Genomic DNA, 114,818 nt, shown 5'->3' with positions numbered 1-114,818 from the left:
ATGAGGACTTATCATAGAGCACTCATCCCGCTCACATAAGGTGCCTCATGAGATTCCATCGCACGCTGCTTCCCTTCCTGCTGTGCCTGCTGCTACCGCTGCACGCCTTTGCCGACCCGGCCTTCTACCGCATCAGCAAGGGCAACGAGCAGCACTGGGTGCTGGGTTCCATCCATGCGGGCAAACCCTCCCTCTATCCCCTGCCGGATCCCATCGAGCGCGCCTGGCAGCAGAGCCACGCCCTGGTGATGGAAGTCGACATGACCCACATCAGCCAGGCGCAGTGGCAGGAGATGGGGGCCATCACCCGGCTGGTGGATGGCAAGACGCTCAAGGATCACCTGCCCATCGATCTATACCGGCGCACCCTGATCGCCGCCGGCCAGAACGGCCTCAACGAGAGCATGCTGGCGCCGCTGCGTCCCTGGTTCGCGGCCATCACCCTGACCCAGGCCGCGCTGGACCGCACCGGTTACCGCGGTGAATTCGGGGTGGATCAGCACTTCGCCAAACGGGCAAACGACGGCGGCAAACCCATCATCGGATTGGAGACCCTGCTGGAACAGCTTGGCTATCTCGCGAGCGTCGGTGACAACCAGACCCTGATGCTGGAGAGCACCCTGGATGAGTTGCCGGACCTCGAGAAGGGGTTCGCCGAGGTCATGAAGGCGTGGCAGGACGGGGATCAGGCCACCCTGATCAACCTGCTCAAGGAGGAGATGGCACCGCCCAAGCTGCAAGCCTGGCTGGAGCAGACCCTGCTGGCGGAGCGCAACCGCAACTGGGTCAAGCAGTGGCCCGGCCTGCCAAACGAGAGCTTTATCGTGGTAGGGGCCCTGCACCTTTACGGCGAGCAGGGCCTGCTCGCGCTGCTGGAGCAGCAAGGCTGGCGCATCACGCCGCTCACCGAACCCGCAGCGGCAAACTAAGTCCGCCAGACAGGCGTCCTGTCACCGGGCAGGGTGCCGGGTGCGAGGCTGCTCACAGAATTCGCTGCCGATTAAATAACCACAAAGGGAGTTGATCGAGATCATCTCCTCACTCCCAAAGAGGTATTTATCATGCCTGTCATCGCGCAATGACAGGAGTGGACGAGATGGAATTCTGGATGAACCTGATGTTCGGCAACAGCGTGGGGCTGATGTCCATGCTGGTGATTATCGGCACCTTCCTGCTGATCAGCGCCTACGCGGTCTATTTCATCTACAAGGTGATGCACGCAGAGCCGCCGAAAGAGGGTCAATAACCCGGCGCGACACCAGGTGCGGGCCCCTTAGCCCGCCGCGCCCCGCCATTCTAAGCACGGGTCAGGCCCGCTATAATGCCCCCTCATTCTCATGCGGGGAGCCTGCCGTGTCTCATAACGACGAACTCTCACTGTTCCTGCAGGAAGTGGCCGACGTGCGGCCGCTGCGCAGCGACCACATAGCCCCCAATGCGGGCAACAGCCTGCCGACCGAGGCGCAACTCGCGCGCCGGGAAGCCGCCACCGCCGAACAGCTCGCCCTGAATCACCTCGGCACGGAGGCGGTCGAGATGCTGGATCCCCACGACATCGTCGGCTTCAAGCGCGACGGCGTGCAGGAGGGGGTCTACAAGAAGCTGCGGCTCGGCAAGTACGAGCTGCAAGGCTCCCTCGACCTGCACCACAAAACCATCAAGGAGGCGCGAACCGCCCTGGTGCAGTTCATCCAGGAGTGCGAGGTGCGCGACATCCGCTGCCTGCTGATCCTGCATGGCAAGGGGGAGCGCAGCACGCCGCGCGCCCAGCTCAAGAGCCATGTCAGCGCCTGGTTGCCGCAACTGCCTGCGGTGATGGCCATGCACAGCGCCGAGCGTCGCCACGGCGGCAGCGGCGCGCTCTATGTGCTGCTGCGAAAGAGCGAGCGCAAGAAGACGGAAAACCGCGAACGTCACCAGAAGCGCCTCGGCTGACCGCCTGAGGGTGGCCCCCGCCCGCGGCACAGTGCTAGCATCGGGCAGCCCCGATCATGCCAGGTACGGGGTGCATACCATCAGGGACGATAACAAGGACAATCCCATGTCATACCAGAAACTCGAACAACATCAGCAACAACTGCACCGCCTCTCCCACCTGTCCGCCATCTGCGGCTGGGATCAGGCCGCCATGATGCCGGAGGGGGGCAACGAGGCCCGCGCCGAGGCGATGGCGGAGCTCGGCGTGCTGATCCACCACAAGCGCACCGCCCCCGAACTCGGCGACTGGATTGCCAGGGCCGAGAGCGAACCGCTGGACGCGACCCAGCGTGCGAACCTCGCGGAGATCAAGCGCCACTGGCAGGATGCGAGCCTGCTGCCAAGCGAGCTGGTGGAGGCGCTCTCCTTGGCCGGCAGCAAGTGCGAGCACGCCTGGCGCCGCCAGCGCAAGGAGAACGACTGGGCGGGCTTTGCCCCTAACCTGGAGGAGGTGGTGCACCTGTCGCGAGAGGTGGCGACCTTGCGCGCCGAGGCGCTCGGGGTACGCCCCTATGACGCCATGCTGGCGCTGTACGAGCCCGGCATGACGAGCGCACGGCTGGACGAGATCTTCGGCGATCTCACGAGCTGGCTGCCCGACCTCATCCAGACCGTGAGCGAGCGGCAGAAGAGCGACGCCATCCTCACCCCACAAGGCCCCTTCCCCATCGCGACGCAGCAGGCGCTCGGCCAGGAGGTGATGGGGCTGCTCGGCTTTGATTTCGCGCACGGCCGGCTCGATGTGAGCAGCCACCCGTTCTGCGGCGGCGTACCGACGGATGTGCGCATCACCACGCGCTACAACGAGCAGGAGTTCGTCTCCAGCCTGATGGGCATAGTCCACGAGACGGGCCACGCGCGCTACGAACAGGGGCTGCCGCGCCATCTGCTCGGCCAGCCGGTCGCCGAGGCGCGCTCCATGGGCATTCACGAGAGCCAGAGCCTGTTCTGCGAGATGCAGCTCGGCCATCACCCCGCGTTCCTCGCGCAGATAGCGCCGCGCATTCGCGCGCACTTCGGCGAGCAGGCTGCGCTCGCACCGGCGAACCTCGAGCGGCTGTACAACAGGGTCGAGCCAGGCCTTATCCGCGTCGATGCGGACGAGGTGACGTATCCGGCGCACGTGATACTGCGCTACGAGCTGGAGCGCGATCTCATCGAGGGGCGCATCGAGGTCGCGGACATCCCGGCGCTGTGGGATGCGAAGATGCAGCAGTGGCTCGGGCTGTCCACGAAGGGCAACTACCAGAATGGCTGCATGCAGGACATTCACTGGACGGACGGCTCGTTTGGCTACTTCCCGAGTTACACGCTCGGCGCCATGTACGCGGCGCAGCTGCGCTTCGCGCTGGAACGTGAACTCGGCGACATGGGGCAGCTCATCACGGCGGGCCGCCTGCCGGAGATCTTTGGCTGGCTCGGTCGCCACATCTGGTCCCAGGGCAGCGTGCACGGCACGGACGAGCTCATCCGTCGCGCAACCGGCGAAGCACTCAATCCGCAGTGGCTGCGCAAGCACCTCGAACAGCGCTATTTGAAATAAGCGCCTTCCCAGGGCGCGACCCTCGTCGCGCCCTGTTATCCCCTCCCCGAGCACCCGATTTTTTTGCTATCCCTGTCCGTTTTTGGCTAGTCACCCCTCTCGCCCCCGCTTAGTCTCTGGGACATGCCCACAGAAATCCGAGTCATGCCATGAACACAGCGCCCCCAGTCCCAACGCCCCAGGACGAGATCATCCCCGGCCTCACGCGCGAGCAGTGTCACGCCGCCCGGCTCGCACGGGACGCGCGTTTCGACGGCCGCTTCTTCACCGGCGTGCTGTCCACCGGCATCTATTGCCGCCCCATCTGCCCCGCACGGGCGCCGCACGAGCACAACGTGCGCTATTTTCGCTTCGCGGCGGCGGCGGAGCAGCACGGGCTGCGCCCCTGCCTGCGCTGTCGCCCGGAGCTCGCACCGTCCCAGAGCGGGGATCTGCCGCCCCTGGTCGCCCAAGTGCTGGCGCGCATCGAGCGCGGTGAGCTCGCGGAGCACAGCCTGGGCGCGCTCGCGGCGCAAGCCGGGATCACTGAGCGCACGCTGCGGCGTCAGTTCGAGCAACACCTCGGCGCCTCGCCAAAACAGGTGGAGCAGACGCGCCGCCTGTTGCTCGCGAAGCGGCTGCTGACGGAGACGCGGCTGCCCATCACGGACGTCGCGTTCGCGTCGGGCTTTGCGAGCATTCGCCGCTTCAACGATGCCTGGCACCAGGCGTACGGACTGACGCCCGGTGCCCTGCGCAAACAGGAAGGCGGTGCGCCAGCGCAGACGCCGCAGGCAAGCCTGCAGTTGCAACTGATGTATCGCCCGCCGTTCGATGCGCAGGCCATGCTCGCGTTCTACCGGCTGCGCGCCATTCCGGGGCTGGAGCGGGTGGATGAGCACGGTTATGAGCGACGCCACCGGGTTGGTGAGCAGGAGGGGCTCGTCCGCATCGAGCCCCTTGAGGGGAACAGGCTCAGGCTGACGGTGCAGGATCTGCCGCCGAGTGCACTGCCGGACATCCTGTATCGCGTGCGCCGCATGTGGGATCTCGATGCGGACATGGTGCGCATCGGCAAGCAACTCGGGCAGGATCCGCTGCTGGCGCGGATACAGGGGCGCTGGCCCGGGGTGCGGCTGCCGGGGGGCTGGGACGAATACGAGGTGATGTTGCGCGCCATCGTCGGCCAGCAGGTGTCGGTCAAGGGCGCCATCACCATCATGGGGCGCCTGGTGGCGCGCACCCTGGCGCAGTTCGGCACGGCGCAGCTACCCACGCCGGCGCAGCTGTGCGAGCTCAATCTCGACGGCATCGGCATGCCGGGCAGCCGCATCCGCACGCTGCAGGGATTGGCCTCGGCGCTCGCGAGCGGCGCGCTCACCCTTGGCAGCGCGAGCGACGAGCAACTGCTCGCGCTGCCGGGCATAGGGCCCTGGACGGTCGCGTACTGGCGGCTGCGCTGCGGGCTGGACACGGACGCCTTCCCCGCCTCGGATCTCGTGCTGCAAAAGGCGCTGGGGGGCGGCACCAAGCTGCCGGTGAAGGAGGTGGAAACGCGCAGCGCGCCCTGGCAACCGTGGCGCGCCTATGCCGCGAGCTGGCTGTGGCACGCCATGAGCGAGCAGCCTGCACTGCTGACAGACCCGGCCCGGGAAAACCCGGACAACGAACCCAAGGAGACAACCCCATGATCCGTTACGATATGTTGCCCACCCGCTGCGGCGATCTGCTGGTCGCCATCGATGAGCGCGGTCTGGTCCACGTGGACTTCGTGGCCGGGTTGCGGCCGCTGCCAGACATGAGCGACTGGCGGCAGGACGGCGAGGCGCTCGCCCCCTTTCTCGCGGAGTTTCGAGACTACTTCGCGGGCCGGTTGCAGCGCTTCACGCTGCCGCTCGCGGCGCGGGGCACGGCGTTTCAGCAGGCGGTGTGGCAGGCACTGTGCGACATCCCCTATGGCGAGACGCGCAGCTACGGCGACATCGCCCGCGCCATCGGCAAGCCGAGCGCGAGCCGTGCGGTGGGCGCCGCGAACGGCCGCAACCCGCTCTCCATCATAGTGCCCTGCCATCGCGTGATTGGCCAAAGTGGCAGCCTCACCGGCTATGCGGGCGGCCTGCCCATCAAGCAGGCGCTGCTGCACCTCGAGGGGATTTCGCGCTGACCCACGCCTCTGAGTCTCCACAACCAGGGGCCGTCCGGCCCCTGGCCATTCATCCCATCCAGCCTGTACAGCCTGTACAGCCTGTACAGCCAGACAAGAGATTGAAAAAAACGGTTATACCGATGACTCCGAGAAGGTGAAAGCGGGACGCCGCCCCCCGGTTGAATACTTGCCGGTCACTGGCCTCAAAGCACGGCGCCGACGGGAGTTTGGGCGAATACTTCGAATACCGGGATGACGCTGCGCGTTGGCAGCTTGCTGACTATCGAGATCACGGCGTGTTTCCTGGCGATCCGATCGCGGCTATCGCCGCGATCCGTTTGAAACGAGGAGGAAACATGTCCACTCCAGTCACCGTCACTGAATTCCAGGTGAAGTCCCACGGCGCCCCAGACGAGGTGCGCACCCCCGACAAGACCCGGGTCGAGGTCGTCAAACTCGATGGCTACACCATAGGGCGGTTCAACTTCGCCCCCGGCTGGCGCTGGTCTGACTGCATCAAACCGGTCGTCAAGACGGAGCAATGCCAGCTCTCGCACCTGGGTTACGCCGTCTCGGGGTCGCTCACGGTCCGTCTCGCAGATGGCACCCTCAAGACCATCAACGCCGGGGAGTCCTACACCATTCCACCGGGGCACGATGCCTGGGTCGAGGGCGATCAGCCGTTCGTTGGCATCGAGGTGCTGAGCGCCGATCAGTTCGCCAAACCATAGTGTGTCGTCGGCAACCTGCCAGGGTTGCGACCGAACCCACCGGTGGGCGCTCGCCCACCGGTACAGACCTCCCAGCAGCCTCGTCTTGTCCACCCGTCATGGTTCCACAGCCATACCGTTTCCCCCTGACGACCGGAGGCGTGGGCAAGAATTCAAATGGTGGCTTGCCCGCAGTGTGCCCGGCAGCCCTAGCGTCCCTTGCTCATTGCCGCTTTCAGGGCCGGGTTGAAGACGCGCTTGAGGGAGGCGGGGTTGTTCACCAGCTTGGCCGCCGGGCGGCGCGGGCGTCTGACCAGCTCGCCGCCACAGTTGGGGCAGGTCAGGTGCAGATACTGATCGTTGCACTCGGCGCAGAAGGTGCACTCGAAGGAGCAGATGTAGGCCGTCGCTGTGTCGGCGGGCAGATCCCGGTCACAGCATTCACAGTTCGGTCTGAGTTCAAGCATGGGCTGGTTCCTGAAAGAGGAAGGGGGAGACGGGAAAGGGCGCGGCTCAGTCGACGATAAAGAGCCGGGCTCCCTGATCGGTGTAAGAGCGATGGGGCTCGGCGTTGTCCGCCACCTGATAGCTCATGCCCGGCGTCAGGGTGAAGACGCGGCCATCCTGCAGCTCGGTGTGCAGCTCCCCCTCGAGGCAGAGCAGCACATGGCCCTTGCTGCACCAGTGATCCGCCAGATACCCGGGGGAGTACTCCACCATCCGCACCCGCAGATCCCCGAACTGCCGGGTGTGCCAGCGGGCGACGCCCCGTTCCCCCTTGTGTTCGGTTGGGGCTATCTCGGCCCAGTTCGTGGTGCAAAACGGCAGTGCATTGATGTTCATGACAGATCCTTTGTCAGCAGAGGAAGGCTGGGGGAAGACGACTCACCACGAGATATCCGTGATAAGGCCGCGCCCCCATACTGCCATCAAATCCGCTCTCGCCCTATGCCCACTCGGGCAGCCATCACCCCTTGAGGCTGCCCATCACCTGCATCTCGCAGCGATGGCAGTCAAAGCGCAGGCGGAAGCTGTCCTTGCCCATCTTGAGCTCCAGCGGCTCGGCCTTGAGGCCGGGCACCTCCTTCGGGCAGAGGTGCTGGCTGTAGCGAATGCAATGTTTCGTGGTCATCAACACCACCTCCCCCAGCTCCTTGTTCGCCTCGTAAGCAGGGGCGATGCGCCCCACCCCGTGGTCGCGGAAGAACTGTTCGGCCGCGCTGTTCAGCACGTTGCCGAGGTAGGAGAGACGGTGCTGGGGGTAGGTGGCGCCTCGCAACGGGATGCGCCGCTCGGGTCGCCGGTAGGCGGCCAGACGGGCCGCCTCCAGGGCGGCGATGGCGTCCCGGCGCAGGCCGTTGAGCACGGATGCGGCAATAAACAGGGGAGAAGTGAATACCAACTCAATCTGGCGCGCCTCAAACAGGGTGTTGCCGAGTTTGCCAAGCTGATCCCTCGCCTGTTGCAGCGCCCGCGCCGGATTGTCGGCCGGCAGCTTGTCGCAGGGGAACGTGACGGTGGCACTGATGCCCTGCTCGTCGACCAGTGCGAGCCGTAATCCCTCGTCGCACTCGGAGAGGTGCATGTCAACCCGGATGCGGCGATCCGCACTCGGCTTTTCCAGCAACTTGCTGAATGCCTGATCGTGGTTGCGGTAGATCTCGGCACCGACCTTGAGCCCGGGCATGCGCTCCGACAGCAGTAACTGCTTGCCTTCCACCTTGTTCAGGCGCATCCCCACCAGCTCGCCCCCCGGCTTGAAGAAGCCGAGGCCGTCGCCGTTGTTGAGGGTCACTTGCTTGCCGTCGATCTCGATGCCATCTCGGGTCACCCTGCTGACGCGCCCGAGCGGCTCACCCAGATATTTCGGGCTGCGCGGCGAGTCGATGTCCGGCTTTCGGCCATGGAGGAAGTAGTCGGTGCTGCCCCGGTTGAAGCTCTTCTTCGGATCCGGCGTGAAGCCGTAGCTGCAACGGCCAGCGGAGGCGGCCACCAGATCGGGGCGGCGCTCGAGAATGGCGTCCAGCTTCTGGCGATACCAGGCGGTGACGTTTTTGACGTAGTCCAGCCCCTTGAGGCGCCCCTCAATCTTGAAGGAGCGGATGCCCGCGGCGATCAGCGCCTCCAGGTTCGCGCTCTGATCCATGTCCTTCAAGGAGAGCAGGTGACTGTTCTCCACCAGCACCTCACCCCCTGGCGTTTGCAGGGAGCAGGGCAGCCGGCAGAGCTGGGCACACTCGCCACGGTTCGCACTGCGCCCGGTGCGGGCGTGGCTGATGTTGCACTGGCCGCTGTAGGAGACGCACAGGGCGCCGTGGATAAAGAATTCCAGCTGCACCTGGGTCTGGGCGCTGATGGCACGGATCTGCTCTAGGGACAATTCCCGGGCCAGCACCACCTGGGAGAAACCCACGTCCTGCAGAAACTTCACCTTTTCCGGCGTGCGGTTGTCGGTCTGGGTGCTGGCGTGCAGCGCGATGGGGGGCAGATCCAGGGCCAGCAGCCCCATGTCCTGCACGATAAGCGCATCGGCCCCGGCTTCGTAAATCTGGTGGGTCAGGCGCCGGGCCTGCTCCAGCTCGTGGTCATGCAGCAAGGTGTTGAAGGCGACGAACACCTGGGCGCCGAAGCGGTGGGCGTGGCGGGCCAGCGCTTCGATATCTTCGAGGGAGTTGCCCGCCGCGCTGCGGGCGCCAAAGGCGGGGCCGCCCATGTAGACGGCATCGGCGCCATGGTTGATGGCTTCGATGCCATAGGCGAGGTTCCTGGCCGGGGCCAGCAGCTCGAGGCGGTTAGTCTGGGTGTGATCCTGCATGGGTCTGGTCTGAAGGCGGACGAGAAATGCCCGTCACTCTAGCGAGACCGGGCGCCCTTCGCCTTGATCCCGCTTAAGATCACCGCAGAATGCAGGATTGGATCAGGCCCCTATCCCACCTTTGGGACGCGGGCTCAAAGCACCACCTTGAGCGCCAGCCCCAGCAACACCAGGCCGCTGACCTTATCGATCACGAAAGACTTGGCCTTGAGCCAGGCCAGCACGGGCCCACGGGAGAGCACTAGGGCCACCAGCACGTACCAGAGCGCGTCTATGCCCCCGGCGGTCAGCATCATGATGCTCCCCTCGCGCCAGCCGGTATCGGCGTGCACGAACTGGCTGAACAGGGCGATGAAGAAGATGGCGAGCTGGGGGTTCAAGAAGGCCACCATAAAGCCTTCGAACGCCCCCTGACGGCCACGGGCACCGTGCACCGTCTCGTCGGCAGCGTCGCCACTGGCGGGCCTGGCCAGCAGCGCCTTGACTCCGAGCCAGGCGAGGAAGGCGGCGCCGCCGTAGCGGATCAGATCAAACAGCAGCGGGGTCTGGGTGATCAGCACCGAGAGACCCAGCGCCGTGATGAGGGCGTAGATCCCCACCCCCAGGCCGTGGCCGAGCGCCGTAGCCACCCCGTGGCCCTGCCCCCCCTGTACCGTGTTGCGGATGATCAGCGCCAGGCTGGGCCCCGGACTGATGGCCCCCATCGCGCAAATGGCGGCGAGCGCCAGCCAACTCGTCATTTCCATACCCTTTCCTTCTATCTAGTCGAATGTCTCTAACTGGGATCAGGGTAGGAGGCGGCCAGCTATGCCAGAAGTGAAAGTTATGAATAGAGTCCATAGCCAACGGCTATAGGCTGGCATAACCGACTGCCCTAGCGGAGCGGGTCTGCCTTCAGCCCCAGCTGTTTGCGGCTCTCCCCCAAGGTGCGCTGCAGATGATCCCGCAGGAAGGGGTAGGCCAGCTCGCGAAACCAGCGGTGGGCCGGATCCAGGTGGTGGCGCTGGTGCCACAGCAGATGATACTGCTGCACCCGGGTGGCGAAGGGCAGATCGCAAAAACTCAGGGCGTGCTCCCGGGAGAGCTGCCAGGCGATATGGGCCGGGGTGGTCATCAGACAGTCGGTGCGCAGCAGCACCTCCACCGCCGCCTGGAAGAAGGGCACCCGGGCAAACCAGCGGCGGGAGAGCCCCCGGGGCGCCAGTACCTGCTCCACCGGGCTGTCCTTGTCGCCGCCACCGCTCACCTGCAGATGGGGCCAGGCGAGGTAGTCATCCAGGCTGGGCACCGTGCCCGAGAGCGGGTGGTGACGCCCCATCAGCATCACCAGCCTGTCCTCCCCCTGGTGCAGGCCGCGGATCTGATCCGGCACCAGCTCGGTGATGGTGGAGACCAGATCCAGCTCGGACTGCCACAGCTGCGGCAGCTGGCGCTTGTCCCACAGGCTGTACTCCAGCGCCGCCCGGGGCGCCGCCCTGGCCAGCGCCGCGCAGATGTCGGGCAGGATATGCTGGGCCACGTAGTCGGAGGAGGCGAGCCGGAACACCCGCTCGCAGCGCTCGGGGGCAAACTCCGGCGCCGCATAGAGCCGATCCAGGGCACCGAGGGAATCGGCAAGCGCCGCCGCCAGACTCTCTGCCCGCGGGGTCAGCAGCCAGCGCTGCCCCTCCCGCACCAGCAGCTCGTCACCAAACTCGCTGCGCAGCTGGCCGAGCTGCTTGCTGATGGAGGGCTGACTCAGGTGCAGCAGCTCCGCCGCCCGGCTGATGTTGCGGGTCTCCAGCAACACCTTGAGGGTGGGCAACAGGTTGAGATTCGCTTTGTGCACTGACAACACCTCGGGAAGGGAGAACCTGGGTCGGGCTCTCATCTTAAGACAAGGAGCCGCGGGAATTTAAGCAAAATCACCACCTTGTTCCCCCTGCGCCCCCTTGCGCTCCCCTCCCCGCGGGATGACACTGGAAACCCTGTACGACATAATTGCGCAATGTCTTCCGCCCGCGGGCGATCCACAACAAGAAGCGATAACAAGATGAAATACGCCAATATCACCGGCTGGGGCAAATGTCTGCCTCCCGCAGTGCTGACCAACGATGCCCTCAGCACCATCATGGATACCTCGGATGAGTGGATCTATCCGCGTACCGGCATCAAGGCCCGCCGGGTCTCCCACGTCAGCACCCAGGCACTCGCCACCCTGGCCGCCCGCCGTGCCCTGGCCTGCGCCGGTCTGGACGCCGGTGAACTCGATGGCATCATACTGGCCACCGCCACCCCGGGCACGCTGGTGCCCAACTGTGCCTCCGCCGTGCAGCAGGCCCTGGGCGCCCACAAGGCGGCGGTGTTCGATCTCAATGCCGCCTGTACCGGCTTCGTATATGCGCTCTCGGTCGCCACCTCCCTGGTGCAGACCGGCATGATGCAGAAGGTGCTGGTGATAGGCGCAGAGCGCCTCACCCAGTTGCTGGACTGGGCCAAGCGCGACACTGCCGTGCTGTTTGGCGACGGTGCCGGCGCCGTGGTGATAGAGGCGAGCGAGCAGAAGAGCGGCCTGATTGCCAGCAAGCTCGGCTGTGACAGCGAGGCGCGGGAGATACTGCACGTGCCGAACTTCGGCACCGATCGGGTGCGTTTCGCCGACATCGACGGCCTGTTCACCTTCAACTTCGAGGGGCAGGAGATCTTCAAGCGCGCCGTGCGCGGCATGGGCGAGGCCACCGGCGTAGTGCTGACCCAGGCCGGCATAACCCCCGAGCAGATCGACCTCATAGTCCCGCACCAGGCCAACGTGCGCATCATAGAGACCCTGGCCAAGCGCATGAACGCCCCCATGGAGAAGGTGATGGTCAACATAGAGCAGTACGGCAATACCTCCGCCGCCACCGTGCCCATCGCCCTGTGCGAGGCGCTGGAGCAGGGCCGGGTCAAGCCAGGCAGCTATCTGCTCACCGCCGCCTTCGGGGCCGGTCTGACCTGGGGTGCCGCCCTCATCAAATGGGGCGAGCGCGTCACCCCCCTGACGCGCTGCGACGACGAACTCCCCCCCTGCGAGCAGAGCGCCCTCGAACTCATCGCCCACGCGGTGCAGGGTTGCCAGCAGGCGCGCCCCTCCGACGCCTGAGCCTCGCCACTGCCATCCTTTGCCGCATAAAAAAGAGGAGCCCATCATGGCTCCTCCGTGTATCTCCTCCCTGCCGGCCCTCCCTGGACATCGACATAAAAGTCATTGAAAAGCGTGAATTTTGAGCGAGAGATATCAAAAAATAACCAGTCGACACTTTTTTGTCGTCAGAATGCGGCCAAGGGGTTCACAACCTTGCCGGATCTGGTAGTATGCGGCCTCGCACTTGGGGAGGGGTTCCCGAGCGGCCAAAGGGATCAGACTGTAAATCTGACGGCTCTGCCTTCGAAGGTTCGAATCCTTCTCCCTCCACCATTCAAGTGCGAACAATCAGGAAAATACCCCGTGGAGGGGTTCCCGAGCGGCCAAAGGGATCAGACTGTAAATCTGACGGCTCTGCCTTCGAAGGTTCGAATCCTTCTCCCTCCACCATCTTCCTGCATTGCATGCAAGGCCTGTAAAAAGTAGTACCCCTGTGGAGGGGTTCCCGAGCGGCCAAAGGGATCAGACTGTAAATCTGACGGCTCTGCCTTCGAAGGTTCGAATCCTTCTCCCTCCACCATCCTTCAGAAAACCCGGCCTCGCGCCGGGTTTTCGCTTTTCTGGAAAGATTCCATTCGGCACTGTCAGATCTGACAATTGCCCTGCTCCGCGTTTTTCGAAACAGTGGACTCCTCACCGTCAGGAGCCACCTCGCATGTTTGCAATCTGGGATGAAACCGGCCAGGAGCAGGGCTTGAGCCTGCCCCAGCTGCAGCAACGGCTGCACCATTATCAAGGGGACGTCATGGTGCGTTATCTCAATCGCCTCGGCCTGTCGACAACCCTGTTTCTGACCATCCATCAGGGCCAGGCCTACCAGCGCTTCAAGGCCGGCACACCGCCACTGGACTGGGAGTGGCTGGCCCAGGCCATGCATGGTACGCCCCTCCTTGATGCCGGAGGCCACCAGCCGGAACACGCACTTCGCTGACACCTCACCCGACCTCCCAGGGACCCATTTCATCACGCGCCCCTGCTTCCTGACGGATCTCCCTCGCGGCTCTCCAGCCAGCCCCTGCCCACGCAAGCAACAGGTTGATTATCAGACAATTCCTACAGCGGCTGGATGACTGCGCCTTGTATGATGCGCAGCCATATTCGTCCATCAGGTGAGTGCCATGTTTGCGTTCAAAGAAGAGTATCCGATGAGTGCCATGGCAATGATGGCCATGGCAGATGTTGCCGTTCCCTTTTACCAGCCGATCATCGGTCGGGACCGTCAGGTCAAGGGGTACGAGGCGCTGGCCAGGCGCTGGGATCCGGTGGCGCAATGTTATCAGGGCATCGATTTTGCCTCGCTCAGCCAGGACGAGTCCCTGCATCTGGATATCGTCATGCTCAGGGCCATACTGCGCGACCTGCCCGTGCTCGCGCAAAAAGGCCCCTATACGCTCTCCATCAACCTCAACCCGGCGCCTTCCAGTCCGACCTATCAGAATCTGTTGCTGCTGGTGTTGATACAGGCCCGCAAGGTGGGGATCGACATCTGGTTCGAGGGGCTGGAGCACACCCGGCTGGAGAGCCAGTACAGGGCGCTGATCGAGGTGCTGCGCGCCCATGGCGCCCACATCGCCTGCGACGACTTCGGCTCCCTGGAGTGCAACTTTCAGCGGCTGATGGCACTGCCCTACGAGGTAGTCAAGCTGGATCGCTCCCTGCTGCTGCAGGCGGCGTGCACCTCACACGCCTTGAAGATGCTGGTGGGGCTGGTGAAATACCTGCAGCGACTCGGCATGGCCGTGGTGTGCGAAGGGGTGGAGACCCAGACCCATATCGAGATAGCGAACCGCCTCGGCTGCGACTACCAACAGGGCTACGCCTACGCCATGCCCTCCCCCCTCTCCCGCTGGTTCTGAACACCCGGAGCCAGAGGCCAACGCCTCCTGTCCCTTCCTTCTTTCTCGCTGGTCATGAACACCCGGAGCCAGAGCGCCAACGCCTCCTGTCACTTCCTTCTTTCTCGCTGGTCCTGAACGCCCGGAGCCAGAGCGCCAACGCCTCCTGTCACTTCCTTCTTTCTCGCTGGTCCTGAACGCCCGGGACCCTGGCTGCCGGCTCATCCCGCCCCTTCCTCTTCTTCAGGCTGTGAATGGTCTCACAGTTTGGCTCATTCAGAACCCGTTTCGGCCCCGCCTCTCTATAATGGGCCCGCCTGGGCTTCTTTGACTCTCAGGCATAACCTGTTGATGCTACGGAATATTACAATGAAAAATATCAGCAAATCCCTACTGGCCGTTGCCATTTCCCTCGGATTGATGGCAGGCTGTAACAGCCAAAATGACTCCGAGACCCCGACCCCCATGGTTCGCTTCGCTACCTTCAACCTCTCCTTCGATCGCACCGCCGCCGGCATGCTCGCCGGTGAACTGGCCCTCAGTCGCACCGAGCAGGATGCATTGCTGGCGCGCCTCGCCGACGGCACCTTGAGCGGCGCCGAGAAGACCAAGGCCCTCAATGTGCAGCAGGTCCGCAACATCGCCGAAATCATCCAGCGCACCCGGCCGGACGTGTTCCTGCTCAACGAATTCGACAATGACGGCAAGGGCAGCGACACCACGGACCTCAAAGCCTTCAACGACAACTACCTGGCCCATGCCCAGCACGACGAGGTGAAGGCCATCAGCTACCCGGTGCTGCAGAATTTCGCCACCAACACCGGCCTGATGAGCGGCCATGACCTCAACCTGGACGGCAAGGTCAACAACGGGCCGGACGACGCCTGGGGCTTTGGCAACTACCACGGCCAGTACGCCTTCGCCGTGATGTCCCAGTACCCCATCGATACCAAGCAGATCCGCACCTTCCAGAAATTCAAGTGGAAGGACATGCCGGGCGAAGTGAACCCGGTCATCGACGACTGCAACAATGCCAAGGCGCCGATCCCGGCCGGCCGCCAGTGTGGCGATGCTTGGTATGACGATGCCGCCTGGCAGGCCTTCCCGCTCTCGTCCAAGAACCACGCCGACGTGCCGGTGCGCATCAAGCGCGGCAACAAGGAGGAGGTGATCCACTTCCTCATCTCCCACCCGACCCCGCCCATCTTCGGCAACGCGGCGCGCCACAACGTCAAGCACAACCGGGCCGAAGTCGCCTTCTGGCAGGATTACGTGGAGACCGCCAGCTACATGGTGGATGACGCCGGCAAGGCCGGTGGCCTGCCCGCGGGTGCCAAGTTCGTCATCGCCGGCGATCTCAACGCCGATCCCCAGATTGGCGATGGCGACCTGACCGCCATTCAGGATCTGCACAACCATGTGCTGGTCAACCAGGCCGTCACCAACGGCGCCCTGATCCCGGTCAGCCAGGGCGGGCCCGAGTGCCTCGCCAGCCAGCCGGATCAGTGCAAGCGCAACAACAACCGCCCCACCCCGGAGCGCATCACCAGCAGCAGCGGCCTGCTGCTCGACCACGTGCTGCCCTCCGCCAACCTGAACGCGGTTGCCTCTGGCGTGTTCTGGCCGGCCAGCTTCGAGCCGGGCTACCACCTGGTGTATGACGCCAAGCTGGGCATCGCCAAGGGCGTCAGCTCGGATCACCGCCTGGTATGGGTCGACTTCAAACTGTGACAGTGACGCAGAGCAGATAAGCAACGGGGCCCGCAGGCCCCGTTTTCATTGGTTCCTCATACCAGCTTCTCCACCCGGGCCGGCAGCCCCTGACGGGCCGACGAGCCGATGGCCCAGTCCACCAGGGGGTAGCGGCCATGGCGGCTGGGATCCAGCACCGCCAAGTCATTCAGATTGACCCCGGCTCCGCGCAGCGGATTGGCGACCACTTTCTGGCCGTCTATCCAATGTTCCCGCGCCCCCAGCTCCTTGTGGCCGAAACCGTGTTCGATGGCGATGGCATCGGCCTGCACCCCGGCCACGCACTCGGCCACCCCGATCACGCTGCCATCCGGGGTGCTGACCCGCACCCTGTTCCCGCTCTCGATGCCCAACTGCGCCGCCGTCTGCGCATTGAGCCGCACCCGGTTGCTGGGGTTCACCTGGCGCAGGCGATCCGAGCCGATGCTCATGGAGCTCATGGTGTGGGACTTGTAGCTGGTGAGCAGCAGCGGCCACTGGGCCGGCTTGAACGCCTCATTGAGCGGCGTACCGTCCGCCAGCTGGGGGCGGAAGAAGCGCGGGGTACCGCTCAAGTATTGCCCGCTCTGGCTGTGGCGGCGGCTGCCCACCTCGGGGTTCCATACCATCAGCGGCTTGGGCCAGCGCTTGCTTGGCTGACCCGCGTCATCGCGCCCCTTGGCCGCCGGCTCGAAGCGTCCGCCACGAGCGAAGAGGTAGGCGGCGCGACCCGCCTCCTCCGCACTCAGGGTGGCGTTCAGCACTGGCAGGATCCGCGCCACCCCGGACCAGGCGAGATCCTCAGGCCCGATAGGAGGCACCGGCTCGCCGAGATAGGCGACGTTGGCCGCCCCGTAGAGGGAGAAGTCCGCCGCCCGGTTCAAGCCGTGCACCTTGCCGTCTGCCCCTTTGAGCGCCCCCTCGCCAAAGCCCGGCAGCCCCAGCCGTTTGGCCACCGCGATAAAGAAGGACTCCATGCAGACCGGATCCCCCTCGGCAGTCTTGGCGACACGGGGCTCCACGATGGGCCAGCGGCCGGTGGAGACCTTGGTCATCACCCCGTGCCAGGCGGTGGCCCAGCCCCAGGACTCGTAGGTGAGGGTATCCGGCACTAGGTAGTCCGACAGCGCCGACGACTCGTTGATGAAGCTGTCGATGCTGACCACAAGGGGCAGCACGGCAGGGTCCTTGAGCTGCTCGCCTATGGCCTTGCTGAGCCCGGCCTGGCCGTAGAGGGGATTGCCCATATGATTGATCCAGGCCTTGAGCCGGTAGGGATAGCCGTTCACCGCCGCAGTCAGGTGCTCGCCGAGCAAGGGGCCGGAGATGGGGAACCAGGGCTCTTGCGCCGGATAGGGATTCTGGCCCGCCTCGCGCTTGCGCCGATATTCAGAGGTCTTCTCGTAGGGGAACTTGGATCGCGACAGGAAGACTCCGGTGGGTTTGACCATGCCGGGGAAGCTCGCCAGATCGTAGCGCGGCCCCGCCCCGAAGGGATCGAACTTGCCGCCGCTCGCCACGGCGCCGCCCCGGGCGTTGAGGTTCCCAATCATGACGTTGAGCATCATGATGGCCCAGGCCGAGTAGAAGCCGTTGGCGCTCATGGTGCCGCCATGGGAGACCACCGCCGCCCGGGTGCCGTGGCTGGTGAACTCCCGCGCCAGCGCCTCGATGTCAGCCACCGGCACGGCGCACTCGGCGCTGTATTGCGCGAGAGTGTGCTCGCGGCACGCCTCGGCCAGCAGCTGGAAGCTGCTCTTGACCGCGAACTCCCCCTTGGGGCCCTGAAGGGGGCGATCCACCCAGAGGTTGGCCCGCTCACACTGGCCGGCGGGTCTCGGCTCGCCGCTGCTCGCCTCCTCTACCAGCATGGCGTCCCCCTCCCCATAGGCTTCCCCATCAAAGGGCAAGCCAAGATCGCTGGCCCGCAGCATCTGACCGAAGCGCGGGTGAGACTCGTCGCAGAGTACCAGGTGGCTGGCGTTGCAAAAACCGCGATAGCCGGCCCGCTCGGCGGCAGCGGCATGGGGTGCCGTCAGGAAGGGCTCGGCGTAGCGTTGGTTGTCGATGATCCAGCGCAGCATGGCCATGGCCAGCGCCGAGTCGGTGGCGGGGCGGATGGGCAGCCAGCGGTTGGCGGGGGCGGACGGCATGTTCACCGTGTTGGGCAGGCTGGGGGCCACCACCACGTAGGAGAACGGTTTGCCCGGTCGCGCCCGGTTCGCCGCCAGCTGACGGGACTGGCGCTTGAAGGGGTTGCCCGATTGCTGGGGCGAAGTGCCCATGAACAGCAGGAAGTCGCTCTCGTCCCAGTCCGGCTTGAGGTGGGCGTTCTTCTCCAGATCGTCCAGCAGGGCGCCGGCCCCGACCCGGAACGACAGGCCGCAGTAAGCGCCGTGGTTGGCAAAGTTGCGGGTGCCGAAGCTGTTGAAGGTGAAGCGCTTGATGAAGTGATCCCGCCCCTCGTCCGAGGCGTTGCTCACCAGCAGCTGGTTGGCTCTGGGGCCGTACTCCGGGTTGGCCGGGTCGAGCGGCTCGGCGAGGTTGCGAATGGCCCGCAACCCATCCACCTGGCCCTCGCCAAACAGATCGCCCCCCTCCACCACCTCGGCCACCAGCTGCTCGAAGGGGATGCTCTGCCAGCGACCGCTGCCACGGGGCCCCACCCGCTTGAGACAGCGGGTGACCCGCTGCGGGCTGTCGAGTTGCTCCAGCATGGCATTGCCCCGCGCGCAGGCGGTGGAGCGCCCGTCCAGCCCCCCTTCCTGGTAACCACTGGTTGCGAGCAGCGCCTGCTTGACCGGGGTCTTGAAGTCGATGTGATGGCGGGCGGAGAGGGGATGATAGGGGTTGCCCAGGATCCGCACTATCTGGTCGCGATCGTTGTCGATGCGGGCCCGCACTCCACACAGGGTCCAGCAGCCGAGGCACATGGTGTTGGCAACCCGCTGGGCCGGGTTGGGGTGCAACTCCCCCCGCTCGTCAACCCGGTACTCCACGGCCAGCGAGTTGCCATGGATGGGATCCCGGGTCGGCTGGCCCGAGCTGCCGGTGGCGAGGCCACTCGCCACCTGCTTGAGGGTATCGCTGTAACCGGCGACGAACAGCCCGGTGCCACCGGCGATGGCGGCGCCCTTGAGAAACTTGCGTTTGCTGTGATCCATCAGAGTGCCTCGTGTGCAAAAGGAGTGGGTGCCTTGATGGCGGGGGAAACAGAGGGGCGCACCAGCTCCGAGAGGGCCACCAGCAGGGCCAGCAGCAGACCGAAGGTGCCGAGAATGCCGAGCACACCGGCCGGTCCCCAGACGATTTCATAGAGATAGACGCCGGCCCCGTACTTGGGCGCGAGCTGCCCCTGAATGAGTACCAGCCAGCGCAGGCCCCACACCAGGTGCAACCCCAGCAGCGCCAGCCCCCAGAGTGACAGGCGGGCAGAGATCCTTCGCCGGAGCAGCATCAGCAGGCTGGCCAGCCCCAGGGTCAACAACAGCCAGTGGGCCGCCAGCCGCCAGCTAGGATCGAGCCGATAGAGGGCTGCGGCCTCTGCCGCCGAGGCGCCGCCAAACAGGGCCCAGCCCAGCAGGGAGAGCGCCAGCAGGCTCAAGGTCCAGCCGCTCTGGCGCAGCAGGGTCGACTCGGTCTGGGCACGCCAGCCCGCCAGCAAGCGGTTGAGCAGCAGCAGGGCACTCTGGGCCCCCAGCACGGCGCTCAGGGTCAGCAGCCAGGGCAACCAGGGGGTATGCCAGAGCGGACGCGCCGCCACCGCCATGGTCTCGAGCCCGGTGTAGAGGGCGATGCTGAGTCCGCTCAGGGCGGCCAGCAAAGAGAGGGGCCGCAGCCAGACGTGCCCCGACCAGTTTCCCAGACAGAGCAGCCTGACAAGGCGGGCTATCTTGTCCCCTTCTGCGCCGCGCCGGGCCAGGGCAGGCCTTAGCAGTAGCCAGCCGAGCAGCATGGAGAGCAGGCTGTACAGCGGCAGCAGATAGGCTCCATACCACATGACGGAACCAAAGCGCGTCTGGGCGTAGAAGTGCCAGGCCCGGGCCGGCTGGTGAAGATCCGCGGTCAGGGCGATGGGGGCCACCAGGCCGGCCGCCACCATCAGCACCGCCGCCAGGGTCTGCAGCCGCGGGTCCGGCGCCTTGCGCCACAGCTCAAAAGCGCCGAGCCAGAGTGCCCCGTAGGCGAGGCCGATGAGAAAGAAATATTGCACCGCCCAGGGCAGCCAGGTGATGGGCTGAGCCGGGGCCAGCAGTTCGTTAATGACCATGGACTATCTCCTTGCCATCGTCGGTGAGCAGGGTGCGCAGGGCCGGGTTGCCGTCGACCTTGCTGACGAAGGCCTCGTCCATGCCGAGATAAAAGACCCGCGGCTGGGTATTGGCCTCCGGCTTGAGCACCTTGAGGGCCGACTCGTGTTCGCGCAGCAGCCGGCTGATCCGGCTCTTGGGGTCGTTCAAATCCCCTATGATGCGCGCCTCGCCGACACAGCTCTCCACGCAGGCGGGCAGGAGCCCCGCCTCCAGCCGATGGGCGCAGAAGGTGCACTTGTCGGCGGTGTTGGTCTCGTGGTTGATGAAGCGGGCGTCGTAGGGGCAGGCCTGCACGCAGTAGCCGCAGCCGACGCACCAGTCGTTGTTGACCACGACGATGCCGTCATCGCGCTGGAAGGTGGCGCCGGTGGGGCAGACATCGAGGCAGGCGGGCTCGGCGCAGTGGTTGCACAGCCTCGGCAGCATCAAGAGGGAGGCGGGAGCCTCAAGGGCGGCCACATCGCTCACCTCGTACTGGCTCACCGTGGTGCGAAACTGGCCGAGGGGAGGCTGGTTTTCGATGGTGCAGGCCACGGTGCAGGCCTGACAGCCGACGCAGCGGCGCAGGTCGATCAGCATGCCGTAACGCTTGCGCCCGTCCCCCCGGCTGATGGCCGCACGCCCGTTGCGGGGAGTGGGAACGGACTGCGCCTGAACCTGGGTGACGGGGATCAGGGCCGCCCCTGCGGTGAGGGCGGCGATCCCGGATAACAATCGGCGCTTGCTGGGCTCCATGGCGTCTTTCCTTCTGCTGAGCTGGCTTGAAAGGGGTTGGGCCGATTGTCCTCAACGCAGGAAGTCGCCTCTATTGTGGTTTTCCACATACCGGGAGCCGGGTTGATCCAGCGCAATAAAAAATGCCCCAGCCCTGCAGAACTGTGACCTGGGCGGCGTTTGCCGCCCCTCCCGGCCCCGTTCGCGTGCAAGCGCACGTCCCGGTGATAGACTGCCCCCTTTGCACCTAGAGGAGAGCCCCCTGCACGTCCCAGTTCCCTTGCCCCTGCTCAGCCTGCTGCTCTGGCTCGCGCTGTCAGCCCTGCCGCTGCGGGTGCAGGCCGCTCCGACCCCCTCTTCGCCAGCGCCAGCCCGACAGGAACCCACGTCATCCCAGGTCACGCCGGTGCGGGCCTTGGCCGAGCCGATACGCATCGGCGTGCTGGCGACCCGCGGCCCGGCCCTGGCCAGAGCCCAGTGGCAACCGCTGCTGCGCTGGCTGGCACAGCGCGTGCCCGGCCATCGCTTCGTGCTGCATCCGCTGGGGCTCGATGAACTGGCCGAGGCCGTCGCCCGCGAGCACCTCGATTTCGTCATCACCAACCCGGGCCAGTCGGTGAGTCTGGCGCGCCAGTACCCGCTGGCCTGGCTCGCCACCCTCAAGAGCCCGGCCACAGGGGACAATCTCGCCATCGGCGCCGCGCTGGTGGTGCCCGCCCAGGCCCCCTACCGACACTGGCGTGACCTCGAGGGGCAAGCGGTCGCCGCCGTTTCGGAAAACGCCTTCGGCGGCTACCTCGCCTATCGTTTCGAGGCGGGCGAACAGGGGGTCAGGCTGGAACGTTTCTTCTCCACCGTGCAGTTCACCGGCTTTCCACTGGACCGGCTCATCGAGCGGCTGGCGGCAGGAGAGGTGGCCGCCGCCATCGTGCCGGTGTGCCAGCTCGAGCGCATGGAACGGGAGGGCAAGATCGCCAGGGGGGCGTTTCGGGTGCTGGACGATCAGGCGCCCCCCGGCTTTGGTTGCCAGAGCTCGACCCGGCTCTACCCCAACTGGTCCTTCGCCAAGACAGAGCGAGCCTCCCCCGCGCTGGCGTTGGCGGTGACCCGCGCGCTGTTCGACCTGCCCGCTGATAGCGAGGCGGCCATCGCCGCCGATTCGGCGGGCTGGACCGTGCCCACCAGCGAGCTCGCCATCGACCGCCTGCTCAAGGCGCTGGATCGCCACCCGCTGCAGGGCCCCTGGTGGCAAGCGGCCTGGCACTGGCTGCGCCAGCATCAGCAATGGGGCTGGGGCGCCCTGGCGCTGCTGCTGCTGCTGGGGGGTCACCACCTGCTGCTGCAACGTCTGTTCAACCGCAGCCAGCGCCGGCTGCTCAAAGCCCGCCACCAGCTCGAGCAGAAGGGACGCCAGCTGGCACAGGCCAGACGGCTCGCCGAACTGGGCGAGCTGGGCGCCAACGTGGCCCACGAGATCAATCAGCCCCTCAGCGCCATCGCCAACTACAGCCAGGGGGCCTTGTTGCGACTGGACAGATTGGCACAGGACCCGGCCCAGACTGCCGCCCAGGCCTCCCTGCGTCAGGCTCTGGAGCAGATAGGGCTGCAGGTCCAGCGCATCACCCAGACCGTCAACCGGCTCAGAGCCCGGCTGCAAAAGCGCCCTCCCCGCTTCGAGCCTTGCGACCTGCCCACCCTGGTGGCGGAGCTGCGCCCCCTGCTGGAGCAGATGCTGGCGCCCCTCGACGTCACCTTCACCCTCCACTGGCGGGGCCAGCCGCGCCGGCTGCCTCTGGACGGCACCGGGATGGAGCAGTTGTTGGTCAACCTCATCAAGAATGGCGCCGAGAGTGCGGCGCAGAGGGCACGCTCCGCTGTTCACTCTCCTGCTCACCCCCCTAAGCAAGCAGCGGCACAGGAGCCTGCCCGGGTCGAGCTGTTGATCGCCTTCGAGGCGCAGAGATTGCTGCTGGAGATCCGCGACAACGGTGCCGGGCTGAGGGTCCCCGCGACCGAACTGCAGCAGGCGTTTTACAGCGACAAGCCGGATGGCATGGGGCTGGGGCTCGCCATCTGCCGGGAGGTGGTCGAGAGCCATCGCGGCCAGTTCAGTCTGGAGAACCTGAGCCCCCACGGCTGTCTGGCCCGGGTCACTCTGCCCGTGCCGCCACCCGAGGCCCCCGCCTCAGCCCCCCCACCACTCTCCTGACACCGAGGAACTGAGATGACGTCCCCCTCCCGCCCCCCGCTCTATCTGATCGACGATGACGAGGCCGTGCTCGACTCCCTGCGCTTCATGCTGGAGAGCTGCGACGAGCGGCAGGTATTCAGCTTTGCCGATGGCGAGCGCTTTCTGGCCGAGGTCGACCTGCACCAGCCCGCCTGCCTCATCCTCGACTGCCGTATGCCGGGGCTGTCGGGCCCCGAGGTGCAGCAGCGGCTGAAGGCGGCCCAGAGCCCCATCGCCATCCTGTTCCTCACCGGCCACGGCGAGGTGCCGCTGGCAGTGGAGTCCCTCAAGCTGGGGGCGGTGGATTTCTTGCAAAAGCCGGTGCAACTGGCCCCCCTGCTCGCCGCCATCGCACGGGCCGAGCAGGCGACGCTGAGCGCGGCCACCCGTTTCGCCCATCTGGCCGCCTTTGAGCGGCTCACCCCGCGCGAGCACCAGCTGTTGCAGCTCATCGCCCGGGGCCACAAGAATCAGCAGATAGCGCAGGATCTCTGCATCTCGGTGCGCACCGTCGAGGTGTGCCGCGCCAGCCTGATGAAACGTCTCGAGGTCAATTCCCTGGCCGAACTGATGCTGTGCTATGCGGCGGTCAACGGGCAACCCTGACGCGGTCAATCCATGAGCCCCCTAACCCGGGGGCACAAAACGCGCAGAGATCACATACTTGGCGCCGCCTTGGGGGTAGAGTGCCCCTTCCCTTCATCAGGACAGACCAAGGTCCTGCGCCTTGTTTCGAGGAAACATCATGGAACTGCTTCTGCTCAGCAACGGTAAAACCACCGAACACTCCGGCCTGCTTGGCTGGGCCCGCGACCGGGTACAAACCCTGCTCGCCCGCAAACAGGTCAAGCGCATCCTGCTCATCCCCTACGCGGTGATCCGCAGCGACTGGGACGCCCGCGCCCAGGATCTCGCCGAGAGCCTGGGGGTGGAGACCATCAGCATCCACCAGTTTGACGATCCGGTGGATGCCATCCAGCAGGCGGAGGCCATCTTCATCAGCGGCGGCAACACCTGGCGCCTGAACCAGCTGCTGCACGAATACGGTCTGGTCGTCCCCATCCAGCGCGCCGTGCGCGAGCGAGGCGTACCCTATGTGGGCTGGAGCGCCGGTTGCAACGTGGCGACCCCGAGCATTCGCACCACCAACGACATGCCGGTGTGCAGCGCCGCCGTGTTGCCGGCGCTGGGCCTGTTCCCGCTGCAAATCAACCCCCACTATCTGGACGCCAGCATCAGCGGCCACATGGGGGAGACCCGGGACGAGCGCCTCGCCGAGTTCTGTGCCATCAATCCGAGCGAATCCGTGGTGGCCCTGCGTGAAGCCAGCCTGCTGCAGATTAGCGGCGAGACCATCGAATACTGGAGCGCCCGGGGCGAGGGCTTCAAGATCTTCAAGCACGGCGAGACGACCCGGGAGTATGAGGATGCCCGGCCACTGGCAGCACTGACGCCGTTTCAACCCGGCGACTGACGCCATGGCAGACGAGCCGATGTGAGCAAGCGATCGGGGGATTTGCCATGCTGTGAGGGGAAGGAAGATTCCTTGCTCCTTGTTTCTCGATGGGAGGCGACCATGACGGTACGGATCGAACACGACAGCTTCGGTGATATCGAAGTCCCGGCGGCGCGGCTGTGGGGGGCCCAGACCCAGCGCTCCCTGCACCACTTCAATATCTCGGGGGAACGCCAGCCCATGGAGATCATCCATGCCCTCGCCCGCATCAAGTCTGCCTGCGCCAGGGTGAACCACGCCCTCGGGCTGCTTCCCGCTCGCAAGGCCCAGGCCATCATGGCCGCCGCCGACGAGGTGTTGTGCGGCCTGCACGACGCCGAGTTTCCCCTGATGGTCTGGCAGACCGGCTCCGGCACCCAGACCAACATGAACCTCAACGAGGTACTGGCAAACCGCGCCAGCGAGCTGCTCGGCGGCGCCCGGGGAGAAGCGCGGCTGGTGCACCCCAACGACGAGGTAAACAAGAGCCAGTCGAGCAATGATGTCTTCCCCAGCGCCATGAACCTGGCGGCGGTCACCGCCATCACGGGCCAATTGCTGCCTGCCCTGACCACGCTCAAAAACACGCTGGCCAGCAAGGCTGCCGCCTTCGACGACCTTGTCAAGATTGGCCGCACCCACCTGCAGGACGCCACCCCCCTCACCCTGGGTCAGGAGATCTCCGGCTGGGTCGCCCAACTCGCGCAAGGGGAGCGTCACCTCGCTGCCGCCCTGCCCCATCTGTGTGAGCTGGCGCTGGGGGGCACCGCGGTCGGTACCGGTCTGAACTGCCCCCCCGGCTTCGCCGAGGCGGTGGCCCAGACCCTGGCACAGCAGACCGGCTTGCCCCTGGTGAGCGCCCCCAACAAGTTCGAGGCCCTGGCGGCGAGCGATGCCCAGGTCCATGCCCATGGCGCCCTCAAGACGCTGGCGGCCAGCCTGATGAAGATCGCCAACGACGTGCGCTGGCTGGCGAGCGGCCCCCGCAGCGGGCTCGGGGAGCTCAGCATCCCCGAGAACGAACCCGGCTCCTCCATCATGCCGGGCAAGGTCAACCCGACCCAGAGCGAGGCGCTCACCATGCTGTGCGCCCAGGTGATGGGCAACGACGTGGCCATCAACATCGGCGGCGCCAGCGGCAACTTCGAGCTCAACGTGTTCAGGCCGATGATCGCCCACAACTTCCTGCAGAGCGTGCGGCTGCTGGCGGACGGCATGAGAAGCTTCCACGACCACTGCGCCGTCGGCATCGTTGCGAACCGGGCGCGCATCGACGAGCTGCTGGCCCGTTCCCTGATGCTGGTGACGGCGCTCAACCCCCACATCGGCTATGACAAGGCGGCCGAAATCGCCAAGCGAGCCCACCATCAGGGGCTCAGCCTGCGGGAGGCAGCCATCGCCTCCGGCCACCTCAGCGCGGAGCAATTCGATGCCTGGGTGGTGCCCGCCGACATGGTGGGACGGCAGCCATGACCCAAGTTGCCTTGGGCCATCTCAGCCCCCGGGAGTCCGATGTCTGGATCGTTCCCGGCGAAATGGCGGGACGGCAGCCATAAGCCAGGTTGCCTTGGGCCATCTAAGCCTCCGGGAGTCCGATGTCTGGATCGTTCCCGGCAAGATGGCGGGACGGCAGCCATGACCCAAGTTGCCTTGGGCCAGCTCAGCCCCTAGGAGTCCGATGCCTGGGTCATTCCCGGCGAGATGGCGGGACGGCAACCATGACCCAGGTTGCCTTGGGCCAGCTCAGCCCCTAGGAGTCCGATGCCTGGGTCATTCCCGGCGAGATGGTGGGGAGGGGCAAATAAGGCTCTGAGTTGGGGGTACTGATAAACAGGAGGGGCGCCGCGGCGCCCCTTCTCATTCACAGCCAAGGGTTCAGCTCTTGCTCTCGCAGTTGAACATCCAGTGAGTGCCGAACTTGTCCACCAGCGAGCCGAAATAGGCGCCCCAGAACATCTCCTGCAACGGCATCTCCACCTGGCCGCCCTCCCCCAGGGCCGCAAACAGGCGATCGGTCTCGGCCCGGCTGTCCGGCTCCAGGTTGAGGTAGCTGTTGTTGCCCTGCACCAGGGTGAACCCCATGCTGGCGGGGGCGTCCGTGCCCATCAGCACGTGGCCGCCGAGGATGGGCAACGCCACGTGCATCACCAGGTCGCCATCCTCCTCGGACAGGGGCGGCTGACCCGGGCAGCCGGGAGACTCCTTGAACCTGTGGATGGGGCCGTTGAACTCACCGCCGAACACCTCCCGATAGAACAGGAAGGCCGCCTCCGTCTCCCGGGCAAAATTGAGATAGGTACTGACACGCGCCATGATGATCTCCTTGGTCATTGATAGCGGATTTCGCGAACAGCTATCAGCATAGAAGAGTCAGCGCCAGGGTCACCCCGACAATCAGTACACCAGTGAGTCCACAGCGGCGGTTGCACCCGTTTCCCCACGAGTACCAGCCTGATACGCAATCAAAAAAGAGCAACCCAACACAGCCACGGGTTGCACCTCATGAATCACTCAGAAAACATGTATGCAACCTATTAATATTTCAGTGAAAACCTATATTCAGCCCTGTTTTAAGGCTCGATCCTCCGAACCATTTGGCATAGGAAAATTCAACAATGTAGCCAAAACATTAAAATTTCTTGCTTGAAGGTTGCACCTGGTTGCGCCATCCTCGGTAAAATTTAACCGTCCGGTAATATTGTTACCTTCTAGACACAGGAAGTCCCATGGCCACCACCACCCTCGGCGTTAAACTCGACGAAGCGACCCGCGACCGGCTCAAGCAGGCGGCGCAGACCCTGGATCGCACCCCCCACTGGCTGATCAAGCAGGCGATCTTCACCTATCTGGAGCAGCTGGAGCGCGGCCTGACCCCGCCCGAGCACTCCGGCCTGGCCGCTGCCGCCGGGGAAGAGGCCATCGAGACCCTGACCGAGCAGGGGATCCAGGTCTTCCTCGAGTTTGCCGAGAGCATCTTGCCGCAGTCCGTGCTGCGCGCCGCCATCACCTCCGCCTATCGCCGCCCCGAGACCGAGGCCGTGCCCATGCTGCTGGAGCAGGCCCGCCTGCCCAAGGAGAAGGCCGAGGCCACCCAGAAGCTCGCCATGAGCATCGCCGAGAAGCTGCGCAACCAGAAGAGCGCCAGCGGCCGTCAGGGCCTGGTACAGGGGCTGCTGCAGGAGTTTTCCCTCTCCTCCCAGGAAGGGGTGGCCCTGATGTGCCTGGCGGAGGCGCTGCTGCGCATCCCCGACAAGGCAACCCGCGATGCCCTGATCCGTGACAAGATAAGCGGTGGCAACTGGAGCCAGCATCTGGGCCAGAGCGCCTCCCTGTTCGTCAATGCCGCCTCCTGGGGCCTGCTCATCACCGGCAAGCTGGTGGCCACCCACAACGAGGCTGGCCTCAACAGCTCACTCAAGGGGCTGATCGGCAAGGGCGGCGAGCCGCTGATCCGCAAGGGTGTGGACATGGCGATGCGCCTGATGGGGGAGCAGTTCGTCACCGGCGAGACCATAGCCGAGGCGCTGGCGAACGCGGGCTCCATGGAAAACAGGGGTTTCCGCTACTCCTACGACATGCTGGGGGAAGCGGCACTGACGGAAGAAGACGCCAAGCGTTATCTCGCCTCCTACGAGCAGGCCATCCACGCCATCGGCAAGGCCTCCCATGGCCGCGGCATCTATGAGGGCCCGGGCATCTCCATCAAACTCTCCGCCCTGCACCCGCGCTACAGCCGCGCCCAGTACGATCGCGTCATGGAGGAGCTCTATCCCACATTGCTGGGGCTGACCCAGCTCGCCAAGCAGTACGACATCGGCATCAACATCGACGCCGAGGAGGCCGATCGGCTGGAGATCTCCCTCGACCTGCTGGAAAAGCTCTGCTTCGACCCGTCTCTCGCGGACTGGAACGGCATCGGCTTCGTCATCCAGGCCTACCAGAAACGCTGCCCCTATGTGATCGACTACGTCATCGACTTGGCCAAGCGCAGCCGTCACCGCCTGATGATCCGGCTGGTGAAGGGCGCCTACTGGGACAGCGAGATCAAGCGCGCCCAGCAGGACGGCCTGGAGGGTTACCCCGTCTATACCCGCAAGCCCTACACGGATGTCTCCTATCTCGCCTGCGCCCGCAAGCTGCTGGCGGTGCCCGAGTCCATCTATCCCCAGTTCGCCACCCACAACGCCCATTCGTTGTCGGCCATCTACCAGCTGGCGGGGCAGAACTACTACCCGGGCCAGTACGAGTTCCAGTGCCTGCACGGCATGGGTGAACCGCTCTACGAACAGGTGGTCGGCAAGGTCGCCGACGGCAAGCTGGGTCGCCCCTGCCGCATCTATGCGCCGGTCGGCAGCCACGAGACCCTGCTCGCCTACCTGGTGCGCCGCCTGCTGGAGAACGGGGCCAACACCTCCTTCGTCAACCGCATCGCGGACAACAGCATCTCCCTGCAGGATCTGGTGCAGGATCCGGTACAGCAGATCGAGCAGATGGCCGCCCGTGAAGGCAGCCTGGGTCTGCCCCACCCGCGCATTCCCCTGCCCCGTGAGCTGTACGGCGAGGCTCGCCCGAACTCCGCCGGCCTGGATCTCGCGAACGAGCACCGTCTGGGATCGCTGTCCGCCGCCCTGCTCGCCAGCACCAACACCGCCTATCAGGCCCTGCCCATGCTGGGTAATGAACAGCCGGGTTGCGACATCGACGCGCCGACCCAGTTCCAGCACGTGGTCAACCCGGCGGATCACCGCGACGTCGTCGGTCAGGTGAGCGAAGCCACGGTCGAGCTGGTGGACCAGGCCCTCGCCTGCGCCCTGGCCAGCGGCCAGATCTGGCAATCCACTCCGCCGGCCGAACGGGCCGCCGTGCTGGATCGCGCCGCCGATCTGATGGAATCCGAGCTGCAACCCCTGATGGGCCTGCTGGTCCGCGAATCCGGCAAGACTTTCGCCAACGCCATCGCCGAGGTGCGCGAGGCGGTGGACTTCCTGCGCTACTACGCCGCCCAGGCGCGCAACCACTTCGCCAACGAGAGCCACAGACCGCTCGGTCCCGTTGTCTGCATCAGCCCCTGGAACTTCCCGCTGGCCATCTTCAGCGGCCAGGTCTGCGCGGCGCTCGCGGCCGGCAATACGGTGCTCGCCAAGCCTGCCGAGCAGACCCCTCTCATCGCGGCGCAGGCGGTACGCATCCTGCGTGAGGCCGGCGTCCCCGCCGGTGCGGTGCAACTGCTGCCGGGCCGGGGTGAGACCGTGGGGGCGGCGCTCATCGCGGACGAGCGAGTGCGCGGCGTCATGTTCACCGGCTCCACCGAGGTGGCGGGTATCATCTCCCGCAACCTGGCTGGTCGCCTCGACGCCCAGGGCCGCACCATTCCGCTCATCGCCGAGACCGGCGGCCAGAACGCCATGATCGTCGACTCCTCCGCTCTCACCGAACAGGTGGTGATGGACGTCATCTCCTCGGCGTTCGACAGCGCCGGTCAGCGCTGCTCCGCCCTGCGGGTGCTGTGCGTGCAGGACGACGTCGCCGAGCGGGTGATCCGTATGCTCAAGGGCGCCATGGCCGAGTACAAGGTCGGCAGCCCCGAGCACCTCTCCACCGACATCGGCCCTGTCATCGACGCCGAGGCCAAGGCCAACATAGAGCGCCACATCAAGGCCATGGGAGACAAGGGTCGCCGGGTGCACCAGATTGCCCGCACCCAAGACGGCGCCTGCAATCGCGGCACCTTCGTGCTCCCGACGCTGATCGAGCTCGACAGCCTGGATGAGCTGGGCCCAGAGGTATTCGGCCCGGTGCTACACCTGGTGCGCTACCCCCGCGCCAAGCTAGGCGAGCTGCTCGCGCAGATCAACGACAGCGGCTACGGTCTGACTCTGGGAGTCCATACCCGCATCGACGAGACCATAGCCCAGGTGGTCAACACCGCCAAGGTCGGCAACCTCTACGTCAACCGCAACATAGTGGGCGCCGTGGTCGGGGTGCAGCCGTTTGGCGGCGAAGGGCTCTCCGGCACAGGTCCCAAGGCGGGTGGCCCGCTCTACATGTACCGTCTGCTCGGGGCGCGCCCGCAGGAGGCGGTGACCAGCCAGCTTCGCCAGGAGCCGGGTGCAACCCTGCAAGCCGAGGCCGCCAAACCGGCGCTGCTGGCCTTGCGTGGCTGGGCAGGCAAGCAGGCCCCGGCACTGGTGGCCCTGTGCGATCGCTACGGCGAGCTGGCGCTGAGCGGCCTGACCCAGCTGCTGGTCGGCCCCACCGGCGAGCGCAACAGCTACAGCCTGTTGCCCCGGGAGCGTGTGCTCTGCCTGGCCGCCGACGATAAAGAAGCCAAAACGGATCTGCTGGCCCAGCTGGCGGCCTGTCTGGCCGTCGGGACAGAGGTGCTGTGGCAGGACAATGCCCAGAACCGCACCCTGCTGACCAGCCTGCCCAGCGAGGTACAGGCGCGTATCCAACTGGTTGCGGACTGGGCCAGCAGCGACATCGGATTCGATGCACTGCTGCACCACGGTGATTCGGATCAGCTGCGGGAAGTGGCCAAGCTTGCCGCCGCCCGTGCGGGTGCCATCGTCGGCGTGCACGGCCTGCACCGTGGCGAGACCGACATTCCCCTGGAGCGACTGCTGATCGAGCACGCCCTCTCGGTCAACACCGCCGCCGCCGGTGGCAACGCCAGCCTGATGACCATAGGCTAAGCGCCACGCAGTAACTGAAAACCCAGGCCCCGCTTATGCGGGGCTTGTTCTTTCGTCTACAGAACACGTGCATAAAAAAGGCCGCCCTTGTCGGGGCGGCCTTCTTGTTCTCCCTTCTCCCCTCGCGGGAGAAGAATTGGGGATGAGGGGGTTAAACGTACTCCATAAACACCCGGGAAGTGAGCTTGGTGATGAGCTCGTAAGGTTGTGCCTATCTCCTCGGCCGCCATCCCAAGTCAAAGGGTTAAACGTACTCCATAAACACTCTGGAGGTCAGCTTGGTGATCAGCTCGTAAGGAATGGTGCCAATCTCGTCGGCGACCCGCTCCACCGGCAACCCCTCGCCCCAGAGCACGGCTTCGTCACCGGCCTTGTCGGTGGCGTTAGGGCCCAAGTCCACAGTGGTCATGTCCATGGAGACGCGGCCCACCAGGGGGACGATGCGGCCATTGACCAGCACAGAGGTGCCGTTGGGTGCCATGCGCGGGTAGCCATCGCCATAGCCGATGGCAATCACCCCGAGCCGGGTATCCCGGGTCGACACCCAGTTCGCGCCATAACCCACCGGCTCGCCCGCCTTGTGATCCCGCACCGCGATGAGCTGGGTCTTCAAGGTCATCACGGGTTTAAGGTCGTAATCCGCCGCCACCGTGTTCGGGAAGGGGGAGACGCCGTAGAGGATGACGCCGGGACGCACCCAGTCGCAGTGGGAGTCAGGCCAGGCCAGGATGCCTGCCGAGTTCGCCATGGCACGCTCGCCCTTGAGGGAGGCGGTCAACTTGCTGAACAGGTCGATCTGCTCGCGGGTAGTCGCTTGTTCGAGCTCATCTGAGCGGCTGAAGTGGGTCATGATGTTGAACGGCTGCACCACGTTCTTGCAGCGGGCCAGCCGCTCGATAAAGGCGGGCATCTCCTCGGCCCGCACCCCGAGCCGGTGCATGCCGGTGTCGAGCTTGAGCCAGGCCACCACGGGGGCCGGCAACTCCGCCTGCTCCAGGGCCTCGAGCTGCTCCCAGGTATGCACCGCGGTCTGCAGGTTGTTGGCCGCCAGCACCGGCAGATCGGCGCTCGAGAAGAAGCCTTCCAGCAGCACTATGGGTTTGACCACGGCGCAGGAGCGCAGCATCAGCGCCTCCTCGATGCGAGCCACCGCATAGGCGTCCGCATCCACCAGGGTGCGGGCGACCGGCAGCAGGCCATGGCCATAGGCGTTGGCCTTGACCACCGCGATGATCTTGCAGGAAGGCGCGTGGCGCTTGACCACGGCGAGGTTGTGGCGCAGGGCCGAGGTATCGATTTGGGCAATAGCCGCTTTCATCTGTTTTCCCTTACGAGGGCATGATGGCGCACCTGCGCCAGGCACCGAGTGGTGTCATCCCTTGATAGTCATCGTCTAAGGCCGGACCGGCAGAATTGTCGAACCGGGAAAACTGTTGCTGGTATCCGGGGCATACGCGCCGAGCAGAACAACCCCTACTTAGTAATCGTCGTCAAACGCCGGGCCGGCGTAGTTGTCGAACCGGGAGAACTGACCCTGGAAGGTGAGGCGCACCCGACCTATGGGGCCGTTACGCTGCTTGCCGATGATGATCTCGGCAATCCCCTTGTCGGGACTGTCGTCGTGATACACCTCGTCACGGTAGATGAACATGATCAAATCCGCATCCTGCTCGATGGAGCCGGATTCCCGCAGATCCGAGTTGACCGGCCGCTTGTCGGCCCGCTGCTCCAGGCTTCGGTTCAGCTGGGAGAGCGCCACCACAGGACATTGCAGCTCTTTCGCCAAGGCCTTGAGGGAGCGGGAGATTTCACCGATCTCCAGGGTTCTGTTGTCAGAGAGCGCCGGTACCCGCATCAGCTGCAGGTAATCGATCATGATCATCGAGAGGCCACCGTGCTCGCGGGCGATGCGCCGCGCACGTGAGCGCACGTCGGTCGGGGTCAGGCCGGAGGCGTCATCTATGTACATCTTGCCCTTCTCGAGCAGCAGCCCCATGGTGGAGGAGAGTCGCGCCCAGTCTTCGTCGTCGAGCTGGCCGGTCCGCACCTTGGTCTGGTCGATGCGCCCCACCGAGGCGAGCATACGCATGATGATCTGCTCGGAGGGCATCTCCAGGGAGAAGATCAGCACCGGCTTGTCGGCGGTGAGCGCCGCGTGCTCGCACAGGTTCATGGCAAAGGTGGTCTTGCCCATGGAGGGACGGGCCGCGACTATGATGAGGTCCGAACGCTGCAGGCCTGCGGTCATCTTGTCGAGATCGCCATAACCGCTGGAGACCCCGGTCACGCCGTTGTGAGGAGTCTTGAACAGCTCCTCAATCTTGTCGACCGTCTGCTCCAGAATGAGCTTCAGGGGCTGCGGGCCCTCGTTGGCGCTGGAGCGCTGCTCGGCAATCTGGAACACCTTGCTCTCGGCAAGGTCCAGCAGATCGCCGGAGGTGCGACCCTGGGGCTCGTAACCCGCTTCGACTATCTCGTTGGCGACCGAGATCATCTCCCGTACCACGGCCCGCTCACGCACGATTTCGGCGTAGGCATTGATGTTGGCGGCGCTCGGGGTGTTCTTGGCGATCTCCACCAGATAGGCGAAGCCACCGGACTCCTCCAGCTGTTCGGAGCGCTCCAGCTCCTCCTGCAGGGTGATGAGATCGATGGGGTTGCCCGCATTGGAGAGGCGGGTCATGGCCTGGAAGATCAGGCGGTGGGGACGGCTGTAGAAATCCTTGTCGATCACCCGCTCGGCCACCCGATCCCAGGCCTCGTTATCCAGCATCAGGCCGCCCAGTACGGACTGCTCGGCCTCAAAAGAGTGGGGGGGAACTTTCAGCTGTTGTGTCTTGGCGTCTTTTTTCGCCGTCACTTGCTCTGCCATACACATAAAAACCGCAGCGGGAAGGGGACGGGAATTTTACAAAAGAAACCCCGCCATCGCGAGCGCTAATGCGCGCTATTCACCTCATCCGGTGGCCTGCCTGCTTTCGGATGGCCGGCTCATCGGCTCTGGGGGACCTCCTTGCCCCTCACAGCACGAGGAAGGGCCAGACCAGGGTCTGATCCTTCGCCTTGGATTTGAGCTTGTTGCGCAGCCTGCGCACCGAACGACTCGGTCGTCTGTTTCTCATGGGGATCCTCCTTGGCGCCCCCGGGAGGGGCAATCTGTTCATGAATAATTCATGCCAGACATGGTAATCATACCCGCAAGCTGCAACACAAAAAGGGACCGGCAGCCTGCCATGCGCCTCGCTGAGCTTGCACAAGCAGAGCATGCCCCCACCTACATGAGAGTGAAAGAGTCAAAATGAAAAAGATGCTGACCCTGTTTGCCGTGATCCTGGCCATTGGCCTTGGGGCACCCATCGCCGAGGCCAAGAAATTTGGTGGCGGCAAATCCTTTGGCAAGAGCTACAAGACGGCACCGGCTCAACCGGCTCCGACTGCTGCCCCCGTGAATGGCAAGAATCCGACTCTGGCCGCGGCGCCCAAGAAGAGCGGCATGATGGGTGGCCTGCTGGGCGGCCTGCTGGCCGGTGGCCTGTTCGCCTACCTGCTGGGCAGCGGCGCCTTCGAAGGCCTGCAGGGCATGGACTTCCTGCTGATCGCCTTGCTGGCACTGGGTGGCGTATTCCTGTTCCGAGCCCTGCGCAAGAACAAGGCGGCGGCGCCCCAGCCACAGACGGCCTACGCGGGCTATCAGCCTCCGTCGGCAGCACCGCAGCAGTTCGAGCAGAGCAACGGTGCCCCGCAGGCAACCGGCTTTGCCGACAGCGACGTCCCCTTCCGCCTGCCGCCAGGTTTTGACATGAACGGTTTCCTGTCCGGTGCCCGTGATCACTACCGCACCCTGCAAGAGGCCTGGAACAAGAATGATCTGGAGAAGGTACGGGAGTATGTGAGCCCGGAACTGTTCCAGCACCTCCAGGCCGAGCGCGCCGAACTGACTGGCGAGCAACACACCGAAGTGATGTATGTGGATACCCAGCTGGTGCGTGCCGACTACGGCAGCGACTGGGCCCAGGTCAGCGTACGCTTCAGCGGGCGCTACATGGACCGTCAGGAGCAGGTCGAGGAGGACATCAAGGAGGTGTGGCACCTCGAGCGCAACCTGGCCAAGGACAATGCCCCCTGGCACATCGTCGGTATTGAGCAGCTGTAAGCACGCTCGTTCGGCAAGCATGATAAAGGCGACCTCAGGGTCGCTTTTTTATTGTCATCGCACTCTTCACTGCGACTCATGGAATATTCCCCCGCCTTGCGAGGAGCCGGGAATAATCGTCATCAGCCCCTGTTGATGACCTCGAAAATAAAAAAGAGAGGCAGCCATGGCTGCCTCTCTTTTGTTATTGGCCCAGGGCCGCTGGATTATTTGCAGCCATCCATAGAGGCGGAATTAACATAGCTGACTTCACCGGACGGCTGATAATCGGCCACCAGTATGGTCTTCTTCGCCGCGATGTAATCCTTCAGCACACCGGCATCCACCAGACCGGCATTGATGGTGTCGATCTTCGGATAACCGTCACCACCGGCCGCACTGAAGCTCGGGATGGAGAAGCTGTAGCTGGCCGCCGGATCGAAGGCCTTGCCGCCCACGCTGGCGATGGTCACGCTCTTCGCCTGGCAGTCCACCGCCATGTTGATGCCACCAAACTGGGCATAGCCGCCGGTATTGATGGTCTTGGTCGCCACCTGACCGAGATAGGCCGCCAGCTCGCTGCCACTCATGGTCGCCTTGTTGACCGTGTTGCCAAATGGATGCACGGTCAGCACGTCGCGGTAGCTGATGTCGCCAGCCGCGATGGAGGCACGCACCCCGCCTGAGTTGACGATGCCAAAATCGGTGCCCAGCTTCTCGGCGGTGGCGGTGGTGATGAGGCGACCCAGGTTGGTCTGCTTGTTGCGCACGTTGGCACGCTCGCCGTCCAGCACGCCGTCGGTGGAGCCTATCACCACGCCCAGCTCCTGCTGACCCTTCTCCTGGTAGGTAAGCAGGGTATTGTAGAGCTCGGGATCCTTGGTGATCTCTTCCTGAATGAAGGCGCCGTCAGCGTCTTTCAGATTGACAGGGATGAGGTCGTACTGGGTCAGGGTCAGCTTGCCATTCTGGTAGTCAAACTGGGCGCGGCCCACATACTTGCCCCACTCGTGGGCCTGCATGATCCAGGTGCCGTTCTGCTGATCCGGCAGGCAGTCGTCACCCGGCTTGAAGTCGGCGTACTTGTCCGGCGTGCCCGGCTCCATGCAGACCGGGTTCTGGGAGTGACCGCCGATGATGGCGTCCAGGGTGCCGGCCGGCAGTGCACGCGCCATCTCCACATCCCCAGGGGCATTGCTGCCGTGCTGGCCATTTTCGTAGTGACCCATGTGGGTGATGGCCAGGACCAGGTTCGCCTCTTTGCTGTCGCGGATCTGCTTGCCGAGCTTGGCCGCTTCCGTGGTCGGATCGCGGAACTCCAGGGTCTGGACATTGTTGGGATCCACCAGTTGGGCGGTGTCTTCGGTGGTCAGGCCCAGCACGGCAACCTTGAGACCGCTCTCCAGCTTGAACACCTTGTAGGGATCGAAATAGCGCTTGCCGCTGGCCTTGTCGTAGATGTTGGCGGAGATCATGGGGAACTGGGCCCACTCACGCTGTTTCTCCAGGATGGTCAGAGGGTTGTCGAACTCGTGGTTACCCACCGCCATGGCATCGTAGCGGATGCTGTTCATGGCCATGAAGTCCGGCTCGGCATCCTGCAGATCCGACTCGGGCACCCCGGTGTTCACGTCGCCACCGGAGAGTACCAGCACCTCGCTGCCGGCCGCCTTGGCCTCGCCACGCAGGCGCTCGACCAGGGTCTTCTGGGCAGCCATGCCATATTCACCCTTGTCGTTGTGCCAGAAACGACCGTGGGTATCATTGGTGTGCAGAACGGTCAGCTTGCAGACATTTTCGGTGCAGGGGGCGACGCTGTCATTGCTTGAGATATTGCAGCCACTCAGCGCGGCGAGCACGGCCAGCGCGACACTTCCTTTGACAAATTTATAATTCATTTCCATATCACCTTGTTATTTTGTTATTGGGCAACCCGGTCTCGAGTCGGTCCGTAATATAACAAACAACATGTGACGCTTTTTCATCAGTGACTCACAAATTCCGCCAAATGTGATCACCAGCGCAACCTGTTTCCTCATATTCCCATCCCCTCCTGCCCTGTCGCGCCATTTCGCCCGCAGGGATGGCAGCCGGTCGGAGACAGTTGTGGCATACTTCCCGCCAATCGATGCCAAGGAGACTCGTGAATGGCAAAGTACGACAAGATTTCCCCCGAGACCCAGCAGGAGGCGATGAAGGTAGCCCGCGCCAACCAGAAGCCGGGGCAGACCAAGGAACAGACCCAGTTGATCGCCCAGGGAATCCAGAAGGGCATAGATGAATACAAGAAGCAGATGAAGGCGCGAGCCCGGGAGGCGAGCCGCCAGAAGAAGTTGCAGGCCAGGGCGAAGCAGCCACAACAGGGCGAGCATGAAGAAGAGAGCGAGATCGACGTGATCGAGGTCTCTCGCCAGCACCCGTTGCCATGGGTATTGCTGGTACTGAGCTGGCTGGTGTTTGGCTGTGCCTGGACCTGGCTGCGCTGATCCCTTGCTTGGCAAACCTTTGCCCTGGGATCGGCCTCACAGCCCGGGGCCGGCGCGCTGGTCATCCCTCACCCCTGCTGCTTACACTCTTCCCCCCGTTGTCTGGAGACCCCCATCATGAATCCGGCCCCCCTCTATCTGCTGGCCCCCCTTGCCCTCTTTATCGTGACCCTGGTGCTCTATCGCATCTCCCCGCTGCGAGCGGTCGCCGCCGGCAACGCCCGCTGGTTTATCCTGCCAGCATTCACCCTCTTCATCCTGCTCATCGTCATCAATGGCGCGGCAGACCCGAGCCTGCGCAGCCCCGGCTTTCACTGGCTGATGCCGGGGCTTGGCTTCGCGCTCTGCCTGTTCCCGGCGCTGCCCAAGGCGCTGGTGCCGCGCCTGGCCATCAAGGAGGGAGCCTTCGCCGCCCTCGGCCTGATGCTGATGAGCCTGGCCATGGTCTACTGATGTCGTTTACACGATCTTTTTCATGATCTGAGGGGCGCCCTGTGACGGGCGCCCCTTGTACAACCAATGGACGATAGGCATCTTGGTGACAGAGTAACCAGCCAGGAGGCCAGATGGACAATCCGCCCGATTTCATGGCGCAGTGGGATTATCAGGATCCCGCCGCCACTGCCCTGCGTTTTCGACGCCTGCTCGAAGAGGCACCGGACGACCTGCAATACGAGCTGGAGCTGCTCACCCAAATCGCCCGTACCCACTCCCTGCAGCGTCAGTTTGCACAGGCCCACCAGCTGCTCGACGAGATAGAACCCCGCCTCACCGACGCCACCCCGCGAGCACGGCTGCGCGCCTTGCTGGAACGGGGGCGGACATTCAACTCGGCAGGCGACAAGGCCAGCGCCAGGACGCTGTTCGAGCAGGGGTGGCAACTCGGGCTCAAGCTGGGGGAGACTGGGCTCGCCATAGACGCGGCCCACATGGTGGCCATCGCCGCCCCGCTGGAGGAGCAGAGCCGCTGGCATCAACTGGCGATGACCCTGGCCGAACGCAGTGCCGACGATAAGGTGCGCGGCTGGCTGCCCAGCCTCTACAACAATCAGGGCTGGACCCTGTTCGAGCTGGGACGCTTCGATGAAGCCAGAGCCTGCCAGCAAAAATGCCTGGCCTGGCACCAGCAGCACAACAATCAGGCCAAGGCCTTTATCGCCCGCTGGAGCCTGGCACGGCTGAGCCGGGCCCAGGGATTGCACGAACAGGCGATGGCCGAGCTGAGCCAGCTGAAAGCCGACATGGCCGAGGCCAGCGCGCCGGAAGATGGCTACCTGTTCGAGGAACTGGGGGAGAACGGCCTGATGCTGGACGATCCGGCCGCCCCCGAATACTTCGCCCGCGCCTGGTTCCTGCTCTCGCTGGATGGTTGGCTACAGGCCAACGAGACGGAGCGGTTGGCCAGACTCAAGCGCCTAGCCAAGCTCTGATGGCGGGCCGCAAAAAGAGCGGGCGGCTCACGCCGCCCGTCACTCAGGCCAAGCCCCCCTCTTCCCGGCTCTGCCTCTTGCGACAGATAAGGGAAGGCCCGAGCCCAGCTGCACTTAAGCCTCAAGCCAGGCTCGCCTCTTCCCACCCCTGCTTCTTGCGATAAATAGTCGAGGGGCTGATCTCCAGCAGCGCCGCCGCCTTGGGGATGTTGCCGTCACAGCTGGCGATGGCCTGCTCGATGGCCTCCTTCTCCACCAGCCAGAGCGGGCGCACCGGCAGAGCGGTCTGCACGGGCTCGGCCAGGATCTCGTGGGTCGCCTCAACAGCAGCAGGCACCGCAAGCGCACGGCCGCCGTTGAGCGGCGGTGGCAGTATATCCTTGCTCACCAGTTCGCGATCGTTGAGCACCACTATGTTGCGCACCACGTTCTGCAGCTCGCGCACATTGCCGGGCCAGGGGTAGTCGAGCAATATCCGCACAGTGTCGGCATCGAAATCCTTGAAGCGCTTGTGCTCCTCCTTGGCATATCGCAGCAGGAGGTCGCGCGCCAGCAGCAGTATGTCTTCGCCGCGCTCCCGCAGTGGCGGCAGAGAGAGCGGAATCACGTGCAGACGGTAGTAAAGATCCTCGCGAAAACGCCCCGCCTTGACCTCCACCAGGGGATCCCGGTTGGTGGCGCAGACGAAGCGCACATCCACCGACTCCACCTTGCCGCTGCCGACCCGCTGCAGGGTACCGGTCTGGATGAAGCGCAGCAGCTTGCTCTGCAGGTCGAGATCCATCTCGCAGATCTCGTCGAGGAACAGGGTGCCACCGTCCGCCAGGCTGGCCGCCCCCTTACGATCCCCCTGGGCGCCGGTGAACGATCCCTTCACATGACCGAAGATCTCGCTCTCCATCAGATCGTGGGGAATGGCGGCGCAGTTGAGCGCGATGAAAGGCTGATCCCGGCGCGGACTGCACTGGTGGATGGCCTCGGCACACACCTCCTTGCCGGTGCCGCTCTCCCCCGTGATGAACACGGTCGCCTTGCTCGGCGCCGCGCTCTCTATGATGCGATAGACAGCCTGCATCGCCATGGAGGCGCCGATGAAGCCCGCAAAGGAGCTGCGCTCGAAGTTCTCCCGATACTGGGCCACCAGCGAGCTGAGCTGCTGGTGCTTGAGGGCGTTGCGCGCCGTGGCACACAGCCGCTTGCCATCGAACGGCTTGGTCAGGAAATCGAAGGCACCGCAGCGCATCGCCTCCACCGCCACGTCCACCGAGCCGTGGGCGGTGATCACCACCACCGAGCAGGGCAGTTGCTGCTCGGTGATCTGCTGCAGTATGGCCATGCCGGACATATCGGGCAGTTCGAGATCGAGCAGCACCACTGGGGGCGGGCTGGCCAGCAGCTGCGCCAGTGCCTGCTGACCGCAATCGGCCAGCACTACGTCATAGCCATCCTGAACCAGGTACTGCTCATAGACGACGGCCAGACTGCGGGTATCTTCCACCAGCAGGACACGGGGTTTGCTTTCAGCCACGAGATCCATCCTTGCGATTGATTTTGTTGTCTATTCTGGGGGTTAGACGCCATACACTCAAGACGGGCTCTCAGCTTTCTCCCGCCACCCACTGCGCCACACAAGCAAAAACGGCTCCCTGGGGAGCCGTTTTCATCGCGTTTACCGCTTATTTCTTCGCGTCGTCGCCTTCGGCGGTCGGCTTTTCGATGGCCAGCAGCTCGACGTCAAATACCAGCACGGCGTTGGCCGGGATGGAGCCTGCACCGTGCTCGCCATAGGCCAGCTTGGACGGCAGGAAGAACTTGAACTTGGAACCGACCGGCATCAGCTGCACGCCTTCGGTCCAGCCCGGGATCACCTGGTTCAGCGGGAAGGTGGCCGGCTCGCCGCGATCGACGGAGCTGTCGAACTTGGTGCCATCGGTCAGGGTACCGGTGTAGTGCACCTTGACGATGTCGGTGGCCTTCGGCTTGGCGCCGTCACCCAGCTTCTCGACCTGATACTGCAGGCCGGATTCGGTGCTCTTTACGCCCTCTTTCTTGGCGTTGGCGGCCAGGTACTCTTCACCCTTCTTCAGGTTTTCCACCGCATCCTTGTCGGCCTTGGCCTTGGTCAGCTCGTTGATCTTGGCGTCGTATTCCTGCAGGACCTTCTGGATCTCCTCGTCAGTCATGCCAGCTTCCTTGCCCAGACCGTCGGTCACCCCCTTGAGGATGACGCTGTTGTCCAGCTTGATGCCGAGCTCCTGCTGACGCTCCAGAGTATTGGCGATATAACGACCCATGGAGAGGCCGATCGCATAGCCGGATTGCTCTTCAAAGCTCTTGGCTGCTGCCTTGGGAGCCTCTGCCGGCTTGCTGGCTTCTGCCTTGACCTCTGCGGTATTGGCAGCAGGCTTCTCATCTTTTTGGCAAGCAGTCAGACCCACGGCAACGGCCGCAGCCAACAGGGACACCTTCAGAAAATTGTTCATCAGTTTCTCCAAAACTCTAAATACCGCTCTCGGTTCCTTCGTGAAATGAGAGGTTTATCGTGATAAGCGCCTTATACTAACGCCGTGATCGCAGGTAACGAAAGCATGAGACAGGAAAAATGATCAAAAGTGCCATTTATCTCATCGGTATTTGCCTGATGCTGACGGGATGCGAACAGAGCTCACTTCCCGGCCAACAGATCCGCCTCGCCAACCAGGGCTTGCTGAGTGCGGATCTCGCCAGTTCCGGCAAGCAGGCCATCGTCTCCAGCCTGGGCCAGGGCACCGTGGTGTGGGATCTGGAACAGGGCAAGGAGCGCTGGCGCTGGCGTCAGAGCGATGATCAGGAGGAGTTCGTCACCCTCACCCGCTTCTCCCCGGACGACAGCCACGCCATCACCGCCACCCAGCGCACCTTTGCCATTTGGCGCCTGCAAGATGGTCGATCTCAAGGCTACTATTCCCTTCCTGAATCCAGCCTGAGGGATGCGGCGCTCTCGGCCGATGGTCGTCTGGTGCTGATCGGCCGCGAAGATGGCAAGGCGGAGCTGGTGGACACCCGCACCGGGCGCAGGTTGCAGTTCCTCGGCCATACCGAGCAGGTCAACACGGTGGATCTCTCCGCCAATGGCCGCTACGCCCTCACCGGCGGCAACGATTACAGCGCCTATCTGTGGGATACCCGCACCGGCCAGGTGGTATGGCGTTTCAACCACGGCGGCCGGGTGGTGATGGCGAGGCTGGATCCGGCGGGGCGCTTCGCCTTCACCGCCGACAGCCGCCAGGCCAGCATCTGGGATCTCAAGACTGGCAAGGAGGTGAGCCGGCTGCAGTTCGCGCACCGTTTCGAGGTCTACACCAGCGCGCGCTTTGCCAACGACGGCAACTGGCTCATCACCGGCGCCCCCTCACGTCAGCTCTCTCTGTGGCGGGTGAGCGATGGCAGCCTGTTGCAAAGCTGGCGCGTCTCTCCTCATCCCAAGGTGAAACCACCGAGCGCTGTGGTCTATGGCGTGGCTTTGCGCGACAATGGCCACCTCGTCAGCGCCAGCTCCAGTGGCCTGGCCGAAATCTGGACTATCAAGTAAGGACCAAAAGGCCCATGAGTCAGCAAGTTAACGATCGTCTCGAGACCCTGGAAAGCCGTCTCGCCTATGCCGAATACACGGTGGAGCAGCTCAACGAAGAGGTCACCACCCAGGGCCGTGAACTCGACCGGCTCAAGCATCAGATCCAGCTACTGGTAGACAAGCTGCAAAGCGTGCAGCCGAGCCAGATAGCCAGCATGGCCGAAGAGACGCCGCCCCCGCACTACTGAGTGCAACGCCATAAAAAAACCCGCACGCAGCGGGTTTTTTCATCTTGCCAGTCGGCAGATCAGTGGTGATGGCCCTTGCCACCGCAACCACCGCCGCCACAGCAACCGCCATGACCCTGCTCGTCGCCGTGGTCATGACCGTGATCGTGGCCGTGACCGCCGCAGCAACCGCCGTGGTCATGGTCGTGATCGTGACCGTGGTCATGGCCATGATCGTGACCGCAGCCACCGGCACCGTGCACGTGGCCGTGAGCCAGCTCTTCGGCGGTCGCGGCACGCACGTCCTTGATCTCGACCTTGAAGCCCAGGGTCACACCGGCCAGCGGATGGTTGCCATCCACCTTGATGAACTCTTCGGAGACTTCGATGACGGTCACCGGACGGTGGCCATCGTCGGTCTCGGCCACAAAAGTATCCCCTTCAGACACTTCCATGCCATCGAACAGCTCGCCGGGCACTTCTTGCACCAGGTTCTCGTCATACTCGCCATAGGCCTGGTTCGGCGTCAGGGTGACGTCGAACGCCTCGCCCACACTGCGGCCTTCCAGCTCGGCTTCGAGGCCGGAGACCAGATAACGGGTACCGTGCAGATACACCAGAGGCTCTTTACCGACAGTGGTGTCGATGACTTCACCGTGTTCGTCGGTGACCGTGTATTCCAGCGTAACCACGCTCAGGGGAGCTACTTTCATGTCAGGGATCCTGCGGATAGAAAAAAACGGGCCCAGAATACCTTAAAAAGGTGGCCAAGCATATGATCTGCCCCGCTCCGCCATGCTGAAAAAGTCAGCAGTCCAGAACGAGCCTTGCCCCACCCCGGGTATTATCAAGAGGCCCCTCACTGGAGGCGAAACACCTTAACAGCGATTCAGCCTCGCGGATGGCCTGGTCCACCCCGGCCATCCGGCGGTACGTCATTCGGGACGAAAGACGCCTATGACCTGTTCGGCCTCGCGGGTCGCCTTGTCCACCTCGGCCTGGGTCTGCACCTGGGTATCCCCGCAGTCGACACAGGTCACCTTCTCGACTCCATGCTCCATATACAGCATCATGGTGTCCATCTTGCCGCACGCCGGGCAAACCGCACCGGCAATGAAGCGCTTTTTACGTCTGGTTTCCATTTTTGTTACCTCCAGGCAGCATCATATCAGGGTTTTTACATGCATCACGCCATCGAATATCAGCATTTTTCCACTCCTTGCCTGCAGGTCGGCCCCCGCAAACGCTCCCCCCTGGGTCAGCTGCTGCGCGTCACCCGAGGTGCGGCGCTGCTGAGACTCGGCTCCCATGAGCTGTTGCTGACGGCGGGCAGCCACTTCTGGCTGTGCGCCGATGCCCTCGCCGCCTTCACCCCCCTGGCGGGTTGTCAGCATGATTTGCTGACCTGCTCGGTGCGGGTGGCGCAACCGGCCCAGGCTGGCTGGTTGCAACCCACCCCGCTGATGGACGCCCTGCTGGACAGTCTGGCCAGCTGGTCCAGGCCCCGTGACTGGCAAGAGGCCTATGGCCACCGGCTGCGGGTCATCGGGGACGAGTTGCAGGCGTGTGCCATCCTGGCGCAGACAGATCAGCCGCTGCAAGCCGCCTGGCGCGCCCTGGCCGGCCAGTCGGAAGGCAGCACAGCGGCCTGGCAGGCTTGCCTCGCCCAGCGGGGCATCGTGGATCCCGCCCTGACGGCCGATGCACTCGGTGCCCAGTGGCAGTTGCTGCAAGGGGTACGCCTGCTCAGAAGTGGCAGCAAGCCGGCCCAGGTCGTGGCAAAGCTCGGCTACCAGGATGAACAGGCTTTGGCGCAGGCGTGCCAGCACTGGCTCGGGCTGACGCTGGAGGCGGTGGCCTCCGCCCAGTGAACCGGACGAGAAAATAAATGAGGGTGACAGGGTCCAGTTTTGAGGCTCGCGGTCGCTAATAACCGTTAATAACAACGGCATCATCCTGGTCACCACCCTCTATGCTGAACACCAGATTGACCGTCACCGATTAGATCAACAGGACATCCGCCATGACGAGCAAGGCCAACCAATCCCAGGGCATGTTGCTGTTTCACCTCTCAGCCAGGCAATCCTTCGCCATCGGCACCCTCAAGGTGAAGGAGATAGTCCCCTACACCCAGCTCACCGCCCTGCCCCATTCGCACCCGACCGTGCTCGGGGCGGCCAGCATGCGGGGCACCACCATCCCCGTGATCGACATGGCGATGGCGGTAGGCTATCGCCCCATCAGCCGGGAGGAGATGCCCAGTTGTTTCATCATCATCACGGATTGCCGCCGCACCCTGGTGGGTTTCCTGGTACGGGGCATCGACAAGATCACCGAGTGCAACTGGCGCGACATCGAGCCGCCGCCCCCTTCCCTCGGTCAGAACGTCTTCGTCACCGGGGTGACCAAGGTGGGGGATCAGCTGATCCAGCTGCTGGACGTGGAGCTGATCCTGTCCCGGGTCTATCCAGACGATCCCAGCCACCTCTACCCCGTGCTGACCGATGTGCAGCGTGAACGGCTCAAGCCGATGCGGATCCTGCTGGTGGACGACTCCTCCGTCGCCCGCCGCCAGCTGATGGCGGCCCTCGATTACATCAACATTCCCTACGAGGTGTGCACCAACGGGCGCGACGCGCTCAGCCTGATGCAGTCCAAGGTCGCTCAGGGCAGCCGGATCGACATCCTGGTGAGCGACATCGAGATGCCGGGGCTGGACGGTTACGAGCTCGCCTTCGAGGTACAGAGCGATCCCAGACTGGCGGAGGCTTACATCATCCTGCACACCTCCCTCTCCAGCGAGATCAGCGTGGAGCGTGCCCATCAGGTCGGCGCCCACGAGGCACTGACCAAGTTTGAAGCCAACGAGCTGATCCAGGCCATGCTGCGCGGCGCCGAACACCACGATCGCCTGCCCGTCTGACACCGCGGCGGGCCATGGGCCCGCTGCCTGTTTCCTCTTCTCCCCGAGTCGTTGCATGCTGACAGAAAGCCACTTTCACGCCCCCTGGTGGGCCCGCAATCCCCACCTGCAAACCATCTTGCCGAAGTGGCTGCGCCGCGCGCCGGCCCGCTTCATCCCGGAACGGTTCGAACTCGCGGATGGGGACTTCGTCGATCTCGCCTGGAGCGGGCCCATCAGCCCGGATGAGCGGCCACTGCTGGTGCTGTTTCACGGCCTGGAGGGCAGCATTCACTCCCACTATGCCAAGGGACTGTTTGCCCATCTGCAGCGGCAAGGGAACGACGCCGTGTTGATGCATTTTCGGGGGTGCAGCGGCGAGCCGAACCGGCTGCTGCGAGCCTACCACTCCGGCGCCATCGAGGATGCAGAGGCGGTGATCGCCGAGCTGGGTCGCCGTTTTCCCGGCAAGCCACTGATCGCCATCGGTTATTCTCTGGGGGGCAACATGCTGGTCAATCTGCTGGCGCGGGCTTGTCCGGATGAACTCACCGCCGCCGTGGTGATCTCGGCCCCCCTGCAACTGGCGAGCTGCGCCGACAGGGTCAATCAGGGATTCTCACGGGTGTATCAAAGCTACCTGCTGCGCACCATGCGAGCCAATCTGCAGAGCAAGATCCGCCATCAAGCCGCAGCCCAGTCCCGCTGGCAACCGCAGCAGGTCGACCGTATCGCCACCCTGCGCGACTTTGACGAGCAGGTCACGGCCCCGCTCCATGGCTTCGACAGCGCCGATCACTACTATCAGACCTGCTCCGGGCTTGGCCTGCTGGCGCGTATTCCCATCCCGACCCTGGTGATCCATGCCGCCGACGACCCCTTCATGACGCAGGCCGTGATCCCCACACCGGAACAGCTTTCCCCCCTGGTGCGCTACGAGCTGAGCCGGTGCGGTGGCCACGTGGGTTTCCTGCACGGTACGCCCTGGCGCCCCCGCTTCTGGCTGGAGGAGCGGATCAGCCAATGGCTGCGGGAGCAGACTCAGGATGCGAGCCGGTAGCCGTTGCGCCCCTCTTCCTTGGCCTGGTAGAGAGCACCATCGACCCGCTCGAGCAGCATGACCAGGCTCTCTCCCTGACGCCATTGGGCAATCCCCTGGCTCAGGGTGAGATGGGGAGCCACATCTGAGCCTTCGTGGGGCAACGCCCTGGCGGCCAGGGTAGAACGAATACGCTGCGCAACCCGTTCACCGGCGGCCAGATCTGTCTCCTGCAGCAGCACCACGAACTCTTCTCCCCCATAACGCGCCACCAGATCGCCGGGCTCACGCACGCTCTCCTCCAGGCACTCGGCCACCAGGATCAGGCATTCGTCCCCAGCCTGATGGCCGTAACGATCGTTGTATCGCTTGAAGAAATCCACATCGAGCAGGATCACCGTGAGCGGCACCTCCAGCGTTGTACCCTGTGCGATGGCGTGCTTGCAGACCCGATCGAAATGACGGCGGTTGGCAAGCCCGGTCAGGGGATCCCGATGGGCCATGGCATCCATCTTGCGAGCGAGCACCAGATTGTCGTGCTCGCGCAACACCGCCAGTTCGAACCAGCCGTTGAGCATGCGCCGCCCGGTCTCCAGAACGATCAACAAGCTCCCACCAGCCAGCCAGTACACGGTGACGGACGGCACCATCACCCAGCGCTCCTGAAACAGCAGAAAAATAAGAAGCGGGGCACTCAGGCTGTAGAAAACACGCCACTCGCTGTAGAAGGCGATCAGGGCCGTCAGCAGCAACAGGCTGACGATATTGAATGCCAGGCTAAACCCCCTGGGCTCGATGGTAGCAATGGCATAGGCCATCAGAGCCCAGGCCAGTCCCCACAACATGGCGCAACCCCAGAGCCAGGGCTGCCATCTCGATGTTCCCTGGCGAGAGCACCAGCGCCAGACCAGGGGAGTCAGCACGCTGGCCAGGATCACCAGGCCTATCTGCCACTCATACCCCCAGGGCAGTCCAGCGATCGCCACCTGCCGGGCATCCTGATACATATAGAAGCGAGCCAGCAGATAGAGGCTCGGCAGCTGGCTGGTGGCCCAGAACCAGCGCAGCCCCGCGCTCAGGGCGTGCCGACGCGCATCCTGAAGATGCTGGTCGACGTGACTGGTTGGGTGACGCTGTTCAACTGATGACATGAAAACCCTCGCGCAGGTCCAGATAAACTCCTTGCGCTTGCCGGTCAGACACCGACAATATCCGCATCGCTATGACTGAAGATGAAATCATGATTATCCCTTGGCAAGAACTGGATCCAGATACCCTCAACAACCTGCTCGAGCATTTCGTGCTGCAAGAAGGCACCGAATACGGCGAGCAGGATGTCAGCCTAGCCGACAAGGTCGAGGAGGTCAGACAGCAATTACTACAAGGTAGTGCCGTGCTGGTCTACAGCGAGTTGCATGAAAGTGTCAACGTCGTGCCAAAGACGCATTTGAGCAATGCGCCCGCCGACGATCTCCGGCAGGAATGACCCACGATCTGAACGGCATCAGGCTCAGCCACCCGGGGTAAAGGCGGGAGAATGTCACGCTGGAGAATGCGGTCACCTCATCCGCAGTCTGACGCGCTTCACACACAGTTATGTTATGCCCCCATTTGGCAATGTCAGCCCCGCCAGGGCGCCTGCACATGGAGGGCGACGGGGATCATGGTACAGCCGGGTCATGAAGGCGCACTTGACCGCACTTTGAACCTGCCTTTATAACGGAACTCCCAAGGAAGAGAGAATTCTATGTCGGCCAAGCATCCCATCATTGCGGTTACCGGTTCCTCCGGTGCCGGCACCTCCACCTCCACCAACGCCTTCCGCTCCATGTTCCACCAGCTCGGATACAAGGCGGCCGTGGTCGAGGGGGACAGTTTTCATCGCTATACAAGGCCCGAGATGGACGTGGCGATCCGCAAGGCGCGCGAGCAGGGACGCCACATCAGCTACTTCGGCCCCGAGGCCAACGACTTCGGCCTGCTGGAATCCTTTTTCCAGGAGTACGGCCAAAGCGGCAGCGGCCAGTACAGGCGCTATCTGCACAGCTTCGACGAGGCGGTCCCCTTCAACCAGATGCCGGGCACCTTCACCCCCTGGCAGGCGTTGCCGGGGGAGACGGACCTGCTGTTCTACGAAGGGCTGCACGGCGGCGTGGTGACCGGCGAACACAACGTGGCCCGTCACGTGGACTTTCTCATCGGCGTGGTGCCCATCGTCAACCTGGAGTGGATCCAGAAGCTCATTCGCGACACCTCTGAGCGCGGCCACTCCCGGGAGGCGGTGACCGACTCCATCGTCCGCTCCATGGATGACTACATCAACTTCATCACCCCGCAGTTCTCCCGCACCCACATCAACTTCCAGCGCGTGCCGACGGTGGATACCTCCAACCCCTTCAGCGCCAAGGTGATACCCAGCCTGGACGAGAGTATGCTGGTGATCCGGTTTCGGGGCATCAAGCAGGTGGACTTCCCTTACCTGCTGTCGATGATCGACGGGGCCTTCATGTCCAGAATGAACACCATAGTGGTGCCGGGGGGCAAGATGGGTTTCGCGATGGAGCTGATCCTGCGCCCCCTGATCCAGCAACTGTTAGAAACCGGCAAGATTACCTGAGCCAAGGAGCTTATGATGCGCGGTGCACTTCTCTCATTCACACTGGCAGCCCTGCTGGGCGGTTGCAGCGCGGGCCCTGCCGCCCCCACTGTCGAGACGGGGACCATGGTGGTACGCCCGGCAGACAACTGGCCCTACGGGGCGACGCCACGCTATGCGCTGGCGGAGCAGTTCCAGTACGCGGGCAACAGCGCAGCACCCTGGCTGGAGCCGGTGCAACGAGCCGTAACCCAGACGCTCGATGGCAAGGGTTGGCGCAGTGTGCCCCTGGATGAAGCCGACGTCTGGGTCGCCATCGGAGTGGCAGGCAGCCAGGACATGAGTGATGGGGAGATATTTTCCCGCCTCGGCATGACCCCAGGCCTGAATGCCGCCGCCGATGCGCGCAAGGGCACCCTGGCCATACTGCTGATCGACAGGCGCACCCAGCAAAGTGTCTGGAGCAGTGCCATCCAGCTCGCCAGCGACGTGCCCATCGCCGAGGATGCCCGCAGCCAGCTGAGCCAGCAGCTCGCCGCTCAACTCCTCGGCTCCCTGCCCGCCCAATGAGCACCCCATAACAAAACGGCCTGCGTCAAGCAGGCCGTTTTGCATACACGCCGTTGCCACGGCATGGCGATTACTTCAGCTCGCAGGTCAGCTGGGTCACACCACTCTTGATCAGGGTGGCCTGCTTGCCCTGTTGGGAGAAGGTGGTCACCCCATCGGAATAGCTGGCGGTCTCTTTGGGCGACTCGATGCGACCCAGCTTGTAATACACCCCGGCATAAGGGAACTGCACCATGTCGGCCTGGGCATCATAGGTGATGGCCAACAACTCTTCCCCGCATTGATACTGACTGTATTGATACTGGGTGGGCTGCGGCATGCTGCAGGCGGCCAGTCCGAACAGGGGAAGCAACATCATCATTTTTTTCATCGCACTTTCCTTATGTCATGGCGTTATCTACGGGACAAACTACAACTATCAAGCTTCAAGAATTTGATAACTATGGGTAATTTCTACCGCTTTTTCCAACATCAGGGACACTGAACAGTACTTTTCCATCGACAAGTCGACCGCGCGGGCCACCTGTTTCTCGGCCAAGCCCTTGCCGGTCACGACGAACTTGAGGTGGATCTTCTCGAACACCCGAGGCACCGAGTCGGCACGGGCCCCTTCCAGCTCCACATGGCAGGCGGTCACGCTCTGGCGCGCCTTCTCCAGAATGGAGACCACGTCGATGGAGCTGCACCCACCGACAGCCAGCAGGATCATCTCCATCGGGCTGGCACCTTCGCCCGGGTTGGCGCCGTCCAGCGTCACCTGATGACCGGACTCGCTCTCGCCCACAAACTTCATGCCTTCCACCCAGCTGACCTTGGCTTTCATCTCACTTTTCCTCTCAATGACGACGGTTCTGACGCCCATAGCATACCTCAAGCAGGGGTCGAGTGGCACATGCCCGTCACCTTGCGCCACCCCCTGCTTCATGACCGTCTCACCCGGCACCGCGACTTGTTCCGAAACCACGGCAGACCCTGAAGGAAATAGATCGAAATCAACATCTCTCCCCCCCTTCTTGCCTAGAATGGCCCGAATGGCGCAGCAGATCGATGCACAGAGATGGACAGCAAAGTCCCAAAGCCTTGTCAGCACAGACAAAGGCTCTTATTCTACTGCGACCAAAGACTAAGGAATGGCAAGCTTGGCAACTTGCCTGGACGCACAGTCCATAAAAATGACACTACAGAGGAAGTCTCATGATCATTGGCAAACCGCAAAGCGATCCCACCCTCGAGTGGTTCTTGTCGCATTGCCACATTCATAAGTATCCCGCCAAGAGCACCCTTATTCATGCCGGTGAAAAAGCGGAAACCCTCTACTACATCGTCAAGGGTACCGTCGCCGTCCTGATCAAGGATGACGAGGGCAAGGAGATGATCCTCTCCTACCTGAATCAAGGGGATTTCCTGGGCGAGATGGGGATGTTCGAAGAGAACGAGAATCCGGAGCGTTCCGCCTGGGTACGTGCCAAAGGTGCCTGTGAAGTCGCCGAGATATCCTACAAGAAGTTCCGCCAGCTGATCCAGGTCAACCCGGACATCCTGTTGCGCCTCTCCGGCCAGATGGCCAAGCGCCTGCAGCACACCAGCCAGAAGGTCGGCAACCTCGCCTTCCTGGACGTGACCGGCCGGATTGCCCAGACCCTTCTGAACCTGGCCAAGCAGCCAGACGCCATGACCCACCCGGATGGCATGCAGATCAAGATCACCCGTCAGGAGATCGGCCAGATCGTCGGCTGCTCTCGTGAAACCGTCGGCCGCATCCTCAAGATGCTGGAAGAGCAAGAGCTCATCTCCGCCCACGGCAAGACCATAGTGGTGTTTGGCACCCGCTGACCGGGTTCCCTGACGGCTCAGCACAGGGCCGTTGGATAAAAAAGGCTGCCACGGCAGCCTTTTCTGATCGTCTCCCCTATAATCCCGCACGCCCTTCCCCGGCCTCAACCAAGCGAGTGTGTATGCATCTTCAATGTCCCCTGTGCCGCAGCCCCCTGCATCTTCATGAAGCCTCCCGCGGGGTCTATTGCGACAACAAGCACCATTTCGATCCGGCCCCGGAAGGTTATCTGGATCTCATTCCGGGCAAGAAGGATCCCAAGGACAGCGACAGCCGGGCCCTGCTGCGTGCCAAGCGCCGCTTCCTGGAGCAGGGACACCAGCTGCCCCTGGTGGAGGCCATGGCAACCCTGCTGGCGCCGCTCGGCGAGCGCGAGCTGATCCATCTCGGCTGTGGTGAGGGGTACTACTGCCGCGCCCTGGCAGAACGCCTGCCGGGCTGGCAGTTTGGCGGCATCGATCTGGCCAAGAACGCCATCTTCGCCGCCAACAAGGCGCAACCCGACGGCCATTTCGTCATCGCCGATCCGGCCAAGGCACCGCTGCTGGCCGGCTCCGCCCAGGTGCTGCTGGTCAACGATCTCAAGATCAAGACAGAGCTGCTGGTCAGCCTGCTGACGCCGGGTGGCTACCTGCTCCACCTGCAACCCGGTCCGCGCCACCAGTGGCAACTGAGAGTCAGCCTCAACCCGGTGAGCATGGAGCACCCCCTCAGCTGGCCGGCCCTGGCAGGGCTTACGCCCGTAGAGCGGCAACGCTGCCAGTTCTCCATGACCATGGATCAGACTCTGCGCGCCCATGTGCTGGAAACCAGTCGTCTCGGCTGGCGCGCCGGCGGTGAGCAGCGTCACGCCTTCACCCACCAGGGGCCGGACGAGCTGGAGCAAGATCTGCTGTTGAGCCTGTGGCAAAAACCCCTCTGAACCCCATGGAAAAAGGCCCGTACGGGCCTTTTTTCATGGGCGTCTCTTACTCGAGAGGACGTCCGTTGACGGTGAAGGAGAGATCCGCCTCCGGTGCCGAGATGGGCCTCTGAACCAGGGTCTGGGCGGCGCAGATCACGGCGGCGTCCAATGGCTCGCTGGCCGTGGGCACGTTGACATGGAACTTGTTCATCAAGTTGGCGTTCAGGCGATGATTGGCCAGCCGGAAGTGCAGCAGGCCCTCGCGGGTCTCCACCTGCAGTTGGCAATCCCCTGCCCCGGACCGCTCGCCGTCATCACCATAGCTGAAGCCGTAGGCACCGTGCAGGGCCGGATAGAGGTAGCTCGGCAACAGCCCGCGAGGATCGTAATACCCCACCAGGGTGGTCACCGGCACGCCGAATGCCTGCGGCTTGCGCGGAGTCCGTGGATCCACCACAGGCCCTTCGTTCCAGCGGCTGCCGTCCGAGGTGTAGCTCTTCTTGAAGCCACGGGAGACGGTGATCTGCTGGCCATTGACGAAGAGGATGCTGTTGTAGCTGGCAGCGTGATCCACGGTCAGTATGCGCCCCGCATTCCCGGCTGCGGCTGGCGGCGCCTGGATGTTGCGCGTCCAGTTGCCATCCCACATGGCTACCTTGACCAGATCATATTCCGTCAGCAGGGCCGCCAGCTTTGCCTCGCTCAGATCGTTGATGGGCGCGCTGATCTGCTCCAGCTGCTCCACCCTGTGCTGGTAGGGCAGCATGGTGGCGGTGGCGGCATCCCACTTGCTAAACCCGGTCGGGGAAGCGGCATCGAACACCGCCTTGCTCTCGAGGAAGCGCTGGATGATGGCGGCCGAGTTCGGGGTATAGAGGGTGAAGCGGTTGAAGCCGGAAAAGGGCGAGCCACCCGCCATGGCATCAAAACCGAACGGGTGGCCCTCGAAAGGCGCCTGGCACTGGCCGTCGAGACAGGCACTCTGACCGCTGCGGCTGGCGCCGAAGTTGGGAATGAAGCGATTGCGATCCCCATCCCAGCCCCAGCTCGAATTGACCGCCTCCGCGCTGCGGTGTACGGATCCCAGGAAGCCGCCGACGTAATGACCGAGACCATAGTTGTGGCCCACCTCGTGGCTGAATTCGTTGCCAAGGGAGTTGTCGAGGGTGACGATCCCGCCCCCGCCCGAGCCGCCGTGCACCTGGATGCCGTTGGCGTACTTGCCACGGCTGTTATGGGCCGCCAACTGGGCGACCACATAGGGATGGCTGCTTTCCCCCTCGCCGGCGGTGCTGTTGATGCCGTAGTTCGCGTTGTCTATCCCGTGGGAGATCAGCTCCTTGCCGATACGTTGGCGCATGGTGCCGGTGTGCCAGCCCCCCTCGCTCGGGTCAAAGTCGGTGAGCAGGGTGCCATTTGGCAGCATCACCTCCGGCAGCGACAGGGGGGCATACTGGCTGACGATGAGCCGACTGGTGGGCACCGTCTGGAAATATTCCCGATGGGCCTCGGCATCCCTGGCGAAGGCAAACTGATTGCGGGGCGTGGTCAGCATGCCGATGTCGATGGTGTGGATGAGCAGCTCGCTCGGGGCCCCAACCTGCAGATCCACCAGTTCACCGCTCTGCGTCCCCTGACTCAATTGCAGGCTCAGGCCAGGCTGGATCCAGTCGGCTGGCAGCACGGCGCTCCAGGCGTCGGTCGCATAGCGGATGCCGTTGTTCTCGAGCTCCCCGTCCCTGATCCACTGGCCATTGACGAACTTGAACTGCAACGTCTGACCACGGGAGAGCGTCACCTGACGGCCACTGTAGCGCACCGTCGAGTTGTAGCCCGCATTGGAGCTTGCACGTACCATCTTGCCCTCCAGGGCGGCCCCCTCTGGCAGATAGATATCCCTGACCCAGCGGCCATCAGCGGTCTGCACCTCCACCAGTGCATGCTGCCCCAGGCGATCGCTCAGCAGGGCTGCCGTGGTGTCATTCAGCAGGGCCAGCTCGGCGCTGCTGCTGATGATAGTGGTGGTCCCCGCTCCCGGGGTGAAGTCGACCCCCTCCTCCGGCGAGCCATCGAGATAATAGGCCGTCTTCGGCAACTGCTCAGGCGGGTTGAGGCCGAGCGTCCCGAGCGTCTGCCCGGCGCCGTCTCGCGCCGTCACTGTCATCGGCACGCTGTCCCCGGCTTGCAAGGGCCTGACCAGCAGCAGGCTCTTGCGCAAGGCAGTCAACCTGGGCTGGCTGTCCCCCTCGGCGACATGGGCCGGCAGGATCTGGCTCTGGGCAAACTGGACCTGCGCCGCCAGCGTGCCTTGCAGATCGTTGGTCGGGGCCTGGGTATTGAAGGGCAAGGAGGGGGGAACCTGGACGGCGGCCAACAGGGGGCCACTCGCCAGGGCAGCCATGATCAGGCTGGCTAACGGTGTTTTTTTCATTGTTATGGTTCTCGTTGTGATGGGCATGTCCACATGCCCTGCTGTTGGAAGCCTGAAAGACGATCGGCACATCCGTCCACTGCACGTGACAGGGGCGGCCCGGCTAGTGCCGGGACCGCCCCAGAGACGCTTACCGACTCGGCGTCGTCCCCTCGCGCACCCCGGGATCCCCCGCAGCGATGCGGGCATTCAGGGTCTGGTGGATAGTCCGCCACTGGGATGCGAAGAAAATCCCCTCCTGACGACCGGCGGTCATGAGGTTGCTGCTGCGATAGGGATCCGTGTTACCCGTGTGCCATAGCCCCAGGTTATGACCCAGCTCGTGGGCCAGGGTCAGGGACTGACCCAGCTCGGTGGCGTTGCCTGGGCAGGCCGCGCGATAACCCGCCCGGGGGGGCGCGTCGTCCGGCCCTATCCCCATGGACGAACCGGCCCCGGAGCCGCTGCAGGCTCGCGCCGGATCCTTGTAACTGCGGATCACATAGAGGTTGGAGAAGACCTGCCCCCGGTTCGGGATCCAGCCCTCATCGAAGGGCGCCTCCCGCTCGGAGCGATCCGCCTCGTAGGATTCGCCGTCACCGTCCCGGTCCCACTCGTGCACCAGAACGCCGTTGTCGATCCAGCTGAGCTGGAGGTTGTAAGGGGCGTAGCGACGAGTGATATCGCGCTGGATCAACACGCCATCGTCCCACAGATGGGTCTGGGTCTCCCCCGGATAGGCGATGTAGCTGTAAGAGAGGGTCACCGCCTTGGGGGCAGTGATGACGAGACGCACGAGATCGACCCGCTCACCGTTGGCCAGGATCGCCAGGTTGGTCTCCCCGGCCTGCAGCCCGCTCAGCACCAGCCGATCTTCACCATCCCCCGGCTGGACCTGGAGTGTCGCCAGAGCCGGATCTGTGATGACATAGCTCAACGCCTGAGCTTCGGCCCCCGGCAACCTGCGGACATGGAGTACCTCCCCGCCGCCGGCGCTGCTCAACAACTTTTCTTTGAGAGGGCGGCTCAGGCCGGGGTCGAACGCCAGCCGGTTGGCAGGATCCGGCAGTACCTGGGCATGAGGATAGAGTGCCTGCTCCTGCACCCCTTCGGCGCCAAGCCAGAACTGGCCCGCCTCATTACGCTTGAAACCCTGCCTGTCGCTACCGGCCAGGTAGCGCAGGGTGAACTGGTAGTCCCGATCCGCCAGCACAGGGATGGGGGCACTGGGGGTGAAGGTGGTGCCACCGCTGAACGTCAGGGGACCGTCATAGAGCACCTCGCCACTGTCAGGATCCCTCAACAGAAGTGCGAACTGACGGTTGTTGCCACCCCAGTGTCCCTCCTTCACCTGGAATGTGCGAATGGACAGCCTCTCTCCCAGCAGCGGCAGGCTGTCTCCATTGATACGGAAGGGGCGGCTCAGCGCGTCGCCAACCACCATGAAGAGAGTGTCGTTGATGACGGGACCCTCATCCCAGAGCGTCCCCAGCACAAGCCCCCTGGCGGGCAACTCGCGCGCTGGATCATAAATGGTCACCGGCAACGAGAAGGTGGTGGTGATGCTCCCCCACCCCTTGAAACCATCCTCTGCGGGCAGACCATCGTCCTTGACCTGGTACTGGGCCACATAGCTGCCCGGCACCTGGGTATTGACCGTGCTTTCTGGCTGATGCGAGCCGTGAGATCGCCATCCTCGGCATCCCAGGCCGTCAGCAGGGGGGAAAAGGTCGCCCCCAGTGGCAGCATCTGGGCAAAATTGTTGACCAGCCCCTCCTGGCTGTAGATCTGGGGCGTGCTGTTGTCCTTGCGAAATGCCCCCGTGGTACTGCTCTGCTGGGCCATCGCCAGCGGCGCAAGCAGCACCCAGCCGAGCAGGGGAACACTCGCCCGCAACAGGGTGTGATGATTCTTCATGGGGTCTGTCCTTCATAGGGAATAAATGCTGAGGCATTCTTGTTGCGATGGCAGGGCCGTTGGCCCTGTCAGTGAAAAAGGGTGAGAAGGGATGGGGCCAGGCCCCATCCCGGATGGCTTGTCAGTTACAGCTGGCCACCCCCTGATCCACCCAGACCGCGGCCTTGCCGGGTTCATCGCCCTTGGTCCAGTACTGGGCCTTCCACTTGCGCCCGTTGTGGTTGGTGAGGTCACCGGCGTTGTAGGCCACACCCGCGTTCCAGCCGAGCTGCACCGGGCTTATCAGCTTCCACTGATCCGCCGTCTGGCTTGGCTCGTTGCCCTGGGTCCAGTACTTGGCCTGCCACACCAACTGGTTGTGGCTCACCTTGGTCTCGGCGTTGTAAACGGTGCTGGCGTTCCAGGCCGGCCAGTTGGCCGCCTCCGGATCGCTTGCCTCACAACCACCACCGGTGCTGACCGGCTTGACGGTGAGGCGGGTAGCGGCACTGGCGTCAAGGGAACCGTCTGTGACCACCAGGGTCAGGTCATAAGCGGTGTCGCTGGTGACGCTCGGACCCGTGACCACCAGGGTGGCACTGTCCTGGCCGGTGGCGGTAAGACCCGCTGGCAGGCTCCACTGATAGCTCAGGGTGTCACCGTTCGGATCGGATGCCGTGGCCTGGATGGTCACCTGCTTGCCGGACTCGACGCTGGCACTGGCCGGGACGCTGACCACGGGCGGCAGGTTGGGCTGCGGCGCCTTGTTGGTCACCACCACCTGATCCTTGGCGGTGAGGCCCTGATCGTCGGTGACGGTCAGCTCGAACACCAGGTTGACGTCGGCACTGACGGCGTCCAACACCACGCGGGCCTTGGCCTGGGTGGCATCGAGCAGGCTGGCCTGGGGGCCAGAGACCTGCTTCCAGCTGTGGGTCAGCACTCCGTTTTCCGGATCATGGGAGGCGGAGCCGTTGAGAGTCACCTCGGTCGGGCCGGTGACACTCAGATCGCTGCCGGCATTGGCCAGTGGCGGCTTGTTCGCCGGTGGCAGGGTGCCCTCGCCATGGCCCAATCCCTCGTGCATGGCGTTGAGGATGTCGCCGTTGTCCGCATCTATCTCCCAGGCAAACAGGCCGCCGAGCTGGTTCGCCAGCACGTACTGCCCCTTGGCCTTGACCGAGCGATCGTTGTCGAAGCTGATGAGATCGCCGCTGCTGGCCTTGAAGACATAGGGGGCCTCGGCCACCTCGTCATAGCCCTGCTCCCAGCCAGCGCCCATGCGGTTGTTGACGATGTCGCGGTAATCCACCACGCCGTTCTCCCAGGTGCCGGTTACCGGCCCGGTGGCGGTGCCGGTGAAGGGGTTGCCAGTCTGATAGCCGTTCACCCCGGTCCAGCCACGACCATACATGGCGGCGCCGACCACTATCTTGCCCGGCGTCACACCCTGATCCAGCAGTGCCCTGACGCCCTTGTCGGTGGTGTACTTGGTAGCCGGATCCCAGCTGGATGCAAAGAGGTTGGTCTGGTGGGCCAGGTTGTTCAGGTCGAAGGCGCCACTGAAGTCGTAGCTCATCAGGAAGATGTGGTCCATGTACTGCTGGGCCGCCTGATAATCCACCTTGGCAATCTTGTCACCGCCGGCGCTGATGGCCGAAGTGAGCTCATACTGGCGCCCAGTCTCGGCCTCCAGCTCGTCGAGCATGGCGCGCAGTTCCTGCATCAGCACCACATAGGTGGCGCCATCGCTCGGACCGCCCAGGCTGGGGTTGGCGCCCTGGCCGCCCGGGAACTCCCAGTCGATGTCCACGCCGTCGAAGAACTTCCAGGTCTGCAGGAACTCCTTGACCGAGGCGACGAAGGTGTCGCGCTTGGTCTTGTCCCCCAGGAAGTAGAAGGGATCGGAGAGGGTCCAGCCCCCGACCGAGGGCAGGATCTTGAGGTCAGGACGGGCCTGCTTGAGCGCCATCAGGTTGCCGAAGTTGCCCTTGTAGGGCTCATCCCAGGCGCTGAGGTTGCCCTGGGACATCTGGATCGCCGCCCAGGGATCGTGGATGGACACCTTGAAGTCCTCGCGACCGGCACAGGAGCGCTGCAGCGCCTCGAAGCTGCCGGAGATCTCTTTGAGGCTGTCGTTGATGCCGTTGCCGCCGCAGATGGGGGTGAAGCCATAGAGGATGTGAGTCAGGTTCTGGGCCGGGATCTTGTCGACGGTGAACTTGCGACCATAGACCCCCCATTCCACGTAGTAGGCACCCACCACCTTGCCGGACTTGTTGGCGTAGGGCTTGTTGTTCTCTTGCAGCGGTGCATTGAGCGGCGCCAGATGGCTGCCGTCGGTATCGGCGACCACCAGTTCCTTCTTGTCGGAGAGCGTGCAGCCGTCGGCGTTGCACAGGGCCACCTGCATCTGGTAGCGCCCTCCCTTGGTCACCTTGAAGTTGGCGGTACCCGCGGCAGAAGCCGGACCTGACCACACCTCATTGCCATCGAGCAGCACCTTGGCGGTCTGACCCACGTCACCGGACCAGAGGTTCCAGGTCACGCTGACCGGGGCACCATCCTTGTGGACGGTCACCAGCTGGTTGTAGGCCGAGGCGGATTGATTGACTTCGACGATGGCGAACTTGGTGGGGCCCGAGCCGATGGTGGGTTTGCCCGGGGCAGCGGCGAAGGCGGAGGTAGCGCAGAGCCCCCCGACAAGGAGCGCCAGCAGGGAAAGTTTTGGACTTAACATATTTGAACTTCCTTATTTCGTTATTGGAATTAACAACGAAAAAGGCAACGCAACCTGACAGGTAACGCAGACATCATCGCAACCATGGCTTGGCCCATGGACGATACCACCTGTGGTGGCCCCGCTATCCTAGGCACTTTGACCCTTAGACCGGAGGCTTTGCGTCCCGGACTTTCATCCGGTTTGCCTTTTTGCACAACTTGATTTGCGACAAAAATAATCGCCGAATGACTATAGGTGGGAGCAGGAAGGGATGCTACCTAGTAAAAATGACAGCAAACAGGACTCACTTTTCGCAATTGTTCGCGAACATGCCGACAAGCTGGCGCCAACATCGGTGATGCTGGCGCCTGATAATCATTCATGATCGAACCTATCAATGATTGATTGTGTGAAGCCTGTCACTGTATTGGCAACAGCAGGCTGTTCATCAATGCCCGCAGCTTGAGCGGCTTGACCGGTTTGCTGACGTAGCCAAAGCCGTGCTCGCGGATCTGCGTCTGCAGCTCGCTCTTGCGATCCGCACTGATGATGATGCCGCCGATGCCATTGCCGTGGGCCAGCCGGATCATGTGCAGCGCCTGCAGTCCCGTCTTGCCATCGTCCAGGTGATAATCCGACAGCACCAGTTGCGGCAGGAAGCCGTCGCCGATGAGGGATAGCGCCTGCTCCTGGTTCTGGGCGCAGCGCACCTCGCAACCCCAGCGCCCCAGCAGGGAGGCCATGGCGATGAGGATCTCCTCCTCGTTGTCGATGCAGAGCACCCGGATCCCCTCCAGCTGGCTGTCCCGCACCACGGGGGCCGCCACCTGGCTCGGCATCACGGGCCGGGTCGCGAGGTTGAGGGTGATGGCAAACACCGATCCCGCCCCCGGCCAGCTGCGCAGGGAGAGCTGGTGGCCCAGCACCTGGGAGATGCCGCGGGCGATGGCGAGCCCGAGGCCGAGCCCCTGCTCCCTCGCGGTGCGGGAGTGATCGAGGCGGGAGAATTCGTCAAAGATAGCCTCCTGCTTGTCCAGCGGGATGCCGGGGCCGTTGTCCCACACCTCGATGCGTACCTTGTCCCCCAGTCGACGGCAACCGAGCAGCACCCGGCCACCGGGGTTGTAGCGAAACGCATTGGTGAGGAAGTTCTGCAGCACCCTCCGCAGCAGGCGTACGTCGCTGTAGACGGCGAGGCGACTCTCCACCACGGAGAACTGGATCCCCCCCGCCTGGGCCAGCACCCCAAACTCGGCCTTGAGGTTGTCGAACATGTCGCACAGGGCGAAATCGAGCTTCTTCGCCTTGAACTTGCCCGCCTCCAACCGTGAGATATCCAGCAGATCCGTGATGAGATCTTCGGTCGCCCCCAGGGCATCGTCGATGTGGCGGGCAATGCGGGCCGGCTCGTCTTCCGGCGGCAGCATCTCCAGCAGGGAGGAGGTAAACAGCTTGGCCGCGTTCAGCGGCTGGGTCAGATCGTGGCTCACCGCCGCCAGGAAACGGCTCTTGGAGTGGTTCGCCCGCTCCACCTGCTGGTTCACCAGCAGCAGCTGGCGGTTGAGCTCGGAGAGTTCATGGGTACGCTCGGCCACCCTGGCTTCCAGGTGCTCGTTCGCTTCGCGCAGCACCCGCTCCGCCGCCCGGAAGGGGGTGATATCGGTGAAGGTCATCACGAAGCCCCCCGCCGGCATGGGATTGCCCTGCATCTCGATCACCCGGCCATCCGGCCGCTCCCGCGCCGAGACATGGGGGCTACCCCGCTTCATGAAGGCGACCCGCCGCGCCACCTGGGCCTCGATGTCTCCCGGGCCGCACAGCCCCTGCTGCGCGTTGTAGCGGATGATCTCCTCGATGGCGCGCCCCACCTGGATGAGCCCGTGCGGATAGTGGAACAGCTCTATGTAGCGCCGGTTCCAGGCCACCAGCCTGAGCTCCCGGTCCACCACCGAGATCCCCTGCCCCATGTGCTCTATGGCCCCCTGCAGCAGGCCACGGTTGAAGCGAAACACATCGGAGGCCTCGTCCACTATGGTGGCGATCTCCTCGAGCTGCATGTTGCGCCCCTGCAGGGCAGAGGCCAGCACCAACCGGGCGGACGAGGTACCAAACACCCCGGCCAGCAGCCGCTCGGTGTGGGCGATCAGATCGGCCGACGCCTGCATCTGGGGTGCCAGGGTGCCGCCCCGCTCGCCCGCGAAGCGGCCGAAGGCGCGCTTGACCCGGCTCGAGCCGACGAAGCGGGCCGCCAGCATCTCCAGCTCCTTGACCGAGACCCGCGCCTGATAGAGCGCCGTGGTATCGCGGCTCGGCTTGCCGACGAAGTTGGCGGCCTGCAACCGCTCGCTCACCGCCGCCCGCGACAGCAGCGAACCAACCACGTAACCTGCGAGGTTGAGCGAGAGGCTCAGGAAGATACACCAGGCCCCCAGGCTCAGCTCGCGAAAGGCGGGCCAGTCGGGGGGGGCCAACAGTGCCTCCAGGGGCGAGCCCGCCAGCAGGCCGCTCTCGGCCAGCAGGGTCACGAACCAGAGGCTGACCCCGAGGGAGAGCCCGAGGTAGACCCCCTTGCGATTGCCGTGCCGCCAGTAGAGGCCGAGCAGCAGGGCCGGGGCGAACTGGGCCACGGCGCCGAACGACAGGTAGCCGATGCGCGACAGGCTGGTGAGATCCCCGAGCCAGAGATAGAGCACCCAGGCCGCCAGCAGGATTAGCAGTATGGCGCCCCGGCGCACCTGCAGCAGCAGCCGCATCAGCCGTTCATCCCGCCCCTGTTGCCAGAAGCGGCGCAGCAGCACCGGCAGCACCAGATCGTTGCTGACCATGATGGCCAGGGCTATGGTGCAGACGATCACCATGCCGGTGGCCGCCGAGGTGCCGCCGAGAAACGCCAGCATCGCCATGCCGTCGAAGCCCAGCGACATGGGCAGGCTTATCACATAGGTGTCCGAGGCCATGTCGGCCCCGACCCACTGCTTGCCCGCCAGTGCCAGCGGCCAGATGAAGAGCCCCATCAGGAACAGGTAGAGCGGGAACAGCCAGCGCGCCCAGTGCAGATCCTGGCCCTGGTTGTTCTCCACCACAGTCACGTGGAACTGGCGCGGCAGGCAGATGACGGCGCACATGGCCACCAGGGTATAGATGGCGAGCTCCAGCAGGCTGCCCGGCGACACCGCCACCACCGCATCGAGAAAGTCCCCGGCTACCAGGGTGCGGGCCTCGCTCGGCCTGGCAATGATGAGCCAGAGCGCGAAGCCCCCCACCGCCATGAAGGCGAGCAGCTTGACCACGGACTCGAAGGCGATGGCGACCACCATGCCGCGATGGTGCTCGGTGGCGTCCAGGTTGCGGGTGCCGAACAGTATGCTGAACAGCGCCAGCAACAGGGCGACGCCGAGGGCCAGCTCGGCCGTGTTGCCCGTGGGCCCCGCCGGCACCGAGTTGGCCATCAGCAGATCCAGCCCGGTGACGATGGCCTTGAGCTGCAGCACCAGGTAGGGAAGTATCCCCATCACCGCGATCAGGCTGATCACCATGGCCAGGCGCTGGGACTTGCCATAGCGGGCGGCGATGAAGTCGGCGATGGAGGTGATGTGCTCGCGCTTGGCCACCAGGATGAGGCGGGCCAGCAGGCGCCAGCCAAACAGGAACACCAGCATGGGGCCAAGATAGATGGGCACAGGCGACCAGGGGGATTCGCTCGCCTGCCCCACTGTGCCGAAGAAGGTCCAGGAGGTGCAATAGACGGCGAGCGACAGGCTGTAGAGCAGGGGCTGGCCCTTGAGCCGACGGCGCTTGCTCTTGTCCGCCACATAAGCGATGAGGAACAGCAAGCCCAGATAGGCGAGCGACAACCCGATCAGCAGCCATCCTTGGTGCATCTATATTCTTCCCTTGTTCAGATGTGTTAAGCGCCGCGCCGGCTCAGCGTGCCGGCGGGCAACCGTCATTGAGTGTGCCCGCTCAGGCGGCGGCGCCCTCATGCTCCCCGCGCAGCCGCAGGACGAAGACCGGCAACACCACCAGCACCATGATGAAGAAGATCCCCCCACCAAGCGGCTCGAACAGCACACCGCAGATCGCCATCAGGGCGGCCACTGTCATGCCGAGGCCGAGCGCCGCATAGAGCGCCTGGGTGGGGATCTGCTGCTCGGCGGGCAGTTGGCGGGTCATGAAGCGCACGGCGCCGAGGTGGCTGATGCAGAAGGTGACCCCGTGCAACAGCTGACCCAGCACCAGCACCCAAAGCTCGGTAGAGGCGCCGAGCAGCACCCAGCGCACCACGCAGCCGACGGCCCCCACCAGAAACAGGGTCTGGGCCCCGAAGCGGTGAAAGAAGCGTTTGTCCGCGGCAAACATGGCGATCTCCGCCACCACCCCCAGGGCCCACAGGTAGCCGATCAGGGTGCCGCTGTAGCCCGCCCCCTTCCAGTACATGGCGCTGAAGCCGTAGTAGGCGGCATGGCTGCCCTGCAGCAGGGCGGTAATGAGCAGGAAGCGGCGGACCGGGGCCGACTTGAGGGTGACGAGCAGGGAGGCTCGGGCCCGCTCCCCAATGAGCTCCTGGGGTACCGGCCGCAGCGGCAGCGCACTCAGTGCCAGCATGGCCAGCAGTCCCGCCACCATGGTATGCAGCACCCAGTCACTGCCGAAGTTGCTCACCAGGGCGCCCACCAGGGTGGAGGCGACGATAAAGGCGAAGGAGCCGCACAGCCGCACCTTGCCATAGTCGAGGTGCGTCTGCACCACCATGCGGGTGGCGAGCGCCTCCCCCATGGGCATCAGGGTTGGGTAGATGAAGTTCGCCACCAGGGTCAGCACCACCAGCCACCAGAGGCTATGGCTGAGGTAGAAGCCCAGAAACGCCAGCAGGCTCAGCAGGCAGAGCAGCCGGGTGACGGGCAGCAACTGACCGGCCCCCTTGACCCGTCCCATCACCATCAGGTTGCCGGCAAAACGGATGGCCATGCCGACCCCCAGCAGCAAGCCTATCTGCTCGGCGCTCACCCCTATGCCCTCGAGCCACAGGGACCAGAACGGCAGATAGGCGCCGTAGACGAAGTAGAAGGCGCCAAAGAACAGGGCTAACCAGGAGAAGGCGGGCATAGGGGCTCGGCAGCGGGACAAGGGGCACAAATGATAACCGATTTTGGCGCGGGGATCCCCAGGGGCAAGGGGAGATAAAAACGATAAATATCAATAAAGTTGAACCTTTGTCACATCCCCCTGTCTATCTGGATAACACCGCTTCCTGATGAGTGTTGCAATCCTTACACCCGCCCCTGGCGGGTTTCTTTTTGGGGCCGGTTTGGGCCGCCAGACGCAGAGAAGGGGCCCAAGGGCCCCTTCATCATCATCGTCATTGGCAAGTATCAGAACACGTACTTGACCCTTGCGCTCAGGTTGCGACCCGGCTCGGTCTGGTTGCTGGTGTCCGAGCTGGCGGCAAGGCCCGTGATGCTCTCGTAGCTCACGTACTCCTTGTCAAACAGGTTGAAGACGCCGACGTTGAGCTGCAGATCCTGCATCGGCTTGAACTGGGCGTAGATATCCACCACGCCCCAGCCGGCGCTCTTGATGTTGTCGTTACCTCTGGCGTCCTTGCCCACCTTGTCCATGTCGTCGGCGAAGCGCAGGGCGGTGTTGATGTTCCAGTTCGGCTGCTCCAGACGCACCCCAAGGCTGCCGTTGAACGGGCTCAGGCTGTTGATGTAGTTGCCGTCGCCGTCCTTGCCCTCGATGTAGGCCAGGTTGCCCCAGACGTTCACCAGCTCGTTCAGCCAGTAGTCCGCCTTGACCTCGGCCCCCTTGGTGGTCGCCTTGTCCAGGTTCTGGTACTGATAGATGGCGGTGCGCCCTTCGGTCCCCACGGCGGTCAGCTCGATGAAGTCGTCAAACTGATTGTAGAAGGTCGCCACCTCGTAGCTGAAGCCGCCGCTGCTGCCGCGCACCCCGAGATCGATGCCGTCGCTGCTCTCGGGCTTGAGGTTAGGGTTCGGCTCGATGCGATAGCCGTAGGCCTGGTGGTTCAGGGTGGAGAAGGCGTTGTCATACATGGGCGCCTTGAAACCGTGGCTGTACTGGGCGAACAGGTTGGCCGCCTCGTGTGCCTTGAACACCAGCCCCAGCTTGGGAGAGAACTCCCCTTCGGAGATCTTCTGCATGTTCTCGCCGGTGTAGGCGGGATCCTCGTCCGGGGTCATCTTGTAGTAGTCGTAACGGGCACCCGGGGTCAGCACCCAGCGCTCGCCAAACTTGATCTCGTCGAAGGCCCAGAGCGCGCTGCGCTCGCTGGTGGTGGACGGGAAGCTCAGCTCGCTGTAACCGACGAAGTCGCCCGGTACGGTCGGCGCCTTGAAACGGGTACGCTCGTTGTCGGTGTGCTCATACTCCACACCCCAGGCAAGGCGCTGGCTCTCCAGCGCCTTGCTGAACTTCACCTGGGCCCCCAGACTCTCCTGCTCGAAGCCGTTGTGATCCAGGGAGTTCTTGGTCACATAGGGGTTGCGCGGGTTGACCGGATACTTGGAGGAGGCGTACTGATCCAGGGTCTGCTTGGTGCGGGTGTAGTAAATCTTGCTGTCCACCCGATCCGCCCAGGGGGCGTTCAGGGCCAGGCCGTGATCCAGCACCAGGGAGAGGTTGTCGGTGTCTTTATCGGTGATCGGCTGATTGAAGACGGAGCCCGCCTTGGTCAGATCGATGGCATCCGGATCCTGCCCCTCGGTGAAGTAGTCGACCGTCAGCTTCAGGAACTGATCATCGGAGAGGTTCCACTTGCTCTTGAGCAGCACCGCCTGGCTGACGATGTCGAACTCGTCCTTGTCGCTGTCGTAGTTCTGGGTCACCCCGCCGTCGCGCCAGGTGTAGCGCAACAGGTTCTCGAACTCGCCGGTGCGCAGCGCCCCCGTGATGCCGGCCATCTTCTGGTGGCTGCTGGAGGCATAGCCGGTGGTCGCGTCCAGGTAGCTGTCCTTCCCCTTGAGGAAGTCGCCGGCATCCTTGGTGGTGATGGCGATGACGCCCCCCAGGGCGTCGGAGCCGTAGGCCGCGGACGCCGGCCCCTTGGCCACTTCCACCTGCTTGATCATGTCGGTGTCGAAGTAGGTCTGGCCCACACCGCCATTCTTGTAGGCGTCGTTCTGGCGCACCCCGTCCTGCACCACCTTGACCCGGTTCTCGCTCATGCCGCGAATGGTGAAGGTCTGGGCATCCCCCGCCCCACCCTGCACGCTCACGCCCGGCTCATAACGGAACAGATCGGCGACATTGCTGACGACCTGCTCTTCGATCTGCTCCGAGGTGATGACGGCGATGGGGCCGGAGACGTCTTCCAGCTTCTGCTCCATGCGGGAGCCGCTGACGACCATGACTTCATCCGTTTTCTTGTCTGCGGCGAAAGCAGGGGATACCAGCCCGGCCGCCACGGCGAGGGCAATCAGAGAGGGGGTGTTGTTGTGCGCCACTGCAAAGTCCTTATTGAGAATCATTATCAACCGAACGGCATCTTACCCAGCTCGCGACAAAGATCAATAATAAAGTGAATCATTCTCATTTTCTTTTGCTTCTGAACGGTTTTACACTAGCGCCTCTTTTTTCCTGCTCGCCATGCTGCCATCGTATGGTGCTGTACCTTTGCCAATCTCTGCCTTTGTGAGTGAGATGCCATGACTCGACGACTCCCCCTGCTCGCCCTGCCCCTGCTGCTGGCCGCCTGTGCCACCCCGCCGCAGAGCCAGCCTCCCCAGACCCTCTATCACTACCAGCTTGGCGAGGGGACGGACGACAGGCCCCTCAGCCTCGCCCAGGCGGTGGACAAGGTCAGGGATGCCGACATAGTGCTGGTGGGCGAGCTCCACAGCCACCCGGCCGTGCACCTGTTGCAGGCAAACCTGCTGACGGAGCTTGCCGGCATGTCGCGCGTCGATGGCCGGGCCCTCGTGCTCTCCATGGAGCAGTTCACCCGCGCCGATCAACCCGTGCTGGATGCCTACCTGGCCGGGCGCATCGGCGAATCCACGCTGATCCGGGACGGCCATGCCTGGCCCAACTACCCGAGCGACTACCGCCCCCTGGTGGAATTTGCCAAGGCGCAGCAGCTGACTGTGATCGCCGCCAATGCCCCCAAGCCGCTGGTAAGCTGTGTCGGTCAGGAAGGCCCGGAGTGGCTCGACAAGCTGCCTGCCAGCCGCCGCAGCCAGCTCGCCCGCGAGCTCACCCTGGGGGATGACGGCTACCGCCAGAAGTTCATGGCCTCCATGCATCATGGGGATGCGGACGGCAATGCCCGCCGCTTCGCCGCCCAGACCAGCTGGGACGACACCATGGCCGAGAGCATGGTCGATTATCTCGAGCAGCATCCCGGCCGGCGCATCATGCACATCGCCGGCAACTTCCACGTGGAGGGGGGACTGGGTATCGCGAGCCGCATCGCCAGCCGCAATCCGGCGCTGAGAGTCGCCCTGGTGGTGCCTGAGACTGGATCCCAGGATGGCAAGGCCACCCCCGGACGGAGTGCCGACGTGCGGGTGCACATAGCCCCCCTGCCGGAACGCTGGCTAAATGCAGCAGAAATGAAGCAAGATATGGGCGCGCTGCATCAATCCCGCAGCCGTGACTGCAGCCAGTGGCTGCAACCCTAATCTTCCAGGATACGGCGGGTAAAATATGGACGTGTTACTGATCATCGATGTGCAGCAAGGGGTCATGAAAGCGACCCATCACCAACAGCCACAGGTACTGGCCAACATCAACCGGGCCGCGGCCCACGTCAGACAGCAACATGGCCGGGTCATCTACATCCAGCATGACGACTTGCCAGGGGGCGAGCTGGAGCCCGGTACCCCGGGCTGGCAACTGCACCCGGCCCTGCAACCCGCCAAGGGGGATAGCCGGGTACGCAAGACGGCGTGCGACAGCTTCCTCGAGACCGAGCTGGCCTTCCTGTTGGCCGAGCAGTCCGTCGACAGGCTGATCCTCTGTGGCAGCAACACCGATTTTTGCGTCGATACCACGGTACGCAGCGCCGCGGCCCATGGCTTTGAGGTACTGGTGTTGCAGGATGGTCACACCACAGCGGATCGTCCCCACCTGAGCGCCGAGCAGATCATCGAGCACCACAACTGGATGTGGCGGCATCTGGACCTGCCCGAGGGCAGACGCATAACCCTGCTCACCACGGATCAGCTGCTCGAGGCGGCTCAACCCGCGCTGGCGTGCTAATCTGCCCGCCTTGAAGTGATCACCTGATTGGAGTCTTGCGTGCGTCTATTCTCTGCCGTTGCCCTTGTGCTGTTGTTACCGGCGATCACGGCCTGCTCCGGAATGCCGGGCACCACGCCCGACGGCCCGGCCCCCCTGTTTCATACCAACATCAACGAAGAGGGGAGCAAGCGCTTCACCTTTGAAGCCGCGCCCCTCGACGTCCTGCCGAGTCGGTTGCAGGAGGATGACAGCCGGCTGAGCCGCAACAGCAAGAGCCTGCTGGAGCGCCGCGAGGCCCTGCAGGATGAGCAACTGACCGAGACGCTGGCGGCGCGCAACTATTGCCGCACCGGCTACATAGTCCTCAGCCAGACCTCCTGGAAGATCCGGGGGGAGTGCAACGAGACCGCCACCCAGGCCGATCGCGACGCCTTCCCCAACAAGGCCTCCTGGCAGGAGTGATCCCGATTGGGGGACAGGTAACAAAACGGGCAGCCCAGGCTGCCCGTTTTTCATCTCATGACCCCGCACCTCAGACAGGTGCGTCCGTCTCGCTGGTCAACTCGGCGCCGTTGTCGACGCGCTTGTGCCCTTCCACCAGATGGACGAAATCCACCAACTCGTCACCGGAGACCCGGAACGCCTGGCCGAAGCCTTTGACGAACAGACCCTGCTCGGGCTTGAGGCGAAACAGCACGAAGTCCTTGAGGTTGGAGAGCCCTTTGACGATGTCGCCGAAACGCCCCTCCAGCGCCGCTATCGCCTTGCCCCAGCGCTCGTCATCCCGCGCCACTACCTCGGCTACGGCATCAAAGGTGAGTCGCTTGCGGGCGAACAGTTCGCGGGCGCCGGTCTCGTCCTCGATCAGCATCAGGGAGACCTTGGGCACCTGTTGCAGGTTGCGGGCATGGCGGGCTATCTCGGAGATCAGCACATAGTAGCCATCTTCCTGCAGCACGAAGGGGGCGTAGCTGGCATTGGGGTTGCCTTCGCCATCCACGGTCGCGAGCTGCAGGGTGCGGCAACCGTCACGAAATTCGCGGATCTCCGGTTGCAGACGGTTCTGCAGACGCTCCTGACGTTCACTCATGCTTTCACTTCCTCTTGATACTGGTGGCGCAGGGCCTTGAAACGCTCCACCTGATCAGGCAGCAGCTGACGCTGCTCGTCACGGCCCAGGTAGATCTTGAAAATGCAGCGACCGCTGTGGCCGAAGAACTGGAAGGAGTGCCCCTCCTTGCCCATGAACAGCTTGCTGACCAGGGCAATGCCGACCACGTTGTCGAGCTTGAGGTGGCCATGCATCTCGCCGTCCCGACCCATCAGGTTGTAGTAGCCACGGGCCGTCTTGCCCTTGGGGAAGGGGGCCTTCACCTCGAAGATGGAGCCGTCGGACTCCACAATGGTGGTCACCTGACCCCAACTGGCCAGATCCACCAGCAGGGCTTCGGCCTGATCGCTCGGCACCAGCGTCATCAGCTCGGCGGGCAGGTGGCGCACCACCTCCCACTCGCTGACGGCCAGCTCGGTGGCGATGCTGGAAGGATGGGCGCTGGGATCTTGTTCCAGCAGCGCATGAATGCGTTGTGCAATGCTCATCGGTTCTCCCTGGATGATCTGGCGATAGTACTCGGTCTCGCGGCGGATACTGTAATAAAGCGGCCCCCTTAACGCAATTGATAATCGCTTTCATTATCAGTGCATTTTTTTCACGAGCTTGATATTCTCGGCGGCAATCCCACTCTCATACACCCTTCGGAGGTTCGCATGGGCCGTCGTTTTGCCCTCGCACTCAGCCTGCTCGGCTGTTCAGCCCTTTCCCTGCCTGCTGCCGCGCAGGAACGTATCGTCAGCATAGGCCCGGCCACCACAGAACTCATTATGGCCCTGGGGGGCGAGCAGAGCCTGATTGCCACCGACGTCAGCAGCCCTGAACCCAAGGGGCTGCCGAGAGTCGGCTACCACCGCGCCCTGGCTGCCGAAGGGATACTGAGTCTGGCCCCGACCCGACTGGTCGGCAGCGACGAGATGGGGCCACCACCGGCTCTGGAACAGCTGCGCCGGGCCGGCGTCGAGGTTACTGTACTGCCGACGGCCCCCACTCTGGCCAACCTCAACGAGCGGATCGACGTCCTGGCCGGCTTGCTGGGCAATCAGGCCGCCGGCACCAGGCTGAAGGCCGAGATCGCCGTCCAGAGCGACCAACTGGCGGCCCAGGCGAAACAGAACAAGTCCCTCAGGGTCGCCTTCCTGCTGCTGCACAAGGGCCAGCCCACCAGCATAGCCGGCGGCAATACCACCGCCAGCGCCCTGGTGACCCTGGCCGGCGGCATCAACCCGGTCGCCCGCTTGCACGACTACAAGCCCGTCTCCACCGAATCCCTGATCGAACTGCAACCGGATCTGGTGCTGGTGAGCGGTCGTGACTGGCAGCAATACCAGAGCGTCGACAGCGTGCTGGCCCAGGTGCCGGCCCTGGCCGCCACGCCGGCAGGCAAGAACAGGGCCATCCACACCATCGACGGTCACGCCCTGCAAGGGGGGCTCAGCCTGAGATCCTTGCAGCAGGCCAACCAGATAGCCCAGTGGATCAAGCAGGGTTCATGATGCGTCTGCCGCTGCCCTGGCTGCTCGCGCTCACCGGCTGCACGCTCGCCCTGCTGCTGGTCGGCTCCCTCGCCACCGGCCCCATGTCGCTCTCCTTCGCCGAGAGTCTGCAGGCCCTGTTTGCTGGCAAAGAGAGCGGGATAGAAGCACACAAGCTGCTGATAGTGCAGGAGATCCGCCTACCACGCACCCTGCTGTGCATCGCCGTGGGGGGCATTCTCGGCATCTGTGGCGCCGTGATGCAGGGGCTGTTTCGCAATCCCCTGGCCGACCCCGGCATCATAGGGGTCTCCGGCGGTGCGGCGCTGGGCGCCGCCCTGGCCATCGTGCTGCTGGCCCCCCTCGGCCAGCAGTTGCAGAGCCTGCTCGGCCTCGGTCTGCTGCCCCTGCTCGCCTTCCTCGGCGGGGCACTCACCACCACCCTTGTCTACTTGCTGGGCACCCGTGAGGGGGGCACCTCGGTCACCGTCATGCTGCTGGCGGGCGTTGCCATCACGGCGCTGTCAGGGGCCGTGATCGGGCTCCTCACCTACCTTGCTGACGATCAGATGCTGCGCAACCTGAGCCTGTGGCAGATGGGCTCCCTGGCCGCCGGCAAGCCGGTGGACGTGGGGCTGGCGCTGCTGACCCTAGTCTCCCTGCTGTGGCTCTTCATGCGCGATGCCAACCCCCTCAACGCCCTGCTGCTGGGCGAAGGTGAGGCCCGTCATCTGGGGGTCAATGTGCAATGCCTCAAGCGGCGTCTCATCCTGCTCACTGCCGCCGGGGTCGGCGTGGCGGTGGCGGTGGCCGGCATGATCGGCTTCGTCGGCCTAGTGGTGCCCCACCTGGTGAGGCTGCTGGCCGGACCTAATCATGTCAGGCTGCTGCCGCTCAGTGCCCTGCTCGGCGCAGCCCTGCTGCTCGGGGCCGACATGCTGGCCCGCACCCTGCTGGCACCGGCCGAGATGCCGGTGGGCATCATCACCGCCCTGCTGGGTGCCCCCTTCTTCATCTGGCTCTTGATCAAGAGTCGCCGGACGCTGTAACAGGAGAACGCCACCTTGCCAGGATCCCCCTCCCCCCTGCTCGCTTGCCGCGGGCTCAACCTCACCCGGGGCAATCGCCTCATCCTGGACAACCTGGATCTCGACCTGCATGGGGGCAGCCTGACCGCTCTGCTCGGCCCGAACGGAGCGGGCAAGAGCTCGCTGCTCAAGTGCCTGACCGGCGAGCTGGCCTATGACGGCAGCATCTCCCTGTTCGGTCGCAAGCGGCAAGAGTGGGCCGGCGATGCCCTGGCCCACAGAGTCGGGGTATTGCCCCAGAGCTCGTCCCTGAGTTTCCCTTTCCTGTGCGAAGAGGTGGTGGCCATGGGCCGGCTGCCCCACAGCGAACCCGTCAGCCGCCGCGACCAGATAGTGCGGGCCGCCATGACCCATGCCGGGGTCGAGCACCTGGCTGGCCGCCTCTACCCCGGCCTCTCCGGCGGAGAGCGCCAGCGGGTGCAGTTCGCCCGGGTACTGGCCCAGATCTGGCAGGAGCCGTCACCGGAACGGCTGCCCGATCCCGAGCAGCCGCGACTGCTGCTGCTCGACGAGCCCACCTCGGCCCTCGATCTCAAGTACCAGCATCAGTTGCTCACCATGGCCCGCGCCCTGGCCGCCCGCAATACCGCCGTGCTGGTGGTGCTGCACGACCTCAACCTGGCGGCGCGCTACGCCGACCGGCTGGTGATGCTGGAGCAGGGCAGGCTGATGGCGGACGGCTCCCCGGCAGAGGTGCTGACCCCCGAACTGATTGCCCGCCTCTACGACTACCCCGCCCAGGTGATCCATCACCCCGAGACGGGGCAGCCTATGGTCGTGTGATAACGAGCGCACCTCCCTCCCTTTCCACACGATTACCCCGTCCAAGTCATCCACCAACCCGAGACGGGGCAGCCTATGGTCGTGTGATAACGAGCGCATCGCCCTCCCTTTCCACGACTACCCCGTCCAAGCCATCCACTACCCCGAGACGGGGCAGCCTATGGTGGTGTGATGCCGGGCGCATCGCCCTCCCTTTCCACGACTACCCCGTCCAAGCCATCCACCACCCCGAGACGGGGCAACCCATGGTCGTGTGATAACGAGCGCATCGCCCTCCCTTTCCACGACTACCCCGTCCAAGCCATCCACCACCCCGAGACGGGACAACCCATGGCGGAGTGAATCAAGTCAGGATCTCGAATAGCAAAAGAGCGCCATCAGGCGCTCTTTTGTATGCAACGTGAAGGGTGACTCAGGCGATCTGGTAGCGGCCCGGTTTGTGATTGAGTGTCAACACCAGGTTACAGATGATGGCCGCGACCACTGAGAGCGCCAGCAGCCAGGGGGAGACCACGAAGAAGGAGGCGATGACGATGGCGCAATCAAGCCCCATTTGCAGCTTGCCGGCACGGACGCCGAACTTGTCCTGAATAAACAGCGCCAGAATATTGAAGCCGCCCAGGCTCGCCTTGTGGCGGAACATGATGAGCAGCCCCATGCCGATCAGGGTGCCACCGATCAAAGCCGCATAGACGGGCTCTATCTTGCCTATCTGCAGCACGGCGTTGAGGTGATCCGTCATGAAGGAGACGGTGGCCACGGCGGCGAAGGTGTTGAGGGTGAAGCGCGACCCCATCCTGAGCCAGGCCAGGGCGTAGAACGGCAGGTTCATGGTGAAGAACAGCAGGCCGAAGCTCAGGCCTGTGACCTGCTGCAACAGCAGCGCCAATCCGGCGGTGCCGCCGGTGAGCAGACCGACCTGATGAAACAGGAAGATGCCGAGGGAAACGAAGCCTGCCGCGGTCAGCAGGGCGAGCACATCCTCATAGAGCGGATGGGCCGAACGGGGAGTGTTGTCCATAACCTTATGTCCAGTAGCGAAGTGAAAAGAGTGTCTGAGGCCCGATGACGGGCGCGAGCCCCGTGAGTCGGGACTTCGTTATGGTCACAGTGTCCATTTTGAGTGACCCGGATCACAAGTACGGGATCGCATGCGCCGAAATGGTGCGCGTCAGCGCTGCGTTACAACCCTTGCACCAAAATATGTCATGCCCTCTCCCCTCCCAGCCTGAAGATAACCTGAAAAACCCAGGGTATCTCGCTGTCAGCGAGTCAGAATCGTTCTAAAATGACTCCCTTGCCACTGGCTGCGGAGCGACAGCAGATGAGAGTCAGCGTATTTGGAATAGGTTATGTGGGACTGGTTCAGGCCGCCGTACTGGCCGAGATGGGCCACAGGGTGACCTGTGTGGATGTGGACGCAGCCAAAGTCGAGCGGCTGAGAGAGGGTATCATCCCCATCTTCGAGCCCGGCCTCGCCCCCCTGGTACAGACCAACCACCAGGCAGGCCGTCTGCTGTTCACCACGGATGTGGCCGAGGGGGTGGGTTTTGCCGAACTCATCTTCATCGCGGTCGGCACCCCGCCGGATGAAGATGGCTCGGCCGATCTCAAGCACGTGCTGGCGGTGGCCGGCACCATAGGCCGGCTGATGCAGGGCGGCAAGGTGGTGGTCAACAAGAGCACAGTGCCGGTCGGCACCGCCAACCGGGTGCACCAGCATATCGCCTCCATCCTTGCAGAGCGCGGGGTCGACCTCCCCCTCGAGGTGGTCTCCAACCCGGAGTTTCTCAAGGAGGGGGCCGCAGTGGCCGACTGCCTGCGGCCGGATCGCATCATCATCGGTACCGGTTCGGCCCACGCCATGTCTCTGCTTGAGGAGCTCTATGCCCCCTTCAACCGTAATCGGGATCGCATCATCCAGATGGACGCCCGCAGCGCCGAGCTGACCAAGTATGCCGCCAACGCCATGCTGGCCACCAAGATCTCCTTCATGAACGAGATGGCCACCCTGGCGGAGAAGCTCGGCGCCGACATCGAAGAAGTACGCAAGGGCATAGGCGCCGACCCGCGCATCGGCCACCACTTCATCTATCCCGGCTGCGGCTATGGCGGCTCCTGCTTCCCCAAGGACGTCAAGGCGCTGATCCACACTGCCAGCGAGGCAGGCTGCGATGCCCCCCTGCTGCATGCGGTGGAACGGGTCAACGACGGCCAGAAGCACAAGCTCATGGCCCGCCTGCAGCAGCACTTCGGCAGCGATCTGACGGGACGGACCTTCGCCCTCTGGGGCCTGGCCTTCAAGCCCAACACCGACGACATGCGCGAGGCACCGAGCCGGGTGCTGATGGAGGCGATCTGGGCCGCTGGCGGCAAGGTGCAGGCGTTCGATCCCGAGGCAATGACCGAGGCCCAGCGTCTCTATGGCCTGCGGGACGATCTGACTCTGTGCGGTACTCAGGAAGCGGCCCTCAAGGGAGCCGACGCCCTGCTCATCTGCACCGAATGGCAGCAGTTCCGCGCCCCGGACTTCGAGCTGATACAGCGTACCTTGAAACAGGCCGTCATCATCGACGGTCGCAACCTCTATGATCCGGCCCGCCTGCACCAGCGCGGCTTTACCTACTACGCCATCGGCCGGGGCGACAGCCTGGCCACCGGACTGCACAAGGAGCAACGGCAATGAAATATCTGGTCACCGGTGCCACCGGATTCATCGGCTTCCATGTGGCGCAGAGGCTCTGCCACGACGGTCATCAGGTGGTCGGCATCGACAATCTCAACGACTACTACGAGGTCAGCCTGAAGGAGGCGCGCCTCGCACGGCTCAGCCCCCTGCCCGGCTTTCGCTTCGAGCGGATGGACCTCGCCGACCGGGTCGCCATGGCGGCGCTGTTTGCCCGGGAGCAGTTCGAGCGGGTGATCCATCTGGGAGCCCAGGCCGGGGTACGCTATTCACTGGACAACCCCTTTGCCTATGCCGACAGCAATCTCACTGGCACCCTGACCGTGCTGGAGGGGTGTCGCCATCACGGGGTCAAGCACCTAGTCTACGCCTCCTCCAGCTCGGTGTACGGCCTGAACGAGCAGATGCCGTTCAAGACCTCGGACGGGGTGGATCACCCTGTCTCCCTCTACGCGGCGAGCAAGAAGGCCAACGAGCTGATGGCCCACTCCTACTCCCACCTCTACGGCCTGCCCACCACGGGCCTGCGCTTCTTCACCGTCTATGGCCCCTGGGGTCGCCCCGACATGGCGCTGTTCAAGTTCGTGCGCGCCATCCTCGCGGGGGAGCCCATCGATATCTACAACCAGGGCCAGCTCAGCCGGGACTTCACCCATGTCGACGACATCGTGGAGGGGATAGTGCGGGTCGCGGATCGGCCGCCGGTCGGCGACCCGAACTGGCGGGGGCAGACCGACGCCAGCCCGGCGCCTTATCGCCTCTACAACATCGGCAACGGCAGCCCGGTGCGGCTGCTGGACTTCGTGGAGGCCATCGAGACGGCGCTCGGCAAGCCGGCGATCCGCAACCTGCTGCCCATGCAGCCCGGCGACGTGCTCGCCACCTGGGCCGACACCGAGGCGCTGTTCGAGGCGACCGGTTATAAACCCAAGATGGCGCTGCAAGAAGGCGTCGAAAGCTTCGTCGACTGGTACAAGACCTACTATCGGGTCTGACCCCGTTTCCTGAGATGAAAAGGGGCTGCCAGTGGCAGCCCCTTTTGCTGTGTCCGGCCTCAGGGGCCCGGGGTATAACGGAAAGGTTCGAGCCGGGGAGTCAACCCCTGGCATGCCGGCTTGAGGGCATCCACGCCAGCCAGCAGCCAGTCGGTGCGATGGCGGTTGCCGAGGTTTTCCATCTTCTCTGGCTCGAAACACAGCACCATCAGATCCGCGCTGCCCAGCACATGGCGCCTGGGCGCGGCCGCCACCCAGGCCGCCGCCTCGCGGGCCTGTTCCCCGTCCCCCAGCAGGTAAGGATAATGGCGCACGGGTTGTAGAGCGAACAGCAGATGCTGCTCCTTGAAGCCGGCCAGCAACAGCTCGTCGCCCGCAGGCACCTGCTGCGCCGCCAGCGCCATCACCCCCTCCGGGGTGCGCATGTCGTTGAGCTTCACGCAGATCCAGCTGGAGTAGATCAGCCAGCCCACCGCAAGCGAGCAGAAGATGGCGGTGAGCGGTGCCCGGCGCAGCAAGGCGTTGAGCAGCAGCAACGCCGCCCCCATCGCCAGCAGGGGCAGCCAAGGCGCCGGGCCCAGATCCCCCAGCTTGCTCGCCAGCTTGGCGCTGAATGCCAGTGCCCCCGCCCCGCCCAAACAGATGATCCCCAGCAACCAGCCGAGCCCGCCCAGCAGGCGCGCGGGCCAGACCCGCGCCAGCAGCTCGGCGACGAAGGGAGCCGTCAGCAGGGCCAGCGCCGGCGTGCCCGGCGTGACATAGACGCCGCGCTTGCCCGGCGACAGGGAGAAGAAGAGGATCACCAGCACCAGGTAGCCGAGTAGCAGGATGATGCGCTTGTCCTGCCCCTGGATGGCCTTGCGCCACGCCACCACCAGCCAGGGCAGCAGCAGGGAGACCGGCAGCCAGAACGGCGGGATCACCGAGGTGAGGTAGTACCAGAACGGTTTGACGTGGTGCCAGGCGTTGGCATAGCGGGTCACCGTCTGGCGCAGCAGTATGTTGTCCCGGTAGGCCTGCAGCACGGGATCGCCGCTCTGGGCCACAGCGAGCAACATGGGCACCAGCCACAGGCCGATGGCCAGCAGCATGAACAGCGGCCCCGTCAGCCCCTTGAGCCAGTCGCTCCTGGAGGCGGCACGGATCTTCTCGCGGTGGGTCCAGATCGCAGGGATCAAGATTAGCAAGGCCAGCAGCCCCACCCCCTTGGTGATGATGCCAAGCCCGGCGGCGAACCAGCCGAGCCAGTACCAGCGCCAGCCGCCACCGCAGAGCAGGAAGCGGACGAAGCCGTAGACGCCGAGGGTGATGAAGAAGGTGACCAGCGCATCGATCTGCGCCGTCTTGGCCTGCAGGGTGAACTGGACGGTAAACAGCAGCAACAGCCCTGCCAGGAAGCCCACCGAGGGGTTCCACAGGCGGCGGCCCATGTCCCACACCAGCGTGATGGTCAGCAGACCCGCCAGCAGGGAGGGCAGCAGAAACGCCACCTTGATGGAACCGGTCAGCAGATACCCCAGTGCTATCCCCCACATAAATAGGGGGGGTTTGTCCGGGTAGATCTCGCCGCCGCGCATGGGGAAGAGCCATTGCCCGCTCTCCACCATCTCCTTGGCGATCAGGGCGAAGCGCGGCTCGTCGGCGGGCCAGGGATCCCGCAGCCCGAGGCCTGCACCCAGCACCACCAACGCGATCAGCAGCAGCCAGCCGAGAGATCTTTGATTGAGCAGGAAACGGTCATTTACCATGACGAGCCTCATAGTCGTTGACGACCTTGTCCCGCTTCCAGCCTCTGTGCTGGATATCCAGATAGAGGCTGTAGAGCGCGGTAAAGGTGGGGAAGAGGTTCTGCAACACGCCGACCGAGTCCTGTTTGGGCGAGAAGACGAAGTAGCTCAGGGTCATCAGGCTGCCGAGCACGCTCATGTACCAGAACAGGCGCGGGATCACCGGCTTGCCGGCGCGCTTGGAGGCGACGAACTGCACCAGCCAGCGGCCGCCGAACATCAGCGCCCCTGTGTAGCCGATGATCTTCCAGCCGGTCACATGCAGGCCGGTCCAGTCGAACCAGGTCAGCTCCATGGAGAGCAGGGCATCGATCATCGCCATCCTCCCAGGTGCAACCCGCCGACATGCAGGGCAAGCTCATCCCGGTCCAGCCAGATCGACGGCAACGAAAGCAGGATCTCCATCACTCCAATGTCTCCCTGATCTCGACCACCTTGGAGCGGCGCTGCAACCACCAGACGCCGACCACGTCCACCAACCCGACCCAGAGCCGGTTCCAGACGCCATATTTGGAGACACCCGCCTGCCTGGGTCTGTGGTTGACCGGCCAGGGGGACATGTGGCCACCCTGGGCCTGGATCAGGGCCGGGATGTAGCGGTGCATATGGTTGAAGCCGGGCAGACGCTGATACCAGTCACGGCGCACCACCTTGAGGCCGCAGCCGGTATCGGGGATGCCGTCCCGCAGCAGCAGATCGCGAAAACCGTTCGCGAGTTTGGACGAGAGGCGCTTCACCCAGTCATCGCGCCGATTGACGCGATGGCCGATGAGCCCTACCTGGCTCTTGTCCGCCGCGAAACGGTGCTTGGCCTCCTCCAGCATGGCGGGAATATCGGCCGGATCGTTCTGACCATCGCCATCCAGCACCACCAGCCAGTCACCGCGGCCGTGGCGCACACCACTCAGTACCGCCATGCTCTGGCCGACGGCCCTCGCATGACGCACCACCCGCAGCGCGGGGAATTGCGCCTTCAGACCGCAGAGCAGGGCGTAGCTGTCGTCCTCGCTGCCATCGTCCACATAGATCAGCTCGTAGCTGTATTTCCCCGCCAACGCGGCATCGATCTCGCCGATGAGGGGGGCCAGATTGTCCCGCTCATCCTTGGCGGGCACCACGACAGAGACCTCGATTGAATCAACCATATGCGCTTCCCAATCATGACGAAGGATGCAATCGGTTCGACTGCACCCCCCATTTCTATTTTATCGACAAGGTGACTAACATCATGCAAATACAAGGCGTTAGGCAGCAAGATCGGCAGTCTATTGCCACAAAAATAATAAATCTATCAATTTGAATTGTGCCATGGAGAAGAGGATCGCGAAGTGCAGCCACCTGGCGTTCGTCGCCAGAGTCTTTTCCTTCTCTGCCAAAAGTTCCATACCGTTTTCATCTCTGATGGCCGAACACATAACCAGATGTTCCATCTCCTGGCTGGCAACCCCCCCATATCGCACCTATATCTTGCGGATACGAAAGACGAGGTATCCATCATGCAGAGACTCTGCACCTGGAGCTGGGGACTCCTGCTACTGCTTGTCACACCATCCTCCCATGCCGATGCCTTTCGCCAGGCCCCGAAGGCGATGAGCGCCCTGCGTCAGGGCGCCGCCATGGAACAAGGCAACCCGAGGCAGGCCATCGCCCACTACTGCACCGCAGCCAACCTTGGCAACCCGGAGGCCTATTATCGCATCGGTCGCCTGCTGGCTCGCGGGCCTCAGGGGATCCGCAGCGCCCGCCACGCCAACGCCTACCTCGCCATGGCCATGCGCCTCGGCAATCAGCAAGCGGCTCGCTACTACAACGAGCGGGTAGGCAATGCCCCCCTTGGCACTTGCGGTATCGGCGGGGGTGGAGGAGGCACCCCCTGGGTGCGCCCCAGCACGCCCTTCGATCAGGATAGCTATCTGGCCCGGCAATCCCTCACCAAACAGAAGCTGGCCGTCATGATCCGCCAGGCTGCCCATCGTCACAAGGTCGACCCCCAGCTGGCGCTCGCCATCGCCATCGCCGAGTCGAATCTCAACAGCACCGCCGTCTCCCCCAAGCAGGCGCAAGGGGTCATGCAGCTGATTCCCGAAACCCAGGTACGCTTCGGCGTGACCCGTCCCTTCGATGCACAGCAGAACATCCGCGGTGCCATGATCTACTTGAAGTGGCTGGAGAAACAGTTTGGCACTGACTGGGTCAGGATCAGTGCCGCCTACAACGCCGGTGAGCAGGCCGTGATCCGTTATGGCGGCGTACCGCCCTACCAGGAGACCCAGGAGTATGTACAACGGGTGCTCTACTACTCGGGGCAGGACCCGACCAAGGCGATCAAACGGCCACGCTGACGGCTGGCATAAGCAGAACCCATCGCGCCTCACGGTAACGTGATGAATCCTATCGAGCCAGGCTTAAGGAAGTCTTAAGCCCACACACCGCGGAATCTGGCCAACCGTTTGTCCTGTGGCGCTCCCTCTTATCTCCCCTCTTCTTTCCCCTCTGCCGAAAGGGCTCTCTGCACAACATGCCCCCGGTTGTCTACTTTGCCGCCCCCTTCCCATTGGTTTACAATCGACGGGTTTTTTGGAACCCGGTTGACCCCTGTCGACCGGGCCCCACCACGACGTCAGTTTGTTAATGTAAAAACATTAAACTACTGAAAAGGAAGAGAATTAGCCAATGGCTCAATTTATTTACACCATGAACAGGGTCGGCAAGGTCGTGCCGCCCAAGCGTCATATTCTCAAGAACATCTCCCTCTCCTTCTTCCCGGGCGCCAAGATTGGCGTATTAGGCCTGAATGGAGCCGGTAAATCCACCCTACTGCGCATCATGGCGGGGATCGACACCGAGATAGAGGGGGAAGCCCGTCCGCAGCCCGGCATCAAGATCGGCTACCTGCCCCAGGAGCCGAAGCTGGATCCGGAGCAGACAGTCCGCGAGGCGGTGGAAGAGGCGGTCGGCGAGGTGAAACGCGCCATGGCTCGCCTGGATGAGGTCTATGCGGCCTACGCCGACCCGGATGCGGATTTTGACAAGCTGGCCCGCGAACAGGGCGAACTGGAAGCCATCATCGCCGCCCAGGGTGGTCACAACATGGAGAACCAGCTGGAGCGCGCGGCCGACGCCCTGCGCCTGCCGGCCTGGGACGCCCAGATCAAGCACCTCTCCGGGGGTGAGCGCCGCCGGGTAGCCCTGTGCCGTCTGCTGCTGGAAAAGCCGGACATGCTGCTGCTGGACGAACCGACCAACCACCTGGATGCGGAATCCGTGGCCTGGCTGGAGCGCTTCCTGCACGACTACGAGGGCACCGTCGTCGCCATTACCCACGACCGTTACTTCCTCGACAACGTGGCGGGCTGGATCCTGGAGCTGGACCGCGGCGAGGGTATCCCCTGGGAAGGCAACTACTCCTCCTGGCTGGAGCAGAAGGACGCCCGTCTGGCTCAGGAAGCCAGTTCCGAAGCGGCCCGTCGCAAGTCCATCGAGAAGGAACTGGAGTGGGTTCGCCAGAACCCGAAAGGCCGTCAGGCCAAGTCCAAGGCCCGTATGGCTCGCTTCGAGGAGCTCAACACCAACGACTACCAGAAGCGCAACGAGACCAACGAGCTGTTCATTCCGCCCGGACCGCGCCTCGGCGACAAGGTGGTGGAAGTGGCGAACCTCTGCAAGTCCTACGGTGACCGCCAGCTGATCGACGATCTCTCCTTCTCCATTCCGAAGGGGGCCATCGTCGGCATCATTGGTCCGAACGGCGCTGGTAAATCTACCCTGTTCCGCATGATGTCGGGCCAGGAACAGCCGGACTCCGGCACCATCACCCTGGGCGATACCGTCGTGCTGGCCTCCGTGGATCAGTTCCGCGACAGCATGAACGACAAGAAGACGGTGTTCGAAGAGGTCGCCGACGGTCAGGACATCCTGCGCATCGGCAACTACGAGTTCCCGAGCCGTGCCTACATCGGTCGCTTCAACTTCAAGGGCGCTGATCAGCAGAAGCGGGTCGGCGAGCTCTCCGGTGGTGAGCGCGGCCGTCTGCACCTGGCCAAGCTGCTGCAAACTGGCGGCAACGTCTTGCTGCTGGATGAACCGACCAACGATCTGGACATCGAAACCCTGCGTGCCCTCGAGAACGCCCTGCTGGAGTTCCCGGGTTGTGCCATGGTCATCTCCCACGACCGCTGGTTCCTCGACCGGATCGCCACCCACATCCTGGACTACCAGGACGAGGGCAAGATTGCCTTCTTCGAGGGCAACTTCACCGAATACGAAGAGTGGAAGAAGAAGACCTACGGTGCCGACGCCGTCCAGCCGCACCGCGCCAAGTACAAGCGCATCGCCAAGTAAGCGGCCACGCCGCCATGAACTGGAGCGAGGCGGCCCAGCCACACCGCTCCAGATAAACAAGCGCATCGCCAGGTAAGCGGTCACGCCGCCATGAACTGGAGCGAGGCGGCCCAGCCGCACCGCTCCAGATACACCAGCGGACCGCCATGCAAGCGAAATGATGCATCACCCCATCGGGGTGATTGCAGCGTGACAAGGGGAGCCCAGGCTCCCCTTTCTGTTGCCTTTTAGCTTACACTCTCCCCGCGTTCCCCTACCGGCCCTACCAATGACCCAGACCAACGCCCCCCCGAAGAGACTCACCATCCAGATCCGGATCGAACCCGGCTGCCTGGGCCCGGATGGCAAGGCCCACATCGATACCTTCTGCGCCGCGGCCAGCCGGATCTTTGCCGCTATCGAACCCGAGCGGGTCAGCTGGGTGCTGCTCCCCCGTCACGACAAGCTGTTGCCCGAACAGGCCTACTTCATCGACGGGCGCACCCTGAGCGAGGCCCAGGCCAACCTGCTGCTGCAGCGCATGGGGCTGACGCTGACCACCTTGCAGGAGCACAGCGACGCCGTGCTGGCCCAGCTGGTGGAGCGCTATCTGAAGAGCCGCTGAGGGCCGCCCTCACAGAACAGGCCTCCATCGAGCCTGTTTTCAGAGGGCAGATGGCAAACGTTTGAATTTTTGCTCTATTCATTGATCCCCCTCGCAGATCCGGGGTTTGTAAACGTCGCCGCCTGTGTAAAAATGTGCGCGCTGTCACGGTATCAGGACGAGTCTGGTCGCTCAGTCGCCAGAAACAGGGCAACCCAGCCCCCATGGATGGAGTTGACTGTTCGCCTGCTGCTTATTTCACGTCACCCATTGGAATCCAACATGAATCAACCACACAACGCCACAGAGCAGGCAGCCAATCCGGCCGCCGGGCAAGGATTGCTCGAGCGCCTGTTTGCCCTGAAAGGCCATGGCACCACGGCCCGTACCGAGGTCATCGCCGGCATCACCACCTTCCTGACCATGGTCTACATAGTGTTCGTCAATCCGCAGATCCTCTCTGCGGCGGGCATGGACACCCAGGCAGTGTTCGTCACTACCTGCCTCATCGCCGGCATCGGCAGCATCCTGATGGGTCTGCTCGCCAACCTGCCCATCGCCCTGGCTCCAGCCATGGGGCTGAATGCCTTCTTCGCCTTCGTGGTAGTGGCCGGCATGGGTTATTCCTGGCAGGTCGGCATGGGCACCATCTTCTGGGGCGCCCTGGGTCTGCTGATCCTCACCCTGCTGCGGGTACGCTACTGGCTGATTGCCAACATCCCCCTCACCCTGCGGGTCGGCATCACGGCCGGCATAGGCCTGCTCATCGCCCTGCTCGGCCTGCACAACGCCGGCATCGTAGTGGCGAGCCCCGCCACCATGGTGACCGTGGGCAACCTCACCTCCCTGCCCTGCCTGCTGGGGCTGCTCGGCTTCTTCCTTATCTGCATCTTCTCCGCCCGCGGCGTGCACTCCGCCGTACTGATCGCCATTGTGGTCACCACCACCCTGGGCTGGCTGTTTGGCGATGTGACCTTCAAGGGCTTCGTCTCTGTGCCGCCGAGCATCACCCCCGTCTTCGGTCAGCTGGACCTGATGGGGTCTCTGGACATAAGCCTGGCCGGGATCATCTTCTCCTTCATGCTGGTCAACCTGTTCGACTCTTCCGGCACCCTGATCGGCGTCACCAACCGCGCCAAGCTGGCCGATGATCGCGGTCACTTCCCGCGTATGAAGCAGGCGCTGGTAGTGGACAGCGTGAGCTCGGTCGGCGGCGCCTTCATGGGCACCTCCTCCGTGACGGCGTACATCGAGAGCAGCTCAGGGGTGGCCGTCGGCGGTCGTACCGGCCTCACCGCCATCGTGGTCGGCGTGTTGTTCCTGCTGGCGATCTTCTTCTCCCCGGTCGCCGCCATGGTGCCCGCGTACGCTGCTGCGGGCGCCCTTATCTACGTGGGCGTGCTGATGTGCTCCGAGCTGACCCGGGTCAAGTGGGAAGACCTGACCGAAGCGGTACCGGCCTTCATGACCGCAGTGATGATGCCGTTCAGCTTCTCCATCACCGAGGGGATAGCCGTGGGCTTCATCTCCTACTGCGTGATGAAGGCGGGCACCGGCCGCTGGCGCGAGATCAACCCCTGCGTGCTGGTGGTAGCCCTGCTGTTCGTGCTCAAGTTCGTCTGGGTCGACAGCCACTAACCCCGGCTTTCGCATACAAAAATGCCCGTCATCGACGGGCATTTTTTTATGGCTGACAAAGGGCAAGGTTCAACGGATGCCGCGGGCCTCGCGGATCCACTCCCAGGCCTGCTGGATCTCCTGAGTCTTCTCCTTGGCCATCTCCATCATCTCGGGCGGCAACCCCTTGGCGGCCAGCTTGTCCGGGTGATGCTTGCTCATCTCCTTGCGATAGGCGCGCTTGATATCCTGATCGCTGTCGCTCTCGCTCACCCCCAGCAGCTGGTAGGCATCCTTGAGGCGATCCTGGGAGGGGGCCTCCTGCCGGTATTGCTGCCCTTGTCCACCCTGCTGCTGGCGGTGGAAGAAGTTCATCTGCGCCTCCGCCATCGCCAGGATCCGCGCCAGCTCGATGCGGCTGAAGCCGAGCTCGTCCGCTATGGTCTGCAGGATGGCGCGCTCGTTGGCCTCCACCTTGCCATCGGCAAAGGCTGCCTGCAGCTGCACCTCAAGGAAGAAGCGCAGGATGTCGCGCTGCCCCAGGCTCGCCTGGCGAAACTCCGCCAGGGTTTCGCGCAGCGGGAAGTCGTTCTCCTTGCCCTGGCGGAACGACTCCTGAGCCCGCACCCGCTGCTCGCCGGAGAGTCGCATCCTGTCCATCAGGCTGGAGGCGACCCGGATCTCGTGCTCGGTGACCTGACCGCTCGCCTTGGCGATGTGGCCCATGACGGCGAAGGTGGCGTGGAAGAAGACCGCCTGCTGCTGCTGGCTGGGAGCTCGCTGGAATGCCCCCCGAATGCCCATGCCCCGATCGAAGCGGTGGCCAATCCAGAGGCCAAGCAGGGCGCCGAAGATGTTGCCGAGCAGAAAACCGAAGAAGGCGCCAAGCACCTTACCCCAAATACGCATGGTTCAAGACCTCGTGATGTTAATGAGTGCCGGCAAGCAGCTGGTCATCCAGCTCCCGCAGCCGATCGACGGTGCCTATGTCCCGCCACTCGCCGGCCAGCAGACTGCCACCGACCCGGCCTTGTGCCATCCAGTCGCGCAGCAGGGGTGCCAGCTTGCGGGCACCGCAAGGCAAGGAGACAAAGGCCGCCGGGTGATAGAGACCAACGCCGCTGAAGGTCAGAGCCGGGCTGTCCTGCACCCTACCCTCCGCCAGGGAGAAATCCCCCTGAGGGTGCTGAGGTGGATTGGGCACCAGCCAGAGGTGGGCCAGGTCATCCGCCAACGGCTGATTCACCAGAGCGCCATAATCGGCATCAATCCAGGTATCGCCGTTGATCACCAGAAAGGGCTCGCTGCCGAGCAGTGGCAATGCCTGCACGATGCCGCCCGCAGTCTCGAGCGCACTCTCCTCCGCCGACCACAGGATCTCGACCCCGAACTGGCGGCCATCGCCGAGGGCCTCCACCAACTTGTGGCCAAGCCAGGCGTGGTTGATGACAAGCTGGATCACACCGGCCGCCTTGAGCTTCTCGATGTGGTGGACGATGAGGGGCTTGCCCCCCACCGCCAGCAGCGGCTTGGGCAGCAAGTCGGTGAGCGGGCGCATCCGCTCCCCACGGCCTGCGGCCAGGATCATCGCCTTCATGACGGCTCCCCGGCACGCCGAGCCTCTGCCGTTCGGGTCAGGCCCGGCAGCACAATCCGCTGCAACCAGTCGCCGAAGCGGGCCAGCACAGGATGCTCGGCCCCATGTTGGTGGCACACATCCACCACGTAGCCCAGGGTACGGGGGATGTCCTTGAGGTAGCCGGACTTGCCGTCGCGATGGTAGAGACGGGTGAAGAGGCCGGCCGCCTTGAGGTGGCGCTGCATGCCGGTCAGATCGGCATACCGGCGGAAAGCGACATAATCGAGATCGCCCAGCAGACCGGCCTGGCTCAGGGTATCGAAGCCATGGCCCATGCCCTGCTCTATCACGGCATCGGGCCAACGCACGTAGCAGTCTTTCAGCAGGGAGACCAGGTCGTAGCTGAGAGGGCCGATGACCATGTCCTGGAAGTCGATGACGGCCAGTTGGCTGTCGTCCGGCGTATCGCCACCACACACCATCAGGTTGCGACTGTGGAAGTCTCTGTGCATCACTCCCTGAGGCTGAGCCAGGTTGCTCTCGGTGAGGCAGGCGAATGTCTCCGCCAGCAAGCCTTGCTCCTCGGCGCTCAGGGTCAGTTGCAGATGATGACCCAGCAGCCACTCGGGGAAGATGGCGTTCTCGCGCGCCATGAAGGCCTCGTCGAAGGGCTCGAGCTCGAGCGCCACCGATCCGAGCCGAGGCAGCAGGGCGAGGGCCTTGCCATACCAGGCCAGCACGTTGTCATCGTTCAGGCAGCCGATAAGCTGGGTATCCCCCAGATCCGTCACCGCCAGCAGGCCCTGCTCATAGTCCACCCCCCTGACCTCGGGAGCCAGCAGCCCCACGGCGTGCAGGGCGGCCGCATTGCGAACGAATTCATGATTTTTTTCGGTTTTCGGATTAGCATCCACCCACACTAGGCCACCACCACGGAAGTAGCGGCGGAAACTGGCGTCACCGGAGATCAGGGTCAACTGGAGATTGGCATCACCGGAAATCCGGCGTGCCCATTGCAATAGCAGGGAAGCGCGATCGTGCATGAGTCGGGAACCAAATTGGAAAGCAGCACTTGGCTGTTAGCCCTGGCCGCAATAATGCTTTATCATTGCCGGCTAACATAAAGCAATGACATGCAATGTCAACTCGATGGATCCTGACATAAAATGCATGCCCTGAATCAACCGTTTTTACTACGGATTGCGCGAGCCCTTCACATGACAAAATGGACACTGGGGTGTTCTTATCCCATCGCCCTGACCATCAGCCTTGTTCCTGCCCTGAGCCCGCTCACGGTACAGGCGGCGCCCCTCAACGCGCCACCGGCCACCGGGATCCTCAACAGCCTCTGCTATGACTATGTCCCCAAGATCGAGAAACCCAGCGCGGATCAGGACGCCAATGCCCAGCCCGTCGAAGTGGATGCCGATCGCCTGGAGGCCAAGCAGGGCGGTACAGCCGTCTATGAGGGTGACGTCAAGGTGCGTCAGGGCGTGCGCAAATTTGACTCCGACTATGCCCAGCTTGATCAGAAGAGCCGGGATGTCATTGCCATCGGCAACATCTATTACAACGATGGCCAGATTACTGTCACCAGCGACAAGACCCTCAAATCCAACCTGGACACCAAGAACTCCGAGCTGGAAGAGGGCAAGTATCAGGTTCATGGCTCACCGGTGCGCGGCTTCGCCGAAAAAGTCACCATGACCAACAACAACCAGAACATCACCCTGGAGGGGGCCCAGTACACCACCTGCCCCCCGGGTCAGGAGGCCTGGACCCTGAAGGCCGGCAGCATCGACATCGATCAGTCCGAAGTGTTCGGGGAAGCCTGGAACGCCAGCCTCTGGCTCTATGATTATCCGGTCTTCTATTTCCCCTATATCAACTTCCCCATCAAGGATGAGCGCAAGACCGGTCTGCTCTACCCGGGCTATACCCAAAGCTCCAAGAACGGCATGGACATCACCCAGCCGTTCTACTGGAACATAGCCCCCAACTACGATGCCACCATCACCTCCCGCTTCATGGACAGACGGGGCCTGATGGAGCAGGTCGAGTTCCGCTACATGCCGGATCCGGCCCATGTGGGCACCCTCTATTTCGAAAACCTGGCGGATGACAAGCAGTACGACGAGACAGACAGCCTCAACGATCACCTGTCCGATGGTCACCGCTATCTGCTCAGTGCCCGCCACACCTCCATGTTCATGGACAACGCCATGCGAGTGTCGGTGGACTATACCAAGGTGCGGGATCAGGACTACAACTACTTCAACGACTTCTCCCCCAAGGTGGGGACCCAGGTCGACAACCAGTTGCAGCAATCTCTGAAAGCCGGCTACTACCAGCAGAGCTGGAACCTCAATGCCGAGGTGCGGACCTACCAGATCCTGCTGGCCAGCGCCCAGCAACCCCACGAGCTGATGCCGCGCATCAACCACAACTACTACCAGCAGGGCAACTGGTACGATCTGGCCTGGAACACCGAGCTGACCAACTTCGGCTACAACAACGACCAGGCCATCGAGGAGAACAAGGGTAGCGCCTACACCGGCACCCGGGTCTACACGGCCCCCACCCTGACCATACCGCTCATCGACGAGGCGGGTTACTTCCTCGACAGCCAGTACAAGCTGATGTACACCCGTTACGATCAGACGGTGCCGGATGACATGAGCAGTACCTTCACCAACCGATTCACGCCCCAGGGTGGGGGTGACGTCACCCTGGAGGAGGGCATCATCACCCGGGTGCTGCCCTCGTTCCGCCTCAAGGGCGGCATGACCTTCGAGCGCGACCAGCAGTGGTTCGGGGAAGGGGCCAGCCAGACTCTGGAGCCTGAGTTCCAGTACCTCTATGTGCCCTACAAGGATCAGGACAACATCGGCGTCTACGACTCCACCACCATGCGCCAGGACTATTACAGCCTGTTCAGCGACCGCCGCTTCGCCGGCCTGGACCGCATCAGCGACTCCAACCGGCTCTCTGTTGGCGTCACTACCCGCATCTATGATCCGGCTGGCGATGAACGAATCCGGCTGGCCGTTGCCCAAGCCTTCGACTTCGTGGCGCCCAGGGTCAAGCTCTACGCCAGCGACAACCTGAGTACCAATACCCGCTCGCCGCTGTCGTTCGAGGGCGATGCCAAGATCAACGAGCAGTGGTATGCCCATGCCGGGGCGCAATATGATGTGGAGCAGCGCCAGATAAGCTCTGCCAACAGCGCCCTGGAGTACCGCCATGAGAAGCTGATCAGTCAGTTGAACCACCGCTTCGTGCGGGACGCCAACTATGACCTCGACCGCAAGGGCGAGGTGACGGATCTCAACCAGATCGGCTTGCTGTTGACCACCCCGCTCAACGATCAGTGGCACCTCTATGGCGGCTACTATCAGGAGCTCGACCAGAACGTCAAAGTTGACCGCAAGGTGGGTCTGAAATATGACTCCTGCTGCTGGAGCATCAACTTCAACCTGGAGTGGGTCAATACGCCGGACAACGTGAACCTGGCCCCGACGTCCGAGCGCAGCCTCGGCATTCAATTTGAAATGAAAGGATTGGGTAGCGTGGGTACCGGCTCCAAGGGTACCTCCCTGGATACCGAAGCACTGCCTTACATTCGTCCGTTTAACCTGCGAGACCAATAACGGGTCTGGCAAACGCCTTGAGAGATGGATATGAAGAAGACGTTGATTTCCCTGCTGACCGCAGGCCTGTTTGGAGTCATGAGCCAGGGTGCCTTCGCCGCGCCCGAGCTGATGGACAAGGTGCTTGCCGTGGTCAACAAGGACGTGGTGCTGGCCAGTCAGCAGGAAGCCCTGGTGCAGAAGGTGAAGGCCTCAGCCCAGGAGAGCGGCCAATCCCTGCCCGATGACGTCACCCTGCGCAAGCAGGCGCTGGATCGCCTGATCCAGGAGAGCCTGCAACTGCAACTGGCGGATCGCCAGGGGCTCAAGATCAGTGACACCCAGTTGGAGCAGGCCATCCAGAGCATCGCCGCCGACAACAAGATGACCCTGGATCAACTGCGTGCCCAGCTCGAACGGGAAGGGCTGACTTATGCCCAGTACCGGGAGGAGGTGCGCCGCGAGATCCTGATGAACGAGGTGCGCCGCAGCCAGGTCCGCCGCCGCATCAACATCTCCGAGCAGGAGGTGAAGCAGGTGGTCGAGGCCCTGAGCAAGCAGGGTCAACAACAGACCGAGTACCACGTCGGTCACATCCAGGTTGCCCTGCCTGACAACCCGAATGCCGAGCAGCTCAACGCCGCCAAGGCCAAGATCGAACGCATCCTGGCCGCGCTGAAAGAGGGGGCGGACTTCCGCAAGCTGGCCATCGCCGAGAGCAACGGTCCCAAGGCCCTGGAAGGGGGAGACTGGGGCTGGATGAGCCCGCAGGAGATGCCGACCCTGATGGCCGAAGCGGTACAGGGTGCCAGCAAGGGTGACATCGTCGGCCCGCTGCGCTCGGGCGCCGGTCTGCACATCGTCAAGATCTTCGACACCAAGGGTCAGCAGCAAGTGATGCAGACCGAGGTGAAGGCGCGCCACATCCTGATCAAGCCCTCCATCATCCTGAGCGAGGAGAAGGCCAAGGGCACTCTGGACGGCATCTTGCACGACATCAAGAGCGGCAAGGCGAGCTTCGCCAGCATGGCGGAGAAGTACTCCGAAGATCCGGGCTCTGCGGTGCAGGGTGGCGAGCTGGGCTGGTCCGATCCCAACGTCTATGTGCCGGAGTTCCGCGACATGGTCAACCGCCTGCAACCGGGTCAGCTCAGCGAGCCCTTCCGCACCACCCACGGCTGGCACATAGTGCAGCTGGAAGATCGCCGCAGCCAGGATGCCACCGGCAAGGCCCAGGAGCAGCGTGCCTATCAGCTGATCTTCAACCGCCGCTTCACCGAAGAGTCCCAGGCCTGGCTGGATGAGCTGCGCGACGAAGCCTACATCCAGATCGAACCCAATTAATGGCCGACGAGCAGATGAACAGCCATCGTCTTGCCATCACGCCGGGTGAGCCCGCCGGCATAGGCCCGGACCTGGTGCTGCAGATAGCCCAGCGGGACTGGCCACACCAGCTGGTGGTGATCGCCGATCCCGCCCTGCTGCGCGAACGCGCCGCCCTGCTGGGGCTGCCCATCGAGCTGGAACCCTATGATGCCGCCGCCCCCGTGAGGGGGCAGCGGGCGGGGACCCTGACGGTCTGTCCCGTTCCCCTCGGCGCCCCCGTGGTGCCGGGTGAACTCGACGAGGGCAATGGCGCCTATGTGCTGGCCACCCTGCAGCGTGCCTGTGACGGCAACCTGAGCGGCGAGTTCGCCGCCGTGGTGACCGGCCCGGTGCACAAGGGGATCATCAACCAGGCGGGCGTCTCGTTCAGCGGTCACACCGAATTCTTCGCCCAGCAGTCAGACACCGCCGACGTGGTGATGCTGCTGGCCACCGAAGGGCTGCGGGTGGCGCTGGCGACCACCCACATTCCCCTCGCCTATGTGGCGATGGCCATCACGCAGGAGCGCCTTGGCAAGGTGATCCGCATCCTGGATGCGGATCTCAAGGGAAAATTCGGCATCGAACACCCCAGAATTTACGTCTGCGGCCTCAACCCCCACGCCGGGGAAGGGGGCCATCTCGGCCGTGAAGAGATCGACGTGATCGAACCCGCCCTGGCCGACTTGCGCCAGGAAGGGATCGATCTGGTCGGCCCCTTGCCGGCCGATACCCTGTTCCAGGACAAATACCTCAAGGATGCGGATGCGGTACTCGCCATGTACCACGACCAGGGGCTGCCGGTGCTCAAATACAAGGGCTTTGGCAACTCGGTCAACATCACCCTCGGACTTCCTTTCATCCGTACTTCGGTGGATCACGGCACCGCACTGGATCTGGCAGGCAAGGGCCTGGCAGACTCCGGGAGCCTGATCACCGCGATTAACCACGCCATCCAGATGGTAGAGAAAAAAAGATATGAGCAGTAAGGTGCAGAGCAACAAGGTGCACATGGGCCACACGGCCCGTAAGCGTTTCGGTCAGAACTTCTTGCACGACCGTTATGTGATCGACCAGATCGTCGCCGCCATCAATCCACAGCCGGGTCAGAACCTGGTGGAAATCGGCCCGGGTCTGGCGGCACTGACCGAACCGGTCGCCTCCCAGATGGACAAGATGACGGTGGTCGAGCTTGACCGGGATCTGGCGGCTCGCCTGCGCGAGCACCCGACCCTCAAGGACAAGCTGACGGTGATCGAGGCCGATGCCATGCGCTTCGACTTCGGCACCCTGATGGGGGAAGGCAAACCGCCCCTGCGCATCTTCGGCAACCTGCCCTACAACATCTCCACCCCGCTCATCTTCCACCTGTGCGAGTTCGCCGACCGGGTGGAGGACATGCACTTCATGCTGCAAAAGGAAGTGGTATTGCGGATGTGCGCAGGCCCGGGCAGCAAGGCCTATGGCCGCCTGAGCGTCATGGTCCAGTACTACTGCCAGGTGATCCCGGTGCTGGAAGTGGGCCCGGGTGCCTTCAAGCCAGCCCCCAAGGTCGACTCGGCCGTGGTGCGACTGGTGCCACACAAGAACCCGACTATCGTCGCGAAAGACCTCCGCTGCCTGAGCCGGGTCTGCACCGAGGGCTTCGGCCAGCGTCGCAAGACCATCCGCAACAGTTTCTCCAACTTCATCACCGACGCTCAGCTGACCGAGCTTGGCATCGATGGCAACCTGCGTCCGGAGAACCTCTCCCTCGAGCAGTTCGTCATGATCGCCAACTGGCTGGCCGATCAGCAGCAGGCCTGATCCCATGGCATCCACCCGGATAGTGGTGCGCCCGCACCCCAGCTATGTGGCGGGCACCGAGGATCCCTACCATTTTCTCTATCTCATCGAGATAGAGAATCTGGGGCCGGGCAAGGTGCAACTGCTGCATCGGCGCTGGCTCATCACGGATGCCGATGGCAAGATGCTGGAAGTGGAAGGGCCCGGGGTCGTGGGCGAGCAGCCCTTCATCGCCCCCGGCGAGACCTTCACCTATCAGAGTGGCGTACCGCTCGCCACCCCCTTCGGCGTGATGGAAGGCAGTTATATCCTGCAAGACGAATCGGGGCTGCAGTTTGAGGCCCCCATCGCCCCTTTCACGCTGGCCGTTCCCAACATAATCAACTGAGGTTTCATGGCGAATTGTTTCGTCGGTGATATCCAGGGCTGTTACGACGATCTACGCCGTCTGCTGGATCTTGCCGAATTCGACTCCGACAAGGACACGCTCTGGCTGTGTGGCGACCTGGTCGCCCGCGGGCCGGATTCCCTCAACACCCTGCGCTTCGTCAAGTCACTGGGAAGCCGCGCCGTGACCGTGCTCGGCAACCACGACCTGCACCTGCTGGCGGTGGCTCATGGGGTCGCCCCTCTCAAGAAGAAAGACAAGCTGCAGGCCCTGATGGAAGCCCCGGATCGGGACGAGCTGCTGGAGTGGCTGCGCCACCGTCCCCTGCTGGCGGAGCACCCGGATCTGCCCATCATGATGATCCATGCCGGACTCTCTCCGGCCTGGGATGCCCACACGGCACGCAGTTGTGCCCGTGAAGTGGAGACGCTGCTGCGCGGCGATCAGTACAGCTGGCTGCTGCACCACATGTATGGCGACCAGCCCGATAGCTGGGACGAGAACCTGCAGGGGATAGAGCGCTACCGCTACATCATCAACACCTTCACCCGGATGCGCTTCTGCTACTTCGATGGCCGGCTCGATTTCAAGTGCAAGAAGGGACCCACAGAGTCCACCCCGGGCCTGCGCCCCTGGTTCGAGCAGCGCGAGCACCACGACGACGACCCCATCCTGGTATTCGGCCACTGGGCGGCACTGATGGGCGCCACCGGCAAGGCGGACATCAAGGGGCTGGACACCGGCTGCGTGTGGGGTAACAGCCTCACCCTCTGGCGCTATGAAGACGATGCCCTGATAGCGACCCCCTGCCCCGCCTATGCCAAGTGAAACAAAGACGCTGGCGATATAAAGAGGCCCGGCATTGCCGGGCCTCTTCGTTGGTCAGCACGCAGGCTAGAGCCTGCGCCCCAGCCGCTTCTCGACCTGGCGCCGCTCCCATTCGGGCCCGAACAGCCTGAATGGCTGGAACAGGTTGATGGCATGGGACATCAGGCCAAGCCCCCAGCCCAGCATGGGCCACCAGGCCCAGATATAGTCCGGGTTGCTCAGGTAGTTGATGACAAACAGCCCCCCTATCACCAGCACATAGCTGATGAGGTGGCCGTAGAAGCCTTTGAGCCCCTCGACGAACTTCATCGCCTCCCGCTCATCCTTGGCCACCTGCACCGTCCCCTGACTGTCGGTCTCGTTCCCTTTCATCTCGCTCTCCTGCAGTTGCGTCACATCGAGCTCAAAGACGGAGGCCAGGGCCTTGAGGGATTCCAGTCCGGGCTGCTGGCCCTGCTCGATCCGCTGTATGGTGCGGACACTCAGGCCAGTCAGGGTCGCCAACTGATCCTGGGACCACCCCCGTTGCAATCTCAACTTCCTGACGATCATCTCGAACTCCTTGTGGTGATTGACAGGGCCAGCATAGGGCCAGCGCGGCGAGAGGTGACACGACAGAGGGCCGACATAAACCTGACTATCGTTTTAAATCAAAGGCTTGAAATATGAACGGGAGGTTCACCCCTGTGCGGACACACACGCTGGTACGCCCGACCAGATTGTCACAGGCTCTGCATCAGACCGGCGGCGATCTCGAAGGAGCGCAGCCTGGCCTGATGATCGACGATGGGACCGTTGAACATCAGCTCGTCGGCCCCGGTTTCGGCCAGCAAGGCCTTGAGACCGTGGCGTACCTGATCCGGATCCCCCACCAGGGAGCGGGCCAGGGTCTGCTCCATCGCCATCAGCTCCCGGGGTGACCACGCCTCTCCCAGACTCTCCACCGGCAGCGGCAGCTTGCCGGCATCCCCCCGATAGAGGCGCAGGAACTGCAGCTGAAGCGTGGTGAACAGGAAACGGGCCTCCCGGGTCGTGTCGGCGGCGATCACGTTGATGCAGACTACCGCATAAGGTTTGGGCCAGCGCGCGGAAGGGCGGTACTGGGCGCGGTAAATCTCCAGTGCCTGCAACAGCAGACCGGGTGCAAAGTGAGAGGCAAAACCGAACGGCAACCCCATGGCGGCCGCCAGCTGGGCGCTGTAGAGGCTGGAGCCCAGCAACCAGATCGGCACATGCAGCCCTTGGCCAGGTACCGCCTGCACGGCGCCCACCTCGTCACCGAAGTAGCCCATCAGCTCACGCACGTCCGCAGGAAAATCATCCACCTCGCCGCCGCGCTGACGACGCAGCGCCTGCATGGTGCGTTGATCGGTGCCGGGCGCACGACCGAGACCGAGATCGATCCGATCCGGGTAGAGAGAGGCCAGCGTGCCGAACTGCTCGGCGATCACCAGGGGCGAGTGGTTCGGCAGCATGATGCCACCGGCCCCCAGCCGCAGGGTGCTGGTGGCGCCGGCCAGATGGCCGATCAGCACGGCGGTGGCGGCACTGGCGATCCCCGGCATGTTGTGATGTTCCGCCAGCCAGTAGCGGTGATAGCCCCAGCACTCGGCATGCCGGGCCAGATCCTGCGAATGACGAAACGACTCGGCCGGCAGGCTACCTTCGGGGACGGGCACCAGATCCAGGACGGAATAGGGAACGACAGGCATGGGATACTCCATTGATTCAAAGGCGATTCATCAGTGGAGCAATGTAGCATGAGATATCTGAATGAATCACGCGACCCGGTTGTCGGTGAGGCGCCCCGTCCGTGCCGGCGAGGGTGCGTCCCTGAAGATAGAGGGCCTCTTCCCCCCTCACCTCCTATGCTTTTTGTCATCTTGCGAGCACACTGTTTAGCAGATCATCGCGGGGTGCGCCCGCAGGACAAGGATAGGTCCATGACAAAAACAAGCCTCGGCAGCAAACCCTTTTACGTGCACATTGCCACCCTCTTCATTCTGCTGTTCTCCGTGCTGGGGGGCGCCCTCATCATGTTGCAGTTTCAGCAGGGCATGCAGCAGGGGTTGGCGCACGAGCGACAGAGCTTCCAGCAGTACAGGGAACAGCTCGCGCTTGCCATCAAGTTGAACCAGCGCCCGGCTCGCATGTCGCTCAGCCTGCTGCGCAGTGGCCAGCTGGCCGCCATGACCAGCCTGGAATCCCGCCTCGGCTACCTGCCCCAACTGGCCGAGGTGCTGGCCAACAGCGCCAGCTATGGTGCCATCTATGCCGGTTACGAGAACGGCGACTTCTTCCTGGTGCGCAAGTTGACCGAGCGGGCCAGGGGATTGCTTGACAGCCCCCCTCCCGGGAGCCACCTGCTGGTACAGAGCCTGAGTCAGGGCCGGGGAGAGTTCCTCTATTTCGACCAGCGGCTGCGATTGCTGGAGCGGCGGCCCATGCCGGACTACCGCTTCGATCCGCGCGACCGTGGCTGGTACAAGGAGGCGCGCTGGGGCACGGGCATCATAGTGACCCACCCCTATCTCTTCTTCACCACCAGAGAGCCTGGCATGACGCTGGCGGTGGAGAGCGACGATCGCCGGGCGGTGATCGGGCTGGATGCCGGTGTGGAGGGGCTTTCCTCCCTCATCGGCGAGCTGCCTCTGCCCAGCTATTGCCAGCTGGTACTGTTCGACGAAGTCGGAACCCTGCTGACAACGGATCCCAAACGGCTGCCCAGCTTCGATCAACTGAGCCGGCTGCCCATGTTGTCGGCGCTCAAGCAACCCATACTGACCAGGTTGCAACAGGAGATGGCATCCAGACCCACCCTGCTGCACGAGCCAACCGAGCTGACGCTGACTGCCGAGGATGGCCGCGACTGGCTGGTCAACCTCTCCGCCCTCGACGAGGGGTCTCCCTTCTACCTGGCCCTGCTGGTACCGACGGACGAACTCACCGCACCGGCCCGCCACGACGCCCTGCGCAACCTGGTCTGGGCCCTGACGGGTCTGCTGTTGCTGCTGCCCGTCATCTGGCTGGTGGCGAGGCGCACCGCCGCCCCCTTGCTGGCGCTGACGCAAGAGGCCGAGCGGATCCAGCACTTCGACTTCGGCGAGAGCGAGCGACCAGACTCGGCGATCCGCGAGATAGACGATCTCGCCCGCGCCATGTCCAGCATGCGACTGACCCTCGGCAATTTCATGAACATGGGTCTGGCGCTGGCGGCCGAACACCGCTTCGACTCCCTGCTCAGCCGCATCCTGCACGAGACGGTGGCGGCGGCCCAGGCTGAGGGGGGCTGCCTCTATCTGGCCCAAGAGAAGCAGATGAAGGCGGTTCAGGCCATCTGGCAACGGCAGCCCCTGGACTGTGAACAGTTGCACTGGCAGGAGTCCCTGCTCGGCGGCCTCTATCATACCGAGCGACTCAGCCTGCCCCTCAATGCCGAGCAGTGGTCGCACTGCCTGGCCGACTGGGGCCCCTTCCCCGGCCCCCGCCAACTGCTGGCCGAGCCCCTCTACAACCACCGCCAGGAGCTGATCGGCTGCCTGCTGCTGATCTTGCCGGACTGCGCACCACGGGAGCTGGCGTCACGCATCAGCCTCATCGAGGCGCTGGCGGGCATGTCCGCCTCCGCCATCGAGAATCAGCGCCTGCTGGAGGAGCAAAAGCAGTTGCTGGAGGCCTTCATCGAGCTTATCGCCGGTGCCATCGACGCCAAGAGTCCCTATACCGGAGGCCACTGCCAGCGCGTGCCCGAACTGACCCGCATGCTGACGGAGGCGGCCTGCGCCCAGCAGCAGGGCCCCTTTGGCGACTTCACCCTCAGCGACGAGGAATGGGAGGCCATCCATATCGCGAGCTGGCTGCACGACTGCGGCAAGGTCACCACACCGGAGTTCGTGGTGGACAAGGCCACCAAGCTGGAGACCATCTACGACAGGATCCACGAGATCCGCACCCGTTTCGAGGTGCTCAAGCGCGACGCCCATATAGAAGCGCTGGCGGCCCGGCTGCCCGCCTCCGATCGGCAGGCAGCCCTCGAGGCAGTGACCCCGACCTGGCAGATGCTGGATCAGGAGTTCGCCTTCGTCGCCGAGTGCAACCTGGGGGGCGAGTGGATGGCACCGGAAAAACTGGCACGGCTCGATGCCATCGCCAGCCGCACCTGGCTGCGCACCCTGGATGATCGCCTCGGCGTCAGCCCGGAGGAGCTAAAGCGCCATCCCGAGGAGCCAGCCCCGCTACCCTGCCGCGAGCCGCTGCTGGCCGACAAGCCGGTGCACCTCATTCCCCGCCCCGCCCACGACAACCTGGCCAGACACAATCCCTGGGGCTTCAAGGTCAGGGTCCCCGCCCATCTCTACAACCGGGGGGAGCATTACAACCTCGCCATCGGCCGAGGCACGCTCACCGAGGAGGAGCGCTACAAGATCAACGATCACATCATCCAGACCATCCGCATGTTGGAGCGACTTCCCTTCCCCCGTCACCTGCGCAAGGTGCCGGAGATCGCAGGGGGCCACCACGAGCGGATGGATGGCACCGGCTACCCACGCCAGTTACAGGGTGAGCAGATGAGCATTCCCGCCCGAATCATGGCCATCGCCGACATCTTTGAGGCCCTGACCGCGAGCGATCGTCCCTACAAATCGGGCAAGACGGTCTCCCAGTCCCTGACCATCATGCAGAAGATGGTGCAGGAGCAGCACATAGACCCGGCACTGTTCTCCCTCTTCCTCGACAGCGGTGTCTGGCGGGACTATGCCCTGCGCTTCCTCGCCCCCGAGCAGCTGGACGAGGCGGCCTGCCAGGCCCTGCTGGCGGAACCGCGCTAGCCGCTATCCGCCGAGCGCCCATAAAAAAACGGTCAACCGAAGTTGACCGTTTTTTCATCTCCAGGCTGCCCCTTAGAACAGCAGGTGTGCCACGCCGGCGATGACCGGCAGGGTGACCAGGGTACGCAGCAGGAAGATGACGAACAGTTCCCACAGCTTGACCGGGATCTTGCTGCCCAGCAGCAGGGCGCCCACTTCCGACATATAGATGAGCTGGGTCACCGACATGGCGGCGATCACGAAGCGGGTGATGTCGCTCTCGATGGTTGAAGCCAGCACAGCCGGGATGAACATGTCGGCAAAGCCCACCATGATGGTCTTGGACGCCGCTTCGGCCTCCGGCAGTTGCAGCAGCTCCAGCAAGGGGACGAAGGGCGCGCCCAGCCAGTTGAAGATGGGGGTGTGCTCCGCCAGCATCAGGGCACAGGTCCCGATCGCCATCACCACCGGCAGCACGCCAAACACCATGTCCAGGGCATTCTTCACCCCTTCCCGCGCCACGGCGCCGAGGTCCGTCATGCTGTCGGCCTTGGTCAGTGCACGCTGATAGCCATAACTCAGCACGCTGTGCTGGTGGGGAATGGCCTCCTGCTTGCGGCACAGGGGAGTGCCGTCGCTGTAGACATCCTTCTTCCAGGAGAGCGGCGGCAGGCGCGGCACCACTATGGCGGCGACCACGCCGGCCAGGCAGACGGTCAGGTAGAAGGGAACGAACATGTGCTCCAGTTTCACCTGGGAGATCACCACCAGACAGAAGGTGATGGAGACTGCGGAGAAGGTGGTGCCAATGACGGCCGCTTCACGCTGGGTGTAGAACTTGCCCTCGTACTGCTTGCTGGTAAGCAGGATGCCGACACTGCCATCCCCGAGCCAGGAGGCGAAGCAATCCACCGCAGAGCGGCCAGGCAAGCGGAACACAGGGCGCATGATGCGGGTCATCATGGTGCCGACAAACTCCAGCAGACCGAAGTCCAGCAGTAGCGGCAGCAGCAAGCCGGCGAAGATGAAGACGGAGAACAGCACCGGCAGCAGATCGTGCAGCACCAGGCCACCGGTCGCCCCGGAACGCAGCACCTCGGGACCGGCCTCGAAGAAGGTCAGCAGCACGAAGAGGCCCCCCAGTACCCGCACGCAGGCCCAGAAGGGGGAGACGTTGAACAGGCTGTTGAGGAAGGGGCGACGCACCAGGATCGCCGGCTTGAACAACCAGGCGATCAAGGTCATCAGCATGGTAGTAGTAATGATGGCGCTGACCATGGCCACCAGATAGTCGGCGAACACCGTCTGTACCAGCTTCGCCAGCACGGCGACGGGGATGGTGACATTGCCGTCATAGATGACCGGGGTCATGAACAGCAGGATCCCGATGAGCGACGGGATCAAAAACATCAGCACATTGCGGCGAGTATGGATCGCCGGTGCCTGCAGGGTCTTTTCCAACATGATAGACAGCCTTAAATGTGACTTTTCCTTCAGCCAGGCCGCCTGCATATTCATGCCCTCGCCCGGCAAACGGGCGCAAGAATAACCCAAAAAACTGCACAAACAAGCTTTTAATGGATTATTTCAAGCATAAATATTTTATCAGGCAAACCATCCATAAGAACAAACCAAAACAGTCATGCATATCAATTCAATTCAACAGGTTAGCATAATGTTTCATACAGGTTACGTTCAGGGGCGCAGTATAATCCGTTGCGGTTGGCAGGCAATAAGTGGCATGAGAAATATATCTATAAGGTGATCCCGTCGATCCTCCCATAAAAAAACCGGAGCCTGTCGGGGCTCCGGTCTTGTCACGAAAGAGAGTCTCAGTCGCGGACGTAGATCACTTCGACACCGTCGTCATCTTCGTCATCCCAGTCGTCGTCATCGTCCAGAGCGTCATCGAAGGCCTTGGAGGCCGCCAGGGCTTCCGCCTCCGCCTGGGCCAGCTGGTTCTTGTGGTAGTCGTCCCACTTGAACTCGACCTTCTCGATGGCGGCCTTGGCATCAGCTTCCAGCTGACGGGGCATGGTGTCCAGCAGATCCAGGATGTCGTAGCAGACCTTCTTGGTACCTTCCTTGCTGATGGCGGTGATCTGGTAGACAGGGCCTTCGTAGGCCAGCGCGGCCTTGACGCGATCCATCACTTCCTGAGCTTCTTCTTCCAGGATCAGATCCATCTTGTTGAACACCAGCCAGCGCGGCTTGCCTGCCAGCTCGGGGCTGTATTTCTCCAGCTCCCGGACTATGGTCACGGCATTTTCGGCCGGATCGGAACCGTCGACCGGGCAGATGTCCACCAGGTGGATCAGCACGCGGCAACGCTCGAGGTGCTTGAGGAAGCGGATACCGAGGCCGGCACCTTCGGCAGCGCCTTCGATCAGACCCGGGATATCGGCGATGACGAAGGAACGGGAGTTCTCCCCACGTACCACACCCAGGTTCGGCACCAGGGTAGTGAAGGGATAGTCGGCCACTTTCGGGCGAGCAGCAGAGACGGCGCGAATGAAGGTGGACTTGCCTGCGTTGGGCAGGCCCAGCATGCCGACGTCAGCCAGCAGCAGCAGTTCCAGCTTCAGGGTACGCACTTCACCCGGGGTGCCGTTGCTCTTCTGATAGGGGGCACGGTTGACCGAGCTCTTGAAACGGGTGTTGCCAAGGCCGTGGAAACCGCCCTTGGCGACCAGCAGCTTCTGGCCATGGGTGGTCAGATCCCCCAGCAGTTCACCGGTATCTTCATCGCTGGCGCGGGTACCGACCGGGACGCGCAGGGTGCGATCCTTGCCGCGTCGGCCGGTACAGTTGGCGCTCTGACCGTTCTCGCCACGCTCGGCGGCATGGAAACGCTCAAAACGGTAGTCGATCAGGGTGTTCAGGTTCTCATCGGCGATCAGATAGACATCGCCACCGTCACCGCCGTCACCGCCGTCCGGGCCGCCGTTCGGGATGTACTTCTCACGGCGAAAGCTCACACAACCGTTACCACCGTCACCGGCATCGACTCGAATCTGGACTTCATCAACAAACTTCATAGGTAACCGTCACCTTAATTCGAAAAACCGATACGCAATTATAGTGGTACAGGCCCCTTCGGGCGAGACGCATCTGGCCGATGAGGCCCGTCTGCGCCGGCTCATCCGCGTGCCGTTTTTTCGTCAAACTCATCAGAAAAACAAAAGCCCCGCCAGGTTGGCGGGGCTTCGGATCCTTGCGGTCCGTAATTACTCAGCAACGATGCTGACGTACTTACGATTCTGCGGACCTTTAACTTCGAACAACACTTTACCGGTCGCAGTAGCGAACAGAGTGTGGTCGGTACCCAGGCCAACGTTGGTGCCAGGGTGGAACTTGGTGCCACGCTGACGAACGATGATGCTGCCTGCCAGAACTGTTTCGCCGCCGAAACGCTTAACGCCAAGGCGTTTAGCTTCAGAATCGCGACCGTTGCGGGATGAACCGCCAGCTTTTTTATGTGCCATTTATCGGACTCCTCTAATTAAGCGCTGATGCCAGTGATTTTGACTTCAGTGAACCACTGACGGTGGCCCGCTTGCTTACGATGGTGCTTACGACGACGGAACTTGACGATAGTCACTTTCTCGCCACGGCCGTGAGCCACAACTTCAGCTACAACCTTGCCACCTTCAACGAAAGGAGCACCTACTTTAAAAGTGTCGCCTGCAGCAACCATCAGAACTTCGTTGAAGTCGATGGTAGCGCCAGTCTCAACGTTCAGCTTTTCCAGACGAACGATTTGACCTTCGGCCACACGGTGTTGTTTTCCGCCGCTTTGGAATACCGCGTACATTTGATTAACTCCGTAAAGGCGTGTCTTTTGCTCAAGGCCAGACACGCGCAAAAACCTATAACAATGGGCCGGCATTCTACGCAGAACGATTTGCCTAGGCAAGGCCAATTTAGCAAAAAGTTTATTTTGTGCGCATATCTGCCGCCGTGAATAAACGCTTAACTGTAACCCATTGTGAAATCGTGTAGAATCCCCGCCATTGCTAAAAACGCAGTAATTGCTGCCGTCACGTTACGAGACTTATGGACCAACAGACTATCCGTGCGCTCTGTGCCGCCGACATGACGGCGGTCAATGAACTGATCCTGGCCAGACTTCAGTCCGATGTCAGCCTGATCAACCAGCTGGGTTTCTACATCGTCAGTGCAGGCGGAAAACGGATGCGCCCCATGCTGACGGTGATGGCCGCTCGCGCACTGGGGTACCAGGGTCAGGACCATCTCAAGCTCGCCGCCATCATCGAATTCATTCATACCTCAACCCTGCTGCACGACGACGTGGTCGATGAATCCGACCTGCGCCGCGGCCGGGAGACCGCCAATGCGCTGTTCGGCAATGCCGCCAGCGTCCTGGTCGGTGACTACCTCTACAGTCGCTCCTTCCAGATGATGAGCGAGCTCTCCAACTTGCGGGTGATGGAGATCCTGTCGGATGCCACCAACACCATCGCCGAGGGGGAGGTGCTGCAGTTGATGAACTGCAACGATCCCGACACCACGGAAGAGAGCTACATGACGGTCATCTACTGCAAGACCGCCAAGCTGTTTGAAGCCGCCACCCGCCTCGCCGCCGTGCTGACCCATCAGACCGAGCCCGTCGAGCAGGCCATGACCGACTACGGCAAGTACCTGGGTACCGCCTTCCAGATCATCGACGACGTCATGGACTACTGCTCCCAGAGCGATGAGATGGGCAAGAACGTCGGCGACGATCTGGCCGAAGGCAAGCCTACCCTGCCGCTGCTGCGCGCCATGGCCGTGGGCACCCCGGAGGAGCGTCAACTCATCCGTGACGCCATCGAGCACCGTAACGGCATGGAGCATCTCGAGCGCATCCTGGCCATTCTGGACCGCACCGGTGCCCTCGAGTACGCCCGTCAACGCGCACGGGAAGAGGCCGACAAGGCCATCGCCGCCCTCGCCATCCTGCCTGACTCCCAGCACAGGCAGGCGCTGGAGACCCTGGCCCAGATGGCGGTACAGCGCAGCGCCTGAGCCAGCGTGTCAGCATCCATAAAAAAAGAGGCCTGCGGCCTCTTTTTTATGGTCTGCGCTTTGTTCTGAGGCGTCAGCGCTCTCTATGATCGCTCAATGAGCCAGTGCCCAGAGGATCACAGCCCCCGCCACCACCAGGCAGCCGCCGATGCGCCGCAGCTGCTCCGGCGGCTGATCACTCATCAGTCTCAGCATCCGCTGCCAGACCCTCGGCGCCAGCAAGGGGCCCAGTCCCTCGAACAGCAGCAACAGCCCCACTCCTATCAAGATGGCTGTCAGCATGACTCCTCCTGCCCTCTGGGTCCTTGTCTCATCAAGCAAAAGGGCCTGAATCATCAGGCCCTTTGGGTTATGGCGCTATGCCTGCTTACTGCTTGTCACCATGAGGTGACTTGAGGTAGCGGAAGAACTCGCTGTCAGGCTTCAGGACCATGAGGTCGTTGCCGCCGGCGAAGCTCTTGCGATAGGCCTCCATGCTGCGCACGAAGCTGAAGAACTCGGGGTCCTTCTTGTAGCTGTCGGCATAGATCTTGGCGGCTTCGGCATCCCCTTCACCACGCAGCTGACGCGCATTACTCTCGGCGTCAGCGATCATGACGGTGACCTTGCGGTCGATGTCGGCACGCAGGATCTCGGCCTGCTCGCGGCCCTGGGAGCGGTGCTCACGGGCGACTGCAGTCCGCTCGGCACGCATCCGCTGATAGATGGAGCTGGAGACTTCCACCGGCAGGTTGATCTGCTTGATGCGCACATCCACCACCTTGATGCCGAGCTCGGAGGAGCGCGCCATCTTCATCAGGGCGTCTTCCATCACGGTACTGCGCTCGCCGGAGACGATGTCCTTGATGGTGCGGTTACCGATCTCGGAACGCAGACCGTTGTTGATCTTGCGCTTGAGCAGGTCTTCGGCCTGGATCTTGTTGCCACCACCTGTCGCCAGGTAGTACTTGGAGAAGTCCTCGATCTTCCACTTCACGTAGGAGTCGATGATGAGGTCTTTCTTCTCGGAAGTGACGAAACGATCCGCCTGACCTTCCAGGGTCTGGATGCGGGCATCCATCTTGCGTACCTGATCGATGAGCGGCACCTTGAAGTGCAGGCCCGGCTCATAGAGACGCGGCTCGCCGGAGTCAACCCGCTTCACCTTGCCAAACTGCACCACGATTCCCTTCTGCCCTTCATCGACGATGAAGACGGAAGAGAAGCAGACCATGGCGGCCACAGCGATGACACCAATAGCTAGCTTTTTCATCTATCAGTTTCTCCCTGTGCTGAAACGATCACCGCCACGGAGCGGGGTCGGAGTGGAGTTGGCCCCTTCGTTGGACGGCTGGGCCGGCTCCACCGCAGGTGTGCCCGCCGGACGCGCTGGTTGCACGGCATTCGCCTTGCCGGACAGCTTGTCGAGCGGCAGGTAGATCATGCTGTTGTTGCCAGCAGGCATGTCGACCAGCACCTTGTTGGCTTGCTGATAGAGCTCTTCCATGGTTTCCAGGTAGATACGCTCACGAGTCAACTCGGGGGCGGACTGGTACTGGGGCAGCAGCTCGTTGAAGCGCGCGACTTCACCCTTGGCCTTCAGCACGATCTGGGACTTGTAGCCTTCGGCTTCCTGTTCCAGACGCTTGACCTGACCACGGGCCTTGGGCTCGACTTCACGGGCATAGGCTTCCGCTTCACGGATGAAGCGCTGCTCATCTTCCTGGGCGGAGATGGCATCATCGAAGGCGTCCTTCACCTCTTCCGGCGGACGCGCCGGCAGGAAGTTGACGTCGACGATCTGCAGACCCATCTGGTAGGGCTCAATGATGCCATCGATCACCTGCCAGGTCTCCTGACGGACTTTTTCCCGACCCGTGGTCAGGACATCATCCATCTTGGTGTGACCCACCACGTAGCGCAGGGCGCTGTCGGTGGCCTGGCTCAGACTCTCGTCGGCATTGGTGACGCTGAACAGATACTGCTCGGGATCGACCACGCGGTACTGCACGTCCATCTCGACCCGGACCACGTTCTCGTCCTGGGTCAGCATGAAGCCGGAGGCAGGCAGGGAGCGCACCGATTCCACATCCACCGGGATCACCCGATCGATGAAGGTCGGCTTCCAGCGCAGGCCCGGATCCACGTTATGGGAGTACTCCCCAAAACGCAGCACCACGCCCCGCTCGGCTTCGCGAATGGTGTAGAAGCCGCTGACGACCCACACCACCACGGCCACCACCAGGGCGATGGAGAGGCCAAACTTGCCCACATCACCACCGGATTTGCCACCACCGAACAGGCCACCGAAACGACGGCTCACCTTGCGCAGCATTTCATCCAGATCAGGGGGTCCCTGATTCTTGCCGTTGTTCCCCCAAGGGTCACGGTCTTTGCCGTTGTTACCAGGCTCATTCCAAGCCATCAGCGTCTCCATTAATACATGCGGATGGATATCATCTCTATCGGACCATCAACCGTTGACGAAGCCTGTCTTCATCGCCGGATCAATGCCTGATAAAGCGTTGTAAACTCTCACCTTCTTGTTTCATGAGGCGGTTCCAGTCGGCAAGCTGCAAGCGAACCTCCAGGACAAAATCCCCCTCCTCGCTGAAACCTTCCTGCTCGATGCCTTTCAGCCGATAGAGCGCACTGCGCAATCTCGCGGCCGAGGGCGGCAACTGCAGGGTGTGATGGACCATGGATCCGGCCAGCAGTTCGGTCAGGGCCTGGAACAGGTATTCACTGCCTTCACCCGTCTGGGCCGACAGCCAGACTCGCTGCGGGCGCCCTTCGTCATCCCGCTCCAGACCGGCCGGACGATCGGTCAGCTTGTCGATCTTGTTGCAGATCATCAGCTGGGGGCGGTCGTCCGCCTCGATCTCGGCCAAAACGGTCTGCACCGAATCGACATTCTCCTGCATCTGCTCATCGGCACAGTCCACGACGTGCAGCAGCAGGTCCGCTTCGCGGGTCTCCTGCAGCGTCGCCTTGAAGGCCGCGACCAGATCATGGGGCAAGTGCCGAATAAATCCAACTGTATCCGCCAGGATCACATCACCCACATCCTGGATCACCAATTTACGCAGGGTGGGATCCAGGGTTGCGAACAATTGGTCGGCAGCATACACGCTGGCATCTGTAAGTTGGTTGAACAAAGTGGACTTTCCGGCGTTGGTGTAGCCCACCAGCGACACGGTCGGCACCTCGTTGCGGTTGCGGGCGCGACGACCCTGCTCCCGCTGCTTCGCCACCTTGTCGAGCCGGCGCAGAATCGCCTTGATGCGCTCTCGCAGCAGGCGTCGGTCGGTCTCAAGCTGGGTTTCACCCGGGCCGCGCAGACCGATCCCGCCCTTCTGACGCTCAAGGTGGGTCCAGCCTCGCACCAGGCGAGTAGAAAGATGGCGTAACTGGGCCAGTTCGACCTGCAACTTGCCTTCGTGGGTACGGGCGCGCTGGGCAAAGATATCCAGGATCAGGCCGGTTCTGTCCACGACCCGACACTGGAACAGGCGTTCCAGGTTGCGCTCCTGGGCAGGGGTCAGGGCATGGTTGAAGATCACCACGTCTGCGCCCAGCATCTGTACCTGGGACGCGATCTCTTCAGCCTTGCCGCTGCCGACAAAAAATTTGGCGCTGGGTGCACTGCGGTTGGTGGTGACCACCCCCAACGCATTGACCCCGGCCGAGCTCACCAACATTTTGAGCTCTTCCAGATCCTCCCGCTCACCCTCATCGCTGAAGTTGACATGTACCAGAACGGCCTGTTCGCCGGCTTCATAACGGTCAAACAAGCGCTTGCTCCTTGACAGGAATCATGATGAATCTGGGTTGGCGAGTCGTCTCGCCTCGGGATATCACGCCTCGGCTTCACCCTGTTCTTCGCCAGCTGCGCCAGGGACGTGCTGGTGATGGTTGACGGCACGGGCCGGCACCACGGTGGAAATGGCGTGCTTGTAGACCATCTGGCTCACGGTGTTCTTCAGCAAAATGACAAACTGGTCAAACGATTCGATCTGACCCTGCAGTTTGATGCCGTTCACCAAATAGATAGAAACAGGAATCCGCTCACGGCGCAGCGCATTCAAAAACGGGTCTTGGAGAGATTGCCCCTTAGCCATCTTCTTTTCCTTATAGTTTGTTGTTTTTAAACACCGGATATCAATATAACAACCTGATTATACAGGGAGTGTCAAGCCGCACCAGCTCGGGCGACCACCCTGGCCACATTGCCAGACTCACCAGATTCCAACCAGGTCAGGTCGGGCCAGCCACGCAACCAGGTCATCTGACGCTTGGCCAGCTGACGGGTGGCCACGATGCCACGATAGCGCATCTCATCATACTCCACTTCCCCTGCCAGGTAGTCCCACATTTGGCGGTAGCCAACGCAGCGAATAGCGGGCAGGTCGGGGGTGAGATCGCCCCGCTCATAGAGTGCCCTGACCTCTTGTTCGAACCCGCTTTGCAACATCTTGTCAAAGCGCTGTTCGATGCGCTGGTGCAACAGGGCACGATCGCTCGGGGCGATGGCAAATTGATGCACGCGATAGGGTAATCCTTCCCCCTGTACCTGGGTCAGCTCGGTGAGCGTCTTGCCACTGATGCGATAGACCTCGAGTGCCCGACTCAGCCGCTGCGGGTCATTGGGATGGATGCGCGCCCCGGCGACCGGGTCTATGCGCACCAGCTCTTCGTGCAGCGCCTGCCAGCCGAGGCGAGCCGCCTCTTCCTCAATCCCGGCACGAATAACCGGGTCGGCGGATGGCAGCGGCGAGAGTCCCTCCAGCAGCGCCTTGAAGTAGAGCATTGTGCCCCCCACCAGCAGCGGAATGCGGCCACGGGCGACTATGTCGTCCATCTCCCGCAAAGCATCGCGGCAAAAATCCGCCGCCGAATAGCTCAAGGCAGGATCGAGCATGTCGATCAGCTTGTGGGGTGCCAGGGCCAGCTCGTCGGCCGTCGGCTTGGCGGTGCCTATGTCCATGCCGCGATAGATGAGCGCGGAGTCCACGCTGATGATGTCGCAGGGCAGGGCCTGGCACAGAGCGATGGCGAGATCCGTCTTGCCGGAGGCCGTCGGCCCCATCAGAAAAATTGCAGTCGGCAAGTCAGCCACTTTCATGTTCCTCTGGCACGGTCGCCTCGTCGGGAGGCGTACCATGCAATTGACTATCAATGGATTGAAGCGGTCAGCCCCGGCGACTCAATCGCCTTGTGCAAACCCCTCCAGCACGGCCGCCAACGACAGAGGGCGCACCATGCGAATGTCTGCCAGTTGGTCACTGAAATCGGTCACAAGTTCCGTCAGCAGCCGGCTGGCCGTTGAAAAATCATATATTTTCTCGGTGCTTATCCCCTGCTCCACCAGCCACTGGCATAGTACTTCAGCCTGCTGGCCGGCATCACTGTCAGATCCGCTCTCGACCAATTGCAGCAATTCGGGTAAGAGACGCACCAGATCGGTCTGGCGCAGCAAGGCGGGCACCCTGGTCAGGATCATGGTGTCGCGCCCCCCGCTTTTCAACTCCAGCCCCATGCGTTTGAGCAAACGTTCCTGCTCCTGCGCCAGCGCGATCAGGTTCTTTGGCAGCTTGAAGGAGACCGGCAGCAGCAGGGGCTGCGCCGCCAGCCCCTGCCCCCAGGTCTCCAGCAGCCAGTGGCGCAGCAGCACCCGCTCGGCCCGCACCAGGGAGAGCAGCGCCAGTTGTCCCTCCTGCTCGATCAGCAGAAAGGCCTGCTCCACCAGGGTCAGGGCGCGAGTCCCCTGGGGCGACGGACCGGCCGGGGTGACGGGGGCGGTCTGGGGCACCTCTCCCGCTACCGGCAGGGTGGTGAGCAGGGCGCCCATGCCGCGCATCGCCTCCCGGCTGGGGGGCTCGGGGGGCTGATAGTTGCCCGCGCGGCCAGCACCTTCGCGCACGGCGCCGCCATCCCGCGTCTGGACAGGGGCTCTGTAGCTGTGCTCGGCACCGTACCACTCGGGGCGCGGTGCCTGGCCTGGATACTCTATCTGCGGGCTGGTCGGCAGCTCGACCAGGGTCTCGGCGAGCGGCTCGTCCTGCTCGCTGGCTCCCGCCCCTTCCCGGCGCAGGGCGGTAAAGAGCGCCTGGAAGATGAAGTCGTGAATGAGCCGCGCCTGATGGAAACGCACCTCGTGCTTGGCGGGATGGACGTTCACATCCACCTGACGGGGATCCAGCTCGATGTAGAGCACATAGGCGGCGAAGCTGCCGGCGGGCAGCAGCTCGTCATAAGCCTGACGGATGGCGTGGTTGATGAGCTTGTCGCGCATCATGCGGCCGTTTACATAGGTATATTGCAGATCGTTCTGCGGCCTGGCCCCCGCAGGCAGCGCCAGCCAGCCCCACAGACGCACGTCGCTGTGCTCGCTCTCCACCGCCAGCGCGTGGTGCATGAAGGGAGTGCCGCAAACGGCGGCGAGGCGGCGCTCCTGTTCAGGCACCGTATTGGCAGCCTTGTACTGGCGCACCACCTTGCCGTTGTGGCGCAGGATCAAGGTAATATCGAAGCGGGAGAGCGCGATGCGGCGTACCAGCTCGTCGATGTGGGCAAATTCGGTCTTCTCGCTGCGCATGAACTTGCGCCGCGCCGGGGTGTTGAAGAAGAGGTCCACCACCTCTACCGTGGTCCCCACCGGGTGGGCCGCCGGCTTGACGGTGACACTCATCTCGCGCCCTTCGGCCTGCGCCTGCCAGGCTTCGGACTGCTCCGCGGTGCGGGAGGTGAAGGTGAGACGGGAGACGGAGCTGATGGAGGCGAGCGCCTCGCCGCGAAAACCGAGGCTGTTGATCCCTTCCAGGTCATCCAGGGTCGCCACCTTGGAGGTCGCGTGTCGTGACAGCGCCAGCACCAGCTCCTCCTTGGCGACGCCGTTGCCGTTGTCACGAATACGGATAAGCTTGGCGCCCCCCTTGTCGATGTCGATCTCGACCCGGTCGGCCCCCGCATCCAGGCTGTTTTCCACCAGCTCCTTCACCACAGAGGAGGGCCGCTCCACCACCTCGCCGGCAGCAATCTGGTTGGCCAGGATAGGAGGCAATATACGGATCGGCATGGCTTACTCCTGATGGTTTCGCTTGCGGGGTCAAGACACTTTCAACACGTGGACAGGCCGCGCCACCGCACCTTCGTCAGCAACCATCCGGTTGGCCGACGTGGCAAACAATGCAGGGCACGGCCTGGCTTGAGCGCCAATCCGGGCGTCCCTCGGCCCTGCATCGCCAGCTCCCGCGCGTTAGTTTTGGGGAATGTAGAGCACCTGCCCTATCTGGATATCCCGTGACTTGAGCTTGTTGATCTCCACCAGCCGCGCCTGGCTCACCCCGTGCTTCTCGGCGAGGCGGGAGAGGCTCTGGCCGCGGGTGACCACGTGGCGGATCATCTGGGACTTGTCGTCGCGCTGGCTGCTTGCGACCGGCACGCTCGGCTCCTTGGCCGCCACCTTGTAGGGTTTTATCACCCCGGCACCGGAGGCGCTGCCGACACTGCTGACCGGGGCTCCGCCATCACTGCTGCGGCTCGGTACTGTCGCCGGCATGCGGTTGGTCACCTGCTGCCGGGGCGCGGGGGCAACCGCCGCCTTTTTCGCCGCAGGCTGACTGACGCTAGCCACTTGCTGCCCCTTGCCGGTCATCATGGGGCCCTTGGTCGGGTGGCTGCGGTAATAGTTGCGGATCCCCTCGAAGATGGCCCGGGCCAGCTGATCCTGATAGCTGGCGGTGGCCAGCAGCTTCTCTTCCGCATGGTTCGAGATAAAGCCCGTCTCCACCAGTACCGAGGGGATGTCCGGCGCCTTGAGCACCGCCAGACTGGCGTGTTCCGGCGCCTTCTTGTGCAGCCGGGCCACCCGTCCCATGGAGCGCAGGATCTGGCGACTGACGTCGTATCCCTCGGCGCGAGACTTGTCCATGGAGAGATCGAGGAAGGTCTGCGCCAGATAGGGGTTGGGATCGGACTCGGCCAATACCTTGCCCACCCCGCCCAGCAGTTCCCCCTGCTTCTCCTGCTTCTCCAGCCAGCTGCCCATCTCGCGGTTGGCGCGATTGGTCGACAGCACCCAGACCGAGGCGCCGCGCGGGGTCGAGTTGTGGAAGCTGTCCGCATGCACGGACACCAGCAGATCCGCCTTGGCCTTGCGGGCGATTTCCGAGCGCTTGTTGAGATCGACGAAATAGTCACCACGACGGGTCATCACGGCACGCATGCCCGGCTCGCGGTCGATCAGTGCCGCCAACTTCTGGGACACCGCCAGGGTCACCCGTTTCTCGTAGGTGCGGCGCGGGCCGATGGAGCCGGGATCTTCCCCGCCATGGCCCGGATCGATGGCGATGACGATGGCCTTGCCCTGGCCGCCGACGGGAACAGGCTGCGCCGTGGCGCCGCCCTTCTCTTCATAGGGCAGATCGATCACCAGACGATGACCGTAGGGGCCCGCCGGTGCCAGCGGGAACACCACCGGCTTGATGCTGGAGCTGAGATCCAGCACCAGACGCATGCTGCCTTTTTCAAGGGGCGTGCTCTCGCGGATCTTGCGCACAAGCTCGCTCTTGTTCTCGATGCGAGCCAGGTTGGCGGCGTTGCTCGCCCCCTTGAGATCGATCACCAGACGACTCGGGCCGCTCAGGGTGAAGTAGTTGAAATTGGGGGCGCTGCTCATGTCGAGCACCACCCGGGTGTTATCCGGCGACGGCCAGACCCGCACACTCTTGAGCTGATTTGCCCAAGAGGGTAAGGCCATCAGGGAGAGGGCAATAACAAGGATCAAGCGCACTGAGATGACAACCGTTCCAGAATGGCTTCGCCAATAGCAGTGCGGGCCGCAATCAGGGCCTCGCGCTGCTCGTTTACATACGTCAGGGTAATCTCGAGATCGGGGGACGGCAGCCAGCCTTCCCCTTTTTCAGGCCACTCCACCAGGCAGAGGGTATCGGCGCCGAAATAGTCTCGAATCCCCATGAATTCCAGCTCTTCCGGATCCGCCAGTCGATAGAGATCGAAGTGATAGACCTGCCAGTCGGCCAGTTCATAGGGCTCCACCAGGGTATAGGTCGGACTCTTAACCTTGCCTTGATGGCCAAGTCCTTGCACCCAGCCGCGGGTCAGGGTGGTCTTGCCGGCCCCGAGGGCGCCGTGCAGAAATACGGTAGTGGCCTGTTGGCATGCCTGCGCCAGGCGGCCGCCCAGAGCCACAGTTGCTGCCTCGTCCGGCAGTGTCATCATCAACGTTTTTGCCATGTTCTTCTTGTTACTTGTTACGGTGTCGGATTGACCAGACGGCGGATCCAGGGCAGCAGATCCGATGCCAGCATGCCCCTCTCCCCCTCGGCCGCGGCCAAGTCGGCGGCCTCTGCGTGAATCACGGCCCCCAGTCGCGCGGCCATGCCGGCAGACCAGCCCTGAGCCAGGAGGGCGGCGATTATACCAGATAACAGATCCCCCATGCCGCCACTGGCCATGCCGGGATTGCCTTCATCGCAGAGGCTGATGCGCTGGCCATCGCAGATGAGCGAGCCCGCCCCCTTGAGCAGCACCACGCCGCCGTATCGCTGCTGCAGCCGCGATACGGCGGCGAAGCGATCCGCCTCGACCTCGGCGACGCCGCAATCCAGCAGGCGGGCCGCCTCCCCTGGGTGGGGCGTGAGCACCCAATTATCCTGATGACGGGGTGCCTGCGCCAGCCAATTCAATC

The 114,818-nt window shown here is 63.3% G+C and carries 100 protein-coding genes, 3 tRNA genes and 1 riboswitch (1 of these 104 running past the window's edge); of the genes, 53 read left to right on the top strand and 50 right to left on the bottom strand.

What is annotated here, in order from left to right:
- Window positions 1–47: 47 nt before the first annotated feature.
- The 7 genes from KW824_RS09965 to KW824_RS09935 all read left to right on the top strand — a co-directional run bounded on the left by KW824_RS09965 (window position 48) and on the right by KW824_RS09935 (window position 6,376).
- On the top strand, window positions 48–929 hold the full coding sequence (locus KW824_RS09965; RefSeq protein WP_218409693.1) for a TraB/GumN family protein: 882 nt from the start codon (window positions 48–50) through the stop codon (window positions 927–929).
- Window positions 930–1,096: 167 nt separating this feature from the next.
- Window positions 1,097–1,246, top strand: a complete 150-nt coding sequence (locus KW824_RS09960; protein ID WP_081805766.1) for a DUF3149 domain-containing protein — start codon at window positions 1,097–1,099, stop codon at window positions 1,244–1,246.
- A gap of 107 nt (window positions 1,247–1,353) precedes the next feature.
- Window positions 1,354–1,935: a DNA endonuclease SmrA gene (gene smrA, locus KW824_RS09955; RefSeq protein WP_218409692.1), complete on the top strand. Its 582-nt coding sequence runs from the start codon at window positions 1,354–1,356 to the stop codon at window positions 1,933–1,935.
- 106 nt (window positions 1,936–2,041) lie between these two features.
- Window positions 2,042–3,520, top strand: coding sequence for a carboxypeptidase M32 (locus KW824_RS09950; RefSeq protein ID WP_218409691.1), 1,479 nt, complete (start codon window positions 2,042–2,044; stop codon window positions 3,518–3,520).
- Window positions 3,521–3,669: 149 nt separating this feature from the next.
- Complete coding sequence (locus KW824_RS09945) at window positions 3,670–5,190, top strand: AlkA N-terminal domain-containing protein (RefSeq protein ID WP_218409690.1); 1,521 nt, start codon at window positions 3,670–3,672, stop codon at window positions 5,188–5,190.
- Entirely contained in the window at window positions 5,187–5,663 is a 477-nt protein-coding gene (locus tag KW824_RS09940) for a methylated-DNA--[protein]-cysteine S-methyltransferase (RefSeq protein WP_218409689.1), read from the top strand. The genes KW824_RS09945 and KW824_RS09940 overlap by 4 nt, the downstream gene beginning before the upstream one ends.
- 338 nt (window positions 5,664–6,001) lie before the next feature.
- On the top strand, window positions 6,002–6,376 hold the full coding sequence (locus KW824_RS09935) for a cupin domain-containing protein (protein WP_041206310.1): 375 nt from the start codon (window positions 6,002–6,004) through the stop codon (window positions 6,374–6,376).
- A 188-nt stretch (window positions 6,377–6,564) separates the two neighbouring features.
- On the opposite strand, the gene KW824_RS09930 is transcribed toward KW824_RS09935, so the two are convergent.
- The 5 genes from KW824_RS09930 to KW824_RS09910 all read right to left on the bottom strand — a co-directional run bounded on the left by KW824_RS09930 (window position 6,565) and on the right by KW824_RS09910 (window position 10,998).
- Window positions 6,565–6,822, bottom strand: a complete 258-nt coding sequence (locus tag KW824_RS09930) for a DUF1272 domain-containing protein (RefSeq protein ID WP_218409688.1) — start codon at window positions 6,820–6,822, stop codon at window positions 6,565–6,567.
- A gap of 46 nt (window positions 6,823–6,868) precedes the next feature.
- Entirely contained in the window at window positions 6,869–7,198 is a 330-nt protein-coding gene (locus KW824_RS09925; RefSeq protein ID WP_218409687.1) for a DHCW motif cupin fold protein, read from the bottom strand.
- Between the two features lie 124 nt (window positions 7,199–7,322).
- Window positions 7,323–9,170 (bottom strand): U32 family peptidase, encoded by a 1,848-nt coding sequence (locus KW824_RS09920; protein WP_218409686.1) that lies wholly within the window; start codon window positions 9,168–9,170, stop codon window positions 7,323–7,325.
- Window positions 9,171–9,304: 134 nt separating this feature from the next.
- Complete coding sequence (locus tag KW824_RS09915) at window positions 9,305–9,916, bottom strand: LysE family translocator (RefSeq protein ID WP_218409685.1); 612 nt, start codon at window positions 9,914–9,916, stop codon at window positions 9,305–9,307.
- 128 nt (window positions 9,917–10,044) lie between these two features.
- A complete protein-coding gene (locus KW824_RS09910) occupies window positions 10,045–10,998 on the bottom strand; it encodes a LysR family transcriptional regulator (RefSeq protein WP_043132026.1) in 954 nt (317 codons plus the stop codon).
- 204 nt (window positions 10,999–11,202) lie between these two features.
- Between KW824_RS09910 and KW824_RS09905 the strand changes: the two genes are divergently transcribed.
- The 7 genes from KW824_RS09905 (at window position 11,203) to KW824_RS09875 (ending at window position 15,899) form a co-directional block, all read left to right on the top strand.
- A complete protein-coding gene (locus KW824_RS09905; RefSeq protein ID WP_218409684.1) occupies window positions 11,203–12,291 on the top strand; it encodes a ketoacyl-ACP synthase III in 1,089 nt (362 codons plus the stop codon).
- A 230-nt stretch (window positions 12,292–12,521) separates the two neighbouring features.
- A tRNA-Tyr gene (locus KW824_RS09900) sits at window positions 12,522–12,606 on the top strand.
- 32 nt (window positions 12,607–12,638) lie between these two features.
- A tRNA-Tyr gene (locus tag KW824_RS09895) sits at window positions 12,639–12,723 on the top strand.
- Between the two features lie 45 nt (window positions 12,724–12,768).
- A tRNA-Tyr gene (locus tag KW824_RS09890) sits at window positions 12,769–12,853 on the top strand.
- 135 nt (window positions 12,854–12,988) lie between these two features.
- On the top strand, window positions 12,989–13,264 hold the full coding sequence (locus KW824_RS09885) for a hypothetical protein (protein ID WP_042649139.1): 276 nt from the start codon (window positions 12,989–12,991) through the stop codon (window positions 13,262–13,264).
- Window positions 13,265–13,451: 187 nt separating this feature from the next.
- On the top strand, window positions 13,452–14,189 hold the full coding sequence (locus KW824_RS09880; protein ID WP_218409683.1) for an EAL domain-containing protein: 738 nt from the start codon (window positions 13,452–13,454) through the stop codon (window positions 14,187–14,189).
- Between the two features lie 348 nt (window positions 14,190–14,537).
- Window positions 14,538–15,899, top strand: coding sequence for an endonuclease/exonuclease/phosphatase family protein (locus KW824_RS09875; protein ID WP_218409682.1), 1,362 nt, complete (start codon window positions 14,538–14,540; stop codon window positions 15,897–15,899).
- Between the two features lie 56 nt (window positions 15,900–15,955).
- Here the strand turns inward: KW824_RS09875 and KW824_RS09870 are convergent, their stop codons facing one another.
- The 3 genes from KW824_RS09870 to dsrO are packed head-to-tail and all read right to left on the bottom strand — an operon-like array spanning window position 15,956 to window position 20,947.
- A complete protein-coding gene (locus KW824_RS09870) occupies window positions 15,956–19,063 on the bottom strand; it encodes a tetrathionate reductase subunit A (protein WP_218409681.1) in 3,108 nt (1,035 codons plus the stop codon).
- Window positions 19,063–20,169 (bottom strand): NrfD/PsrC family molybdoenzyme membrane anchor subunit, encoded by a 1,107-nt coding sequence (gene nrfD, locus KW824_RS09865; protein ID WP_218409680.1) that lies wholly within the window; start codon window positions 20,167–20,169, stop codon window positions 19,063–19,065. The genes KW824_RS09870 and nrfD overlap by 1 nt, the downstream gene beginning before the upstream one ends.
- The gene (gene dsrO / locus KW824_RS09860) at window positions 20,159–20,947 is read right to left on the bottom strand and encodes a sulfate reduction electron transfer complex DsrMKJOP subunit DsrO (protein ID WP_218409679.1); all 789 of its coding nucleotides are present in this window, start codon (window positions 20,945–20,947) and stop codon (window positions 20,159–20,161) included. Before dsrO ends, nrfD begins: the two co-directional genes overlap by 11 nt.
- Window positions 20,948–21,206: 259 nt before the next feature.
- Here dsrO and KW824_RS09855 point away from each other — a divergent pair, with 259 nt between their 5' ends.
- The 4 genes from KW824_RS09855 (at window position 21,207) to fumC (ending at window position 26,124) form a co-directional block, all read left to right on the top strand.
- Window positions 21,207–23,135 carry a sensor histidine kinase gene (locus tag KW824_RS09855; protein WP_218409800.1) on the top strand — a complete coding sequence of 643 codons (1,929 nt, stop codon included), beginning with the start codon at window positions 21,207–21,209 and terminating at the stop codon, window positions 23,133–23,135.
- A 15-nt stretch (window positions 23,136–23,150) separates the two neighbouring features.
- Window positions 23,151–23,762, top strand: coding sequence for a response regulator transcription factor (locus tag KW824_RS09850; protein ID WP_218409678.1), 612 nt, complete (start codon window positions 23,151–23,153; stop codon window positions 23,760–23,762).
- A gap of 139 nt (window positions 23,763–23,901) precedes the next feature.
- Window positions 23,902–24,630: a dipeptidase PepE gene (gene pepE, locus KW824_RS09845; protein WP_218409677.1), complete on the top strand. Its 729-nt coding sequence runs from the start codon at window positions 23,902–23,904 to the stop codon at window positions 24,628–24,630.
- 102 nt (window positions 24,631–24,732) lie between these two features.
- Complete coding sequence (gene fumC, locus KW824_RS09840; RefSeq protein ID WP_218409676.1) at window positions 24,733–26,124, top strand: class II fumarate hydratase; 1,392 nt, start codon at window positions 24,733–24,735, stop codon at window positions 26,122–26,124.
- A 402-nt stretch (window positions 26,125–26,526) separates the two neighbouring features.
- Here fumC and KW824_RS09835 read toward each other — a convergent pair whose 3' ends face one another.
- Window positions 26,527–26,964 carry a VOC family protein gene (locus KW824_RS09835; RefSeq protein ID WP_042649058.1) on the bottom strand — a complete coding sequence of 146 codons (438 nt, stop codon included), beginning with the start codon at window positions 26,962–26,964 and terminating at the stop codon, window positions 26,527–26,529.
- A 413-nt stretch (window positions 26,965–27,377) separates the two neighbouring features.
- Between KW824_RS09835 and putA the strand changes: the two genes are divergently transcribed.
- Complete coding sequence (gene putA, locus KW824_RS09830) at window positions 27,378–31,346, top strand: trifunctional transcriptional regulator/proline dehydrogenase/L-glutamate gamma-semialdehyde dehydrogenase (RefSeq protein ID WP_218409675.1); 3,969 nt, start codon at window positions 27,378–27,380, stop codon at window positions 31,344–31,346.
- Window positions 31,347–31,590: 244 nt separating this feature from the next.
- Here putA and alr read toward each other — a convergent pair whose 3' ends face one another.
- Both alr and dnaB read right to left on the bottom strand, forming a co-directional pair.
- The gene (alr, locus tag KW824_RS09825) at window positions 31,591–32,664 is read right to left on the bottom strand and encodes an alanine racemase (protein ID WP_218409674.1); all 1,074 of its coding nucleotides are present in this window, start codon (window positions 32,662–32,664) and stop codon (window positions 31,591–31,593) included.
- A 159-nt stretch (window positions 32,665–32,823) separates the two neighbouring features.
- Window positions 32,824–34,218, bottom strand: a complete 1,395-nt coding sequence (dnaB, locus tag KW824_RS09820; protein ID WP_005330482.1) for a replicative DNA helicase — start codon at window positions 34,216–34,218, stop codon at window positions 32,824–32,826.
- 426 nt (window positions 34,219–34,644) lie between these two features.
- On the opposite strand from dnaB, the gene KW824_RS09815 reads away from it, so the two are divergent.
- Window positions 34,645–35,499: a Tim44 domain-containing protein gene (locus KW824_RS09815; protein WP_005330485.1), complete on the top strand. Its 855-nt coding sequence runs from the start codon at window positions 34,645–34,647 to the stop codon at window positions 35,497–35,499.
- Between the two features lie 206 nt (window positions 35,500–35,705).
- Here KW824_RS09815 and ushA read toward each other — a convergent pair whose 3' ends face one another.
- Complete coding sequence (ushA, locus tag KW824_RS09810; protein WP_218409673.1) at window positions 35,706–37,376, bottom strand: bifunctional UDP-sugar hydrolase/5'-nucleotidase UshA; 1,671 nt, start codon at window positions 37,374–37,376, stop codon at window positions 35,706–35,708.
- Window positions 37,377–37,625: 249 nt separating this feature from the next.
- Between ushA and KW824_RS09805 the strand changes: the two genes are divergently transcribed.
- From KW824_RS09805 to KW824_RS09795, 3 genes are all read left to right on the top strand, one after another.
- A complete protein-coding gene (locus KW824_RS09805) occupies window positions 37,626–37,964 on the top strand; it encodes a DUF2956 domain-containing protein (RefSeq protein WP_218409672.1) in 339 nt (112 codons plus the stop codon).
- A gap of 117 nt (window positions 37,965–38,081) precedes the next feature.
- Window positions 38,082–38,417, top strand: a complete 336-nt coding sequence (locus KW824_RS09800; RefSeq protein WP_005330490.1) for a hypothetical protein — start codon at window positions 38,082–38,084, stop codon at window positions 38,415–38,417.
- A gap of 113 nt (window positions 38,418–38,530) precedes the next feature.
- Complete coding sequence (locus KW824_RS09795) at window positions 38,531–39,394, top strand: tetratricopeptide repeat protein (RefSeq protein WP_218409671.1); 864 nt, start codon at window positions 38,531–38,533, stop codon at window positions 39,392–39,394.
- A gap of 121 nt (window positions 39,395–39,515) precedes the next feature.
- On the opposite strand, the gene KW824_RS09790 is transcribed toward KW824_RS09795, so the two are convergent.
- Window positions 39,516–40,922, bottom strand: coding sequence for a sigma-54 dependent transcriptional regulator (locus tag KW824_RS09790; protein WP_218409670.1), 1,407 nt, complete (start codon window positions 40,920–40,922; stop codon window positions 39,516–39,518).
- 148 nt (window positions 40,923–41,070) lie between these two features.
- A complete protein-coding gene (gene fkpA / locus KW824_RS09785; RefSeq protein WP_041207073.1) occupies window positions 41,071–41,877 on the bottom strand; it encodes an FKBP-type peptidyl-prolyl cis-trans isomerase in 807 nt (268 codons plus the stop codon).
- 119 nt (window positions 41,878–41,996) lie between these two features.
- Between fkpA and KW824_RS09780 the strand changes: the two genes are divergently transcribed.
- A complete protein-coding gene (locus KW824_RS09780) occupies window positions 41,997–42,965 on the top strand; it encodes a WD40 repeat domain-containing protein (RefSeq protein WP_218409669.1) in 969 nt (322 codons plus the stop codon).
- A gap of 14 nt (window positions 42,966–42,979) precedes the next feature.
- Window positions 42,980–43,195: a SlyX family protein gene (locus KW824_RS09775; protein WP_005330500.1), complete on the top strand. Its 216-nt coding sequence runs from the start codon at window positions 42,980–42,982 to the stop codon at window positions 43,193–43,195.
- A 59-nt stretch (window positions 43,196–43,254) separates the two neighbouring features.
- Here KW824_RS09775 and KW824_RS09770 read toward each other — a convergent pair whose 3' ends face one another.
- Window positions 43,255–43,887: a peptidylprolyl isomerase gene (locus KW824_RS09770; protein WP_043133000.1), complete on the bottom strand. Its 633-nt coding sequence runs from the start codon at window positions 43,885–43,887 to the stop codon at window positions 43,255–43,257.
- A gap of 222 nt (window positions 43,888–44,109) precedes the next feature.
- The gene (locus KW824_RS09765; RefSeq protein WP_033130616.1) at window positions 44,110–44,316 is read right to left on the bottom strand and encodes a YheV family putative zinc ribbon protein; all 207 of its coding nucleotides are present in this window, start codon (window positions 44,314–44,316) and stop codon (window positions 44,110–44,112) included.
- A gap of 39 nt (window positions 44,317–44,355) precedes the next feature.
- Here KW824_RS09765 and KW824_RS09760 point away from each other — a divergent pair, with 39 nt between their 5' ends.
- The 3 genes from KW824_RS09760 to KW824_RS09750 all read left to right on the top strand — a co-directional run bounded on the left by KW824_RS09760 (window position 44,356) and on the right by KW824_RS09750 (window position 47,136).
- Window positions 44,356–45,045 (top strand): hypothetical protein, encoded by a 690-nt coding sequence (locus tag KW824_RS09760; RefSeq protein WP_218409668.1) that lies wholly within the window; start codon window positions 44,356–44,358, stop codon window positions 45,043–45,045.
- Window positions 45,046–45,197: 152 nt separating this feature from the next.
- Window positions 45,198–46,097: a chemotaxis protein CheV gene (locus KW824_RS09755; protein ID WP_218409667.1), complete on the top strand. Its 900-nt coding sequence runs from the start codon at window positions 45,198–45,200 to the stop codon at window positions 46,095–46,097.
- A gap of 55 nt (window positions 46,098–46,152) precedes the next feature.
- Window positions 46,153–47,136 carry a hydrolase gene (locus KW824_RS09750; RefSeq protein WP_218409666.1) on the top strand — a complete coding sequence of 328 codons (984 nt, stop codon included), beginning with the start codon at window positions 46,153–46,155 and terminating at the stop codon, window positions 47,134–47,136.
- Here the strand turns inward: KW824_RS09750 and KW824_RS09745 are convergent.
- A complete protein-coding gene (locus KW824_RS09745) occupies window positions 47,118–48,266 on the bottom strand; it encodes a GGDEF domain-containing protein (protein ID WP_218409665.1) in 1,149 nt (382 codons plus the stop codon). The genes KW824_RS09750 and KW824_RS09745 overlap by 19 nt on opposite strands.
- 89 nt (window positions 48,267–48,355) lie before the next feature.
- Here KW824_RS09745 and KW824_RS09740 point away from each other — a divergent pair, with 89 nt between their 5' ends.
- From KW824_RS09740 to KW824_RS09730, 3 genes are all read left to right on the top strand, one after another.
- Window positions 48,356–48,601, top strand: a complete 246-nt coding sequence (locus tag KW824_RS09740) for a YheU family protein (protein WP_043133008.1) — start codon at window positions 48,356–48,358, stop codon at window positions 48,599–48,601.
- Window positions 48,602–48,862: 261 nt separating this feature from the next.
- Window positions 48,863–49,732 carry a phosphoribulokinase gene (locus tag KW824_RS09735; protein ID WP_005330514.1) on the top strand — a complete coding sequence of 290 codons (870 nt, stop codon included), beginning with the start codon at window positions 48,863–48,865 and terminating at the stop codon, window positions 49,730–49,732.
- A gap of 15 nt (window positions 49,733–49,747) precedes the next feature.
- The gene (locus KW824_RS09730) at window positions 49,748–50,281 is read left to right on the top strand and encodes a DUF4136 domain-containing protein (RefSeq protein ID WP_171272500.1); all 534 of its coding nucleotides are present in this window, start codon (window positions 49,748–49,750) and stop codon (window positions 50,279–50,281) included.
- A 70-nt stretch (window positions 50,282–50,351) separates the two neighbouring features.
- Here the strand turns inward: KW824_RS09730 and KW824_RS09725 are convergent, their stop codons facing one another.
- Together KW824_RS09725 and KW824_RS09720 are read right to left on the bottom strand one after the other, a co-directional pair.
- Window positions 50,352–50,651, bottom strand: coding sequence for a hypothetical protein (locus KW824_RS09725; RefSeq protein WP_005330517.1), 300 nt, complete (start codon window positions 50,649–50,651; stop codon window positions 50,352–50,354).
- 48 nt (window positions 50,652–50,699) lie between these two features.
- On the bottom strand, window positions 50,700–51,104 hold the full coding sequence (locus tag KW824_RS09720; RefSeq protein ID WP_218409664.1) for an OsmC family protein: 405 nt from the start codon (window positions 51,102–51,104) through the stop codon (window positions 50,700–50,702).
- A 371-nt stretch (window positions 51,105–51,475) separates the two neighbouring features.
- On the opposite strand from KW824_RS09720, the gene crp reads away from it, so the two are divergent.
- Together crp and KW824_RS09710 are read left to right on the top strand one after the other, a co-directional pair.
- A complete protein-coding gene (gene crp / locus KW824_RS09715; protein WP_025328082.1) occupies window positions 51,476–52,114 on the top strand; it encodes a cAMP-activated global transcriptional regulator CRP in 639 nt (212 codons plus the stop codon).
- Window positions 52,115–52,236: 122 nt separating this feature from the next.
- Window positions 52,237–53,037, top strand: coding sequence for a putative RNA methyltransferase (locus tag KW824_RS09710; RefSeq protein ID WP_218409663.1), 801 nt, complete (start codon window positions 52,237–52,239; stop codon window positions 53,035–53,037).
- 46 nt (window positions 53,038–53,083) lie between these two features.
- Here the strand turns inward: KW824_RS09710 and KW824_RS09705 are convergent, their stop codons facing one another.
- The 6 genes from KW824_RS09705 to KW824_RS09680 form a co-directional block, all read right to left on the bottom strand.
- Entirely contained in the window at window positions 53,084–55,450 is a 2,367-nt protein-coding gene (locus KW824_RS09705; protein WP_371316614.1) for a M66 family metalloprotease, read from the bottom strand.
- A 130-nt stretch (window positions 55,451–55,580) separates the two neighbouring features.
- The gene (locus KW824_RS09700; protein ID WP_218409662.1) at window positions 55,581–57,074 is read right to left on the bottom strand and encodes a hypothetical protein; all 1,494 of its coding nucleotides are present in this window, start codon (window positions 57,072–57,074) and stop codon (window positions 55,581–55,583) included.
- A 393-nt stretch (window positions 57,075–57,467) separates the two neighbouring features.
- Window positions 57,468–60,065 carry a glycosyl hydrolase family 18 protein gene (locus KW824_RS09695; protein WP_218409661.1) on the bottom strand — a complete coding sequence of 866 codons (2,598 nt, stop codon included), beginning with the start codon at window positions 60,063–60,065 and terminating at the stop codon, window positions 57,468–57,470.
- Window positions 60,066–60,176: 111 nt separating this feature from the next.
- Window positions 60,177–60,263: riboswitch (cyclic di-GMP riboswitch) on the bottom strand.
- Window positions 60,264–60,466: 203 nt separating this feature from the next.
- Window positions 60,467–63,928 carry a hybrid sensor histidine kinase/response regulator gene (locus KW824_RS09690; protein ID WP_218409660.1) on the bottom strand — a complete coding sequence of 1,154 codons (3,462 nt, stop codon included), beginning with the start codon at window positions 63,926–63,928 and terminating at the stop codon, window positions 60,467–60,469.
- Window positions 63,929–64,010: 82 nt separating this feature from the next.
- Window positions 64,011–65,153 carry a 3-phenylpropionate MFS transporter gene (locus KW824_RS09685; RefSeq protein ID WP_218409659.1) on the bottom strand — a complete coding sequence of 381 codons (1,143 nt, stop codon included), beginning with the start codon at window positions 65,151–65,153 and terminating at the stop codon, window positions 64,011–64,013.
- 266 nt (window positions 65,154–65,419) lie between these two features.
- Complete coding sequence (locus tag KW824_RS09680) at window positions 65,420–67,513, bottom strand: TonB-dependent hemoglobin/transferrin/lactoferrin family receptor (RefSeq protein ID WP_205641129.1); 2,094 nt, start codon at window positions 67,511–67,513, stop codon at window positions 65,420–65,422.
- 201 nt (window positions 67,514–67,714) lie between these two features.
- Between KW824_RS09680 and KW824_RS09675 the strand changes: the two genes are divergently transcribed.
- The 3 genes from KW824_RS09675 to KW824_RS09665 are packed head-to-tail and all read left to right on the top strand — an operon-like array spanning window position 67,715 to window position 69,713.
- Entirely contained in the window at window positions 67,715–68,689 is a 975-nt protein-coding gene (locus tag KW824_RS09675; protein ID WP_218409658.1) for a ChaN family lipoprotein, read from the top strand.
- Between the two features lie 25 nt (window positions 68,690–68,714).
- Entirely contained in the window at window positions 68,715–69,269 is a 555-nt protein-coding gene (locus tag KW824_RS09670) for a cysteine hydrolase family protein (protein WP_171272507.1), read from the top strand.
- 39 nt (window positions 69,270–69,308) lie between these two features.
- Entirely contained in the window at window positions 69,309–69,713 is a 405-nt protein-coding gene (locus KW824_RS09665) for a hypothetical protein (protein WP_025328092.1), read from the top strand.
- Window positions 69,714–69,783: 70 nt separating this feature from the next.
- Here the strand turns inward: KW824_RS09665 and hutZ are convergent, their stop codons facing one another.
- Both hutZ and hutX read right to left on the bottom strand, forming a co-directional pair.
- The gene (hutZ, locus tag KW824_RS09660) at window positions 69,784–70,341 is read right to left on the bottom strand and encodes a heme utilization protein HutZ (protein ID WP_005329149.1); all 558 of its coding nucleotides are present in this window, start codon (window positions 70,339–70,341) and stop codon (window positions 69,784–69,786) included.
- Window positions 70,338–70,850 carry a heme utilization cystosolic carrier protein HutX gene (gene hutX / locus KW824_RS09655; protein WP_218409657.1) on the bottom strand — a complete coding sequence of 171 codons (513 nt, stop codon included), beginning with the start codon at window positions 70,848–70,850 and terminating at the stop codon, window positions 70,338–70,340. Before hutX ends, hutZ begins: the two co-directional genes overlap by 4 nt.
- 168 nt (window positions 70,851–71,018) lie before the next feature.
- Here hutX and KW824_RS09650 point away from each other — a divergent pair, with 168 nt between their 5' ends.
- The 3 genes from KW824_RS09650 to KW824_RS09640 are packed head-to-tail and all read left to right on the top strand — an operon-like array spanning window position 71,019 to window position 73,708.
- Window positions 71,019–71,858, top strand: coding sequence for a hemin ABC transporter substrate-binding protein (locus tag KW824_RS09650; RefSeq protein ID WP_218409656.1), 840 nt, complete (start codon window positions 71,019–71,021; stop codon window positions 71,856–71,858).
- Window positions 71,855–72,886 (top strand): iron ABC transporter permease, encoded by a 1,032-nt coding sequence (locus KW824_RS09645; protein ID WP_171272510.1) that lies wholly within the window; start codon window positions 71,855–71,857, stop codon window positions 72,884–72,886. The genes KW824_RS09650 and KW824_RS09645 overlap by 4 nt, the downstream gene beginning before the upstream one ends.
- 15 nt (window positions 72,887–72,901) lie before the next feature.
- Entirely contained in the window at window positions 72,902–73,708 is an 807-nt protein-coding gene (locus KW824_RS09640; protein WP_218409655.1) for a heme ABC transporter ATP-binding protein, read from the top strand.
- A 412-nt stretch (window positions 73,709–74,120) separates the two neighbouring features.
- On the opposite strand, the gene KW824_RS09635 is transcribed toward KW824_RS09640, so the two are convergent.
- Window positions 74,121–74,729: a YitT family protein gene (locus KW824_RS09635; RefSeq protein ID WP_171272512.1), complete on the bottom strand. Its 609-nt coding sequence runs from the start codon at window positions 74,727–74,729 to the stop codon at window positions 74,121–74,123.
- A gap of 303 nt (window positions 74,730–75,032) precedes the next feature.
- Between KW824_RS09635 and KW824_RS09630 the strand changes: the two genes are divergently transcribed.
- Both KW824_RS09630 and KW824_RS09625 read left to right on the top strand, forming a co-directional pair.
- Complete coding sequence (locus tag KW824_RS09630; RefSeq protein WP_171272513.1) at window positions 75,033–76,394, top strand: UDP-glucose/GDP-mannose dehydrogenase family protein; 1,362 nt, start codon at window positions 75,033–75,035, stop codon at window positions 76,392–76,394.
- Window positions 76,391–77,389 (top strand): NAD-dependent epimerase, encoded by a 999-nt coding sequence (locus tag KW824_RS09625; RefSeq protein WP_218409654.1) that lies wholly within the window; start codon window positions 76,391–76,393, stop codon window positions 77,387–77,389. Before KW824_RS09630 ends, KW824_RS09625 begins: the two co-directional genes overlap by 4 nt.
- A 59-nt stretch (window positions 77,390–77,448) precedes the next feature.
- Here KW824_RS09625 and KW824_RS09620 read toward each other — a convergent pair whose 3' ends face one another.
- The 3 genes from KW824_RS09620 to KW824_RS09610 all read right to left on the bottom strand — a co-directional run bounded on the left by KW824_RS09620 (window position 77,449) and on the right by KW824_RS09610 (window position 80,321).
- Window positions 77,449–79,137 carry a glycosyltransferase family 39 protein gene (locus KW824_RS09620; RefSeq protein WP_226170160.1) on the bottom strand — a complete coding sequence of 563 codons (1,689 nt, stop codon included), beginning with the start codon at window positions 79,135–79,137 and terminating at the stop codon, window positions 77,449–77,451.
- On the bottom strand, window positions 79,127–79,492 hold the full coding sequence (locus tag KW824_RS09615; RefSeq protein ID WP_041206328.1) for a lipid-A-disaccharide synthase N-terminal domain-containing protein: 366 nt from the start codon (window positions 79,490–79,492) through the stop codon (window positions 79,127–79,129). Before KW824_RS09615 ends, KW824_RS09620 begins: the two co-directional genes overlap by 11 nt.
- Window positions 79,493–79,580: 88 nt before the next feature.
- Window positions 79,581–80,321 carry a glycosyltransferase family 2 protein gene (locus KW824_RS09610; protein ID WP_182786252.1) on the bottom strand — a complete coding sequence of 247 codons (741 nt, stop codon included), beginning with the start codon at window positions 80,319–80,321 and terminating at the stop codon, window positions 79,581–79,583.
- 351 nt (window positions 80,322–80,672) lie between these two features.
- Between KW824_RS09610 and KW824_RS09605 the strand changes: the two genes are divergently transcribed.
- The 4 genes from KW824_RS09605 (at window position 80,673) to KW824_RS09590 (ending at window position 85,738) form a co-directional block, all read left to right on the top strand.
- Window positions 80,673–81,518 (top strand): lytic transglycosylase domain-containing protein, encoded by an 846-nt coding sequence (locus KW824_RS09605; protein WP_043130427.1) that lies wholly within the window; start codon window positions 80,673–80,675, stop codon window positions 81,516–81,518.
- A gap of 331 nt (window positions 81,519–81,849) precedes the next feature.
- A complete protein-coding gene (gene ettA, locus KW824_RS09600) occupies window positions 81,850–83,517 on the top strand; it encodes an energy-dependent translational throttle protein EttA (RefSeq protein WP_005329110.1) in 1,668 nt (555 codons plus the stop codon).
- Between the two features lie 268 nt (window positions 83,518–83,785).
- Window positions 83,786–84,121, top strand: a complete 336-nt coding sequence (locus KW824_RS09595; RefSeq protein WP_005329107.1) for a hypothetical protein — start codon at window positions 83,786–83,788, stop codon at window positions 84,119–84,121.
- A gap of 261 nt (window positions 84,122–84,382) precedes the next feature.
- Window positions 84,383–85,738 (top strand): NCS2 family permease, encoded by a 1,356-nt coding sequence (locus tag KW824_RS09590; RefSeq protein WP_041206332.1) that lies wholly within the window; start codon window positions 84,383–84,385, stop codon window positions 85,736–85,738.
- 69 nt (window positions 85,739–85,807) lie between these two features.
- On the opposite strand, the gene djlA is transcribed toward KW824_RS09590, so the two are convergent.
- The 3 genes from djlA to KW824_RS09575 are packed head-to-tail and all read right to left on the bottom strand — an operon-like array spanning window position 85,808 to window position 88,339.
- A complete protein-coding gene (gene djlA, locus KW824_RS09585; protein WP_005327208.1) occupies window positions 85,808–86,626 on the bottom strand; it encodes a co-chaperone DjlA in 819 nt (272 codons plus the stop codon).
- Between the two features lie 19 nt (window positions 86,627–86,645).
- Window positions 86,646–87,314, bottom strand: a complete 669-nt coding sequence (gene murU, locus KW824_RS09580; protein ID WP_182786254.1) for an N-acetylmuramate alpha-1-phosphate uridylyltransferase MurU — start codon at window positions 87,312–87,314, stop codon at window positions 86,646–86,648.
- Window positions 87,311–88,339, bottom strand: a complete 1,029-nt coding sequence (locus KW824_RS09575) for an aminoglycoside phosphotransferase family protein (protein WP_182786256.1) — start codon at window positions 88,337–88,339, stop codon at window positions 87,311–87,313. The genes murU and KW824_RS09575 overlap by 4 nt, the downstream gene beginning before the upstream one ends.
- 174 nt (window positions 88,340–88,513) lie before the next feature.
- On the opposite strand from KW824_RS09575, the gene lptD reads away from it, so the two are divergent.
- From lptD to KW824_RS09545, 6 genes are read left to right on the top strand one after another with little or no spacing between them, the layout of a single operon-like run.
- Window positions 88,514–90,946, top strand: coding sequence for an LPS assembly protein LptD (lptD, locus tag KW824_RS09570; protein ID WP_182786258.1), 2,433 nt, complete (start codon window positions 88,514–88,516; stop codon window positions 90,944–90,946).
- Between the two features lie 30 nt (window positions 90,947–90,976).
- Complete coding sequence (gene surA, locus KW824_RS09565) at window positions 90,977–92,269, top strand: peptidylprolyl isomerase SurA (protein WP_043130437.1); 1,293 nt, start codon at window positions 90,977–90,979, stop codon at window positions 92,267–92,269.
- Window positions 92,270–92,283: 14 nt separating this feature from the next.
- Window positions 92,284–93,279, top strand: a complete 996-nt coding sequence (pdxA, locus tag KW824_RS09560) for a 4-hydroxythreonine-4-phosphate dehydrogenase PdxA (protein ID WP_043130574.1) — start codon at window positions 92,284–92,286, stop codon at window positions 93,277–93,279.
- Window positions 93,269–94,096, top strand: a complete 828-nt coding sequence (rsmA, locus tag KW824_RS09555; protein ID WP_043130439.1) for a 16S rRNA (adenine(1518)-N(6)/adenine(1519)-N(6))-dimethyltransferase RsmA — start codon at window positions 93,269–93,271, stop codon at window positions 94,094–94,096. The genes pdxA and rsmA overlap by 11 nt, the downstream gene beginning before the upstream one ends.
- 4 nt (window positions 94,097–94,100) lie before the next feature.
- Window positions 94,101–94,463 carry a Co2+/Mg2+ efflux protein ApaG gene (apaG, locus tag KW824_RS09550; protein ID WP_182786260.1) on the top strand — a complete coding sequence of 121 codons (363 nt, stop codon included), beginning with the start codon at window positions 94,101–94,103 and terminating at the stop codon, window positions 94,461–94,463.
- A 6-nt stretch (window positions 94,464–94,469) separates the two neighbouring features.
- Window positions 94,470–95,291, top strand: a complete 822-nt coding sequence (locus KW824_RS09545) for a symmetrical bis(5'-nucleosyl)-tetraphosphatase (protein WP_005327236.1) — start codon at window positions 94,470–94,472, stop codon at window positions 95,289–95,291.
- A gap of 66 nt (window positions 95,292–95,357) precedes the next feature.
- Here the strand turns inward: KW824_RS09545 and KW824_RS09540 are convergent, their stop codons facing one another.
- Both KW824_RS09540 and KW824_RS09535 read right to left on the bottom strand, forming a co-directional pair.
- Window positions 95,358–95,843, bottom strand: coding sequence for a 2TM domain-containing protein (locus tag KW824_RS09540; protein ID WP_005327237.1), 486 nt, complete (start codon window positions 95,841–95,843; stop codon window positions 95,358–95,360).
- 170 nt (window positions 95,844–96,013) lie between these two features.
- Window positions 96,014–97,003 (bottom strand): luciferase-like monooxygenase, encoded by a 990-nt coding sequence (locus KW824_RS09535; RefSeq protein ID WP_182786262.1) that lies wholly within the window; start codon window positions 97,001–97,003, stop codon window positions 96,014–96,016.
- A gap of 231 nt (window positions 97,004–97,234) precedes the next feature.
- Between KW824_RS09535 and KW824_RS09530 the strand changes: the two genes are divergently transcribed.
- The gene (locus KW824_RS09530; RefSeq protein WP_256351337.1) at window positions 97,235–100,120 is read left to right on the top strand and encodes an HD domain-containing phosphohydrolase; all 2,886 of its coding nucleotides are present in this window, start codon (window positions 97,235–97,237) and stop codon (window positions 100,118–100,120) included.
- 72 nt (window positions 100,121–100,192) lie between these two features.
- Here KW824_RS09530 and KW824_RS09525 read toward each other — a convergent pair whose 3' ends face one another.
- The 4 genes from KW824_RS09525 to rplU all read right to left on the bottom strand — a co-directional run bounded on the left by KW824_RS09525 (window position 100,193) and on the right by rplU (window position 103,913).
- A complete protein-coding gene (locus tag KW824_RS09525) occupies window positions 100,193–101,563 on the bottom strand; it encodes a YjiH family protein (protein ID WP_043130455.1) in 1,371 nt (456 codons plus the stop codon).
- Window positions 101,564–101,931: 368 nt separating this feature from the next.
- Window positions 101,932–103,137, bottom strand: a complete 1,206-nt coding sequence (gene cgtA / locus KW824_RS09520) for an Obg family GTPase CgtA (RefSeq protein WP_218409651.1) — start codon at window positions 103,135–103,137, stop codon at window positions 101,932–101,934.
- A gap of 189 nt (window positions 103,138–103,326) precedes the next feature.
- The gene (rpmA, locus tag KW824_RS09515; protein WP_005911261.1) at window positions 103,327–103,584 is read right to left on the bottom strand and encodes a 50S ribosomal protein L27; all 258 of its coding nucleotides are present in this window, start codon (window positions 103,582–103,584) and stop codon (window positions 103,327–103,329) included.
- 17 nt (window positions 103,585–103,601) lie between these two features.
- Window positions 103,602–103,913, bottom strand: a complete 312-nt coding sequence (gene rplU, locus KW824_RS09510) for a 50S ribosomal protein L21 (RefSeq protein ID WP_005304210.1) — start codon at window positions 103,911–103,913, stop codon at window positions 103,602–103,604.
- A gap of 242 nt (window positions 103,914–104,155) precedes the next feature.
- On the opposite strand from rplU, the gene ispB reads away from it, so the two are divergent.
- Window positions 104,156–105,127 carry an octaprenyl diphosphate synthase gene (ispB, locus tag KW824_RS09505; protein WP_171272527.1) on the top strand — a complete coding sequence of 324 codons (972 nt, stop codon included), beginning with the start codon at window positions 104,156–104,158 and terminating at the stop codon, window positions 105,125–105,127.
- Window positions 105,128–105,220: 93 nt separating this feature from the next.
- Here ispB and KW824_RS09500 read toward each other — a convergent pair whose 3' ends face one another.
- From KW824_RS09500 to KW824_RS09455, 10 genes are all read right to left on the bottom strand, one after another.
- Window positions 105,221–105,409 carry a DUF2065 family protein gene (locus KW824_RS09500; RefSeq protein ID WP_218409650.1) on the bottom strand — a complete coding sequence of 63 codons (189 nt, stop codon included), beginning with the start codon at window positions 105,407–105,409 and terminating at the stop codon, window positions 105,221–105,223.
- Window positions 105,410–105,494: 85 nt separating this feature from the next.
- The gene (hflC, locus tag KW824_RS09495; RefSeq protein ID WP_043130464.1) at window positions 105,495–106,379 is read right to left on the bottom strand and encodes a protease modulator HflC; all 885 of its coding nucleotides are present in this window, start codon (window positions 106,377–106,379) and stop codon (window positions 105,495–105,497) included.
- Between the two features lie 3 nt (window positions 106,380–106,382).
- Window positions 106,383–107,531 (bottom strand): FtsH protease activity modulator HflK, encoded by a 1,149-nt coding sequence (gene hflK, locus KW824_RS09490; RefSeq protein WP_025328125.1) that lies wholly within the window; start codon window positions 107,529–107,531, stop codon window positions 106,383–106,385.
- An 82-nt stretch (window positions 107,532–107,613) separates the two neighbouring features.
- Window positions 107,614–108,900 (bottom strand): ribosome rescue GTPase HflX, encoded by a 1,287-nt coding sequence (gene hflX, locus KW824_RS09485; RefSeq protein WP_218409649.1) that lies wholly within the window; start codon window positions 108,898–108,900, stop codon window positions 107,614–107,616.
- A 63-nt stretch (window positions 108,901–108,963) separates the two neighbouring features.
- Window positions 108,964–109,227, bottom strand: coding sequence for an RNA chaperone Hfq (gene hfq, locus KW824_RS09480; protein WP_005311664.1), 264 nt, complete (start codon window positions 109,225–109,227; stop codon window positions 108,964–108,966).
- A gap of 71 nt (window positions 109,228–109,298) precedes the next feature.
- Window positions 109,299–110,231 carry a tRNA (adenosine(37)-N6)-dimethylallyltransferase MiaA gene (miaA, locus tag KW824_RS09475; protein ID WP_218409648.1) on the bottom strand — a complete coding sequence of 311 codons (933 nt, stop codon included), beginning with the start codon at window positions 110,229–110,231 and terminating at the stop codon, window positions 109,299–109,301.
- Window positions 110,232–110,312: 81 nt separating this feature from the next.
- Complete coding sequence (gene mutL / locus KW824_RS09470; protein ID WP_218409647.1) at window positions 110,313–112,184, bottom strand: DNA mismatch repair endonuclease MutL; 1,872 nt, start codon at window positions 112,182–112,184, stop codon at window positions 110,313–110,315.
- A 180-nt stretch (window positions 112,185–112,364) separates the two neighbouring features.
- A complete protein-coding gene (locus tag KW824_RS09465; RefSeq protein ID WP_218409646.1) occupies window positions 112,365–113,900 on the bottom strand; it encodes an N-acetylmuramoyl-L-alanine amidase in 1,536 nt (511 codons plus the stop codon).
- A complete protein-coding gene (tsaE, locus tag KW824_RS09460) occupies window positions 113,891–114,364 on the bottom strand; it encodes a tRNA (adenosine(37)-N6)-threonylcarbamoyltransferase complex ATPase subunit type 1 TsaE (protein WP_041206351.1) in 474 nt (157 codons plus the stop codon). The genes KW824_RS09465 and tsaE overlap by 10 nt, the downstream gene beginning before the upstream one ends.
- 17 nt (window positions 114,365–114,381) lie before the next feature.
- Window positions 114,382–114,818: the end of an NAD(P)H-hydrate dehydratase gene (locus KW824_RS09455; protein ID WP_218409645.1), read on the bottom strand. 1,066 nt of this gene lie beyond the right edge of the window; 437 of the gene's 1,503 nt are visible here — the last part of the coding sequence; its start codon lies off the right edge, out of view; its stop codon occupies window positions 114,382–114,384.

The sequence above is a fragment of the Aeromonas sp. sif0611 genome (assembly GCF_019218845.1).
Taxonomy (GTDB): domain Bacteria; phylum Pseudomonadota; class Gammaproteobacteria; order Enterobacterales; family Aeromonadaceae; genus Aeromonas; species Aeromonas media.
Note: the sequence above shows the minus strand (reverse complement) of the source record. Positions and strands in the feature narration are given on the sequence as shown.

Bases quoted from the DNA above. Each gene is read 5' to 3' on its own strand.
- KW824_RS09965 (WP_218409693.1), top strand. From the start codon at position 48: ATGAGATTCCATCGCACGCTGCTTCCCTTCCTGCTGTGCCTGCTGCTA.
- KW824_RS09960 (WP_081805766.1), top strand. From the start codon at position 1,097: ATGGAATTCTGGATGAACCTGATGTTCGGCAACAGCGTGGGGCTGATG.
- KW824_RS09950 (WP_218409691.1), top strand. From the start codon at position 2,042: ATGTCATACCAGAAACTCGAACAACATCAGCAACAACTGCACCGCCTC.
- KW824_RS09945 (WP_218409690.1), top strand. From the start codon at position 3,670: ATGAACACAGCGCCCCCAGTCCCAACGCCCCAGGACGAGATCATCCCC.
- KW824_RS09940 (WP_218409689.1), top strand. From the start codon at position 5,187: ATGATCCGTTACGATATGTTGCCCACCCGCTGCGGCGATCTGCTGGTC.
- KW824_RS09935 (WP_041206310.1), top strand. From the start codon at position 6,002: ATGTCCACTCCAGTCACCGTCACTGAATTCCAGGTGAAGTCCCACGGC.
- KW824_RS09930 (WP_218409688.1), bottom strand. From the start codon at position 6,822: ATGCTTGAACTCAGACCGAACTGTGAATGCTGTGACCGGGATCTGCCC.
- KW824_RS09925 (WP_218409687.1), bottom strand. From the start codon at position 7,198: ATGAACATCAATGCACTGCCGTTTTGCACCACGAACTGGGCCGAGATA.
- KW824_RS09920 (WP_218409686.1), bottom strand. From the start codon at position 9,170: ATGCAGGATCACACCCAGACTAACCGCCTCGAGCTGCTGGCCCCGGCC.
- KW824_RS09915 (WP_218409685.1), bottom strand. From the start codon at position 9,916: ATGGAAATGACGAGTTGGCTGGCGCTCGCCGCCATTTGCGCGATGGGG.
- KW824_RS09905 (WP_218409684.1), top strand. From the start codon at position 11,203: ATGAAATACGCCAATATCACCGGCTGGGGCAAATGTCTGCCTCCCGCA.
- KW824_RS09885 (WP_042649139.1), top strand. From the start codon at position 12,989: ATGTTTGCAATCTGGGATGAAACCGGCCAGGAGCAGGGCTTGAGCCTG.
- KW824_RS09880 (WP_218409683.1), top strand. From the start codon at position 13,452: ATGTTTGCGTTCAAAGAAGAGTATCCGATGAGTGCCATGGCAATGATG.
- KW824_RS09875 (WP_218409682.1), top strand. From the start codon at position 14,538: ATGAAAAATATCAGCAAATCCCTACTGGCCGTTGCCATTTCCCTCGGA.
- KW824_RS09870 (WP_218409681.1), bottom strand. From the start codon at position 19,063: ATGGATCACAGCAAACGCAAGTTTCTCAAGGGCGCCGCCATCGCCGGT.
- nrfD (WP_218409680.1), bottom strand. From the start codon at position 20,169: ATGGTCATTAACGAACTGCTGGCCCCGGCTCAGCCCATCACCTGGCTG.
- dsrO (WP_218409679.1), bottom strand. From the start codon at position 20,947: ATGGAGCCCAGCAAGCGCCGATTGTTATCCGGGATCGCCGCCCTCACC.
- KW824_RS09850 (WP_218409678.1), top strand. From the start codon at position 23,151: ATGACGTCCCCCTCCCGCCCCCCGCTCTATCTGATCGACGATGACGAG.
- pepE (WP_218409677.1), top strand. From the start codon at position 23,902: ATGGAACTGCTTCTGCTCAGCAACGGTAAAACCACCGAACACTCCGGC.
- fumC (WP_218409676.1), top strand. From the start codon at position 24,733: ATGACGGTACGGATCGAACACGACAGCTTCGGTGATATCGAAGTCCCG.
- KW824_RS09835 (WP_042649058.1), bottom strand. From the start codon at position 26,964: ATGGCGCGTGTCAGTACCTATCTCAATTTTGCCCGGGAGACGGAGGCG.
- putA (WP_218409675.1), top strand. From the start codon at position 27,378: ATGGCCACCACCACCCTCGGCGTTAAACTCGACGAAGCGACCCGCGAC.
- alr (WP_218409674.1), bottom strand. From the start codon at position 32,664: ATGAAAGCGGCTATTGCCCAAATCGATACCTCGGCCCTGCGCCACAAC.
- dnaB (WP_005330482.1), bottom strand. From the start codon at position 34,218: ATGGCAGAGCAAGTGACGGCGAAAAAAGACGCCAAGACACAACAGCTG.
- KW824_RS09815 (WP_005330485.1), top strand. From the start codon at position 34,645: ATGAAAAAGATGCTGACCCTGTTTGCCGTGATCCTGGCCATTGGCCTT.
- ushA (WP_218409673.1), bottom strand. From the start codon at position 37,376: ATGAATTATAAATTTGTCAAAGGAAGTGTCGCGCTGGCCGTGCTCGCC.
- KW824_RS09805 (WP_218409672.1), top strand. From the start codon at position 37,626: ATGGCAAAGTACGACAAGATTTCCCCCGAGACCCAGCAGGAGGCGATG.
- KW824_RS09800 (WP_005330490.1), top strand. From the start codon at position 38,082: ATGAATCCGGCCCCCCTCTATCTGCTGGCCCCCCTTGCCCTCTTTATC.
- KW824_RS09795 (WP_218409671.1), top strand. From the start codon at position 38,531: ATGGACAATCCGCCCGATTTCATGGCGCAGTGGGATTATCAGGATCCC.
- fkpA (WP_041207073.1), bottom strand. From the start codon at position 41,877: ATGAACAATTTTCTGAAGGTGTCCCTGTTGGCTGCGGCCGTTGCCGTG.
- KW824_RS09780 (WP_218409669.1), top strand. From the start codon at position 41,997: ATGATCAAAAGTGCCATTTATCTCATCGGTATTTGCCTGATGCTGACG.
- KW824_RS09775 (WP_005330500.1), top strand. From the start codon at position 42,980: ATGAGTCAGCAAGTTAACGATCGTCTCGAGACCCTGGAAAGCCGTCTC.
- KW824_RS09770 (WP_043133000.1), bottom strand. From the start codon at position 43,887: ATGAAAGTAGCTCCCCTGAGCGTGGTTACGCTGGAATACACGGTCACC.
- KW824_RS09765 (WP_033130616.1), bottom strand. From the start codon at position 44,316: ATGGAAACCAGACGTAAAAAGCGCTTCATTGCCGGTGCGGTTTGCCCG.
- KW824_RS09760 (WP_218409668.1), top strand. From the start codon at position 44,356: ATGCATCACGCCATCGAATATCAGCATTTTTCCACTCCTTGCCTGCAG.
- KW824_RS09755 (WP_218409667.1), top strand. From the start codon at position 45,198: ATGACGAGCAAGGCCAACCAATCCCAGGGCATGTTGCTGTTTCACCTC.
- KW824_RS09750 (WP_218409666.1), top strand. From the start codon at position 46,153: ATGCTGACAGAAAGCCACTTTCACGCCCCCTGGTGGGCCCGCAATCCC.
- KW824_RS09745 (WP_218409665.1), bottom strand. From the start codon at position 48,266: ATGTCATCAGTTGAACAGCGTCACCCAACCAGTCACGTCGACCAGCAT.
- KW824_RS09740 (WP_043133008.1), top strand. From the start codon at position 48,356: ATGATTATCCCTTGGCAAGAACTGGATCCAGATACCCTCAACAACCTG.
- KW824_RS09735 (WP_005330514.1), top strand. From the start codon at position 48,863: ATGTCGGCCAAGCATCCCATCATTGCGGTTACCGGTTCCTCCGGTGCC.
- KW824_RS09730 (WP_171272500.1), top strand. From the start codon at position 49,748: ATGCGCGGTGCACTTCTCTCATTCACACTGGCAGCCCTGCTGGGCGGT.
- KW824_RS09725 (WP_005330517.1), bottom strand. From the start codon at position 50,651: ATGAAAAAAATGATGATGTTGCTTCCCCTGTTCGGACTGGCCGCCTGC.
- KW824_RS09720 (WP_218409664.1), bottom strand. From the start codon at position 51,104: ATGAAAGCCAAGGTCAGCTGGGTGGAAGGCATGAAGTTTGTGGGCGAG.
- crp (WP_025328082.1), top strand. From the start codon at position 51,476: ATGATCATTGGCAAACCGCAAAGCGATCCCACCCTCGAGTGGTTCTTG.
- KW824_RS09710 (WP_218409663.1), top strand. From the start codon at position 52,237: ATGCATCTTCAATGTCCCCTGTGCCGCAGCCCCCTGCATCTTCATGAA.
- KW824_RS09705 (WP_371316614.1), bottom strand. From the start codon at position 55,450: ATGAAAAAAACACCGTTAGCCAGCCTGATCATGGCTGCCCTGGCGAGT.
- KW824_RS09695 (WP_218409661.1), bottom strand. From the start codon at position 60,065: ATGTTAAGTCCAAAACTTTCCCTGCTGGCGCTCCTTGTCGGGGGGCTC.
- KW824_RS09690 (WP_218409660.1), bottom strand. From the start codon at position 63,928: ATGCACCAAGGATGGCTGCTGATCGGGTTGTCGCTCGCCTATCTGGGC.
- KW824_RS09685 (WP_218409659.1), bottom strand. From the start codon at position 65,153: ATGCCCGCCTTCTCCTGGTTAGCCCTGTTCTTTGGCGCCTTCTACTTC.
- KW824_RS09675 (WP_218409658.1), top strand. From the start codon at position 67,715: ATGACTCGACGACTCCCCCTGCTCGCCCTGCCCCTGCTGCTGGCCGCC.
- KW824_RS09670 (WP_171272507.1), top strand. From the start codon at position 68,715: ATGGACGTGTTACTGATCATCGATGTGCAGCAAGGGGTCATGAAAGCG.
- hutZ (WP_005329149.1), bottom strand. From the start codon at position 70,341: ATGAGTGAACGTCAGGAGCGTCTGCAGAACCGTCTGCAACCGGAGATC.
- hutX (WP_218409657.1), bottom strand. From the start codon at position 70,850: ATGAGCATTGCACAACGCATTCATGCGCTGCTGGAACAAGATCCCAGC.
- KW824_RS09650 (WP_218409656.1), top strand. From the start codon at position 71,019: ATGGGCCGTCGTTTTGCCCTCGCACTCAGCCTGCTCGGCTGTTCAGCC.
- KW824_RS09645 (WP_171272510.1), top strand. From the start codon at position 71,855: ATGATGCGTCTGCCGCTGCCCTGGCTGCTCGCGCTCACCGGCTGCACG.
- KW824_RS09635 (WP_171272512.1), bottom strand. From the start codon at position 74,729: ATGGACAACACTCCCCGTTCGGCCCATCCGCTCTATGAGGATGTGCTC.
- KW824_RS09630 (WP_171272513.1), top strand. From the start codon at position 75,033: ATGAGAGTCAGCGTATTTGGAATAGGTTATGTGGGACTGGTTCAGGCC.
- KW824_RS09625 (WP_218409654.1), top strand. From the start codon at position 76,391: ATGAAATATCTGGTCACCGGTGCCACCGGATTCATCGGCTTCCATGTG.
- KW824_RS09620 (WP_226170160.1), bottom strand. From the start codon at position 79,137: ATGGTAAATGACCGTTTCCTGCTCAATCAAAGATCTCTCGGCTGGCTG.
- KW824_RS09615 (WP_041206328.1), bottom strand. From the start codon at position 79,492: ATGATCGATGCCCTGCTCTCCATGGAGCTGACCTGGTTCGACTGGACC.
- KW824_RS09610 (WP_182786252.1), bottom strand. From the start codon at position 80,321: ATGGTTGATTCAATCGAGGTCTCTGTCGTGGTGCCCGCCAAGGATGAG.
- KW824_RS09605 (WP_043130427.1), top strand. From the start codon at position 80,673: ATGCAGAGACTCTGCACCTGGAGCTGGGGACTCCTGCTACTGCTTGTC.
- ettA (WP_005329110.1), top strand. From the start codon at position 81,850: ATGGCTCAATTTATTTACACCATGAACAGGGTCGGCAAGGTCGTGCCG.
- KW824_RS09595 (WP_005329107.1), top strand. From the start codon at position 83,786: ATGACCCAGACCAACGCCCCCCCGAAGAGACTCACCATCCAGATCCGG.
- KW824_RS09590 (WP_041206332.1), top strand. From the start codon at position 84,383: ATGAATCAACCACACAACGCCACAGAGCAGGCAGCCAATCCGGCCGCC.
- djlA (WP_005327208.1), bottom strand. From the start codon at position 86,626: ATGCGTATTTGGGGTAAGGTGCTTGGCGCCTTCTTCGGTTTTCTGCTC.
- murU (WP_182786254.1), bottom strand. From the start codon at position 87,314: ATGAAGGCGATGATCCTGGCCGCAGGCCGTGGGGAGCGGATGCGCCCG.
- KW824_RS09575 (WP_182786256.1), bottom strand. From the start codon at position 88,339: ATGCACGATCGCGCTTCCCTGCTATTGCAATGGGCACGCCGGATTTCC.
- lptD (WP_182786258.1), top strand. From the start codon at position 88,514: ATGACAAAATGGACACTGGGGTGTTCTTATCCCATCGCCCTGACCATC.
- surA (WP_043130437.1), top strand. From the start codon at position 90,977: ATGAAGAAGACGTTGATTTCCCTGCTGACCGCAGGCCTGTTTGGAGTC.
- pdxA (WP_043130574.1), top strand. From the start codon at position 92,284: ATGAACAGCCATCGTCTTGCCATCACGCCGGGTGAGCCCGCCGGCATA.
- rsmA (WP_043130439.1), top strand. From the start codon at position 93,269: ATGAGCAGTAAGGTGCAGAGCAACAAGGTGCACATGGGCCACACGGCC.
- apaG (WP_182786260.1), top strand. From the start codon at position 94,101: ATGGCATCCACCCGGATAGTGGTGCGCCCGCACCCCAGCTATGTGGCG.
- KW824_RS09545 (WP_005327236.1), top strand. From the start codon at position 94,470: ATGGCGAATTGTTTCGTCGGTGATATCCAGGGCTGTTACGACGATCTA.
- KW824_RS09540 (WP_005327237.1), bottom strand. From the start codon at position 95,843: ATGATCGTCAGGAAGTTGAGATTGCAACGGGGGTGGTCCCAGGATCAG.
- KW824_RS09535 (WP_182786262.1), bottom strand. From the start codon at position 97,003: ATGCCTGTCGTTCCCTATTCCGTCCTGGATCTGGTGCCCGTCCCCGAA.
- KW824_RS09530 (WP_256351337.1), top strand. From the start codon at position 97,235: ATGACAAAAACAAGCCTCGGCAGCAAACCCTTTTACGTGCACATTGCC.
- KW824_RS09525 (WP_043130455.1), bottom strand. From the start codon at position 101,563: ATGTTGGAAAAGACCCTGCAGGCACCGGCGATCCATACTCGCCGCAAT.
- cgtA (WP_218409651.1), bottom strand. From the start codon at position 103,137: ATGAAGTTTGTTGATGAAGTCCAGATTCGAGTCGATGCCGGTGACGGT.
- rpmA (WP_005911261.1), bottom strand. From the start codon at position 103,584: ATGGCACATAAAAAAGCTGGCGGTTCATCCCGCAACGGTCGCGATTCT.
- rplU (WP_005304210.1), bottom strand. From the start codon at position 103,913: ATGTACGCGGTATTCCAAAGCGGCGGAAAACAACACCGTGTGGCCGAA.
- ispB (WP_171272527.1), top strand. From the start codon at position 104,156: ATGGACCAACAGACTATCCGTGCGCTCTGTGCCGCCGACATGACGGCG.
- KW824_RS09500 (WP_218409650.1), bottom strand. From the start codon at position 105,409: ATGCTGACAGCCATCTTGATAGGAGTGGGGCTGTTGCTGCTGTTCGAG.
- hflC (WP_043130464.1), bottom strand. From the start codon at position 106,379: ATGAAAAAGCTAGCTATTGGTGTCATCGCTGTGGCCGCCATGGTCTGC.
- hflK (WP_025328125.1), bottom strand. From the start codon at position 107,531: ATGGCTTGGAATGAGCCTGGTAACAACGGCAAAGACCGTGACCCTTGG.
- hfq (WP_005311664.1), bottom strand. From the start codon at position 109,227: ATGGCTAAGGGGCAATCTCTCCAAGACCCGTTTTTGAATGCGCTGCGC.
- miaA (WP_218409648.1), bottom strand. From the start codon at position 110,231: ATGAAAGTGGCTGACTTGCCGACTGCAATTTTTCTGATGGGGCCGACG.
- mutL (WP_218409647.1), bottom strand. From the start codon at position 112,184: ATGCCGATCCGTATATTGCCTCCTATCCTGGCCAACCAGATTGCTGCC.
- tsaE (WP_041206351.1), bottom strand. From the start codon at position 114,364: ATGGCAAAAACGTTGATGATGACACTGCCGGACGAGGCAGCAACTGTG.